The following is a 96,282-nucleotide window of genomic DNA, read 5'->3' as shown; positions in this document are numbered from 1 at the left end:
GTATCGCGATTATTGCGCTGAAACGCGTCGATACCTGTAAACTCGCTGCCTCACGAGAACGTCATCGTTTTTCAGTTGAACCTCTAGCTACTAGAGGTCGTATCCGTCAGCCAACAAAAGAGGGAGGCGAGGCATATGACAAAAACACTGAAAACACGACGCCAGTTCGTTTCGACAACTATGATCGGACTTCTGGCAGCACCTTCCCTTCTCCGTGCTCAGTAGCAGGAGCCCTCGGCGGTACGCAGAAATATTTCGTCCTTTAGTGCGGATCTCTGGCAAGACCACTTCGATAACCTTCAGCACGGTGCAATTTTGTGCGACATCGACTCGCGCGCAGTCCAGTATTGGTCGGAAGACGAAAGTGTCTACAAACTCTATCCGTCGAGTGTCCCTGCCTCGGAAGAGTTGACCCGCCGAGGATATACAGAGGTTATAAGGAAGGGGGAGGGGCCGAGTTGGCGGCCCACTCCATCAATGAAAGAGCGTAACCCCGAATGGCCTGACTATTGGCCGCCGGGTTCTGACAACCCGCTTGGAACACACGCACTTTATCTGTCGTGGCAGTATTACCGGGTGCACGGAACCGGTGACACGCGCAAGATCGGTCGGCAATCATCAAACGGCTGTATTGGACTGTACAACGAGCACATTGCTGAACTTTTTGCTCTGGCAGAAGTGGGAACTCAGGTCAGGATTTTCTGAAAGCCAAGGAAAGCTGGCTAATACTTCCATTCTTAACATAAACTTTACTATCGGATCTTGACACCTGTAGCGGGGTTTCCCCCTCCAACGCCTGCCAAGTGAACCTACCTGGATATCTCCCCTGCCAGCACCGCTCGTCCGTGCACAGCCAAGGTTGCTGAAAACCTCTGGCACCCAAACTTGTGGATCACATCGAGTACACGCGCTTCGTAGGCAGAGTGTCCGATCAAGCGACACAAGTCGGACGCGTGGAACTGGCGGTTCGCAGTTGGTGCGGCTTGCATCTGTCTCAGCAATTCGCGTTCTTTGCGGCCCGATATTGGTCTCGCTGGTGGCTTGGCCCCGGGACGATGTGGAGTTCCCGACGAATTTCGCCATCGTCGCATGAAGCCAAGCAGGAAGCCGGCCGGCACCTTTCCGTTGCCTCGGGACCGGTTGAAGGCGAGGAAGCGATCCCAGATGACCTGGGTGTCGATGTTCCAGCAAGGCAACGTGGCCTTCGCTGCTTTGATTAGCTCTGCCCAACTGGTCTGGAAAACGTTCGAACTCGCGGTGATTTCGATCAGCCCTGAGAAGATAGTTTTGTTATTATTATCTCTAGATAGTGATGTGTCGCCTTCACCTGACACGAGATCATGGGTTTCACTCTCCTCGTCGAAGGCGGAGAACCGAAAAATCCAGGGCGCGAACTTGCCATTCGGCTTCGCCCGCTCGAGCTGCAACTCCGATGTCTCAAGTTCGCTCAGAAGGACCGAAAGGTACTGTCGTGAAACACCCATTTTCTCCGCCAGGGCCGAAAGGGTGAAGGCTGCCGTTCCGCGCGACAAACCGTTGTAGCCATCCTTCCAGGCGATGGCGTCTAGGATGAGGGTGGCAAGCTTATGCGCTGCAACAGAGAGATTTGTCTGCGTAATCCGTCGCAGGATCAGGCCGGTCGTAGGTTCCATGGTCGAGGTCTCCTTGGAGATCCGACGCCATTTCGTGAGACAACAACATTCTTGCCAGCAAGACAACTTTGCTGGTTGCAGGTGTTTTAGCGGTGCGCTAGGAAACTCTTGTTCACGGAGTTTTCTAGCGCGGCGTCAGGCTTCACGGTCTGGCGTCGTCTCCTTTTCAGGGGCTTTTGCACAGCCTCCCGTGCGGGGTTGAGATGACGCGCGCGGCAAAACCGCGCGCAGATTTTGTCAGTAGCGAACTTCTTCAGAACCATAGTTTCCGGCGTGATCACGCCAGTCGACGAAGACGGAACGGTAAAAGTAGCTGCCGCATCCATTCGGGATGCTCAGGCCGGATGCGGCTGGCACCTGGCCCACTGTGGATCTTGCCCATCGGTAATCGCCCTGCACGCCGTAGGACCCCAATCGTGTCGAGTCGCTGCGATTGCAGTCGCCATCTCGGTTTTCATGCTGGCGGTACTGGATGTGATAAACGCGAATGCTACGCACGAAATCAAAGGCGTCGCCTGAGATGTCGATGTCGGCTTGCTCATCTGCTTGGACGCGAACAAGGGGGATCGGAGACGATTCCTGCGATTCGGGCGGATCGCGGAACGTGATGTCATAAAGGCGTTCCATAGGCGACATCGGACTGGGATCGTTGAACGACACACCCATCGGACACCGCCAGATTTGTAAGGGCGGCTCGATCGGCCATGGCGTGATCCGCCGAATGAAGACCGCTCTGGCATGCGCGCAGGGCGCGGAGGCAGGCCAGCCGCCCGCAAGGCAGAGGAGGATCGCACAGTCGACCTGATAGGCCTGAGCCGGACCTGACGAGGCCATTAGTCCGGATACGCTTAGTGCCGTGGCTGTTGCCACGCTGTGGATCACGTGCTTCATGATGCCGACTCCATCTATAATGGTGCAGCGATACGAAACAACACTAATGATAGCAAGGAGATTTGATTGATGGTTGCGCGCAAGTCTTCCCTTTGTCGCTCATCATATTCTCGAGCCTGGCAGCGGGCCGCGGACGAGTCACGGCCAAAGAACCGGCCAAATTGGCGGACAGTATGCCACTTTATGAGTCGGCAACCTCATGATAGTCTGTGGTTTTAGAACAGGTGATTTATGGCCAGCAAAGCGGCCAGAAAGCAGGACAAGTGACAACCCCGGATGATGGAGAAACGGTAGGACTGTTCGAGCCACTCATGGTTTCTGAAGGTGCACCAGCGCGCGCGGGTCTAAACGATCTCGCGCTCGAGCTGGCAGAAAAGTCTGCCGCGTTCCGGAGCGGGTTGCCTTCATCCGTCTCGGAGGCGTTGGCAGATCTCGTGCGGGCGATGAACTGCTACTACAGTAACCTCATCGAAGGGCACGACACCCATCCCATCGACATCGAACGCGCGATGCAGGGCGACTATAGCGCCGACCCCAAGAAGCGGAACCTTCAGCTCGAAGCCAAAGCGCATGTCGCGGTCCAGAAATGGATCGACGAGGACGGCATGGCAGAACAGCCAACCGCGCCCGCGTCCATTATCGAGCTGCATCGCCGCTTCTGCGAGCTGCTGCCGCCTGAGCTTCTCTTCGTCGAAAACCCGAAGACGGGCGAAAAAATACCCGTTGTGCCTGGCGAGCTGCGGACGCGCTACGTTGAAGTTGGGCGGCACGTTGCCATCAGCCCTGGAGCGGTACCGCGATTTCTCGAACGTATGCACAAGGCTTACAACCTCCAAGGCAGGATCGAACCAATCCTAGCTGCGGCTTGCGCGCATCACCGGCTTCTCTGGGTGCACCCTTTCCTTGACGGTAACGGGCGTGTTGCCCGCCTCATGTCTTACGCCATGCTGCGCAGAACGCTCGATACACGCGGCCTCTGGTCTGTGGCGCGCGGGCTTGCACGTGAAGAGGCCGCCTACAAGGAGCACCTAGCCTCCTGCGACGGTCCTCGCCGTGGAGATCGCGACGGGCGTGGGACGCTCAGCGAAGCCGCGCTTGCTTCCTTCGCCGGCTTCTTCCTGCGCACCTGCATTGACCAGGTAGAGTTCATGGAAAGTCTTATGCGGCCTGATCGGCTGCGTGACCGTATCCTGATCTGGGCCGAAGAAGAAATCCGCGCCGGGGCGTTGCCTCCAAAATCCGATACCGTGCTGAAAGCCGTCCTCTATCAGGGACAGATTGAACGTGGAGAGGTCGATTCCATACTTGGCACGAGCGATCGCACCGCACGACGGGTGACGTCTGCGCTACTTGAAGCGGGGGCTTTGTCATCGACCTCGACCCGCGCGCCGCTCAAGCTGGCGTTTCCTGCCAAGTATGCAGGTCGGTGGATGCCCGGGCTGTTTCCTGAAAAAGACACATGAAGTTTGGCACAATGCGGTGATGCTTGATGGCCTCAAGGAAATGGCCGAGCTCCTCTATTCGACAGCATTCAGGAACCTGGCGTAGTCCTCACTGACCTCCCTCGCCTCAACAAAGGCGCGGGCTCGCTCGGTGTCGAGACAACGGAAGTAGTCCTGCACATCGGCAATGTAGGTCTCGAAATCGCTTCTGATCAGATCGGCGTAGGCACGCATGTCTTCTTGCGACTGAGGCAAGAACGGTCGTTCGGGCGGTACGCAATCCGCAGCCGCGGCTACCGACATGCTTCCAAGCAGGAGCGCGAACAGCAACGGTGCGTTGCGCGCAATAAACAAGCGCAGGGCAAAACTCCTTTGCCGCCTTTAAGATCACGACTTTGTCAGGTATCACCGTTATCGGAGCAAGGCAATCTGCGTCAAGTCGTTTTAATTGCCTTGCTATCGTTCATGTTGTCTTGTATCGCCCGCGGTGTTGCGACCCCGTGGGCCCAAGACTGCACCCAGGCAGAAGAAGGACCCAGGGAAGGCCATGATAGAAGAAGCACCGAATGTGGTTACAGAAGACGGGCTGCGCGGCCTCCTTGCCGAGGGCTATCTCATCGAGGTGGTCTGCAAGGAAGGCGCCGAGAAGCGCCATAACAGTTGGTACGGCGCCTGGGTCATCCGGGCCGTTGCCCCGGACGGGGGTGACGACAAGATGCTCGTCACCAGTCGCAGCGTCCTCAAGTTGCGCGATTTCAAGACCATCGTCGGCCTTGTCAGCTTCCTTGCCGACATGGGCTGCACGACTGCCAGCATCCCGCTCGTCGAAGGCGCTCGCGAGCGCCACGCAGCACCTGGGCGCTCGCCCGAGCCACGCACCGGGCCGGTTCTGGTCAAAGACAACTGACCGCGCGTTTGCGCTCGTCGTTGCACTGGGTACAGGTGTTTGTTCCGCACCCCCGGCCCTTGCCGACGGTTTCATTTTCCAGGTCAGTCCCGATGGTCGACTGATCGACACGGCCGAGACCACGAGCACTTTGCGCCCGTTCACCGGCGACGACGACGCCCAGAATGGGCCCCTTACAGATCGCCTCTTTCTCTTTGCAGCACCGCAGTCCCATGGGGATGATGATCCCCTGAGCGATGTAACGGCTGCCGCAGCGATTGCCCCGCGCGCCATCCGCGCCGCCCCCGAAATCCTCCACGCGATCGAAACCACGGCTCTGCGCTATGGCAGCCATGACGCTCTGCGTCAGGCGGGCCTGTCGGTCACCGATTGGACGCTGTTCTACCGCGCCAATATCGAGGTCGAGAGCGCCTATAACCCGCGTGCGCTGAGCCCGGTTGGAGCCATCGGGCTCGGCCAGCTGATGCCCGACACCGCGCGCGATCTCGGCGTCGATCCCCATGACATCGCCCAGAACCTCGATGGCTCGGCGCGGTACCTTCTCATGATGCTCGAGCAGTTCGGCGATCCCGCGCTGGCGCTCGCTGCCTACAATGCTGGTCCCCATGCGGTCACCCGCCATGGCGGCATTCCCCCCTTTCGAGAAACCCAAGGCCATGTGGCCCGTGTGACAGCCGTGTTCCAGCGGCTGAGAGGAGACCTTTCGTGACGTCCAAAACTTCCTTTGTCGCGCTTGGCGCGATGGCCCTGATCGTGCTGGCCAGCCCCGCACTGGCACAAAGCATCGACCTATCGCCCGTACAGACGCTTCTGCAGGGCATCGTCGATGCGATCACCGGCCCCTTGGGCATCGTGATCGGCACGCTCGCGCTGATCGGCGTGTTCCTCTCCTGGCTCTTCGGCATCCTGGATTTCCGTCAGGCGCTTTGGGTCGTGGTTGCAATCGCGGGCATCGCCGCGGCGCCCACCATCGTCGCAGCCATCTGGACGACCTGAGAAGCACCCATGTCCGACCAGTCCCGCGTGTTTATTGGCCTTCTCAGGCCGCCCAAGCTGATGGGCTTGCCGATCATGTACGCGATGGTCTGGCTCTTCGGCTCGACGCTGCTGTTCCTCTGGGTGCAGAGCTGGGTGGTGGCCGTCTTCGCGGGGCTGGCCTGGCCGGCGCTCTGGAAGGCCGCGGACTGGGATCCGAACTTCCTCGATGTCCTGGTGATCACCTTGCAGGAAACCCCGCCCACGGCCAACCGCAAGCTCCACGGGGGCGACAGCTATGCCCCGTGATGGAATTGCCGATGACGTGGAGGGCGCCCTCGATCCCCTGACCGCGCTGCCGGCATGGGTCAAGGGCGAGAAGCGGCTCTCAATGATGCTGCCCTATGTGAGCCTCGTGACCGATCGGACGATCCGGACGCGCGGCAACGAGCTGATGCAATGCATCCGCCTCGAAGGGGTGAACAGCACCACGAGTGAGGACGCCCATCTTGACCGGATCGGCGGGCTCTTGGCAGGCATTGTCGCGCAGGTCGGAACCGAGTTCTCTTTCTACCTGCACAAGGTGTCGAAAGCGGTCGACGTGACCCTGCCGCCCATCCCGGGCGAGGGCTTCGCGGCTGCGGTCGATCAACGCTGGCGCGCGCATCTGGCTCAATCTGGCCTCCGCGACAAGACGCTGACCCTGACGGTCCTGAAGCGCCCCGAGACAGGCAGCCGTCTGCCCTTCGGTCTGGGGGCATCCCGCGCCCGACATGCGGCGGATACGACCCGGCGCTTGCGCAAGCTCGACGAGGTCGTGGGGTTTCTCCTGTCGTCCTTCGATGAGTTGAAGCCTCGCCTCTTGGCCGCCAGCACAGGGGAGCTTCTGGGCTTCCTCGGCTCGCTCAACACGGGCGAAGAACATCCGCTCTTTCCGCGGTCGCGCCTTGGCGTGATTGCCGAGGATGTTGCCAACACCCGCGTCACCTTCCGCGGCACGACCATCGCGCTCTCCGATGGTGCTGTGGGCGACAAGCTCGGCGCGATCTTCGCGGTGAAGAACTACCCCGCCAAGACCGACAGCCTGATGCTCGACGAGCTGAACCTGCCCGTCGACATGGTGGTCACGCATTCCTTCGTGCCGATCAATGCCAACATCATGGCGGGCCGGATCAAGCGGCAGCTGCGGCTGATGCAGGCGGCCAATGACGGGGCCGTCAGCCTCGCGCAGGAGCTGGAACTCGCGCAGGACGATCTGGAATCGAAGCGCCTGATCTTCGGTGAGCACCACATGACCGTGGCAGTCTATGCGCGATCCCAAGCCGCACTTGACGACATCGCGGCCGAGATCCGCAACATTTCCGCGACCTCCGGCATCAACCTGATCTCGGAAGCCTTCGGCGCGCGGGCGCATTTCATGGCGCAGCATCCGGGCAATACCGGGGCGCGCAGCCGCAAGGCCGCGATTACGAACCACAACTTCGCCGATCTCGCCACCTTCCACCGCACGCCGCTTGGCAAGACCGGGCGAGAGGTGCCGTGGGGCGTGCCGATCACGCTTTTCCCGACGCCCGAGCGCAGCGGGTTCCGCTTCAACTTCCATGAACAGGGCGCGCCGGATCGCGAGCCCACGGGTGGCCACACGCTGATCCTAGGGCGCCCCGGCTCGGGCAAATCCGTGCTGGCAGCCTTCCTGATGACCATGGCCCGCCGGGCCGGTGCGCGGCTCTTCGTCTTCGACTATCGCGCTGGCATGGAAATGGCTGTCCGCGCGCTCGGCGGCAGTTATTCGACCGTACGCGCCGGACGGCCCACGGGGCTCAATCCGCTGCAGACCGAGATCGACCCGCGCGGGCAGGCTTGGCTTGCCGATTGGCTGGCAAGCCTCCTTGAGCGCCGCGACCGGCCCCTGTCCCCGGTGCAAACCAACCGCCTGCAGGAGGTCGTGCGCCAGAACGCCAGTGCCGGGAACGCAGGTCTTCGGAACTGGTCAGACTTCGCCTCGCTCCTCGTCTCCACCGACGACGAGGGCGATCTTTTCGAGCGAATGCAGGAATGGACGGCCGAGGGCCGCTATGGCTGGATCTTCGGGGCCAATGCCGAGGACAGCTTCAGCATCGACGGGGACGTCGCTGGCTTCGATCTGACCGGCATCCTCGATTCCGAGAGCGAGCGGGAACGCATGGCGGTCCTCTCCTACCTCTTCCGCCGGGTCGAGCGCGTGATCGAGGATCGCAAGCCCACGATCATCGTCATCGACGAGGCGTGGAAGGCGCTCGACAACGCCTACTTCGCGGAGCGGCTCTCGAACTGGCTGGTGACTGCCCGCAAGCAGAACGCGGTCGTCGTCATGATGACCCAATATGCCAGTCAGCTCGAGCGCACACGCACCGGCAAGACCATCGTGGAAGCCGTTCCAACCCAGGTACTCTTGCCCAACATCCGCGCTTCCGCTGCCGATTACGCGATGCTCGGCCTCAGCGAGAAAGAACTCGACGTGCTTCTGGGCGTCGGCTCCGCCTCGCGGCTGGCCCTCGTCCGTGATGACCGGGGTTCGGTGGTGATCGACGCCGATCTGAGCGCCCTCGGCCCCCTCGTGACCATCCTTGGCGGCATGGAGAAGGGCGAAGCCCTTGTCGGCCCCGACTACCGTGACCGCCCTGATTTCTGGAGAGTGACATGACCCGTACCATCATCCGCAGCGCTGTGCTGCTCGGCCTCGGCCTGACCCTGACGGCCTGCGCGCAGCATAACCCCGCGCAAGCCAACTGCTTCAACTTCCGCGATGCGCCCGCACAAGGTGCAACCGCCACGACGACGATCTCGACCATGGGGGCCGCCGTCACCCGCCGTGACACGGCTTGCGATTTCGTGATGCTGGGAGCGGGCGGCTAAGCCCATGCGGACCTGGTTTCCCCTCTCGATGGTCAGTCTTGCGCTGGCAGGTCCCACGGCGGGGCCAGCGGCCGCCCAAGGCGTGCCGACCTTCGATCTGCGCCTCTTCGCAGAGCGGCAGGCAATCCTCGATCAGACCGATCAGGATCTGGCGCTACAGCACGACCGGCTGGCGCGCGAGGAGGAGCTGGCCGAGATCGAGCGCCAGCAACTCGCCTCGCTCGAAGGTCTCATGGATGCCATGTCCCTCGGTTCGGGAGATGTGGCTGGCACCGTGGCCGGGCTTGAGGCGGGGCAGGGGGCGGTCGAGGACGTCGAGAGTGCTGCGGCCAGCCTCTATGCGCCCGAGGACAACAACCCGGCCGCAGCCCGGATGTTCGGCGATGCCCGGGAAGGGATCGAGGAGCTGATCATCCGCGCCGCGCGCGACACCCATAGCCTGCCCGGCGTAAGCCGCGCGGGGCTCTCACTCGTGCAATGGCGTTGCCTGCTGCAGGCGCTGATCTGGCAGGAAAGCCGCTTCCAGATCGGGGCACGCTCCCCCGTTGGGGCTTTCGGGCTGACGCAGATCATGCCCGCCACCGCAAGCGATCTCGGCATCAACCCCGCCTATTACGACGACCCGTACCTGCAGGTCACCGGCGGTGCGCGATACCTCGCACAAATGCTGAACATGTTCGATGGCAACATCATCCATGCGCTTGCCGCTTACAACGCAGGCCCCGGCAATGTGCAGGACTACGGCGGCGTCCCGCCCTTCGCGGAAACCCAACACTACGTCGTGGTGATCCCGCAGCAGTACAACAGCTACCTTGCCTCCGTGGGCGGCATCGATGCGCTCGGCACGATCGATCCGGTCCTTCTGGCGAATGCGAGCTTCAGCCTCTCGGCCCATGGGGCGGGGGTCTATGGGGATTATTCGCTGGTCTCGGTCCGTGCGGCCGCTTTGCGCGTTCAGGACATCATTACCCGCATCGGCGAGACCGAGGACCTGCACGAGGCTATCGCGCTCAATACCTATGCGCGCGCCGAACTGGCACGGTTGGTCGCGATCCGCACCCGGATCAAGGCCGCCCATACCCAGCCGCTGAGCGAGGAACAACTCGCCATGGCCGCAGCCCAAGCCGCCGAGCGGCAGTTCATGGATTTCACCCAGGAGACATTGCGATGATCCGGCGCTTATACCGTTCCCTTACCACCACCGCCGCGACCCTCGCGCTGACCACCGCCCTCGCGGGGCCCGTCACTGCACAGGGCGTGCCCACGGTCGATACCCAGAACATCGCCCAGGAAATCCGCCAGCTTCAGCAGATGCTGCAGGATTTCGGGATCCAGACCGATCTTCTGGACAATGCGTTGGAGCAACTCGACATGCTGCAAAGTCAGCTCGATCAGCTGAACGAGATGTATGCCTCGCTCACCGGGCCGCGCAGTATCCTCGGTCTCGCCATGGGCGGGGACCTCGACAATCTCCTGCAGGCCAATTTCGAAGACATCCCCGGTCTGATCCGAGGCATCCAGGCGGGTGACTGGTCGAGCCTGATCGGCCCAAACGCGGGGCCCCTGCGCACGCAGATGGAACAGGCGCTCGCCAGCGCCGGGTTCGACGAGGACTCGCTCCGCGAGATCGCCACCAGTGGCAATCCCGGCGCAGAAGGTGTCGCGACCCGCGCCACGACCGGCGCCGTGATGTCGGCGGCGGCCCAGAACAGCCATGCCGAAGCCGCACAGTCGCTTGAACGCGTTGAACAGCTCGTTGCGATGATCCCCGACATGGAAGACCTCAAGGAGTCGATGGATCACAACACCCGTGTCACAGCGGAACTCGCCATCGCCATGACGCGGATGTGGGAGCTTGAAGCGATCCAGACCCTCGGCGCAGGCAATGCGGGCGTGGTGGATGCCGCCACCGTCGCCGAAGAGCGCCGCTACATGGACTTCACCCTGCCGAGCCTGCGGCCATGACCAAGGCACCGGACATGACGGCAGGCATGAGCGCGCGTGAACTGGTTGAGGAGGAACTGATCCACGGCGCGCTGCGCCGGGAGCAGCTCTGGCGGATGATCGGCCTTGGCGGGGCGGGCTTCGGGGTCTTCGGCTGCCTTGCCGCTGCAGCCGTCGCCCTGATGGTCGAGACGCCGCCGCCCGTCGTTGTGCCCTATGATCCCACGACCGGTCTCGCTCTGCCGAACGCCACGGTGGAAACGGTCTCGCTTGCCGAGCGGCCCGCCATCATCGAGGCCCAGATCTACCGCTATATCCTTGACCGCGAAGCCTACAACCAGCTCGACAACGATCTGCGCGTGCGCCGAGTGCTGGCCCAGTCCACCGGGGCTGCCGAGGCCAGCATGCGGGCCATGTGGACCTCGGGGCAGGAGAGCTATCCGCCGACCCGCTACGGCCCCGCCGCCGAAATGGCGGTCGAGATCGCCTCGATCACGCTGATCGGCGAGAACCGCGCGCAGGTGCGTCTCAGAAAGCGCCTGACCAGCCCGCAGGGCGCGCAAGATGGGTCGTTCACCGCAACATTGATGTTCGCTTTTCAGCCCGAACGGACCCGCTCGATCGACGATGTCTGGCAGAACCCTTTCGGCTTCACAGTCACCCAATATGCCATCCGATCGGACCGTTCCGAATGACCTCTGTTCCAGTTCTTGCCTCCGTTCACGCCCTGCTTGTCGCCGGTGCCCTCGTGCTCTCGGCACCCGCAGCCTTTGCCGAGACCACGCCGCGCCCAGGTCCCCATGACAACCGCGTCCGGATCGCCACTTGGGAACAGGGGCAGGTCTACCGCATCGTCACCACCCTGACCCGCGTCACCACCGTCGAATTCGGTGAGGGCGAGACGATCCGCTCGATCATCGCAGGCGACACCGTCGGCTTTCAATTCGATGGCGTGCCGGGCGGACGCGCCTTCGCGATCAAGCCTGCCGCCTCGGGTGTCGCCACCAACATCACGGTCTACACGAACCGCCGCTCCTATTACTTTCACGTGGTCGAGGCGCGTGAGACCCCGCATTACGTCGTGCAGTTCCGCTATCCCGAAAGCCGCGTTCAACCGGCCCGGGCTGTCGCAGCCGAGGCGCCGAATGCCAACTACGCTGTCAGCGCCCGGGAGGAGTTCACGCCGACCGCCATCTGGGATGATGGCACCTTCACCTATTTCCGCTTCGCGCGGAACGCGCCGGTCCCGGCGATCTTCCGTTATGCCAATGGCGGCGAGCGGGCGGTGAACAGCACGGCACTCGAGGACGGCGTCATCCGTGTCTCGGGCGTGAACCGCCAATGGGTCCTGCGCCTCGGCGAAGACGAAGTCTGTGTTCAGGATATGGGCGGACCCACGTCATGAGCCAGGACACCGAAGACCTTGCCGCGCGCCTCGCGGCCCTTGAAGCGACGGGCGAGAAGAAGCGCGGCACCGCACGGCCTTCCCCGCTGGCCGCCATCCTCGGCGTGGCCGGGATCGTGGCCGCAGGCGGTCTGGCCTGGGCCGCGCTGCAGTCATCGCCGGAAGCGCCCCTGCCGACCGCAGCTCCGGAAGAGTTCCAGACCGCAGGATCGGGCTTCGGCGATCTTGCCCCCATGCCGGTGGCCGAGCCTGCGCCGCCGCCGGCCGAGACGGGCCCCACCGCGTCGGAACTCGCGCTGATGGACAGCCTCGCCACGCTGCGGGCGGAACTCGAAGACCTCCGGGCGCGGCCCGTCGAGGCGTCTGATAGCGGCGCGGAGCAGGCCATCGCTGATCTCACGGCACAGATTGCGGCGCTGCAGGAGGCCTCATCTGAGGCGCAGCGCGCGCTCGAACGGCAATTGACCGAACGCGACCGCGAGCTTGACCAGCTGCGCATGGACCTTGAGGTTGCGCGGCTGACCCCGCCTGCGCCGACAGACCTCGGGCCGAACGAGGAGGAGTTGCGGCTCGCCGAACTTGAGCGCCGCCGCATCGCTGAAGCGGAGGCCCGGGCCGAACGCATCGCGTCGCCCATGATCGCGTTTTCCGGGATGGGGGCAGGGACCGACCAAGAGAACAGCATTGAGGCCGCGCGCCTGAATGAAGACGAAGCCTTCGTCCGCGCAGGCGCAAGGCCCGCCCCGGTGACGCGGGCCGAAGTGATCGTGAACCCCGCCAACACGGTCGTGCAAGGCACGATGATTCAGGCCGTGACCGAGACGGCGCTCGACAGCACACTGCCTGGTGCAATCCGCGCCATCGTCTCCGAAGACGTTCATTCCTTCGACGGCACGCGCGTCCTGATCCCGCGCGGCGCGCGTCTCGTGGGGCGCTATCGCTCCGATGTGGCGCTCGCGCAGTCGCGGGTCATGATAGCCTGGGACCGCATCATCCTGCCCGACAACCAGACCGTGGAGATCAGCGCCTTCGGCGGGGATGAACTGGGTCGCACCGGCACCACCGGATTTGTCGACAACCGCTTCGCGCAGCGCTTCGGCTCGGCTGCGCTGATTTCGCTGATCGGGGCCTTGCCGGCGGCGGCCGCCGGACAAATCGAGGATGAGGCTGCCGCTGACATCGCGAGCGATGTGGGCACGGACCTGCGCGACAGCACCCAAAGCGTGATGCAAGACTATCTGTCAATCCGGCCCGTCATCCATGTCGATCAGGGCACCCGGATCACGGTCATGGTCGACCGCGATCTGGAGATCTTCTGACATGGCGGCAAGTTATCTCGAAGCCTCGCTCGACCGGCTGGGCGCGCCCGTGCGTTGCTGTGACACGATCGAGATCTGTATCAACCCCGACGGGCAGGTCTGGGGCGAGTTCCAGGGCGATCATTTCATGCGGGGTCTCGGCACGCCGCTGACCCAGACCGAGATCAAGGACCTCGGCAACCAGATCGCCTCGGCCGCCTCGACCACGCTCAGCACCAAGAAACCCATCGTCTCGGTCTCGATCCTCTACCGGGACCGTCCGATCCGGGCACAGGTGATCCAGCCGCCGGCCGTCGAGGGTGGGTTCTCCATATCGCTGCGGTTCTTCTCCTCCCTGCCGCTGGAGGCAATCCGGCTTGGGTTCCTCTATGGCAAGGAGCGCAGCCTCGAAGGCTTGCGCCGTGAACGCAACGCCGCCCTGCGCGATGTGGTGGCCTCCGGCGATATCGACGCAGCCCTGCGGTTCTGCGTCGAGAACAGGCTCAACATGATCGTCTCGGGGGGCACCTCGACCGGCAAGACGGTGGCGGCGCGCAAGATCCTCTCGCTGATCCCACCCGAGGAGCGGATCATCACCATCGAGGAGGCGGCAGAACTGCGCCCCGAGCAGCCAAACGCCGTGACGCTGATCGCGGATCGGGATACCGAGGCCCGCAGCGCCGATGTGCTCCTGGCCTCGACCCTGCGGATGCGACCCGACCGGATCGTGCTGGGCGAGGTCCGCGGCCGCGAGGCGATGACTTTCCTCGAAGCGATCAATACCGGGCATGGCGGCTCGCTCACCACGCTCCATGCCGAAACACCGCAACTCGCCGTCCGTCGCCTCGCCATTGCCGCGCTCAAGACCGATGTGCCGATGACCTATGCCGATATGGTGGACTACATCGAGGGCTCCATCGACGTGATCATTCAGGCCGGCCGTCACGATGGCGCGCGCGGCATCACCGAGTTCTTCCTGCCGGGGCAGGCGAGACATCCAGACCAGAACACGGCCGAAACCGGGGGCACCAAGCGCCCTGCGGTTGCCGCCGAATGACCCGAAAGGAAACCCCATGCGCCATACCATCCTCGCCGCAGTTGTCACCCTGCTGGCCGCGCCGCTCGCGGCGCAGACCTCGCCTCAGGTCACGAATGATCTCACCGTGACCATCGCGCCCCAGCAATACCGGATCTGCAACGACCGGCCCGCACGGCCGACCTGGATGGATGAAGTCCACCCGCGCGAGGCCTACAAGGCGCTGACGTTGATGCGGCTTTACGAGTTGCGGTCATGGGAGGCGATCAAGGCAACTGGTGAATGCGGCTGTGATGTCCGCTTCCCGTCATGGGATGCTGCCTCCGCCGAGTACGAGGAACGGTTCGCGACCGACACTCAGGCAGAGCACACTCAGGCCCAATTGGCCCTCCGCACCGAACAGAACCAGATCGCCCGCGACGTCCAGGATATCTGCGAAGCGCAAGGCAGCTGGTAATGAGCATCGTCAGCTGGATGGTCGGAACCGCCGATGGCTTTCTTGCCGATGCGGCCCAGTCCCAGTTCGGGGCGGTGGCGAGCAATACCGGCACGATCGTCCTGCTGATGGTCACGCTTTCGCTGATCGGCGTCTGCATCAACATGGCCTTCCAGTTCCGCAGCATGGATGGGGCCAGCTTCTTTTGGTACCTGATCAAGCTGATGTTGATAGGGCTCTTCGCCTTCAACTGGGCCAACTTTAACGCGGTCGCCAATGCCGTGATCGGCGGGCTCGACTATATTGCCGGGGCCCTGATCTCATCGGTTGGCGGCGGCGGGGCAGGTGCCACCTACTTCGCGGGCGAATTCGACCGGCTGATCACGGAGTTCAGCCAGTACCTGAATGCGATCGGCAACAACCTGAACTGGATGACTGGCGCGATCCTCGGCGGCATCGGCCTCGTGCTCTTGAGCCTCCTTGGCTTCATGACCGGCATCGTCCTCATCTTCGCCAAGATGATGCTGACCCTGATGCTCGGTCTTGCGCCGATCATGATTGCGCTGTCGCTCTTCGATGCGACCAAGGATTTCTTCCACAGATGGGTCTCGACGACGATCAGCTACGCCTTCTACCCTATCGTGATCGCCGCCATGTTCTCGACCGTCGTCGGCATGGCGAATTCGCTGCTGGCCCAGCTCGGTGACCCAAACTCAGCCACAAACATCGGCTCGCTGGTCCCGTTCTTCGTGATGGTGTTCCTGGCCAAGGGCTTCGTCGCGGCAACACCCCTGATCGTGCGGGGGATTTCTGGAAACCTGATGGTGGCTGCGGCACCCGCTGTGGTCGCGGGATCGACCGGGATCATGCGGGGGATCCTCAATACCGACGGCGTCAAGGGCAGGGCGCGGATCGGTGCGCTGACCACGGGCGAGGCGATCGGGCGGGGGGCTGTGCAGGCACCCACTGCCGTGAGGAGTGCAGCGGTGACGGCGAGCGCGCAGGTGGTGAGGATGGCTGAGCGGGCGAAACGGTTGGGGTGTTGATGTCCAACGCCACTTTGCTACCGTTCGTCGTTATCGAAGTCGCATGGAATGGAATGATTTGATTTCTTGTAGTCGACACGTCTCCTAAGCTGTGTCTGGCGCGCCGAAAACCTCGATAGTGATGCAGTTCCCGCCGCAGAGCGTGACCCGCAGCGCCGTCCATTCGCCAAAGCGGCAAGAATCCTTCGAACAGTTAGGTCTGCTCAACGTCGTCGAAAGCGCGGGGTCCAGCGCTCCTCCATAGCCTCGTCCGACTCGTCGAGCTCGTCCTCATCCCGGTAGGTGTCGTCGACCAGCTGGGCACAGGACAGCACGGTCAGCACACGTTCGTAGCGGCCGAGGTCAACAACCTGTTCGGTAGCTGGGACGGCGCGGGCGCCGCCGAACCAGTCGAGTATGTCGCTGTCGGCTTCGTCTCGGAGCCGCCGCCGCTCTGCAGCAGGCTGCCGGGCGATAGCGGCTGTCAGCGTACCCTCCGGCAAGGCCGCGCCCTTGCGGAGCCAGGTCTGTCCTTTGAGCTGCTTGAGGGCTTCTGACTTGAAGCAGTAGTCGACATGGCCGTTGCGGCTGACGATGATGGCGGCTGCGTCTTCAGTCTCGCTTATGTAGCGGATGGCGGCCGCCACGGTAGAGGCCTCGGCCGCGCGCCCGAGCATCTCGATGCTCTGCAGGCCTTCGGGAGCCCGCTTCAGGAGGGTGCGGACAAGCGATGAGGGCATAAGCAGTCCCGACGCGAAGTAGTCGGCTTCGCGCTCGTACGGGTCGGGCGAGACGAACCCCGCCCGAGAGCTATGGATGCCGGCCTCGAACTGGATGTGGTCGAGATGGCCTTCGGCAAAGTAATGGCCGAACTCGTGGGCGATGCTGAAGCGCTGGAAGCCCACGCTCGGGATATGGGTCGCATATCGGATGCCGAAAGCGTTTCCGACCCGCAGCAGCATGCCAGATACGCCCTCTTCGTCGGCATCCATCGCCTGTAGCGGGATTCTGCAGGCCGAAGCCAGGGCCTCCAGATTGACCGGCAGGTGAAGCAGGCCCTTGTCACGCAGGACATGTTCGGCGAGCCGGACCAGTTTCCGTTGCTGCAGATCGGGATTGCGGATCATTCGTCCTCCCCGCGCTCCTTCTCGTCCTGCTGGGCTAGGAACCTCATGAAGTCAGCCGCCATCTTGCGGTTCTTGTCGGTCAGCTTGTGCACGTCGCGATAGATCGGGTCAGCTTCTGCGGCGCCTGCCGGATCCTCTGACCGCCCCAGCAGGTAGTCGGTCGTGACGTTGAGGGCGTTGGCGAGCTTGCGGAGGTTGTCGAAGGAGGGTTTCCGCGTGCCCGCTTCGAAATGAGCAACGGAACTCGGGGGCAGGCCGGTCTCGCGCGCGAGTTCGGCCTGACTCAGCTTGCGGAGTTCCTCCCGTGCGGTCCGGAGGCGTTCCTTGAAGATGTCAGATGGATTGTCGGAGGTGGTTGTCATGGCGCTTTCGACATGGTGGGGTTGACGGGTTTTTCGGATGACCATATATTCCCGACATTGATGCCATGTCGAAGGCGACATTGGCAAGGGCTGAGAGGCCGCAAACCCATAGGAGGTCGCCATGACGACTGGAACGACAGACATCGAAGACGTTGCGGCCTCCCTTGCCGCAGGCAGCAAACACCGTGCGCACGGTCCGTACCGGATGGAGGTCGGCGATGCAGAGCTCGCCTTCCGGCCGGTTCGGATCGACGATCCGGTTCCGACGGGCCGCCAGATTCTCGACGCGGCGGGTATCCGGCAGGTCGAGGAGCATCTTCTGTTCCTAGTTCTCAGCAATGGCGAGCTCGAGGAGTTGCGTCTGGATGAGACCACCGATCTGCGGAGCGGGGGCGTCGAGCGGTTCCTGATTTTCGCCAGTGCGGAATCCTATCGCATCGAACTCGACCGCAAGGTGTTCGAGTGGGGCGCCTGCGCGATCAGCGGCAGGGTCCTGAAGCGGCTGGCCGGGGTCGACCCCGCCACCTACGGCGTCTGGCTCGAGGTCAGGGGCGGCGAAGATCAGCCGGTCGGCGACAGCGAGCTGGTGCGGCTGGACGGGAAGGGGCTGGAGCGCTTCTTCACGGGGATCACGCAGACGACGGAGGGGGCGGCATGAGCCTGCTGCCTTCCGCCGATCGTCGGTATCTCGCGGGGCGTGGTCTCGCGTATCGGGAGGTGACGGATGGCGCCCAGCGGGGCGTCATCCTCACCGGTTTCAGATTGCCGTCGGCGAAGTACCAGGTGGATGCAGCCAGCATCCTGATCCTGTTGCCGAGCGGCTATCCGGACGTGGCGCCGGACATGTTTTACGCGCTGCCGTGGCTCCAGTTGGTCCCTGACCAGCGTTATCCGAAAGCGGCGGATCAGCCCGTGCAGTTCGAGGGCCAGCGGTGGCAGCGCTGGTCACGCCACAATACGAGCTGGCGCCCCGGTGTCGACGGTCTCAGCACCATGCTGAAGCGGGTCGAACAGGCATTGGAAGAGGCTGCGTGATGGATGTCGAACTGACGCTCCAGGAGGCCCATCAGGCCGAACTGAAGCACCTGCTCCATCGGGAGGATGGTACGGAGGCGGCTGCCTATGTGTTGTATGGCGTGAACCAGATCGGCGTCGATCCCTGGTCAAGGCAGGGGCGGCTTCGGTTAACCTCTTTCGAGATCATCTCGATACCCCCTGATGACGCGGTCTCGGCCAGCGAGCGCCATATCACCTGGCGTACAGACTCTTACGTCAGCCTCTGCCGCCGCGCGGCTGAGGAGGGTTTGCTGCCCGGCATCGTTCACAGTCACCCGGGCGGCTTCCCGGATTTTTCCACGCAGGACGACCAGAACGAACGGGAGCTGTTCAGGCTGGCCCGGAACCGGAATGGCGATGAAGCCCGGCTGCTGAGCTTGCTGCTGATCGGGAAGGATCGGCTCCGGGCCCGGCTCTGGGTCGATGAAAAGACTCCCATTGAGATCGGAACGATCCGCTCCGTTGGCACCCGGCTCATCTATACGACGGTCGGTGCGGCGACCCCGGAGGCCGCTTTCGACCGGCAGGCTCGCGCGTTCGGCGCCGGGCTAAACAGTATCCTGCGAGGACTTCGGGTCGGCGTCGTCGGCTGCGGCGGCACGGGTAGCGCGACAGCGATGTTGCTGGCGCGGCTGGGTGTCGGCCAGATCGCGCTATTCGACGAAGACATCGTTGAGGTGACCAACCTGAACCGGCTGCATGGCGCACGGCGGGCGGATGCCGATGCCATGCGACCGAAAGTCGAAGTCGTGGCGCGGGAAATCAGCGAACTGGGACTTGGGGTACGGGTACGCGCCTATCAGCGCTGGGTTGAGGACCCGTCCGTACGCGATGCGCTCAAAGCCTGTGATGTGATCTTCGGCTGCACCGACGATCACGGTGGCCGCCTGTTCCTGAACCGGTTCGCGCACTTCTATCTTGTGCCGGTGATCGATATGGGCCTGGCAATCGAACCCAGTCCTGAGGGCGGCCTGCGCGATATGAGCGCCCGTGTGACAGTCCTGACGCCTGGCGCACCGTGCCTGATGTGCCGGGGTGTCGTGGACGCCCAGGCCGCCGGCGAGGAGGCGCTGCGTCGGAATGCACCCGCCGAGTACGAGCGGCAGAAGCGTGAAGCGTATGTCCGGGGTGGCGGCAATCCGGCGCCGGCCGTGGTGACGTTCACCACGGAAACGGCCAGCATCGCGGTCAACGAGCTTCTGCAGGGCCTGGTAGACTATCGGGGTGAGGGCCGGTGGGCCTGGCAGCGGGTCCGGCGGCTGGACCGGGGCGAGGAGCGCCGTCAGGGGGCAAAGCAGCGGTCTGACTGCCCGATCTGCGTCGATACGCACTACTGGGGCCGTGCCGATGTCGAGCCGTTTCTCGATCGGATCAGCTGATGAAGTGCCTAAGGGGACTTTGCCGCGTTGTTCTGGAGCGGATCGGGTGGCTTCCCAGAAGCCACCTGATCGCCTCGGTTCAGGAGGCGCATCCAGACCCGGAGCGTCTCACCTCCGGGCGCCTGGTCATTGTGCGAAGTGGCAGTCTGGACAAATGGGGCTGTTTCCGCTGCCCGGGCGGCTGCGGCGAGAAGTTGCAGCTATCGCTCAGCCAGCAGCGCAGGCCGCGATGGTCGATCGCCGTCGACTGGTTCGGCCGCCCCAGCATCTCGCCGTCGATCCGCCAGACCAATGGCTGCCGCTGCCACTTCTGGATCAAGGCGGGCCGGGTCGAATGGTGTCGCGACAGCGGTCACCCGGGATCGAACATCAACGGGCTATCGACCCGAGACCGGCCAGAGGCCTAACATGCTGACACCCCGCACGGTACCGTCTGATTGTACCTTTATGTCTTCTCGAAATCATCACGATATCCTTGGAAGTCAGAGGGGCGCGGACGTTGCGCAGCGCGACGTCGGCGTGCTGACTGGTAACACGGGAACCGATCGTCAGCATCATGTCGAAGATCGTTGCATAACTGAGGCAAAAATCGCATCATGCGTCCCAAACCATGAATACTGCGGGCGCATCTCGGATATGGACCACTTTGAGATCATACTTTCCCTGTCACGAGCTGCCGCAAGCGGCGACAGCAACCGCGCGCGTTACCAGATCGAGCGGCTGCGGGACTCGCTGCGGGAGTCGGAACCACGGCAGGCCGAGAAGCTGAGCCGGCTGCTGTCGCGCGAGGTCCGCAAACAGTCGTTCGCGCCGATGTCTTTGGAGCGCATGCGTGCCGGGTCGGCGCAGGCCTTGCCCGGCGAAGTGCTGAGCCGGAATACGCCGCTGCCACATGACAAGGAAACGGGGACACCGCTGGTGCGCGTCGTGCAGCCCGACGAAGCCGCCGACGCGGAGCCGGTGTTCAATGAGGCGCTCAAGTCCGCCGTCACCGATCTGATCGAGGAATGGTCCCGCGTAAAGGAGCTGGCAGCGCTCGGCGTGCAACCGAATTTGCGTTGCTTGCTCTATGGTGCACCGGGTGTCGGCAAGACCATGCTCGCCCGTTACATCGGAGCACAACTCGGCCTTCCCCTTGTCGAAGCTCGACTGGATGGCCTTGTCTCGTCCTTCCTCGGAACTACGGCGCGCAACATCGGTGCGCTATTCGATTTCGCAAATCGCTATCGCTGCATTCTATTCCTCGACGAATTCGATGCCGTCGCCAAGGCTCGAGATGACGCCCAGGAAGTGGGCGAGATCAAGCGGGTGGTGAATACGCTCCTGCAAAGCCTCGATGCACGGGGAGACAGGGGCTTCACCCTGGCAGCCACCAATCATGAGCATCTTCTGGACGCCGCTGTTTGGCGCCGGTTCGACGGGCGCATCGAGATCGCGCTGCCGGATGAAACCGCGCGCCGGGTTCTGCTTGAGCGGTTTGTGCGTCCGATCGAACTGACCCGCGAAGAAATCGACATGCTGGTCTGGCTCACTGAAGGCATGAGCGGCGCCGATCTGGAAACGCTTGTCGCCGGGGGGAAACGCTTCCTAGTACTGCATCTGCCGAAGGGAAACAGTAGCCGCGCCGGTCGCGGCCAGTCCATGCTGGCGGGGCTTCGACGGCAGGCAACCCTAAACGGCCATCTATTCGGGGGCCTTCGCAAGGCACTGCTGCTTGGACCCGAAGAGGATCTTGCTGCTGCCTTCGTTGAGCAGGCCGGGCTGACCCAGAATGCAGCGGGCGCCATCGTCGGTGTATCCCAGTCGACGGTATCGCGCCGCCTGCGGGAGCGCAGCCAGTCAGCACGAGTGACATCATCGGGGACAGAGGCGGTGAGCGATGGCTGAACGGGACAGTATCCAGCGCCCGGTCCAAGTTTTCCTCGACACCCGGCGCTTCATTCACCCGCCGGCGCCCGGAACGCGCGGCCCCAGCAGGGATTTCTTTCAGGGTGATAACGAGGGCTTCCGTCGCCACAAGGCAAAGATGCGAGAGCAGCTCCGCGCCAGCAGCCTGAGGCTGCGGGAACAGCACTCGGCCCTCGGCTTTGTGTTGGTGCAGATGCGAGAGGACGCCCTGGCGAAGAGCTATCGTCCAATCGACAAGCTCTTCTGCGAGCGGAACCGGTTCGCGCTCGTTGGCGGTCGCGGGATAGGAGAGATGTTCTTTCAGGCAACGCCAGACGCTCTGGACGCGCTCGACACGCTGATTGCCGAGCGGGCCGAGGACGTGCCACAGGAACGGGAAAACCCACGCACCGGAGAGTTCGAGGAGCGTGTTTCCGGATATCGCAGCGAGCTTGGTGCCATTGCTAGCATTGGCCTGCTTGAGGCACCGGATCGGCTAGATTTTTCAGCGTCCGAGGCTGTCGAAGCCCTTGAGAAGGAGGGTGCCATCGGCGGCTATCTGGTCGAGCTGTTCCGCCCCGATCCCGCGATCTCCGGCGATGCTGTCCGCGCGCAGATGGAAGCCCTGAAAAATCGGCTGGCGAGTGTCGGCAGCCTGTTCGTGCGGCCTGTGGCCGGTCTGAGAGAGCGGCGGCCGACCGGTCTTGCGCTTAGCATTGACCTTCTGTCAGCCGGCACCCCGAACGACATCGTGCTGCTTGCGCCAGATGGGTCGACCGAAGCAACGGAGCGGCCAGCCGGACGAGCCGTCGCCTCAGCCCCGCGCGACCGGTCTATAAGGCGCCATCAGCTCTTACTGGAGCAATTGGCCGAAGAGCCGCTGGTGCGGCGAATCGCCTTGCCGATGGAAATCGAGCCGGCCCCCGCGGGCGCTTCCGAATCGGGCGTAGCCATCGACCTGCCGGCTCCACTGGCGGACCGGGATTATCCCGTGGTGGGCGTGATTGATGGCGGTGTTTCCGCGCTGGACGCGCTCGATCCCTGGTGCGCCGGGGTAGCCGGCCCGCTGCTGCCCGGGGACAGCGATCACGAGCATGGCACGTTCATAGCGGGGCTTGTGGCGGCAGGTTCTGCGCTCAACCCAGGCTTCGCAGATCGCCTGGAACGCGAGCCGTGCCGGTATTTCGACCTCGCGATCATGCCGAGGAAGTCTCTGCTGGGGCAATATTACGGGACGCCGGATGAGTTCTTCGACCAGCTGGAGGAGCTAGTGACACATGCCAAGGTCGAGGCCGGAACGCGGATCTTCAATTTCAGCCTTGGATCCCCAAACGCACGCACCCGTCACAGCTATTCAACTTTTGCCGCCCGGCTGGATGAAATCGCGCGGCTGCACGACGTTATCTTTGTTGTCTCTGCCGGCAACCTTGATGGGGCCGAGCGGCGGCCCGAATGGCCGGCGGAAACCGACAAGGCTTTGGAAATGCTGGCGCAACGGGGCGCGCGCAATGATGGCATCACGGCACCGGCCGAGCACATGTTTGGGCTGTCGGTGGGCGCCGTGAACCCACCGGGATTGACGGCGGCGGTGGATGGTTTACCCACGGCCTACACAAGACGTGGTCCTGGCGCGGGCGGGGCGCGCAAACCCGAACTGGTTCACTACGGCGGTGCCGCACAGCGCACTGGGAATGACACGGGCCTTGCTTCGCTCGACGCCGATGGATCGGTTGTCAGAAAATCCGGCACCAGCTTTGCGGCCCCCTTGGTAGCAGCAACGGTGGCGGCCCTCGACCACCGGCTCGGGGGGCAGGTGTCACGGGAACTGCTGATGGCGCTTCCGGTGCATCGCTCGACGCGCCATCCGGCGATGATGAAGAAGCCATTGCGCCCGATTGCCCGGGAATTTGTAGGCTTCGGCGTACCCGGAGACTCTGAGGCTTGCCTTGCTGATGATCCACATTGCATTACGCTGGTCTTCACGGATGTCCTTCCAGCAAAGCGAGAACTTTCGTTCGTCTTCACTTGGCCGTCGTCCCTAACAGGGCCAGATGGAAAGTGCCGCGGTGCTGTCGACATCACCCTTGCCTACTCACCAGTGGTCGACGCTGCGTTCGATGCAGAATGTCAGCGTATACAGTTGGCGGCTACTCTGCATCAGCTCAACGAGACAATTACTGACGAAGGCGAGATCATTCCTAATCATACATCGCAGCTGAAACATTATGATAATGAGCTGCCACAGAATCTGGATTACACGGAGAAGTATCTACTTGAGAGCGGCCTCAAATGGACGCCGATCAAGCGCTACTTCAGGGAAATGCGTGGCGTCGGAAATCGAAGCGACTGGCGTTTGTCCCTGAGCGCCTTGACTCGGGCCGGTGCTGTTATTCCGGATGAAGGCATCGGTTTCGCGTTGTTAATGACCATCAGCGACCCAAAGGGGGTTGCTCCTGTTTACGACGAAGTTCGAGCTGAGGTCCTTAGACGCGGTTTGCGGTTAGCGGACATTACTACGCAGGCACGAATTCGAGTCTAAAGACTGCTCCTTACCCTCACCGATTTGCACATATCTAACCACAAGGCTAGGTAACGGAAGTGATCAGTTGGTACGGTATGTCGAAACAGGGATTTCGCCGCACCATGTCTGACCGGCAACTTCGGGAGGCACCGTTGAATAGCGTCAGCCAGAACTGAGTGGAGAGAAGGTTCGGGTCAGGTATACTCGCCGATAATGGCTCTGGTCGTCTGAACCGCTGTCGCCAGCTCGGTCATGTCTACCTCCATCAACCCCAGCGCCGCTACATCGAACGACAGTTTACCTGAACCACCACCACCCGCAGAGGCTCGTGCAGCCCGCCCTCGCGCCCGACCCAACGGCGCAGGCTTGGGCTCGCGCAGCTTTTGCAAGGGAGATTGAGCCGCTTTGGGCAGCGCATCTCCCTCAGACCCCTGCGCCCCTGCAGCCGCTCGCACCGCCTGCAATTCCAGCTTCAGCTTCTCGACGGTCTCGCGCGTCTCGTTCATCTGCCGATCCCGGCGCAACCCGTCCTCATCCGGGTACGGGAAACTCCCCGCCTGACCCGCGTGAAGCACCTTCAGCGCCGGATCCTCGAAATACTTGATCCGCCGCGCCCGGATCGGCATCTGCGCGTCGATGACGAGGATCACTTCGTCGAGGTCCATGCGCCGGGCCTGGTCCTCGGTGAGGAGCGGGGTATCCTCCGTTCGCTCAGAGACACTGCGTCCCTCGAACGGGTTGCGCCCGACCGCACGCGACCTGGTCACCACGCGCTTGGTGGTCTTGCCGACAGCCTGGCTCAGCTCCTCGATGGTCTTCTGCTCGGACGGGGTGAGGTAGAGCTTCACGCCCGCGCCGCCCTGCAGCGACCGGCGCGTGTTCTCGCCATAGATCTCGTCCAACGCCGGGATGGTCTGGGTGACGATGGCAAGGTTGCCCCCGAAAGAGCGCAGCGTCTTGATGCTCTCGGCGACGATCGGCATTTTCCCGAGACGGTCGAATTCGTCGAGCATGATCATGACGGGCCAAGGCTCGTCATCGCCGGGCTCCTGCGCCTGCAGCGAAGCGATCAGGTCCGAGAAGAACAGCCGGATCAGCGGGGCCAGCGGGCGGATCATCTCGGACTCGACCACGAGATAGATCGCGTGGGGGCGGCGCCGGATGTCCCGGAAGGAGAAATCCGAGGTCGCGGTGGCTGCGTCGATCGCCCGGTTGTCCCAGGTGTCGAGACCCGAGGTCATCAAGAGCGAGAGGTAGGAGGTCAGGGTGTCGTTGTTGGTTGAGGCCATGCGCTCGAAGATCAACTTGGCCGAGGTGTTCTTCACCTCGTGCGCGCGCTTCAGATATTCCTTTTGCTTGTCACCGCCCGAAGCGGTGATGCGGTAGATCTCACCGATGGTCGGCACGCCGCGCTCGAAGGCCAGAAGGCCCGCCGCCACGAAGAGATCGATGCCGCCGGCCAAAAGCCCGCTCAGCTTTTCGTTGTCGGTCTGCAGGAAGAGCTTCGCGGTGAGCTTCAACTCCATCTGTTGCCGATCGGGGTTGGTCATGGCGGCGATGCGCGCCAGCGGATTGTAGCGGTGGGTCGGGCGGTCCCAGTCGGTCGGCGCGAAGCGGAACACCTTGTCGCCCATGCTGCCGCGGAAACGAGATGTCTCGCGGAAGTTCTCGCCCTTCACGTCGAGCACCACGGCCGAGCCTTTGTAGGTAAGCAGGTTCGGGATCACGAAGCCCACGCCCTTGCCTCGGCCCGTTGGTGCCACGATCAGCGCATGCGGGAAGGTTTTTGACACGAGGAAGGGACGCTTCGATTTCGGGGGGCCGAGCTTGCCGAGAAGGAAGCCGCCACCCGGCTTGGCGAAGAAGCCGTTACGCTTCATCTCGCCCCGGGTCTGCCAATGCGTCGTGCCAAAGCGCGTCAGGGCATCGCCAAGAAGCGTGACGCTAAGCATCAGCGCGGCGATCCCAAAGCCTGCGAGGATCAGGTTCACCCAGAGAAAGTCCCGCGGCGCGCTGACACCGAGGGCTCGGTACTCGCGCGCGAGCAGGGTGACGTCGAAGGCTTGCGTCGACAGACCATAGCGAAGTGTCAGGTAACCAGTGGCCACGACATAGCCGATGGCAAGGCCAACCAGCGTCAGGCTCAGGATCCCGCCCGCGATCTTGCCCTTATCCATGGGTGATCCCCTTCTCGCCATGGGTCGCTGCGTGACGCGCGCGCTGTGCCTCGATCTGTTCCTCGGCCAGGGCGTCCAGCACCCGCTCCATGGCGGGGCCGTGGGCAGTCACCTCGCTGCTTTCCAGATAGGCTTTGGCGAGTTCCAGCTGCCGCAGCGGGTGCTCGGTGAACTTCTCCAGCACATCGGCGTGACCCGCGCGCAGGGCCGTCACCGCGTTTGGTGTTAGGTTACGGTCGATCTGGGCGACGAGGCGCTGCCCATCCGTCTCGTTGAGCGCCTTCACGTCCTCGGCCTCTGCCCGCTGCAGGAAGGTTAGCACATCTGGGGCGGTCTCAGCCATGAAGCGCCGTTCGGCATAGTCCTGTCGCGCCTGATCCTCGATCTCAAAACTTCGCTCGCTGATATAGGCGCGCGATGCCCCCATGGCGCGCAGACGGTTGATTTCCTCCTGCACCGCCGCCCCGAACTCCTCGTCCGGCATCTCGGCACGGTAGCGCGCGAGGGTGCGGTCGTCTTCGCTGATCGGCCCGAGATGCTGCATGGGATCGCGCAAGGCGAGGTCCATGTCGCCGGCATGGAGCGAGCGGTCTTTCTCCTCGACGGCGAACTCCTGTGGCTTGCGGCTGTCAGTGATCTTGTCCCAGGCCATCGAGGCCAGTTCAGCATGATCGGGCGACCGCTGCGCGAAGGCGGTGAAGGCGGCCCGAGCTTCCTCCACCTCAACAGCACCGGCCCGGCGCACGCTTGGGTCGTCCGAGAAGGGATGGTCGAAGTCTGTCCGGCGGAACTGAGCGACGAGATCCTGGAAATCGCGGCGCTCGGAAGGCGTGAAGATGACGGGTTCGCCGGCCGCACGCTCGCGCTCCGGCAGCGTCATGCGTTCGGCAAGGGCAACCGGATCATCCTTGGTGTCGTCCACTTCATCGATGGCCCGCAAGATGCGCGCATCGGTCAGGGTTTCACCCAGGCGGACATGGACGGCTTCCAGCCGGTCCAGCGCTTCCTCGCGGTCCTCGCCCTTCTCCAGATCGAGATCGCCTGCCTTGGCGATGGCGCGCAGATCCTGTGCCAGCCATTGCCGTTCGAGGGCTGCGTTGCCTGCCCCTTCCCGCATGCGGGCGGCCACGGCTTCGGGATCGATGCCCGTGCTCTGCAGCGCCTCGCTGAGGCGCGCCTTCACCGCATCATCATCGAGGCGCTCCATCTGGTCCTCGCGCATGTTCGCCCGCGCATAGACCCCGTCCCGGGATGGCGCGTCGAGGAGGGCAGCCGAGCGGTCCCCGAGCGGGTTCAGATGCGCGACCGAGGCCAGCACATCGGTGAGCTTGCGCTCGATCTCCGGCCTCTCGGCCGCGGGCGCCCGGTCGATCGCCGCCTCGATCTGACGGATGTTCTGAGAAAACTCGGTGATCAGCGTGTCGAACGCTGTTTCGTCTTGGGACATGTAGATGGCTCCGTCAGATTGGATCTGACCGCCACTGGCAAGGATGGTGCTGGCCCGATCGAGCGCCTCGGCCACGTCGTCGAAGTTCGACCGGGATGCCTCGGCAGCCAGACCCCGATAGGTCAGCGCATTGCGCGCCACCGTCTGCAGGGCCGCGGCGAGATCAGCGCCTGTGCGCTGGCGCTCGACGGGCGGTCGGCCTTCGTCACGGGCCTTGTAGACCTCATCTATCTCGGCGCGGTAGGTCGTGACCCCCCGGTCAAGACGCCGTGTCGCCTCGAGCCGGATCCCGTGGACCTGCGCCGCCTCGACCATCGCCAGCCGGAAGGCGTCGTAGTTGAAGTGATGATCCTTCCCGAGAAAGAACATTTCGCCATCCTTGCTGCGGCGGTTCAGAACGATATGCGCATGTGGATGCGCGCGATCTTGGTGTATTGCAGCAATATAGTCGAATTGCGACCCCTCGCCTTGAAAGAACTTCTCGCAGACGGATTCCGTGATCGCGCGCACCTCCTCGCCACTGGTGCCGACGGGAAAAGCCATCAGAAGATGCGAGGTATGCCCGAGCTTAGGGCTGTGCCGCTCGCCCCACTGGTTCTCGAAGCGCCGGACGACCCGGTCGATCTCCGCCCCGGTCAGGGTCTTCTTGCCGTCATGGGTGCCGCGGCTGTCGAGGATGTGGCTCGACTTGGTGGTGAGGTAGGTCAGCTGGGCTTTGAGCTGCGCGCCCGTGTGGCAGCCGCCTTTCGAGATCGGCTTGAAGATGGCAGGCGAGTAGCCGCGTGCCGCCCGGACCATCTGCGCCTTCTTCGACAGCCCCTGCCAACTGCCCGAAACCCGGCTCCAGTCGCGATCGAAGAGGGCAGGGCTGACGCCGCGCGCCTCACTCCGCGCCATGTTTGGCCACCTGCTCCGCTTCCTGCCGTGCCAGACCGGCGAGGGCATTGGTGACCTCTAGGTCCAGTTCGCGACGCCGCGCGCGGAACATCTCCTGGATCTGGTCGGCCATGTCGAAGACGAGCACCGCAAGGTCGCGGATCTCGGCATGGCTGGCCGGGGTATAGGGCAGGCGCTCGCCCTTGAGCTTTGCCTCGTTCAGGCGGCGCGCGACCTGGTTCACGTTGTTGCCGACCCGGTTCAGCGCCGCGCTCATCCCTTTCAGTTCATCCGTCATGCCGTGATCTGGGCGCAGGAGATCGTCGGCGGCCTGCATCAGGCAGCGCATGGCGTCTGACCGGTGGGAGATGCCGCGCCGCGCGAGGGCCGCATCGAAGCCACGAAGGTCGCGCTCGGTGACGCGCATGGTCAGCACACGGGTGCGGCTGTCATTAGCCGAGACGGCGGAACGGCCCCGGCTCAGCACGTTGTAGACGGTCTTGGGTGAGACCTTCAGCGCTGCACTGATCGCACTGACCGAAACGCCTTTCGCCCGTTCCCGGACGATCTGACGGCGCTCCTGATCGGTCAGTCTGCGACTGCTGCTCATGTGAAGTATACGTTCCTATTTCTTGCCAACTTCGTACAAGCCCGCCTTCTCCCAGCACAAGCGGAGAAGGCACCAAGGGCTTGTACTCAATGTAGAAAATCGGCCCCGAGGGCCGATTTGACGTCCTTTGGCAAATGCAGCGCGCAAGGCGCTCAATGCAACGCGTCGCGCGTTCCCTGCATCGCGCATCGCGTCCTTTGGACTGCGTTTTGCGCGCCCTGCAGCACGGTTTCTGGCGAGTGGCAGATGGCCCGTGCTGCCCGCATCGCGCGTGGTGGCCGATGGTCCATGTCCCGTGCGGTATGCGTCGCGCCTCCTGCGTTGCGCCCTATGGCCGATGTCGCATGTCGCGCGTCATCTGGGAACCGCATCGCGCGGACGGGAGAACGTCAGGTGTCGCGAGCGTGGTGCTTTTCGTTCCCTGCGCGATGCACCATGGACCCCGCATTCCGCCTGAGGCAGCCCGCATCCCGTCTTCTGCTTGACGCCGTCGCAGACGGAGGTTAGCGACAAAGAAACATCTTTGTCGCGTTTCACCATTCTTGCGAGAGGCCCGCCCCCATGCCGAACGACAATCTCGTGGTAATCGCCGCGATGGCCCGGAAAGGGGGGAGTGGCAAGACCACGCTCTCGCGCGCCTTGATCAGCGCTGCCGTTGCCGCTGGCCGTCGCGTCCTTTTGATCGATACCGACAGTACTGGCGTGCTCGGCACCTGGCACAAGCGGGCTGAAGCCGCGGGTTTGGGATCGCCCCTGCTGCGCTCTGCGACTGTCGAGAGCGTGGGGGCCGTGGATCGCCGGATCGAGCAGGTCTATGCGGCGGACTCGGCGGATTTCATCTTCATCGATACAGCAGGCGTCGGGGCCGAGTGGTCGGACGGGATCGCCGTTCTGGCCGATCACATCGTGACGCCTGTCATGCTCTCGACCTCGGATCTCGATGTCGGCGCGCAGACGGCTGACTGGTTCGAAAAGCTCCGCGCTCGCGTCGATGATCCCGACAGCCTGCCCCGCCACCACGTGGTCCTGAACATGGTGGATCCCAAGACCACCCGTGCCGATGCTGCCCTCATCGAAGCGGCGATCGCGCGGTTTCCAGTGGTCGAGACCGTGATGATGCGCCGGAACGTTTACAAGGAGATGGACGAGAAAGGCCTCCTGCATGCTGTGGCATTGCATAAGCAGGCCGATCCCAACCCTCTCATGCGCCCCCATGTGCGCCATGTGGTCGAGGCGCTAGAAGAAGCGACCGACATCCTCAACAACATCCTGGCTGCGTGAGGACAGGGTGGTGAGGAAGAAGATCCCGACCATCACGCGGCCCGACCCGGCTTATGCTGCATCCCTGCGGCCAGAGGTGGGAGAATGCCCGGGAAGGGACGAGGTTCTGCGAGCTGAAACGATGCCAGCGCCTGTGACCGTGCAGCCCGCGTCAACGGGCGATCACGCCTCAAGGCACCCGAGTACTCAGCCTGAGCACCCACCCCAGCCGAGACAGGAGACGGGCGCAGCGGCGGCACCTGCGGTTATGTCATCACCATCCCGCGCGCAACGCAGTCCGGCGACGCGCAAGATCGACATCCGGGTGAACGCACTGGAACGGCAGGAGGAAGCCCTGATCGATTGCGGCGTCGATCCGGCCCATGTCATCCGCGCCGCCCTGCGCCGCGCGGTCAAGAACTGGGAGCTCGGGTCCGAGTTCGTCCCACCGTCGGAAGAGCAGCGGACGCGGATCACCGAATGGCGCGCGCGCACTTCGCTGGCGGTCGATGCCCCTGCGCTGACTGCCCTCTTGCGCGCGCATGACCCCCTCGATGTGCTGAGCAAGTGGGCCCTGGTCCGCGGTCAAATCGAGCCACGCGTCTGGGCAGAGATCGACATGCTCCTGGACGAGATCGCCGTTCGCGCTGCAGCGCAGAATGCAGAAACGGATACGCCAGAAACCTGACTATAAAGACAACTTGTCCTTTTGTCGGTGGGTTCTTGCCGAGGCCGCCGACTTCATCTTGCAGTTGCAGAAACCCAACCCTAAGACGTTCAAAACGATATTGCGGCCTCGTTGTTAACAAGTCCTGAGGTCAGTTTGAGAGGAGCACATCGTGACCACTTTTCCACGGCTTACGGCCGAACCGATCATGCGCATCCTCTGCAAGAAGACCGACACGCTGGTGGGCTACCTCTACCAATGGAACAATGGCGACCTGCAGCCGGCCTGGCTCAATGATGCCATGCCCGACGTGCGCTACGAGCCGATGGTCGAGGCCGCCTGACAGGCATGATCTGACTGCGGGCCAGGCAATCAAGGGCGGTGCGGAGTGCCGGTCGCACAGCAGGCCATGCCAAATTCTGCGCGTCATGAGTTATAGACTGGACTTCTATAACTCATGCGTTGGAACGGGGCCCGTTCCGACCGGCCCAAATTCTTTTCTTTCAGCCCCCCCGTCCAACCTACCGAGCCACAGTACTGCGGCTCCTTTGAAGGCGTAGCTTTTGCGGCGAGGGATCATAGAGGCAACGGATCGATCATCCGTGAACGCACGCGCACGGTTCTCGGAGCGGCAAGGGCAGACTGGAGGCCGGTGGCCTTCTAATGTGGTGGCGCCGCGCCCCTGCCAGTATTTACGGTGAAGACCTCTGCCCTGAACGGGCACTGCTTGCATCATCCCGAAGCCCCGCAACGAGCCTCTCGACAAGCTCTACGGCCTCGGTGACGCCTTCGGCGCGAAGTACAAGCCGCTGGCCGGGCCGGTAGCGGGTGTCACCGCTCTTGGCAATATACTCCTCATCGACAAGCCCCTGTCGGTGGGCAAGCAGATGGCGCTGCTGGAACGCCCGCGCGAGTTGGTCGAGGGAAGGGGCGTCGAGATGGGCACCATAGCCCTGCCCCGTCGCCTGCTGCCAAAGGGTACTGCCCTCTGCAAGGTTCTGGAATGCGTTCCGCCTTGCCTTCGGCGGCGCGGGAAGCTCCACAAAAAGAGCTTCGACCACACGCTGAAAGGCGGTGACAGCGTTTTGCAAGCCGTTTTCGATCACGACGCGCACGGTGGTTTCGGCGGTGTCCCGATCCGGCATTGCGGCGCGCACCTGGTCGAGCGCGCCAAGGGTGGCCTTGATCCCTGAAATGGTCTGCTCGAAGACCTGCTCGGCAGCGCTATGCCCGCAGGCGGGGCAGAAATACGCAGCCCCGATCACTGCGTAGCGGCAGGCACAGGACGGACAAGTGATCTTCAGCGCCATCGGGTCGGTGGCGGCTGGGGGCAGCATGACATGCTGCGGCCGGGAATCCACTTTCATCGTCATCGAAATAAAGCCGCCGCGCGGCCTGCTCCGGTTGAACCGGGCAGAATCGGCTTTGAGCGCCTTGCTGAACTGTGCTTTGAACTGCGCGATGGCAGCGGCCTTGGCGTGCTCGACCTGCTGCTGCGTCCACCAGCGATCGCTATGATCGGTATGGCCGCAGGCGGGACAGTGAAGCCGCTCTGCCTCCTTGGCCTTATGCCAATCTTCGCTGAGCATCTTGAACTGGAAAAGGCATTCATCCGATGGGCATTCACGGTCAAAGTAGCCTTCCTCGTCGTCAACAATGAGAATGGAGACTTCGCCGCCGCCTTCGAGGCTCCGCAAAAATCGTTGTGTCTCTTCAAACATCTCGCAACCTCAGAACATCTTGTAGCGCACCGTTCGCCCTAAACCAAATATAGCATTTGCAGGGTGACTTGGAGTCTTCCATTGGCACGGCGCTCTACCCGGTGCCGGGAAGGGCGTGAAGAGGCGGCCTATTCGGTCACCGTCACTTGGGGCTCAAGTTGGGACACGGGCGCGGAGACATTTATCTACCGTCAAAATCGAAGCAGAAACGACCGGCCAAGACCGGCGCTACTGACAGGATGAAACTAGCCGTTACCCTTATCTATCGTCGGCTCTTGGAAGCGGACGAGCAGGAAATTTCCGTTGCCAGGTCTCGATGAGGAAGAGGGCGGCCGTACTGGCGGCATGGATCGACAAACGGGCAATCCGTGCGTCGATACGCGCATAGCCCTTCTCGCGGCCGTGGGCGTCGCCGCCGTGGGTGCGTAGAGCACCGATCCCACCGATGACCGTGGCCAAGCCGGAAAGGATTTGTCGCACATCACCTGCGATCAGGGGCTCGATGTCAGACCGGTCAGGGGACAAACCGAGTGGCTGCTTCACGGCGTTGTAGAGCCCCTGCACATCCTTTTTGGAAGGGAGTGGCTGGCCCAGCTCGATGAGGATCGACCGGCAGACACTCTCGACCGTGCTGCACGCGGCGGTGACGGCATCTTCGGGGTCGGTCTGGCTGCTGGCGAGGGCGCGGTCGAGATCGCGGCTCACCGTGTCGAAGTCGATCACCTCGGACAGCCCGGCCAGCTCCGCCAGGACGGGGACATTCTTGCCCGCCTCGACAAGCCGCATCCGCCCGCCCTGCTGCTGAACCTCGAAGCCGTCGAAGCGCAGCGCGCGGTTAAGATGATCGAGCACGGCGATATGGCGCTCGGGCTCATGGATAAAGTCGCGGGGGTCAGCGGCAGCCTCGATGATCCTCGGGAGCGCTTGATCGGCTTCGAAGCCATTGTTGAGATTGATAAGGCACTGCACCAATGACGGCACGCGGGAGCCATTCACCGTGAAGGCCACATTGCAGGCGCGCATGAATTTCTCGATCTTCGCACCGCTGCGATAGATCCCTATGGGAGGCGACGTGTCATTGCCCCCACCGCCGCTGATAATGTCGGCGATGGCGTCAATGCTCTGGGGCGATAGCGGGAAGGGCATGGCTATAGGTGATCCTTTGCCCAAAGAAGCGCATTGAACGCGGCAAGCTTTGCATCGCTTTCAGTTGAATATGCCTTCCTACCAATCTGAGCAGCTCCCGATGCCCTTCTCAGGACACGCACTGTCCATCCGGCGCCTGCCCGATACACCGTAAGATTGAACCCGTCCGTGTTGATGTAAAGGTTGCCTTGTCTGGATGTGCGCCATTTTCGAGAAGGCCATGCAGCACGGCGACGTGCGGAATTTCGGAGACGCTTCTCCCGCTCCCGGGGCCGCTTGTAGTCCTCTTCCATGTGCTCAGCACAAACACAGCCGACTTGAAGCGAACCGGGATAGTCTGGATGCTCCATGATATGAGCATACCGGATTTCGGCGCTGTCACACATCTCGCAGAGTTGGCTGGGCTCTTCCAAGTCTTCGACCCCGACACAGGTCCAGCCTTTTTTCGGGACGCCTGCCTCTGACCATTTCCCTCGACGCGTGTGACTGTCCCGATCCATCGCCCAACCTACCCCGAAATCCGTTTGAGTTCGGCAGCGTGGGGATCATAGCGATAGCTGGTTATTGTGCCGTCCCTGATCTTCTCCACAGCATCGTTTATGACAAAGAGAGGTACGAGGAACCATTCTCGTGGGACCACAGGCCGTCCAAAGCGATCCATGATCTCGATTTCGAGCCGTGCCGGTTCGAAAATGCGGTGGATCAGGTTTTCCAGCTTGGACCGGTTGATGTTGTAGAGCTCGTATGTCGCAACCACCTCGACATTCGCCATCAAGAATGTCGGTTGCAAATGCGCGCCAGCGATCCGCTTTTCGACGCTCATATTGGTGACGCCGATCTTGTGCACCAGTTCCCGGTTTTCTGTAACAAGCGGATGATCTGACTTGCTACGAAGCACATAGATGATCCCGCTCGCCTCATCGCCATCGATGGTCTGGTCCGAAAAAAGCGGGCCTGCCGATGGGTCAGTGATCCGGCGTCCGGCGTCGTCCTTGTTCAACGCGCGCTGGAGCGAGCGCATCAGCATATTGCTCTCGGTGCCGTTATCAAAGATTACCCGCAGCCGTGCATCCGTACGACCTTGTTCATTCGTAATGGTCTCACCCTTTTCAGCAACATAGGCTTTCTGACCGCCGACGATGAAAAAGCGGCCCTTCTCGATCTCCGCTTTCATCTCGAAAGGGCGCGTTTCGCGCAAACCGGTGTCCAGTTCCTTTTGGACCATCTCGAACAATGGCTTGAACTTTGAGAAATCTTCGCATTTTTCACGGTTGGCGACCTCGTCGGCGGCCTTTTTCTCAGCGGTAGAGCGGACATGCTTCAATTCGGTAAGCGGGGATGCATCTACCGCCACACCCAGTTCCGCCAGAAGCGCGTCATCATCGAGCTCATCCGTGTCCGTCGCTACGAGCGTCGGGCCCTCTGACAGAAGTTCGTGTTTGTCAAAGGGCCCGACGAGATCGTGGCATTCCTGTAAGTCGCGGATCCGATCGAGACGCACTGCATAGAGACGTTCGAAGATATCTCGGTCTTCACCGTGCTGTGGCGGGCGACCGAATTCATCGGCGAACCGAAGGATCTCTTCAAAGCCTGCGATGATGCGTTCTTCGCGTGGTGTGCGGCTGAGCTGCTTCTTGACTTCGACCTCGACGCCAAGCTCAGCAAGAAGGGCATCGTCTTCGTCGGTGAAACCCTTAGCCATTGGCAGCCTCCTGCTTCATGCGGGCGAGATAGGCCACGCCTTCGGCCATTTTCTTCTCCCATGGATCAGGCGATGTGATGGATGGCAGACGGCCCCGCTCCTGCTTGAATTTGACAGCGCGCTTCGCCAGATCGCGCGCCTCGTCCGGTGACAGTTGCACCTTCTTCGCCGAGATCACGGCCTGAACCTGCCGAAGGCTTTCCTCGCTCATCGTCTTTGCCAATATCGAATAGGCTTCGCCGAAGGGGTTGATCCGGTCGATCAAGTCGATGTCGAGCTCACGCACATCCATGGCGAATTTGCGCACCCCGTCGATCAGAGCGGTGTTTCCCGTAGTCTGCGTATCTTCGCCGCTCGAAAGAGCGATCTCCTTTGCTTTCTGGGTCAGGTTCAGCGCGGCCACCGCATGCTGGCGCACGGCTTCCTGATCCTTGGCGTCCAGCTCCGGGAACTTTGCTCCGACGATCTTTCCCATGCGAACCTGCGTCAGTTCCTCAGGCACCAGCTCTTCATCGAAGAGCCCGCGTTCGATCGTGGTCTTGTCTTGAACGAAAGCGGTGATCACCTCGTTGAGGTCTTCCTGGCAGATGCGCTTGGCTTCCTTGCTCTTGGGTTCGACCAGGCCCTTGATCTCGATCTGGAACTGCCCGCTGGCCTCGTTGAAGCCGACATTTTCCTTGTTGGGATCATAGCCGCCCTCGCCGTAATCGAACCCTTCGACAGGGCCGCTTTTCACGGTTTTGGGCGTGAAGTTGAAACGCGGGGCCAGCACCTGCTCCATGAGCAGGCTCGCGGCGATCGCTTTCAGCGTGTCGTTGACCGCCTCGGTCACGGCCTCGGCCGCGGCATCAGGCTCGGCGATCAGGTTGGTGAAGCGCGCACGCGTCTTGCCCTCGGCGTCGCGGGTGGCGCGGCCGATGATCTGCACGATCTCGGTCAGGCTGGCGCGGTAGCCTACCGTCAGGGCGTGTTCACACCAGATCCAGTCGAACCCTTCCTTCGCCATCCCCAGGGCGATAATGATGTCGACATGGTCGCGGTTGTTCTTCTGCGCGGGGTCCTTCAGCGCGGCTGAAACCTTGTCGCGCTTGGCGGGCTCATCATCCACCAGATCGGCGATGCGCAGCACCCGCCCCTCGGGCGTCTTGACCAGTTGAAACCCGGTGGCGGGGTCGGTGCCCTGCCAGTCGCCCAAAGCGTCGATGATGTGCTCGACCTCGCGGTGCTTGTCCTTGGTGCTCTCGCGTGAGTTCACGTTCGGGATGTGCAGGATCGTTTTCTCAGTCGGGTCCAGCACCTTGAGGATGTCGTCGGCGTAGGACCCGGAATAGAAGAAATACCCGATGTCGAGCGACTTCAGGTATTTGTACCCGTTCAGCTGCTCGTAATAGGTATAGGTGACCGTGTCGAACCGCGCCTCGTCCTCGGGCGACAGAACCGCCTCGGCATCGCCGCGGAAATACGATCCGGTCATCGCCACCAGATGCACCTTGTCGCGGGCGACCAGCGCGCCCAGATGCGTGCCCAGCTTGTTGTCGGGGTTGGCCGAGACGTGGTGGAATTCGTCCACCGCGATCAAGCGATCATCGAAGGCCTCGATCCCGAACTTGTCGACGGCGAAACGGAACGTGGCGTGGGTGCAGACCAACACCTTGTCGTCGCTGGCCAGAAACTTGCCCACGGCGCCGACCTTGCCGTCATCCCCGCCGGGGGCGTTGCACAGGTTCCATTGCGGTTGCACCGTCCAATCGGCCCAGAAGCCATACTTGCTCAGCGGCTCGTCGTTGAAGCTGGACCCGATGGATTTCTCCGGCACCACGACGATGGCCTGACGCAGGCCCTGATTGTGCAGCTTGTCGAGCGCGATGAACATCAGCGCGCGGGATTTGCCCGAGGCCGGGGGCGACTTGATCAGCAGGTATTGCTCGCCCCGTTTTTCATAGGCGCGTTCCTGCATTGCGCGCATGCCCAGTTCGTTCGACTTGGTCGAGCTGCCGTTGGCGGCGTATTTGACAGAGACGGAGGGAACACCTTTGGTCATTGCGAAATCCTGTACTCGTTCAAATAGCTGATGGCCCAAGCCGGCGGGCTTGGCCAACTGCGAAAGCCCTTCTCATGCCAGGTGACGCTGTCCGCCCCGATCTTGTCATTCGCTTCCATGAAGCCGACCAGGGCATCATGATCGTAGAGATAGAGATCGTCGCCGTGAAGAAAGGCGATGTGAATGCCCTTGCCGGTGTATTTCCGGTCGATGACAAGGCGCCCTTTGAGCTGAATTTTCAGGAAGGTTTCGCCGTCGATATGCACGGCGATGAAATCCGCGCCCTGCCAATCATCGGTCAGGCGGATGCTGTTGAAACCGTAATCCGCCAGCCGCCCGGCGACCTTCTGGAAGTTGTAGTTCTCTTTCTGCCGTGAGTTGAGATCGGCATAGGCGACACGCTGCAGCTTCATGCGCTCACCTTCGTCGTCATCTTCGTGTACATCTCGAACAGCTTTTCCAGCCGTTCGGTGTCGTTGCGAAAGCGGCGGCCGATGTAGATGCGTTCCAGAACCTCGTCGTTGTGGTCATGCGCGGCGCGCAGGTTGGCGGGCATTTTTTCGGGGTCATAGAGGTCGGCGATGGTGGCGGGGAAATGCGCCTCGCGGGCCAGAAGGATGCCTTCCGCCGCCGCTGTCAGGTCGGCGCGGTTCTTTTCGGTCAGTTTAGGGACAGGGAAAGTGTTCCAGCCTAGGGTGTTGGAATAGCTGAAATCGGTTCGCATCCGCACGCAGACCGTGCCTATCCAGACCCAATGCAGGCGCGAGGCGATCAGCGCCATGTTCCAGAGCGGGGCGTCGTAGAGGGCGAAACACTTATTCGAAATGACGGAGTCATTTCGTAGGAGTGCAACAGGGAGATAATCGCGATTCTCCGACGATACGACTGGAATCACTAGCATTTCACTTTTGGGTTCGTTCATTTCTCGAAATTGGTGGGGACGTTTCACCATGCCATTGGAAACGGCATCTTTCGACTTCTGCCTGTTAGCAGCACCATCATTCAAACGCTTGATGATTTCAGGTATATCACATGCATGTTCGTCAGGAACGTCAGGAAACCAGAGACAGTATCGGTGCTTTGCGTTGATGACTTCTGTTGAGCCGAAAAACTTCCTGATATTTTTTTGTGGTAAACCCTGCTCACCTAAAACGACAGCCGTTTCTCGGTCGAGCAACAAGTGTTCCGACATGCCATAATAGTTCCCCTTCACCATTGAAGGCAGTCCAGAAATTGGTTTGCGTGCGCTCGCCACCCAATGGTTAGGTTGAGCGAGAAGATAACCATTGATATTTGACGCTTTTGTTTTGATGTCGCCATCGAATAGTTCTGCGTCACCCTTGTCCAAGGCCCCACCAACGACGACCACAGTAACACCGGCGTCATTGGCGGCGAGGTTGGACCACTTGAACGAACGAATCCCGAAGAAGAACCTGAGTCCATCATCAAACAATGGCCGCCAGAAGTTTGCGACGTGCTGACCTTGGGCCACACTATTTGTTGCAACGAATGCAAACCTCGCAGGCGTGACCTTGGAAAATTCAAATGCCTTCACGAACCATCCGCAGACATAGTCTAAGAGACCCCACTTCTCGAAGCGGCCATCGAGTAGCGCTTTCATATCGTCTTTTTGTTCATCGGACTTTCGGGCATTTCCTTTGTAAGGCGGGTTCCCGCAGATATAGGTTTCGCCCCCTTCGTTCGCGAAGTCGATCTGCGCCTGATCCGCTGGCTGCATGAACAGGTCATCGGCCTGAAACTTCACCCCCGTCCCCGTGGGCGGGCAGACCGACAGCCAGTCCAGCCGCAGGGCGTTGCCGCAGGTGATCCAGTTCTGCGCGTCCAGCGGCAGGAACTCGGCCAGCGCCTCTTTCTGGCCGCGATAGGTCACGTCGCATTGGTATTCCGCGATGATCAGCGCCAGCCGCGCGATCTCGGCCGAGAAATCCCGCAACTCGATCCCGCGATAGTTGGTCAGGGGAATGTCGGTGCGGCGCAGCGGCTCGCCCCGGCGCTTGTTGATCTCATATTCAAGGCTGCGCATTTCCTTGTAGGCGATGACAAGGAAGTTGCCCGACCCGCAGGCGGGATCGAACACGCGGATCTTGGCCATGCGCGCGCGCAGATTGGCCAGCTTGCGCGCGTTGTCGCCCGCCGCTTCCAGCTCTGCCCGCAGATCATCAAGGAAGAGGGGGTTCAGCACCTTCAGGATGTTCGGCACCGAGGTGTAGTGCATCCCGAGAACCGAGCGCTCCTCTTCATCCGCGACCGCCTGGATCATGGAGCCGAAAATATCGGGGTTGATCTGCGTCCAGTCGAGGCTGCCGATATGGGACAGGTAGCGCTGCGCGATCTTGGAAAAGCGCGGTACATCGGTGCTGCCCGAAAACAGCCCGCCGTTCACATAGGGAAAGGTGTCGGCCCAACGGGGCAGCTTGGCCTCGGCCCGCTTGGGGATGGGCGTGTTCATCGCGCGGAAGATTTCGCCAATCACTTCGTGCGTGTTCGACCCGTCGCGGTTGGCCATCTGATCGATGGTGGCGGTGAACAGGTTGTCGCTGACAAAGATGTCGGTGTCTTCGGCGAAGAAGCAAAAGATCAGCCGCGCCATGAAGTGGTTCATGTCGTGGCGTTTGTCGGCGCTGCCCCAGTCGGGGTTGTCCTTGATCAGTTCGACATAAAGCCGGTTGAGGCGGCTGGTCGCGCGGATGTCAAAGGCGCTCTCTCGGATCTGCTTGACGGTGGAGATACCGGCGAGCGGCAGGAAGAACCCGAAATGGTCGGGGAAATCGGCGTAGCGGCAGGCGATGGTTTCGCCAGTGGTGATGTCCTCGGCCTCCAGATCGATGCCATCGGTGGCGAGGATGAACTTCGCCTTGGCGCGGGTCGTGGCAGGGCTGTCGCGAAGGGCGGTCAGGGTCGCCGCGATATCGCCCGGCGCGCAGGTTTTCAGGTGGATGTTGTTGGTCTGAAGGACGCCGCCGATATCGGACTTGTTCGACGCGCCGGTACGCAGCCGCTTGATGGTCGTGTCCTTGTTGCCGAAGGCCATGAGGAAGGCATAGGGAAACTCGGCCGCATCAAAAGGCTGCTCAGCGAGTTCGGAAACTGCTTGTTCAATCTCAACGGCGTTCATGCGGCGGTCCAGGGGTTGATCAGGTCGATCTCGCAGCCCTCGAAGTCAGGCGTGTTGCGCGTGGCGACGGAGGCACCACGGGAGTGGGCAATGGAGGCGATCTGGCAATCGGCCTGGGCGATCGGCCGCCCGGCGGACCGTCGTGCGGCAGCGATGGTGGCATAGGACTGCGCGGCGTCGCTGTCGAAGGGCAGGATGCGACCGGCGAGGTCCTCGCGCAGGATACGGTCCACGGCGTCAACCAGCGCGGCGCGGCGCTTGCCGTTCCCCATGATCGCGAGGCCGTAGCGCAGCTCTGCCTCCGATATCGAGGTCAGATAGACGTTGAGCCCGTCCTGAGCGGAAAGCCAGTGTTCAACCTTGGGCTCCGGGGCCGGGCGCAACAGCTCCGAGATTACATTCGTGTCGAGGATGATCATGCGTCAGGCCTGGTCGAACGCGGGCGGTTCCCGCATGGCTTCTCGCTGCGGAAGGTCGAGATCAACGCCGCCCAGCGGCGCGACCCGTGCACGGATGGCCGCGGCAAGATCGTGGGATGGCTTCGCTTCGCCGACGACATGGCGCAAGATCTCGCGCGCCTCCTCTTCCATCGAACGGCCATGCTCGGCTGCGCGGATGCGAAGGCGGCGCTTCACGTCATCGTCAAGGTTCCGGATGGTAATGCTTGCCATGATATCCTCCTGAGAGGAGTGTAATCATCGCAATCAATGCGATCAAGACTAATCGCCTAAGTGCAGGGCCTCATAGCCCCGCCGCTTCTTCACCGCTGCCAGCTTCACCAACGCGGTGATGGCCTTGCCTTCATCAGGGTGCGTCTCGACCATCATCTGCCCACGGAAACCAATTCGTCCCCATTCGCGCACGAGGCTTGCGCGTCCGAATAGGTCGCGCTGAACGCTAAGTCGATAGAAGCGACGCATGTTGCGCGCCGGATCAATCCGGCGCATCTGCACGTCGGTCGGGAAGACATCAAGCTGGATCGGGCTATGGTACATGTAGTGATCGACTGAGGTTTCCTACACAATATCAGGTGGAAGTGTGCGCTTCCACCTCGATTTCCCGCGATGGGAAAAAGGGGCTCACGCCCCCTTCTCGAACTTCATGACCGGGATGCCGAGCTTTTTGGCCTTATCGGCGAGGTTCTCCTGGATGCCGGTGCCCGGGAAAACGAGAACACCCACGGGGAGCACATCCAGCATCGCGTCGTTGCGCTTGAAAGGCGCGGCCTTGGCGTGCTTGCTCCAGTCGGGCTTGAAGGCCACCTGCGTCACGCCCCGGGCTTCGGCCCATTTGGCGGCGATGAGTTCCGCGCCCTTCGGGCTTCCCCCGTGCAGAAGGACCATGTCGGGATGTTTGGTCCGGACCTGGTCGAGCTTGCCCCAGATCAGGCGGTGATCGTTGAAGTCGGTTCCACCGGTGAGCGCGACTTTGGGGCCTGCGGGGAGCATCACCTCGGTTTCCGCGCGGCGCTTGGCGGCCAGGAAATCGCGGCTGTCGATGAGTGCCGCGGTCATGTGCTGGCGGTTCACCATCGAGCCGGTGCGGGGGCGCCAGGTCGATCCCGTGTGATGGACGAACTCGGTGGCGGCGTGATCGCGCATCATGTCCATGCAGTTGCGCCGTTCGATCAGTGTCAGACCTTCGGCCGTCAGGCGCTCGAGTTCGGTGGATTTCACCTCGGAGCCGTCCTGCTCGCGCTGAAGGCGGCGCTGCGCCTGCTCGTTCTCGTCGAGCGACCGCTCGATCCGGGCCGTGGCGCGGTGGAAGAGGTTGACCTGGCCCCAGAGCACCTCTTCGAGGTCGGGTTCCATGCGGGTGTCTTCCAAGGTCGCGACGAGGGCGTCGAAGATGTCGGCGACGGCGACCGCGAGGCGCTGCCCGTCGGGCATCGGGCGCGGATCGGGCTCGTCAAAGGGGCGGTAGCCATAGAGCTGCAGCTCGTCGAGCGCATGGGCGGTCTGGGATGCGGTATGGGCGGGTTCATACGCGTCGTCGTGGGTGTGGATCGTCATCAGTTCTTGCCTCCGGGCCTTAACTCGTCCGCGCGACAACCCGCGCGGCCTTCATGGGCTGCGAAAGCCGTCACGGGGGACGCTCCTTCACCCCGCCTTCGGGGCCGGAACGCATGTGGAGGAGGACGGGGGGCGGCTGATTTGTCTTTCGCGATGCAAAGGCGGGGCTCGTCCCCGCCGGCGGAAATCAGTCGCCCACCGTCCTTGAAGGGGCGGCCCCTTTGACGGCCGCCTGCCCATCTCTTGAAGGCCGTGCGGGTGACGGGTGGATGAGATTGCGCGGGATGAGGCGCAGGCGACGGTCCAGAGCCACGACAGGGATGTGACCCCTGCCCCGCACTCCCAGACCCCCCTGCGCGATGCAGCTCAGCCCAATAGGCGATGCCGATCCTCTGGCCCGATCTGACCTGCCAGATGCTGGCGCAGCGCGTCCTTGCCGTTCGCCCGAAGATCATCGTTGAAATCCCCGAGCCGCGGCTCCAGCACCCGCACGCGCACCCCGACCTCGGAGGCTCTGGCGCTCAACTTCTCTGCCGCGCGCTGCCCGGCCGGATCGCGATCGATCGCGACGTAAAGGCGCTTGAGCCCCTCCGGCAACAGGACCACCCCGAGGTGACCCGAAGAGAGTGCCGCCCAGACGGGAAGGCCGGGCACTGCCTCGACAAGGGACAGCATGGTCTCGATGCCCTCGCCGACCACGAGGATGTCGTCATGCGGGGTCAGCCTGACGGCATTGCCGAGGAGGTGGCCCATTGCACGCCGCTGCGTCTCGACAGCCGCTTTCCCCTGTCCGTCAAGCGCGAGCCAGGTGCGATGCACCCCCTGCAAAGTCCCTGCCCCATCGGTAACCGCGGCGATCAGCGCCGGTCTTGGGAGGCTCCGGGTCTGGCCCTCATCCCGATGCCAGCACCTCGGGTGGAAGCGTAAGGCGCCGTTCGCCCCGAATTGGGTGATGCCTCGGGAACGGAGGTAGGTCTCAGCAAGCGTGCCTGTGATCGGGTTCGAGGCAGCAAACAAGCGCGCCGCCGCAGGAGTGCCACCGGGCGCCTTGGCCTTCCTCGGCTCTTGCCTATCCGGGACGACCGGCTGCGGACGGCCAAGATGCGCTCGGGCCTCGGCGAGAAGGTCGGGGAAGCGCGTGATCCCCGTCCGGGCGCGGATGATGTCCAGGAGATCGCCATGCTCGCCTGTGGCCCCATCCGTAAACTTCCCCGCTGCCCCTGGTCCCGACGCAGGGCCCGTCAACCGCACGAAGAGTGACCGGCCGGGGTTGTTCTGCAGATCGCCGACGATCCAGTAGGATCCTTCCCGCCGTCCGGCGGGAAGGTAGGCACGACAGACGCCTTCGGCATTTTCTGCCAGATCGCGCACGAGGTCTTCGGTCTCGGAATACATGGGTCAACAACCTCCGCGCGCATGTAGTCCCGTCACGGGACAACGTGCAAGCAGACGATCAAGTACGGCGATGCCGGCTGAGTCCGTCGGGCAGAAAAGGCGCAGCTTCCAGCTGATGATCTCCGAGAAGAAACCGTCAGCCTTGAGTCGGTCTTTCGCCGCTTCCGTGAAGCCAGAGAGCTCGATCCGGTTCACGCCCATGACGCGGGAGCGGTGCAACTCCATCCCTTCGGCCAGCCGCACCACGGTCTTGCCTTCGAGAACGAGGGCATGAACCTGTGCGGCTGTCAGCTGCGGCGCGTCAGCGGCCAACGTGGTCGCGACCCAAGACGGCGAGACACGGCGACCGATGATGCGCTGCCCATCGTCGGTTTGCAGTCGGTAGACGCGGGTTTCATCCTGTGGGAGCTGCTTCCAGATCGGCAGCAGCAGCCCCGCCACGATGTGCAGCGTGGATTCCGAGAACTCCGGCACCTCGGCCAGTTCCGCGGTCCAGGCGGCGGCGAAGGCTGCGCGGTCTGCTTCCAGCCAGTGGGTGTCCTCCATCATCCGAGCTGGGACGGTGCTGGCCTCTGTCGGCCGGATCAGCCGCAAGCGGGGCTCGATGGTGCCGTCATCCAGCATTAAGCTGGTGGCGGGCACCTGCACGGCGGCACGGCCCGAGCGGCTGTTGACGAGAAGGCGTGCTTTGGGATCATCGAGCCAGTCAAGCGCATCTGCGAGCGCGGTCGGCGTGTTGCGGCGCTTTTCTGCGATGGTCAGGAGCTGGGTCTCCGCGCCGGAGCCGGGATGGGTGTAGATCACCCGAGCGTCGGTGACGCGGAAGCTCTCGGCGCGCAGGGTCTCAAGCCCGAGGTCATACACCCCGGCAGCGATGGCCCCCTCGATCCGTTGATCGAGCAATTCCTCGAAAGCCGAGAAGAGCACGGCCTGCATGTCGATCGTCAGCGCAAGCAGGCGATTGAGGAAGGTCGTGATCGGCGGTAGGTTGTCCTTCAGACCGTTGTCATCGGTCAGGCTGAGACCGGTGGCATCCTCGAAGGCTCCGAGCGAGCATCCCGCGACATCGCCGCGATAGATGCGACGGTAGAGCTGGCGCAGGGCATCGCGGGCGTAAGGCGACTCGAGGTTGTCCTCGGGCCGGAACAGCCCCTGCCCGCCGGTCTGGCGCTGGCCCCGGGTGATGGCCCCTAGCGTGTCAAGCCGGCGCGCGATGGTCGAAAGGAACCGCTTCTCCGCCTTCACATCGGTGGCGACGGGGCGGAAGAGCGGCGGCTGCGCCTGGTTGGTGCGGTTAGTGCGGCCAAGGCCCTGGATCGCGGCGTCAGCCTTCCAACCGGGTTCCAAGAGGTAGTGGACCCGCAGGCGCTGGTTCTTGGCCCCAAGATCGGCGTGATAGCTGCGCCCCGTGCCCCCGGCATCCGAGAAGATCAGGATGCGCTTCTGGTCATCCATGAAGGCGGCGGTTTCCGCGAGATTGGCCGAGCCCGCCCGGCTTTCCACGACAAGCCGCGCCGCAGGGCCCTCGCCCTTGCGCACGATGCGGCGCGACCGGCCCGTGACCTCAGCCACCAGATCGGTGCCGAAGCGCTGGACGATCTGATCCAGAGCCCCCGGCACGGGAGGCAACGAGGCCAGCTTCTCGATCAGCGCATCACGCCGGCGGGCGGCCTCGCGGCATTCGACGGGCTGGCCATCGCGCACCACGGGCCGCGACGACAGATTGCCCTCGCTGTCGGTGAAGGGCTCGTAGAGCTGCACCGGGAAGGAATGGGCGAGATAGTCCAGGACGTATTCCCGCGGTGTGATGTCGACGCGGATGTCGTTCCACTCATCGGTCGGGATCTCCGACAGGCGGCGTTCCATCAGTGCCTCGCCGGTCGAGACGATCTGGATGACCGCCGCGTGGCCTGCCGCGAGATCGGTCTCGATGCTGGAGATCAAGGTGGGGGTTTTCATAGAAGTGAGCAGATGGCCGAAGAAGCGCTGCTTTGCAGACTCAAACGCCGACCGCGCAGCGGATTTGGCCTGGCGGTTCAAGGTGCCGCTGTCACCCGTGATGTTGGCCGCCTCCATCGCGGCGGCAAGGTTGTTGTGGATGATGGCGAAGGCCCCGGCATAGGCATCATAGATGCCGCGCTGCTCCGGCGTCAGCGCATGCTCGAGCATCTCGTACTCGACGCCATCGTAGGAGAGCGACCGGGCGGTGTAGAGGCCAAGCGACCGCAGGTCGCGGGCCAGAACCTCCATCGCGGCAACGCCGCCGGCTTCGATGGCCTCGACGAATTCGGCGCGGGTCGCGAATGGAAAGTCTTCTCCGCCCCAGAGGCCAAGCCGCTGCGCATAGGCGAGATTGTGGACAGTCGTGGCCCCAGTGGCGGAGACATAGACTACGCGGGCATTGGGCAACTTGTGCTGCAGACGCAGGCCCGCCCTGCCCTGCTGCGACGCCTCGGTGTCGCCACGCTCGCCCTTCGACCCGGCGGCATTCGCCATGGCATGGCTTTCGTCAAACAGGATCACCCCGTCGAAATCCGCCCCGAGCCAGTCAACGATCTGGTCGACGCGGGATTTCTTGGCGCCCCGCTCTTCTGAGCGCAGCGTTGCGTAGGTGGTGAAGAGGATGCCCTCGGTCAGCGGGATGTCGCGGCCTTGCGCGAAGCGTGACAGGGGCGTCACCAGAAGTCGCTCCTGGCCGAGGGCAGACCAGTCGCGCTGAGCATCTTCCAGGAGCTTGTCGCTCTTCGAGATCCAGAGCGCCTTACGGCGCCCGCGGCACCAGTTGTCGAACAGGATCCCGGCCGACTGGCGGCCCTTGCCAGCGCCGGTGCCGTCGCCGAGGAAGAAGCCGCGACGGAAGCGAATGGCGTCAGGGGCATCCGCCGGTGCGGCCGAGACCATGTCGCCGGTCTCATCGACGGTCCATGATCCGGCGAGATACGCACCATGCGCTTCGCCCGCGTAGATCACGGTCTCAAGCTGGGCCTCGGAGAGCAGACCGTCGCGCTGCACGGCAGGCGGGAGTTTCGGACGATAGGAGGGTTTCGGGGGCGCGACCGAGGCCATCGCCGCCGACTGCACGAGCTTGGTCGGGTGCGGGGCCGCCCCGGGGATGTCGATCGCCTGCAGGCGGAAGGTCTCGTAGATCGCGTCCGACAGGCGCGCGGCGCCGAGATCGTCCGCCGTCTCGCGCAGGGTGTAGCCGAGGTCTTCGGCATCTGGCGCTGCGACAATTGCATTGGCACTGGCCGATGACGTTGCCCCCAAATGTCGAGCGGGAGGGCCGGACGTACGGGCTGGTTTTTCCCGGAAAGGGGAAGTGGGCTGGGGGCGAGGCAGCGCGCCCTCTTCCAACTCGAGGCGCGGGGGGCACTCGGCCACGATCCGGGTGAGGAGCTGCGGCGCATCGACGGACATCGCCCGAGCCAGATCGGCGGTGATCCCACCCCGTTCGCCACCGCGACATTTGTCAAAGACCGAGATCCGGGTCTCGAAGCTGGTGCCGTGCTTGGCAAAAGCGGCACCGGACACAGCGCCCGTGAACACCAGATGCGCGGTCTCGGTCAGGCGTGTGAAGGTCTCGGCCCAAGCCGGGACATCAGGCGCAAAACCCGCCCCCGTGATGGCCACCAGACGCCCGCCGGGCGCGAGCCGGGCTAGGGCCGAGCGCAGATGCCGGGCCGTCGCCTCGGTCGTCCGGCCATCGACATTGGCCACAACCGAGAAGGGCGGGTTCATCAGGATGACGCTCGGGCGCAAGCCCGCGTCGAGGTGATCGTCGATCTGTGCGGCGTCGAAACTGGTGACAGGGCACCCCGGAAAGAGGAGGCGCAGAAGATCGGCGCGCGTGTCGGCCAACTCGTTCAGCGCGAGGCTGCCACCCGCGATCTCAGCGAGGATCGCCAGAAGCCCGGTCCCGGCCGAAGGCTCGAGGACCAGGTCACGCGGCGTGATCTGTGCGGCGGCCAGTGCTGCAAGCCCCATGGGCATCGGCGTCGAGAATTGCTGGAACCGCTCCATCTCCTCCGAGCGCCGGGTATGCGTCGGCAAGAGGCCCGCCACCTTGGCAAGGATCGGCAGCAGTGCCGCAGGCGATCCAGCACGGGCCAGCAGCGCGCGGCCAAACTTTCGCAGGAAGAGGATCAGCGCCACCTCGCCCGCCTCATAGGCGAGCTTCCAGTCCCAGGCGCCGTCGGCATCGGAGCCGCCAAAGGCGCGCTCCATCTCTACGCGCAGGCGCAGCGCTTCGATCTGGAAGCCTTGGGCCAGATCGGGCTGCAGCGCCTCGGCAACGGCGAGGATCGCAGGCGCGGGATCGCGAGAGAGAACAGGAACGGAAGGCGCAACAGGCGCGAGATAGGTCATCGGGAAACTCCGGAATGAGGGACAGGGACAGGCCCGGACGCCCTCTCTCGGGCACCCTCAGGCCTGATCGTCCCCGACCCTCCTTTCCCTCTTGAGCCGGTGCGTTCCGTTCGCTTGGCTTGAATTTGTTCTCTTTATGTTCTATATTGAAGGCCAAGCCAGAAAGGGAGTTTCCCGATGGACAGCACCACATACACCCTGCCCGCGACACCGAAGCAGATCGCCTATGCGCGGTCACTCGCCCTGCGCAATCAGACCCTTCTGCCCTGGGAGGTTCAGCAGGACCGCCGGTCCTTGAGCGTCTGGATTGAGGCTCAGGCCCAGCTGAAGCCGGTCTCCGACATGGACCGGCTGCCGACCTCAAAGCAGGTGGCCTTCGCGGAGAAACTTGCCCGGATCAAACAGCGCGCCGTTCCGGAAGAGTGCTTCCGCGACAAGGGGCTCATGTCGAAATGGATCGACGGAAATAAGTAGCGGGAATCTTCCGAAAAGATGGTCAGTCAGGCTTGAACGCTGCATTGGCCTTACGCGCGATGTCAGCGCAGCGGTCCATCAAGTCGCCAAAGGGCTCTGGTGTTTTTGCAAGCAGGCCGTCCTCGGCCATCCGGCGATAATCGTCAGCGAGAACGTCGAGGGCTGCACCGCTTGGGGCCAGTTGGAGTTGGCCACAGGTTGCGGCTCCGTAATCGATCCACGTGGCATCCGCCGCCTTCTCTGCAAAGAACATCGTCTTGTGCCGGGCGACAGCGGTCGCAAGCGCGCGATCTTCGATGGCCGCAGCGGCGATGCCCGCATCGTCCAACCGGGCGACATCATGCCAGTGGCGAGAAAAGCGATCCCCTCGCATACGGTTTTGCAAACAGAAGACGTGGATCGCTGTCGCCTTTTCCCAGAACGTCCGTTCCGCATGCATCACGCGCGGGCGGGCAGTGGGAAACTCCACGCCTTCGATCACCGACGCGGCATCGCAAACGATATCGCGTGGGGATGCGGGCTCTCCTGTAGAACGCGCGCCGAATTCCAGCATCACGCTCGGAGAAACGTATCCAGTGCCTTGGGCGAGGTGCGGGTAGTCGATGAACAGCTTGTCGCCATCAATCCGAAGGCCGGCATCGACCCCTTCCCGATCAATTGCCTGCTGCAGGATCGGCTGAATGGTCCCGGCCACCCATTCAGGCAAAGCCTTTCGAACACGTTTCGACCAGCGCCGCTCTTCGCTGGATGTGGCGGGCATGGCGTCTTCACGGCCCTCCAGCAGATCCGGGATCAGCGCTCTGATATCGAAGGTCAGATCCACATCCTCGGAAAACCGGTCAATGACCCGGTAGGCCTTCGACAGCGAGGTGCCGCCCTTGAAGACGAGGTTTGTGCCGATGGGCGATCCAAACAATTGCTGGATCGCCCAGACCACCCAGACGTCCTTTTCGAGGAGATGGGCTGGTCGGCCGAGCCGATCGGCCGCGACACCAAGAGCATCCAGTCGGTCCTTACCGCTGAGGCGCAGGAATGCCTCAGCCATGGACCATCTCTCCGACTAATCGTGCCAGCCAAGTCGGAAACTGCGGCGCGGCGGACATCAGCTCAGTCTTTGCCGTCTCCGTGAGCTTGGATCGCAGGATTTGAAGAGCTTTGGGAGCCTCATCCGGCCCGAGCCATGCCAGCGCACGGACGGCCTGGCCCGAGGTCTTGCTCCCAAGGGCCAACTGCCAACGCGGCGCATGACGCAGTTCGACTGCCTGCCGGCCAAGGCTCAGCACGCGGCTTCGACCGGAAGTAAGGTAAACCGACTTGACCGGCACCTGTGTCGTGAGGCCCAGAGCGTTTGCCGCAGCAGCGCCACTCGGGACGATCGTCTCGCCCCGCTGCATAGCGAGCGCTTCAATCGCCTGTTCAGCCGACGGGCTACGCGGTCCAAAGCGTGTCTGGACCGGGCGCATGTAGATGCCGCGTCCTGCACGGATCAACTCGCCGCGCGCAGCCAGACGCGACAGCGTCTGATCAACCGCCGCGCGCGAGCCGAGATGCAAAAGCCCCTTCGCTGCCAAGGGTACCCCCTCCGGCAACGTCGTAGCGACATTCATAATGCTCTCGGCCATGCGCTCCATGATCGCTCCTTTGTCAGAAACATACGCAGTTTTCTGACAGTTTTCAACCGTGCGCCCTTACCCGAAGCGACGCCCGGCTTCCGTGAACGTGTAATCGTTGACGATGATCCCCTCCTCGATTGCCTCATCCGAGGTGAGGTGGTCGTATTCAGCCTCAAGCTGGCGGTAGAGCCAGCGGGCCAGATCACGCAGCGCCTCGGTCACGACTTCTTCCGCGTCCGCGGTCGGCGGCTGCCCAGACGGGCTGTCGCGAGTGACGTCCACCGACATTGTGTATTCGTGATAGTAGCGGCCCCGATGGCTGACCTCGGCGGCGAGCTGGTAGAAGTTCCGGCGCTGGATGGCCTGCAGCCGGTCCGCGATGCCATGCAGCGTCGCGTCGGTCGGGGCGTAGTCCCGGATACTCGCGGCCGCGCCCTTGGCGTGGTTGAGGTAGCCCTCGAACGACGCTCCGTCGCCCTGGCTCCAGAACCCGGAGAACCAGATACAGGGTTTCTGCCTCGTCCCCCCGCCCATCAGGCGGACGGGCGTGGTCTTCAGGCGGATGCCGAGGCTCTCGCAGACCCGCCGGAAATCCTCATAGACCGCGTCCCACCAATCGTCGTGAGGGCCAAGCTCGCGATACCAGCTGCGCGCCTTTTCCTTGGCCGCATCCGAGAGTTCGGGGAACTGGTAGACGGTGGTGCAGATGATCTCAGGCATGGGGGTCCTCCCCGTTCAGAGCAGTGGCAAGCCATTCCAGGCTGCTGGTCCAGCCGATGGATTTGCGGGCGCCGAGATCTATGACATGCGCGCCGCCGCCAAAGGCGTCGAGGCGCGGCCTGGAGCAGGTCAGGGCGTACTGGAGCCCCCAGAGGCCGGTGAGGTCGAGCTCTTCGGCGAGGCGCAGCACGAAGCGGATGACGGCTTCGACATCGCCGTGCTCGTCGTCATGGATCCAGAGGGTGCTGCCCTCGGGCGTGTGCTGGCGCACTAAGTCGAAGCCAGCGACCTCCGCGTCATCAGCGTCCTGATCCGCGGCGCGGAGTTCCTCGAACAGCGCAAGCGCGCGGGCCGCCTTGTCGGGGGTGCCGACATCGAGCAGGCATGAGAAGTGGGTGAAGTAATCCGCCATGGGGACCTCCTGAATGGGGAAGACCCGGCCGAGAGGCCGGGCGCTGGATTGGGATGAAAGAATGGTTGGGAGCGATCAGCCTGTGGGACTGTCGCCCGCCGCCTGTCGCGCGGCATGCGCGCAGAGCATCTGCCGATAGAAGCGCTTGCGCGCAGCCCGGAAGCCGCGCACGACGCGCGTGTCGGGGTGCAGCGCCCGGACCGCCGCGCGCAGGACGGCGAAGGGCGAAGCCGTCACAGGAAGGCCGAGGCGCTGATAGGCCGGATCGGTCATCTCAGGTGACCTCGACCACGGGAGACGCAAGATGCGGATCGACCAGCGCCTCGATCCTCGCGGTCCGGCCCATCCAGGGCTCGGGCCGGATGGCCTTCACCCAGTCTGCAAAGCTCGGGATGAAGCCGAGGTCTTCCTTAACATGCTGCTCGCCGACCCAGCGGGTCGGGATGATGCGCCCGGTCGAGAGGGTCAGGGTTGTCCCGAAGATCGTCTCGGCCATGAAGATGCCCTCGGCATGGTGACGCAGCGCCCGGTGCCGGAAGTCGGCCGTGATCTCCTTGCTGGCGTCGAACCAGGTGTGCACGGAGATGAAGTCGTCGACCGTGCCACCCCATTTCTTCACTGAGGACAAGGCGTGGTGATAGGGGTGTGCCATCGCCGCCCCCTCAGAAATCATGGGTGAAGAGTTCGGACGAGGTGAAGCGCTCGTTGAACTCGAGATGGATGCAGCGGGCGGCAGCGTCGAAGCAGAACTCGCCCCAGGCGCCGTCGTTGTTCTCCCAACCACCATGGGTGTCGGAGAGGAAGTCGTAGGCCAGCTGCTCGACGACATCTTCCAGCGAGAGCTGCCGCATCTCGACCTCGGGGTCGTCCCAGGTCAGCGCCGCGTATTCGATCTCGGTCGCGGGGAAATCGACGGCGATCTCACCGGACCATGCGCCGATGCTTTCGCATCTGGCCGCTGTCACCGGCGCCGTCAAAGGTCACGGTGACATGGGTGATGCCGGCAGCCATCAGGCCATCGAAGAGGCGGTCCTTGTTGCCTGGGCGCAGCGCTTCGATCCGGGCCGCGCGTTCGGCATGCGCCGCGAAGATCTGGCCCATGTCGACGGTCGGTGGTGCCATCGGCGGCGCGAGGGTGGGTTCAGTCAGGGTCATTGGGTGTCTCCGGTTGGGGGGAAGGGATCGGAGTTGGGCCGGGCGATCTCTCTCCCCCGGACAAGCTCCAATTCCCCCCTGCCCTTCTCTGCCTCTCGGGCGTCACGCCGCGACCTGCAGCGCCCGGGCGGCAAAGGCGCGCCAGAGCGGGTCGACGAGACGCGCATCCAGAAGATCGGCGCGGTGGCGCAGCCGTTGCGCCAGATCGGGCTCGCCCCAGGCAGTCGCGCGGCCCGCCTGCCCGCGCAGCTGGCTCGCCTCGGTCACGACGCCCCGCGCCTCCGCCGCGCTCGTCACCGGGTGGCACCAGGCGACGGCGTGGTTGCTGGCGGCCCCGGCCAGCACGAGGCGGTCGTCGCGGTCGAGGATTGCCAGAAGCTGGGGCGCAGCGTCCGTGGTCACCGCCTCCGCATGGTGGATCGCGCCCTGCATGGCGTCCGCCAGAGTCGCGAAACGGGAGAGGACCAGCGGCGCGGCCCGGCCCGACAGCTGGTCGGCCGGTGCGCGGCGCGACAGGGTCAGGGCGAAGGGGTGGTTGGGGTCAGCGTCGCCCGACCGAAAGGGCGGCACGAAGCCCCGAGGGACTGCGGTCTGGTGAATCGGCAGGGGCAAGTCGAACATAGTGAAATCTCCGACGGCGCGGGAAGCCTCTCTCCCCGCCTCTTCCGTCAAAGACCAAACCGCCGCCCTCTTCCTCGAAGGGGCAGCGGCGATGGGTCCGACGGGCCCTCAGAGCTTGCCCAAAGCTCGCAGGCTCAGCTCCATCCCGGCGCCTACGATGATGTGGTCGTGCAGCGTCAGGCCGAGATACTTGCACCCCTTCTGGATCTCCTTGGTCATGCTGAGATCGGCTTCCGACGGGGTCGGATCGCCCGAGGGATGGTTGTGGATCAGGATCAGGGCGCTGGCGTTCAGCATCAGCGCCCGCTTGATCACTTCGCGCGGATAAACCGGGACGTGATCGACCGTGCCGGTTGAGAGAAGCTCATCGGAGATGATGCGGTTCTTGCGGTCGAGATAGAGGACGTGAAAGCGTTCGATGGGCCCGCGGACGGTCAGAGCACAATAGTCCATCAGCGCCTGCCAGCTGCCGATGACCGGGTTCTGGCTGAGGTAGCGAACGAGGATGTCACGGGCCTCGAGGACGATGGTTTCTTCTTGGGGAGTCATGGGGATCTCGCAGAACTGCGCGCGTCGAGGCCCCCGGCCACTTCTGGGCAGGTCCATTCGGGCGCTTGTCGAAAGGGAAAGTGCGACCGCCGCGCATGCAGGCGGTCGCAGTGGCGGGCCGGTGTCAGCCGACCCGGTCGAGGAGCTTCTTGGCGCGCCCCTCCATGTCGAGGCGGGCGTCCTGCTGGGTCTTGTCGCGCGCAAGCCGCGTGATGCCCTGCACGAAATCGAAGATGCTTTCGGGCGGCCGGCCCTCTTCCATCAGCACCTTTTCGATAATCCTGCCGGATTCAGCCTTCGAGAAGCCGCGCTTCCTCAGGAAATCATCCCGGTCCTCATCCGTCCGCGCCACGATCTGCTGCCGCGCCGCCTTGATGCCATTCACGAAGCCCTGCGGCGAGGAATTGGCAAACCGCGTCAGCGCCGGGGCCGCCTCGTGGGCGAAGCGCGAGGCGGCGTATTTCGAGTGGCGGATCCGGATCTCCTGAAAATCCTCGACGCCCCACAGGTTGCGGTTCTGGCACACCGCCCGCAGGTAAAAGCTCGCCATGCCGAGGGTCTTTGCCCCCACCTCGGAATTCCAGCAATAGAAGCCCCGGAAGTAGAGATCGGGGGAGCCGTCGGGCAACCGGCCCGCCTCGATCGGGTTGTGATCGTCGACGAGGAACAGGAAGACATCGCGGTCCGAGGCGTAGAGCGTGGTCGTGTCGCGGCTGATTTCGACATCGGGGTTGTAGACCCCGGTCGACCAGTCGAGCACACCCGGCACCTTCCAGCGCGTGTCGCCCGTGCCATTGCCCGCGATGCGCTGCACCGCCTCGACCAGTTCATGGTCATGGATGCGGCCGTAGTCGGGGCCGGTCACGGCGCGCAGTTCGGTGCGGCCATCTTCCGTCTCGAAGGTCTTCACCTGCTCGGCGCGGTGGTTGGTCAGGCCGTATTGCAGGTTGATCCCCGCCAACGGCGCGGGCAGCTGTCGCAGGTAGGAGGCCGGTGCGCCAACGATGCTGGCAAGCTGGCCGAAGGCCCAATGCGTCGGCGCGACAGGCGCCTCGGCTTTCGGCAGCATCAGGTGCAACCGCTCGGGGTTGTCGCGCGCGGCCTCGACGCGGATATCCGCTGTTTGCACCACGCGGCTGCGGCTGCGCTCAGAGCGACCCTTCACATTGGCCCAGAGATCATCGAGCGACAGATACCGCTCGTCATCGGGCCGGTTGAACCATTCGGACGACACCCGCCCGTTCCGCTCACCCCGGCTCACATCCACTTTCCAGCCACCTGCCCGCGCCGGTGCGACCGGATCCAGAACTTCCACAACGCCCATCGGCTATCTCCCGCGACGGGCGCCGGGAGCCACTCTCCCAACCCTCAACCCGTCACCGGGAAACCGGCACTCCTCTCACTCTCAAAGCCCGGCTCCGCCGCGTTAACTTCCGCGACGATGTGAATGCACGATCAGTAAAACGCTATCTGGTCCAATAAGTGGAAGAGCAAGTCTACTTGATCTTCTTAAGTTCCTGGATCTCACGGAGCGCGGCACGTTCAAACCGCTTGATCTGCTGAGTGATCTTTTCGTCACCACCGAATGCGGAGGCGCTGCGCCGTCCATAGGAAGAAAAATTTCGCACGATCCGAACACCTTCGTCGTCACGCACCTTCAGGTGAGCGAACCGGCGATACAGGCGCTTGGTGTGTGCCTTAGTCGATTTTCCAGATGCAATATTTCGCTCGGCGATCTTGCGGGTCCGACGCATCGCTCTTTTCATCTTGCGCCATTGGCGAGCGAGGGAGCTTTCGCGAATTGCAGGCCCCGCCTCGTGGAGCGCGAAGCCAAGGTACTGTGCCGCTTTCCCCGCCACGGCGCCCGTGCCCGTAAACTCGGTCCTTTCGGTCTTGTGCGGAGAGATATCCAGCTTCTCTGCCTTGATGAGATCCATGATCTCTGCTTCGGCTGCTGCGGCGTGAGCAGGGTCGCAGATCACCAAGATGTCGTCCGAATAGCGGCGATACAGCGCACCGATGCTGTCGCAGAAAGCGCGTGCAGCCTTGTCGAAGTCAATCATGTATAGGTTCGACGCTGCTGCGCTGATGGGGGTGCCCTGAGGGATGCCTCGCCGATGCCCCTTTGCCAGTTCGGGGTTCGGGTGAAACTTGATGCCATTTGCCTTGAGTTCTTCGACGCTGGCGATCCGGTCCCGACCATTCCCCTTGAGCCGGGAGGAGAACGTGGCGTTCGCCTTGAGTTCTTCCATGTCGACGTAGTGGAAGGCGGTGATCGCCCGAAATACGCGCATCCAGTGTTCGGGAAGTGACGTTACGCCCAGCACTGCCTTTAGGCGGCGCTTCAGGAGCGTGTGGTCAAGATTGTCGAAGAAACTGCTGACATCGAACGCCAAGATCGTGACGGGAGCATGGGTCTTGGCAAACGTAAGCACTTCCGCCGAGAAATCGTAGTTGCCGCGACCGAGGGCACGATAGGCCAGAACGCTATCGGACAGACCTGCGGCGTCATAATGGGCATCCAGCAATTTGTTTATTTCGCTGGCGTAGAACGAAAGTATGCAGGCGTCCCGGTGCGATGCATACTTGATCGGGCGATCCTTCGAGGTGATCGTCCGTTTCCCGGTCTTCGGGCATTTCTTGTAGCGTTTCTCGGACTTCGTGTAGTGAAGCAGCGGGACAAACGAGTGCCGAATCACGAAGTTCGGGTCCATTACCTTCCTAGCGAACTTCTCGCCAACGGGCAGATCGAAATGGCGGTAGCCTCTGGACTTAAACCAATCGAGCCGCATTCAGCCTCCTTATCGCAGAGTTCGGAGGACTGGCCCTGACCCTGGGCTCCGGTTTTTAGGCCGGGCGTCCCCCGAACGCACGCCACCTTCTGTCAGCGCATACGTTCAGCGTCTCACTTCCGAACGCCTCGCAGACACGGGTCTCGAAACGCGAGGTGGTATAATGTAACCGTGGAGGTCCGAGCTATGCTCAGTGTCTCATTCAGTCTGGCTCTGGTCTCGGCGATGCTGTTCGGCATCGTGCTGCCAGGTCACCATAAAGAAGTTGACAAGTTCAACGGCCAAACCCGTGAGCGATTTCCCGCGGGCAGTCACTATTTGGTGAGCCAGTTTCGGCAATTCAAGGTTGCGAAAAGACAATATGGCCAACCTTCGTTGGTGCAGGGAGTAGAGTAACCCGGCGGGTTCCCCCGCCGGGCCTGAGGGGGAGACCCCGTTCTTTTCAGAACGGGATCTCGTCGTCGCGGTCGACCAGCTCGGGGTTTTCGGTCTCGGCCGACTTCGGGCGGCTGAGGAAGTCGACCTTCTCGGCGATGATCTCGCAGCCGTAGCGGTCGTTCCCCATGCTGTCGATCCACTTGGTGTAGTGGATGCGGCCGTGGACGAGGACCTTCATCCCCTTTTCGCAATGCTCCGCGACCGTCTTGCCGAGACCGTTGAAGCAGGTGATGCGGTGCCATTCGGTGTCCATGACCCGGTAGCCGTTCTCGTCGCGCATCACACGGCCTTCCGAGAGGCGGGGGCGGGAGGTGGCGAGGCTGAAGTTGGTGATCTTGGTGCCGCCCTGGGTGGTGCGGACTTCGGGGGTCTGACCGATGTTGCCGGCGAGGATGACGATGTTCTGCATGGTAAGCTCCTGTGTGTCCTGTCTTCGGGACCGTCCCTTCGACAAGACCCGGAAAAAGCCCGTCGGGTGACGCGTGCACGGTGGACGGAACGGACGCCGGAAACCCCCAGAGGACCGGGGTGGAGCGGGCAGCACCGAAGGGGCAACACGGCCCGGACTGACGCGGGGTTGCGCGCGAGAGACCGAACGGGATTAGGGGATTGTCAGTCGAAGGGATGGCCCAGGAGACAGAGATGCGCGGGGAGCTCATGCCAGACCCTGTCACCTTGCGCATCGGGACAGGCTGACCCCCAGTTCAGCACCTCACTGGCGGCAAAACGACGATCACCAGCCTTTGCCACCCCTGCCCCAGCCTTCCGGGAGTTGCGGCACCCTGCCGCGACGGGCTATCGATACCGGGACATTCAGGACACGGAGCGCACCAATGGCTGATTACGATCTCGAGGCACTGTCGCTCGGCGAGCTGAAGAAAATGCAGAAGGACGTCGCCAAGGCGATTGCCACATTCGAGGATCGACAGAAGGCGGAAGCCCGCGCCAAGGTGGAAGCCCTCGCCCGGGAGCTGGGCTACTCCCTAGCCGAACTTGTCGGCACTGAGACGAAATCCTCGCGCGCGCCTGCCGTGGCGAAATATCGGCACCCTGAAAACCCGGCCCTCACCTGGTCCGGTCGTGGACGCAAACCGCAGTGGTTCGTGGAGGCGTTGGAGGCGGGGAAGACCGCGAGCGACCTAGCCATCAGTTGAAGGCTGAATCTTAGCGATCGGCCCACAGCGGACAGTCAGAGCATCAAATCGATTTCCCCGAAGCGGCCGGTCAAGGCCATCGCAGCAAATAGCTAGTGTTCCACACCTGACGTAGGATTCCCAATCCTGCTCTGCCGTGTCATGATCGGTGGATGAGACGCTCCGACATCTGCCTTTACCTTGGCCCCGCCGACCGCGCTGAGCTTCAAGGTCTGCTGACCAACCGCAACACGGCGCGCAAGCTCGCGTGGCGAGCGGGCATCGTGCTCGCGACGGCGGAGGGCGAGGGGACTGTCGAGATCATGCGGCGGACGGGCATGTCGAAGCCGACGGTCTGGCGCTGGCAGGAGCGGTATCTTGACGAAGGCGTGCTAGGGCTCAAGCGGGACAAGACGCGGCCTTCCCGCGTGCCGCCCCTGCCGAGGGCGGTCCGACTGAAAGTGATCGCGAAGACCGTGCAAGAAACGCCACCCAATGCCACGCACTGGAGCCGCGCGACGATGGCCGAGGCGGTCGGCATATCGCCTTCGAGCGTCGGCCGCATCTGGGCGGATGCCGGACTGAAGCCGCATGTCGTGAGGGGCTTCAAGGTCTCGAACGACCCGCTGTTCGAGGAGAAGGTGACCGAGATTGTGGGGCTTTATCTCGATCCGCCGGAAAGGGCCGTCGTTCTGTGCGTTGACGAGAAGTCTCAGATCCAGGCGCTCGACCGGACCCAGCCCGGGCTGCCCCTCAAGAAGGGACGCGCGGCCACCATGACCCACGACTACAAGCGCCACGGCACCACCACGCTCTTCGCCGCGCTGGACGTGAAGTCGGGCCTCGTGATCGGCGACTGCATGCCACGCCACCGCGCCAAGGAGTTCCTGACATTCCTGCGCCGCATCGACCGCGCCGTCCAAAAGCCGCGCGACATCCACATCGTCCTCGACAACTATGCCACCCACAAGACGCCCGAGGTGCAGGCCTGGCTCGAGAAACATCCCCGCTTCAAGCTGCATTTCACGCCCACCAGCGCGTCCTGGATGAACCTCGTGGAACGCTTCTTCGCCGACATCACCACAAAGCGCATCCGCCGCGGGAGTTATGACAGCGTCGATGACCTCGAAGAAGCGATCTACGACTACCTGCTGCAGCACAACGCCAAACCGAAGCCCTTCGTCTGGAGCAAAAGCGCTGAAGACATCATCGCCCGCGAACGCCGTGCGCTTGACGCACTCGATGAAATCAGGGGAAACCGGTAGCAAATGTCAGACTCGGAACACTAGATAAACCTGTTTTCTCGCTTGCCAGTGCCGGGTCTCACTTCCGAGCCACTTCAAGCTTTGCATGCTTTTTCCTCGGCACGTCAGTTGCCCCTTGCCAAATCCGTCAGAGATTTTACGATCAAGGCGTCAACAGGGGCGCTCCATCATGCTGGGGCTGAGATGACGGATGCAAGTCCGCTGACCCTTTAGCTGATCTGGGTAATGCCAGCGGAGCGAGGTGAAGATGTTTTCAGGCGCACAAGTGTCGCTTTATCCGATGTCTGATGATTTCGTCAGCATCATCCTAGATGCAATCAAACAGCTTGATCCATGGCGCGACCAATTGCGGATCGAAACGGATGACGTGTCCACGTTGATCGTCGGCCCTCCCGAGATCCTGTTTCCAGCGATGCGCGATCTGTTCGTGGCTGCGGCGCGCTCTGGGGTGCATTGCACCATGCACGCGACAGTCTCGCGCGGCTGTCCGGGCGAGCCAGATGACCCGATCTGCACGCCCGTTGACAGCCTGACGCCTGACGCCGAACTGCCCGCCCGGATCGAGGCGGCACGGCAAGCCGTCGCCGTAGCGCCGCAAACCGGGCAGATCGTGGCCGCCCAATTTTCGCTCTATCCGCTCGGACTGGGCCACCATATGGACGAGGTCTACGGCTGCATCGACTTCCTGAAATCATCGGGAACCTTCGAGCGGTCAAAGAACTTCTGCACCAAATTGCGTGGCGATGCCGGGCCGGTTTTTGCGACACTCTCGCAGGCGTTTACCAACTTTGGTGCGCAGGCAGGCCATGTCGCGCTTGATGTGACGCTTTCGGCCAACAGCCCAAGCAGAATCTGACGTTGCGGCGCAAACTGCGCCCTTTTCCCAAACCTGAAAAATGGAGACTGCCATGCCCGAGAATTCGGTCTGGACCCTGCGTGAAACTCTGATCGTTGCCGTTCTGGGCGCTGTATTTGGTGTGCTTTATCTCGGCTGGGTGCAGGTCTGGTTGATCCTGCAAGCGATCTTTGGCCCAGTGACGATGGATGCCGTGATGGGCTTTTGGTTCATAAATTCGATCATCGCGGCGGCCATCATCCGCAAGCCCGGCGTGGCACTTGTCTCCAACATTCTTGCGGCAGCGGTGCAGATCATGTTGGGCAGTCCAGCAGGTTTGTTGCTTTTGCTCACAGGTTTCGTGCAGGGGATGGGCGCCGAACTGGTCTTTGCCACCAATCGCTATCGCCGCTGGACGCTGCCTGTGCTGATGGCTGCGGGTGTGGGGGCCGCGATGGTGTCATTCGCCTATACTTGGGTGCGCTTCGATTATGGCGCTCTGGAGCCGGGTCTGCTGGTCGTGATGTTCGCGCTGCGCTGCACGTCGGGTGCGCTGCTGGGCGGGGTTCTGGGCTATACCATCACCAATGCGCTGTTCAAGACGGGTGTGCTATCGGGGCTGAAGATCGACCATGACCGCCGCGCCGCAGCCTGATGCAATAGGGGTCCGCGATCTAGTGATCCGCTACCCCTATGCCACACAGGACGCTGTGGGGGCTGTCGGTTTCGCACTGGCGCAAGGTGAAAGGGTTCTCCTGCTGGGGCCTTCGGGCTGCGGCAAATCCTCGATCCTGCATGCACTGACCGGGTTGCTGCCCAAAAGCATCCCGGCCAGGTGCGATGGCGAGTTGCGGATTTTCGGAGCGGATGTTGCGTCGCGCAGTCCGTCCGAATGGGCTGATCAGGTGGCGTTTCTGTTCCAGGATGCCGAGCAGACCTTGGCAGGGTTCACTGTCGCAGATGAAGTCGCCTTCGCGCTGGAAAACCGAAATTACCCGCCTGATCAGATGGGGGCGGCCATTGATGAAGCAATGGACCGTGCGGGCATTCCGCAAGAGTGGGCCGCGCGGCGCACCGCTACGCTTTCTGGTGGGCAGAAACAGATGGTCGCACTTGCGGCGACACTGGCGCAGGGCAGCGCGCTAATCGTTGCGGATGAGCCAACGGTAAGTCTTGCGCCGCAAGCGGCCAAACGTCTTGCAGAACAGGTGCTGGCCCCAGGGCGCACTGCGCTGGTTGTCGATCATGCGCTGGGGGCGCTGCTCGACCGTATCGACCGCGTGATCGTACTGAACCCCTCTGGGAAACTGCTGATCACAGGCACCCCAGATCATGTCTTCGCCGAACATGGTGCTAGGCTGGTTGCGCAGGGGATATGGACACCTCCTGCTGTGCGCTTGCGGTTGCGCCTCATAGAAGCCGGGCATGTGTTGTCAAAGCAGTGGCGGATGTCCGATCTGCTGGCGCACCTGCCGCCAGATGTTGATCTGGCCCAGCTCCTGCTTCCCGCGCCTGCCAGACCCGGCCTTGAACTGGTTCGGCTTGAGGGGGCCGCCTGCGCCCCGCCCTTTGGCCCTGTTGTGCTGCGCGATATCTCGATCAGCCTGCACGCGGGCGAAGTGCTGGGCATCCTTGGACCGAACGGGGCTGGAAAATCGACACTCGCGGCTTGTCTCGCCGGACTCGCGCCCCTGCGCGACGGGCAGCGTCATGGGCCTGCCGGGGCGATTGCCTTCCAGAATCCAGAAGCCCATTTCACGACCGACACCACGCGTGGTGAATTGGCCGAACTCGGGTTGTCGCCCACGCAGATCACGCAGGCGCTTGCTGACTGGGGCCTGTCCGAGCAGGCGGATCAGCATCCGTTCACATTGTCCATGGGCCAGAAGCGTAGGCTAGCGCTGGCGCTGCTGACTGAAACCGATCGCTGGCGTTTGCTGATCCTTGATGAGCCGACCACCGGCTTGGATTGGCGCGCAACAGTGCGTATCGCGACGCAGATTCGGCGTCTCGCGGCCTCGGGTCGTGCGCTGGCGGTCATTACGCATGACGCAGAATTTGCCCTCTCGGTCTGTCACCGTATTGCTTTGCTCGATCAGGGCGGGGTTGCAGCTATGGGACCGGCGCCAGAAATCCTCTGCGACGCCCCGCTTCTGGACACCATGGGCTTGGCCCCACCAGAGGTCGCGCCGCTTTTGCAGCATATGGTGCCTGCTTAATGTTGAGCCGTCTGCACCCTTTGCCGAAGCTCGCCCTTTGTCTGATCTGGATCATCGCTTCGCTTGTGGTCTTCGATTTGCAGTTTCAGCTTATCGCGCTGGGGTTCGCGGTGCTGCTGCTCTGGGTCGTGGAACGGGTCGCGCTATGGAAGATCCTGCTGCTGATGGTGCCCTTCGCCCTGTTTGGCATGGGCTTTCTGACCACCTCGGTTCTTTTCCAGCGCGAATCCGGATTCGCGGTGCAGATGGCGCGCGAACAGGGGGCGGTGCAGCCAGACCTGTCACCGGGGTTGGTTCTGTTTGCGCGCGTGCTGGCTTGCGGCATGATCTCGGCGCTTTTTGCGCTAACGACGGATGCAGGGCGACTGGTTCGGGCGCTGATGCAGCATCTGCGCCTGCCGGCTCCTGTTGGCTTTGCGATCCTGCAAGCTATGCATCTAGTGCCGGATCTGGGCCGCGAGATGCAAAATCTGCGGATGGCACGTGCTATGCGCGCAGGCCACGCCTTGCGCCGCATCCCTCGACCGCCCGAGGTCATGGCGCTTGTCATTCCGCTTCTGGCCTTTGGTATCCGCCGCGCAACGCGGGCCGCCATCGCTATGGAGGCACGCGGACTTCGGCCTGGTCGTCCACGCAGTCAGCTACCACAACCCGAGGTCAACAAGTATGACATCATCTCTAGCGCTGTCGGGCTGGTTGTACTCCTGGTGGCTCTGCTGCTTGGCTGACGGCAGCACAACTGAAAACCGATATTCTGATGCCGCAGGGTGCAATTCTGGACTATTTCTGTCGACTGACGGCAACATAGCGACCGACTTCTTTCTAGAATCGCTGCAAGTTTAACCCTGTTACCTTACCGTCTGTTCTCCGCCCATCGCGTCCTACGACGTGCGCAGGTGGCACACAGGTCTACCAAGATCGGCACCGCCGATCACTCTATCGGCGATAGGCCCGGAGGCGCATCCGCGCCGTGCCGAGCCCTCGGAAAGTGAGGCCGAAGCCTCACCCGAAGGGATCGTATTCCGAGACGATCACGACCTCGTCGCCGTCGATTTCATCGGCGGGGACGGCGCCGAAGGTTCCATCCCCTGCCTGGAAGACGACGATCGAGACCATGAGCGTGGCGGCGAGGGAGGCGGCGAAGGCGTGAGCATCTTTGCGGGACATCTGTTTGGCTCCTGTCTGGGAGGCGGGGGACCATCCCCCGCGCGACAGGACCCCGCAGGCCCGAAGACTGGCTGACATCACCGGGTGCGTTCGGCTCGTCCGAATCCGCCCGGCGGCACGGGCTCGCCCGTAGTCCGACCCCTCGCGGGTTGATCTCGAAGACGGGATCCGGGGCAAGGAAGGGAATGGCGAGCGGGGGATGGTCCCCCAACGTCAGGAGCCGGTTGTCCCGCTGATGCTTGGAACGCCGCCAGCCTCCCGGGCAGGCTCTTGGTTGAAGAGCTCCGTCTTTGGGGATGGATCCTATGGTGCCCCGCGGCATCGCGGGACGATGGTATGGTCGGTGAGAGGCCCGGCCCTTCGGCAGACCCCTCACGCATTGTCGGGGCTCAGGCGGCCAGGTCCGCGCCCCCTGCCCTTTCGCCGTCCTCGGCACCGACGATCTCGAGCCGCGCGTTGCGATAGCCTTCTCGCGCAATCCAGAGCTCGGCTGCGGTGACGGACTCCGCCAGATGCAGCAATTCAGTGTTGCCCCCGAAGTCGAGGAGCACACGCACCTGCCCGGCCTTCGGTACCTCGGCCACCTCGAAGATCAGACGGCTGTCCGCCGAATGGCTGCGCATGATGGTTACGAGGATCACCCCGTCCGAAGAAAAGTTCCCTTCATGCAGCGTGAAGGAAGCTGGAGCGGTCCAGGTCGGATAGACCCGGGGCGGCTCTTTCTTCACGAGACGGCCGACGCCGTTCGAACGCTCCCAGGCGGCAAGCTTCTTGGTGAACCGTGCTGGCGGCTTGGGACTGCCGTCGGTGTAGCGGATCAGCGCCCCGAGAGGGGCTGTGTCGATGATGGTTGTTGCAGACATGATTCCTCATCTCGAATGCGAGCGCGCGCATTCATCATATTGATAATGCTGTATTTTATGAGAGTGAGGGCGGGTTTTCCCGCCCCCGGATGGCTCAGATCACTCTGCCGCCATCATCGACGCATCGCTGTCCGGCAGATCGGCCGTCAGGAAGGCCGGGAGATCGACATCCTCGGGCTGGTCCGCGTCCTCCCCCTGCCCTTCTACGATCGGCTCGCCGTCGCCTGCCGCCAGATCGGCCCGACGCAAGACCTCGGGCAGCCAGCCGCTGCCCTTGAGGAGCCGCTCGGCTTCCGTGGCCATCTCGCCCTTCTTCAGGTGATCGAGAAGCTGCGCGGTCCCCTCCCCCTTCGCCTCGCGCACGGCCTCGAGGATCCGGGCCTTGGGCACCCGGTTAAGGTAACCATCCACCGTCGGCTCCCAGCCCGCCTCGACCATGTCGAGATCGACGGCCCGCGCCACCAGATCGGCATGGGCCATGCGGCGGGTCAGACCGCTGGCAGAAATGCCCGCCCCATAGGGGTTCACCTTCTCATGGAGCGCGTTGATGCCAAAGCTGACGCAATGCGCCAGCAACGCCTGACGGCTGCCCTCGTCGAGAACGGACAGATAGTCCCAGAGGGCAGCATCATCGCCGAGCGGCAGATCGGCCTCCCAGGCCGCGTGGCGTTCGTCGACGAGCTTCGCCACGACGCTGTCCTTCAGATCGGGCGCCTGCGCCGACATGTAGACATGGCGGACCGAGGCTTCGAGGCAGCTGCCCGTCGCAGAGGAGGTGCGGAAGGTATCCGTCACCAGCTTCAGGAGCAGGAGCGTCAGCGCCACGTCTGGCGACCGCCCGATGGCCTCGCGCAAAGCCAAGGTCCGGTGAGCCGTCAGTTCCATGACCAGCCGCTCGGGCAACGGCTTCAGCGCTCCGTCGTCGTCCTCCTCGGACGGGTCCGCACCGATCGGCTGACCACCCGAGGTGATGATGGTGCCGCCAGCGGGCGTCGCCGATGGTTTCCAACTGGAACCGCCGACATCACCCCCCTGCCCCATGACATCCACACCATCACCATCCTGGACCGCGGTCTCCTCATGCGGCTCGTCTTCGGCCCGGACATAGCCTCGATAGATCGCAAGACTGCCGTCCCGATCCAGCGTCACGAAGACACCCGCGTGCGCAACCTCGGCCGGGTCGTAGTTCAGCGGCCGCTGTTCAAGCGCTTCCATCGCCATCTCGAGTTGACCCAGCCGGGCATCGATCTCCTCGGGGTATTCGTCCTGGCCGGAGTATTCTTCCTCCAGCGCCCGATACTCCGCGAGGAGCGTCGCATGGGCCGCGCTTTCTTCGTCGGTCATCGGCGCGGGATCACCGGCCAGACGCCGCAGACCGTGGCTGTAGCCATAGGGCAGGTCGGTCGCCACCTCGATCCACTTCCAGCCTTCCGAGGCCAGCGCCTCGGCTTCGGCTTGGAGCTTCTCGGAGACCAGCCGATCGAGCAGGGCAGGGTCCTCGAGCCAGCCTCCGTCATCGCCCTGGAAGAGATCGCGCAGGACGACACCGCCGGCCGCCTCATAGGCATCGACACCGACGAAGACCGCGCGGCGATCGGACGCCCGGACCGAGGTTTCCGTCAGCATGCGCCGGATGGCATAGGGCTCCTTGTTCCAGGAGTTCTTCACTGCGTCCCAGACCTGCACCTGATGCGCGTGATCCGGATTTACCGTGAAGGCCATCAGCTGCTCGAGCGTCATGCCATCCTCGGCATAGACCTCGAGCAGGGCAGGGGCCACGGAGGCAAGCTTCAGGCGCTGCTTCACGATCTGCGGCGTGACGAAGAAGGCCGCCGCGATCGCTTCCTCACCCTGACCCTTCTCGCGCAGAGCCTGAAACGCGCGGAACTGGTCCAGCGGGTGCAGAGCGACGCGCTGCATGTTCTCTGCCAGCGAGTCGTCCTCGGCCAGAATGTCGGACGCAGCATCCCGCACGATGCAGGGGATCGGCGCGGCCTTCGCCAGCCTCTTCTGCTTCACCAGGAGCGACAGCGCCTGGAAGCGTCGACCACCGGCCGGGATCTCGAACGTGTCGGTCTCGACACCATCGGCATCGAGCACGGGCCGGACGTTCAGGCTCTGCAGGAGCCCGCGCCGCCCGATGTCCTCGGCCAGTTCCTCAACGGAGACGCCAGCCTTGATGCGCCGCACATTGGACTGGCTCAGCACGAGCTTGTTGAAAGGGATGTCCCGCGACGGGGACAGGGTGATGTTCTGGGCTGCTTTCGCCATCAGATCTTCTCCACGACGGGCGTCGGAAGCCACTCTCCCGATCTCACTTCCCATCACCCCTCAAACCCCCAACCTTTTCCTCTCGAACATCCTGTGACTGCCAAGAGGCGACTTAACAGCTGTTAAGTCATGACGCGCGAGCCATGGCCGATCTGAACTTAACAGCTGTTAAGCCGCACTCCGCCGGCAGATCAGCGCCATGACCATCGGTCCGCAGGAGAACTCGCCAGCTGCGGCTTTGGAGGTCAGCGCGCGGAGATAGCCACCCGGGGATCTGATGTCGGCAAAGCGTTCCAGCATGGCGACGACGACGATCGACGCCTGCTCGGGGCCCATGAGCCGCTGCGCTTCTTCCCAAGCTGATGCACTGATCCCCATGGCGGGCCGGACGTGGCACGCCGCGTCGAAAAGCTGGTGCCAGTGCCGGATATCACCCTGGTAGAAGGTCTTGAGGGAAGGGCAGGCGGCAAGAACCAGGTGGAGCGGGATTTTCGGGACTGGTCGTGTGTCCGGTTCTTCAACGTCAGCAACAGGTGCGTCGGTATCGTCATCGGGCGCGACGGCCGCCGCTCCGCCTTTTTCCAAGGCAGGTTCAAAATCTATAGATTCTTTATTTGAATTATGATGGTGACGCTCAAAACAGGCATCATTGGTGTTCATTTCTTCTGTTTCAGGACCATCGATGAGGTTGCGAGCCTGATCGAGGAGAGCTTCAAGTTCGGCCCGATAGCCCGAGAGGTCCTCAAGCGACAGCTTGCGGCGAAGGGCGCGTGCCGTAAGGGCGGCCGTGTCGCGCAGCTGATCCCAGAGGCCAAGGCCAGGCCGGATCTCCTCTCCGAACTCCGCGAGGGCCGCGAGATCGCGCCGCATGAGGCTGACGACCTCCCTCAACCGCCTGACACGCTCCTCGGCCTCACGTACGGCCTCTGCGGCCCGCGCGATCTCCTCGGACCGGCAGTAGAGCGGCGAGAGCTCGAAGCCGAAAGCCACATGCTCTTCACCGTGCTTGCGGACGTAGCGCTTCCCGTTGGGGCTATCGCGTCGCATCAGCAAGCCGGCCTCGACCAGGCGGGCCAGGTGACGGCGCATCGTGGAGCAGGGCATGCCGTTCAGCCGCTCGCAGATTGCCTTGTTGGACGGGAAGACGACCATCTCGGCGTTCCCGCCAAGCGCATCATCGGGAAAGAAGCTGAGCAGCCCCTGGAGAACCGTCAGATCGCGCTCGGAAACCCCAAAGGCAGCCTGCGCCTTGGACAGCTCACGCAAGAGCTCCCACTTATTGACGGGCTTGCCTGAAACGGACGCCTCGGGTCGCTCGACCACACGCAGATGGGCGTGCGAAATCGGCCGCATAAACGGCGAAATAGGTGTGTACTCCATGATTTTCGTTCACGAAGGCAAAATTTCCCTGGCCCGCGAATCGCTTTGCGCTTGCGGGAAAGGGGCCAGATCGCTACATTCAGAGGTGCGAAAACTGAAGTTTTGTAGCGGGCTGGTCCCGTGCGAAACCTAAGAAAGGTCTCGTGAAGCTTGCTTCTCGGGGCCTTTTTCTTTTCTGCCTGTCTCGTGCCTCCTTTGTTTGTTGCTCTTCCTCAGTCTTCCGAACGCTTCCAGCGCTCGTGAAGCTCGGCGATCAACTGCGGGGCATGTCCCTCCAACCAGCTGACGAAATCACTGTCCTCGGCCTTCAACTCGAGCTTGAGTTGCTTGCCACGACGTCCAGTCGTGACAGTGGCTGCACCGACGCCCGGAATGACCGTGCCAGGCTGCCCGCGAGGGCGAGACGAAGACGCGGTCTGTTCAGGCTTTCCTGCAGCGGAGAGGACAGCCAAGAATGCATTATCGGACTTCTCGTTTATCCCACCTTGGTGGGTGGTCTTCGCCTCACCGGCCAAAGCGGTAAGCCGTTCGCGATCGACATCTTTAGACCCAAGCAACTTCTTGAGCTCTTCCCATCGGGGCCTTCCGATGCCCGGCGCCGCGCCAATGGCCAGGATCAAATCCTCTCCGACGGTGCGAACCACGCTTAACAGCTGAGAAACGCCTGCCTCGGTCAAATTGAGAACCTCGGCGACACCCTTGTTTGTGCGTTCGGATGCGCTCAGATGGTCACCGTCCAGCAAGGCGGCGGCGACAAGCGCGCGTTCGATGAAGCTAAGGTCCCGACGCTCCTGGTTCTCCAAAAGCTGATCGCGAAGCGCCTGATCGCCCTCCATCTCCGTGACGATGGCGCGGACCTTGATGCCGAGTTCCCTGCAAGCTTCCAGCCGGCGACGGCCATAGATCAGGCTGTAACGCTCACCCTCAAGCGGCCGGACAAGGATCGGCACGCGCTGACCATTCTTGGAAATCGAGGCTTTGAGACTCTCGGTATCGATCTGCAAACGGTCATCAAGCCGACCTGCGGTCTCGATTTGGTCAGGCTCGATTTCGAAGACGCCGCCGCGCAGCCTGCGCCCTTCCAGTGCGTCCGGCGCGTTGCGCAGGGTCTGCAACGGCAGCCCGAGTTTAGGCTTTCTTGCCATTTCGGCCCCACGTGTTCTGGATGATCTCAGCGATCTCGTCGTTGACTGCGTTCATGGACTCGATTGCGCGGTCGAATGTCTGACGCGTGAAGTCCTTCTTGTCGGCCTCATAGAGCGTCTGCTTGGTCAGCCCCGCGTCAGAGATAGCCGTCGACTCAACCATATGGTTGGTGAGGACTGATCTACCGAACAGTCCACGGATAAAGGCAATGACCTCGGTCTGTGGGGCATCGCCCACCTTGTATCGGGTCGGTAGGAACCGCAGCCAGTCGAAACGAAGATTTGCGCCGGCATCCCGGATGACACCGAGCAGATCAGCGGTCATGCGCAGGAACTGCGACATGGACATCAGATCGAGCATCTGCGGGTGAACGGTTACAAGGACGCCGGAGGATGCCGACAGGGCGGACATGGTCAGGAAGCCGAGCTGCGGGGGACAGTCGATGACGACGACGTCGTAGTCTGCTTCGACACTGTCGAGCGCATCACGCACCCGCGCGAAAAAGGCGCGCGCACCACCCCGCTGAATAGCGGCAGGCGTCTCGTGCTCGAATTCCATGAGTTCGAGGTTGCCAGGAATCAGATCCAGACCGCGGATGTAGGTCTTGCGGATCACCTCCGAAATCGGAACCGGCTCATCGTAGCGCACCGCGTCATAGAGGGTCCCGCCCTCCATCAGGTCCAATTCAGGCTGGATGCCATGCAGCGCGGAAAGGGAAGCCTGAGGATCGAGGTCGATCGCGAGCACCCGATATCCTTTGAGCGCCAAGCGTTGCGCCAAGTGCGCTGACGTGGTCGTCTTGCCTGACCCACCCTTGAAGTTGACGACAGAGATAATCTGAAGCTCATCCCCGCCACGACGTCCCGGGACGTAGGTGCCAGGCTTTTTTGCATTTGCCTCAAGGGCGTGGCGGATGTCCCAGACATCATCCAGCGTATACCGACGGTGACTTCCCGCAGTCGTTTCGACCTCAGCGATCTTTCCTTCTCGATGAAGCTTGCGAAGATAGGTATGGTCGACCCCAAGCAACTCGGCCGCTTCACCGCTGGTCAGGCTGCGCATGACCTTCTTGGCGTCAGGAGGGAAGTGAGCCGCACGTTGCGCGTGAAGGTTCGACGCGAGAAGCTCTGCGTAGTGCCCGATGGCAATGTCTAGGTCCTGCTCAGCGTCGCTCATCTCTGCCTCGATTCGTGGGCGCGATTTTTATGTGACCACGCGGTATTTTTCGAGACTATTGCCCGACATGCCAGATTCGCGCAAGCTCTTTCTAAATCTGGTGTCAGCCGCTGCATGACGCACAAGAGTAGCCCGGGTACGGGGACAGGCTTGCCCGCGCAACCAGCATGATATACATTACCAAATGTATATCAACGCAGGAGGTCGCCATGCAGGTCGCAAAATGGGGCAACTCGCTGGCCGTCCGTTTGCCCGCGGAGCTCGTCAGAGAGCTTGGTCTCAAGGAGGGTGATCAAATCGACCTGGTCAAGGACGACGGTCGGGTCAGAGTCCGTCGCCTTGCTCGTGCGGATGAGGTGCTGACCGGCCTGCGCCGCTTCCGGGGGAAGTTGTCCTCAGCAGAACGTCTGAGCCGCGACGACGCGCATGAGCGCTGAGTTCGCGGACACGAATGTCGTTCTTTACCTGCTCGACGACGGCCCGAAGGCCGATCGCGCCGAGGTCATCCTGGGGCAGGGACCCCGGATCAGCGTCCAGGTCCTGAACGAGACGCTGGTGAACTGCCGCCGCAAAGCCGGCCTCAGTTGGGAGGAAGCAGCGGCATTTCTCGAAGGCGTACGCTCTTTGTGCCCCGTCGAAGATCTGACTGTGCAGACCCATGACGTCGGCCGCGCCTTGGCGGAACGCTACGGCTTCTCAATCTACGATGCGATGATTGTGGCAAGCGCTTTGGTTGCGGGCTGTACCACGCTGTGGAGTGAGGACATGCAAGATGGCCTGCTGGTGGAAGGCCAGCTTCGCATCGTCAACCCCTTTGCATGAGCGGACAGTTTCCGAGAATGGCGCAGGCCGTAACCCTGAAATCCTTCCATGGCGCGGAAGATTTGCAAGGTTATTTGGCTACTCGAGCAGCCCCAGCCTTTCGGCTCGTTCCAACAGCATCTTAACGGATGACGGCTGCCAGCTTGTCCGCCCGCGGGGTGTGCGCTCGCGCATCGCTTCTAGCCGGGTGCAGATCGCCTGAAGCGTGATGCCGGGATCCGCACCTTTGATGGCGGCAACGATGGCGGGCAGGCGGTCGTTGGTTTCGCGTCGACCAGCGCGGCCCAGCACGGTTTCGGGCAGGAAGCCGTCGCGGACGTAGGCATTCACGGCGCGCAGCAGCCGGCTTTGCGTCCAATGCCGGTCGCGGGGCAGGGGGCCGTTGATGACGCGCAGCACGTCCTCCCAAGCCATGTCGGGCCGCAGGCGGCGCACTTGGGGCACCCAGTCCTGCGCCGTCTCGTTCAGCCGTTCCATATAACCATCCTGCCGCGCCAGCCGCACCTTGCGCAGCGCCGCTGGATCGCGGGCGCGCAAGCCGGGGTTGCCGCCGATCCGTCCCTTGCTGCGGGCTGAGGCCAAACCCGCTTTGGTGCGTTCGCGGATCAGGGCGCGCTCGAACTCGGCCGCGGCACCGAGAACTTGCAGGGTGAACTTGCCCTGCGGCGAGGACGTGTCGATCGGATCGGTCAGAGAGCGGAAGAAGGCGCCTTTCGCCTCCAGCCGCTCGATCACCTCCAGCAGATGCGCGAGGGACCGCGCCAGGCGGTCGATGCGCACGACGACCAGCGTATCGCCCTTGCCGATCCGTTCCAGAACACGGGCCAGCACCGGCCGCGCCCGGTTTCCGCCCGAGGCTTGCTCCTCATGGATCTCAGCACAGCCCGCAGATTTCAGGGCCTGCGACTGGGGCAGGGGGGTCTGATCTTCGGTCGAGACGCGCGCGTAGCCGATCAGGGGCATCAAAACAGGCCGTTTGCAGTTTCACATACCATCAATAAACGACCGTTTGTAAACAGAGGCAAGGGCGCTCTTTGTGGTGCTGCAAATCAAAAACCCCTTGGTTTTCATATGCTGAGCGCGATCAGAGAGATATCGCAGACCACCGCGCGCGCGTGCTATATAGGGTGTGCAGGCGCACCCTAACAAAACACTTTGGTAAAATGCAAAAGCGCCATATTTTGCACATATGAAGCCTCAAGTACCTACGCAGTATAGTAAATTGGACGGTCCTCTAGTTGATGCGGAGGGGATTGAAGAGACGTCCGAGGACGACCTGTGGTTCCTTCCCGGTCCGATGGAAGTGGAGCCGGATTATCTGCTGCCCGGGCCAAAGGCAAAGCCGCGTGAAACCGCAGTCCTCGACGATTGGCGACGCGCCGAGGCGGGCAGTGCCGCCCGTCTCGCCCGTGTGGCTGGCCGGATTGGCGCGCTGGATGATCGTTTGCGGCGTGGCCCGGAGGGCTGGCGGCACAGGCTCGCGCTGATGGAGGCGGCAGACCTCAGCTGGTTTGTGGGCGACCGAATTGGCCCGGATCGGCTGGCACTCTGGATATCCATGCGCTTGTCCGGGGTGCAGGACGACACCGCAGCGCTCGCGCGTGTCGGATGGGCGGTGCGGCGCCTTACAGGCGGTCCCGGCCCAGAGGTGGACCTATCCGCTTTCCTCGATCGCCGTGACCCTGAAAACATGGCGGATGAAGCCGAGCCCTTTGCAGATCGCGCAGGCGTTTGGCTTGACCTGATGGCGCAAGCCGCCGACCTGCACCCGATCACGCGCGCCTGCATGGGGTTTCACCTCTGGAGCCTTGCGGGCCTCGGGCAACAGGGCGACCGTATGGAAGCGGCGGTTACCGCCGCACGCATTGCCGCCAGCGAAGGCGCGAATTCGAATGGGGGGGCCATCTTTGCGCCTCTGGCTATGCGCGGGGCAGGGGGGCTGCGCGCCAGTGGCCCACCTGCCGAGCGCATGCAGCGTTGGCTCGAGGGAATGGAAACAGCATGCCTGACCGCGATGCGGCACCTCGACGATATCCAGGCATGGTCAGCGCGGGCGGACAACATGATGGCACCGCTCTCTGGCAAGACACCACCTGCATTGCGCGCGGTGCTGACCGAATGGCCCGTCGTCTCCGCTCCAATGGCCGAGACCCTGACCGGTGCCAGCCGCGCCGCCGTCCAGCGCAACCTTGCTTGGATGGAAGCGCAAGGTCTAATCCGCGAGGTGACCGAACAGGTGCGTTTCCGCATGTGGCGGGCGATGCCATGAAACACCTCTAAAGAAGCACTCGTTTTGGTGCGTAACATCTGTTGATTGTTCAACGGAGGACCAGAATCGTGACAGACCAAAAATATGAGACAGTCGATTTCGACGTGCGGCTCAGAAATAGTAGTCAGATGGATTTGCGGTGTTTTCACCTATCTGTGGGATCCTCTAGTCGCTCTAGCCTCAAATTCTTTATTTCGAAATCACGAAAGAATAAGTCTCTTGGGCGCACAAACTGGGGCACGAAAATTGCGATCTCCCCGTGGACAGACGGGGTCAGTTTATAGAGCTGGGCGACCGCCCCATGAAGCCGAAACAGCCGATTACCGCTCAGATCTTGATCAATGCCGCCGTCGCGTACATGAAGGCGATGCCGCCCAGAAACCCGACCAGTACGGCTGGTGACATCAGCGCCGCCTGCCTGTCGGCGTTTTGACGTACAAGGTAGGCGCTGACCTCGACCATGACTTGCAGGATCGCACCCGCTCCGACGGCGAGTGCCAGTGCCGACCATTGCGGCGCATAGGCAAGGCTGCCCGCCCACATTCCGAGGATGGCCGGGCCACCGGCGAGCAGGGTCAGAGCGGCAAACGTCCAAAGCGTTGGCCGGGCACGAAGCATCGGGGCGGCGATGCCGATGCCCTCGGTGACATTGTGCAAGGCAAAGCCTAGGACGAGGAAAGTTCCAAGCCCCGCCGACCCGGCGGCGAATGCGCCGCCGATTGCCAGCCCTTCGCCGAAGTTGTGAAGCCCGATCCCGAGGGCAATGTAGAACGCAAGCGCGATGCCTTCCGGATTGCCGCGCCAGCGCCCGATAGCCATCAATAGAAGAAAGCTTGTAAGCGCCGCCAGCCAGACCATGGCAGAACCTTGGAATATCGCGGCCGCTTCTGCCGATAGCTCCAGTGCCTCGGATATGGTGTCGATCAGCAGGAAGGCCAGCAACCCGACCGTCAGCGCCAGCAGAAAGTTCATCCCCCTTCGCCCGACGCCCTTCATGGCCGGATAGAACATCAGGCCAAGCGCTACCGGCAAAAGGCCGACGATCGCCCCGATCACCGCCTGGAGCCGAAGTTGCCCCCAGGTGGGACTTGGCGTCGAAACTGCAACCGCGATCTCGTGCCCAAAGGTCGCGCCTGTGTTCGTCAGCAGATTGACATGATGGGCCTCGCCAAGGACCCACGGATAGGGAATGCGCAGCCAGACCGCATCGCCGCGGGCAATCGGCCCCGCCGGTTCCTGCGTGAAGGTCCAGTATGCATCATCCACGGCAACCTGCGCGACCACCATCGCTTCCGATCCGCCGGCGCGCACACTGAGCGAAATCCCCGACCCATCTAGGATCGTCCGTTCGACGGTCAACGCCTCGACCGGGGGCGCGCCATTGTTGAAGCCGCGCAGCGGATCGAGCGAGGCAATCCACACGAAAGCCCCCAGCATGACGGCCAGCGGCACGAGAACGAAAAGCAGGCGGGTCATTGGCGGGCGGCTGTGTTCGCTCTGATCGGTCATGCTCCGGCCTCCCGCACGTCGAAAAAGCCCATCCAGCCTAGTTCGGTGAACTCGGCTTGATGGGCATGGAACATGTACAATCCATCCTCGTGGTCCGCGAAACTGAACTCGAGGATGCCGCGCTGCGCCTGACACTGCATGATCACATCGACCGTGCGCAGGGTCGGCGTGAGTTGCGAACCGGTGTCGTAGTAGTCGAAGAAATTGCCGTGCAGATGGAACGAGTTGATCGGATCGAACTCGGTCGCATTCATGAGGTAGATACGGACCGGGCGCGACTTGTCGATCCGGATCGGCGCGTTCATGTAAGCCTGGCCGACCGTGTTGACGGCATAGACCTCGTTTTCGCCGTCGAAATTGGTGTCAAAGCCGTTCATCACCATCGCCAGTTCCTGCCATTCGGCGTTTTCCGGGCTGCCCAGCACACGCGACGCGGCAACAGCCGCAAATTCGGGGTGGCGCGCCGGATCTGGATCGACCACGAACAGGCCGTACATGCCCTTGTGCATGTGCCGTTTCAGCGGCAGCGCGTGGCAATGATAGAGATGACAGCCGAAGGGCTTGGCATCGAACTCATAGACGAACTCCTCGCCCGGATCGATCAGCCCGGCGCCTTGAACGCCGTCCATTCGCGCCGAGTGAATGCCGTGAAAATGCATGGAATGGGGATGTGAACCGAGGTTGCGGAAGACGATCCGTAGCCGTTCGCCCTCCTTTGCGCGCAGGGCGGGGCCGGGCACGCGACCGTTGAACGTCCAGGCGGGAAAGAAGACGCCGGGAGCAATCTCGATTTCCATGTCGATGGCTTCGACCTCAAAGGTGCGCAAGGTGCGACCATCCGGCATGATCTCGGTCCGGCCGACCTCCCAGTCGGTCAGCATGGCCGTCGGGTTAAAGCCGTTCCCCGCGTGATCCACCTGGCCGACCATCGTCATGTTGCCATGCGCCATGCCACTGTCATGGGCCGAATACGGATCGACCGCCCCGCCGGGCATCGCATGCCCCGCCATCGGGTCGGGCGTTGCCTGGGATTGCGCGCGGCTCGCGGCCACGGCCGCTCCGCCGGCAGCCACCAGACCGCCGACCAACAGCGCGCGTCGCGACGCCGATACTGGCTCCGTGACCATCGCAGGTGGCGCTGTGGGCCGAGATGTCTCCACGGCGGACGACACCTCGCGCCCTCGCTTGCTGGTATCGACAGGCATGGACGTTGTCCCTTCAGATGACACGCAGGCCAAAGTCCCGGCGCAAAAAGTTAGCATAGGCTAATAATCATCGCTCAGGCTTTACGAGTCAATCCTGATCGTGCGAAGGTGACGGCATGACGGATGATGAGAACCTTGAATCAACCGAGGCAGAGGCACGTGCGGTCGAATCCCGCGCCGAGGCCTTCATCGGTGTGCGCGAGGCGCGGCGCAGCGAAGTGGCGGAAGATTATGTCGAACTGATCGCCGAACTCATCCACGAGAACGGCGAGGCCCGACCGGTCGATATCGCGGCCCGGATGGGCGTTACCGCGCCGACGGTCGCCAAAACCCTCGGCCGTCTGGCGCGGGACGGCCTGATCACTCGCGCGAAATACCGTTCGGTCTTTCTGACCGAGGAAGGCCGGGCGCTTGCCAAGGAATGCAGGCACCGCCACGAGATCGTCTTGCGGTTTCTCCTGAGCCTCGGGCTCGACCCCGAGACGGCTGAACGCGATGCCGAAGGGATCGAGCATCATGTGAGCGAGCGCACGCTTGCCCTGTTCGCGGCGTTTGCCCAGCGGTCATAGGCAGGTGGTTGCCGCTACAACAAGTCGGTTGGCCGAGGATTTGAACGAGCCAATCTTTGGATGTTCCAAGAAACGTGATTTTGTGCCGCTGGCATTCGGATCGCGCGGGTAGTAGATCAAGATCATGAGACGTTGGGCGCGCCTTATCTGCATTCTCTCGCTGGTGGTTTTTGCCATCGGCGCGGTCGCGCAGTCTGCGGGCTCAATTGCCATGGCCTCGTCAATGGTCTCCACGGACGGCGGCATGATGGCGATGGACGATTGCGACGCCTGCGGCAGCTTGGAAGACGGTAAGATGGGTTCCGTCTGTGATTTTGTGTGCAATGCCGCGGGAATGGCCGCTCTTCTTTCGATTCCGGCTGGTACCAGCCCGATCGCTGCCGCCGCGGCCCATGAAATCCAGCCAATGGACATTCCGCACGGAATATCTGGCCCCCCGGCCAAACAACCTCCTCGAGTCTACCTCTGATCTGACACACGGCGCTTGATTGCGCTTCGTGTGTTTCTCCGTGCCGGACGCCCCCAAATGGGCGTTTGCGCGGGGCCATGAACGTCGCTGAGCAATTGCTTTGGCGGCGTACAGTGAAATCAGAGAGTGTTCATCCATGTCCTACCAAATCAGTTCCCGTTTCAGTCGCCGATCTTTTCTTGCAACATCCTTGGCGGGTTTCGGCGCCGCGGCTTTCGGAAAGCCTCTGCGCGCCGAGCCGCAAATCCGCAGCTTTTCGCTGCGCCCCGCGCCGGGACAGGCAAGGCTGGTCCCAGAACCTTATCCCGCAACCCCCGTTTGGGGCTTCAACGGTCAGGTTCCCGGCCCGGAGCTACGGGTTCGGCAAGGCGATCGGCTGCGCATCGTCGTCACAAACGGTCTGGACGAGGAAACCACCGTCCATTGGCACGGACTTCGTCTGCCGAACGCGATGGACGGGGTTCCACACCTGACGCAGAAGCCGATCGCACCCGGAGAAACCTTCACCTACGAGTTCGACGCGATCGATGCCGGGACCTTTTGGTATCACCCCCACCAGCGCAGTTTCGAGCAGGTCGGACGTGGGCTGGCCGGACCGCTCATCATCGACGAACCCAACCCGCCGCAGGTCGACCGCGATGTCACCTGGCTGCTTGACGATTGGCGGCTGACGCAGGACGCGGCGATTGCGGATGACTTCGGCGCAGCCATGGACATGAGCCATGCGGGCCGTCTGGGCAATACTGTCACGATAAATGGGCGTGTTCCCGATGTCTTCGTGGTGCGGCAAGGCGAACGCATCCGGTTGCGGCTGATCAATGCCGCCAACGCCCGAATCTTCGCGCTCGACTTCGGCGACCTTTCCGCGCGCGTCATCGCGCTCGACGGCCAGCCGGTCACTCCGCACGCCGCGCCTGACGGTGTCGTGGTTCTGGGCCCGGCGATGCGTGCGGACATCATGCTCGATTGCCTTGCCGACCCCGGAACCACCGTTCAAATTATCGACCGCGCCTATCGCGATAATGAATTCAACCTGCTGGATGTCGTCTTTGACGACACGCCCTTGCGTGCCACGCCGCCCGATTGGGAGATTGCCCTTCCAGCCAATCCGCTGATCGAACCTGATCTGAACGCGGCCCGTCGTCACGAAATCTTGTTCACCGGGGGCATGATGGGCGCCATGGTCGAGCGCCAGATGGGCCTGAGCCAGTCAGGCAGCATGATGGGCGGAATGATGGGTGGCGTTGTGGGTGGCGGCATGTGGTTCGTCAATGGCGTCGCGGCCGAAGGGCACATGCTCGATCCTTTCCTGACATTGGAGCGCGACGCGAGCCATGTCCTCCAGATGACGAACGCCACGGCGTTCGACCATCCGATCCACCTGCACGGCCACTCCTTCCGCGTCATCAGCCGCGATGGCGTGCCGACCGAATTCCGTGAATGGCAGGACACCGTGCTGATCGCGCCGCGCGAGCAGGTCGAAATCGCCCTGGTCGCCGACAATCCCGGAAACTGGATGTTCCATTGCCACATCCTCGAGCACCAGGCGGCCGGGATGATGGGCGTGATCCGCGTCGCATGAGCAGAGGAGCATGCAGATTGAAGTCGATTGAGATTGGATGTCGGCCAAACCGGCGCAAGGTACTCACCGCGGCACTCAGTATCGGCGTCGCTTCGATGTTGCCGGGGTTCGCACTCGCGGCGAGCGATGGTGATCCAGCGGCACTTGCCTTTGATGGCGATACCATTCTGCTGGCGAGTCGAGGGCTGCTCGTCAGTGACGATGACGGCCGGACTTGGACTGCGGCAGAGACACCGGGGAACGTGCTGTCGCTGGCGACCCATCGCGACCGGCCCGGCCGTGTGGTTGCGGGGCTCGCCGTGGGCGGTGTCAGCATTTCCGAAGATGGGGGCGCTTCGTGGCGCGTCAGCGACGCTGGGCTGCCTGACGGAGAGATCAATGCCGTTGCCATCGCCTCGCGGAACTCGGACATGATCTATGCCTCGGTTCGCGGCGACGGATTGTGGAAGAGCGAGGACGCCGGTGCAACTTGGTCGCTCGCCATGGACCGCCCCTGGCTCGACGACGCAGAGCGCGAACCTCTTGCTCTGGCTTCGGTCGAGCTTGAAACCGGCATGGGCGGTATCTGGATCTATGCGGGCACCGAGGTTGGCCTTGCGCGGGTGCCCGATTGCTTTTGTCGCTGGCAGGACGTGCAGCCAGGCAACGCGATGGACTCATTGGTTGCGGGTGAAGCCCCACCGTCCGAAGCGCCATTGCCAGGCGGTGAACCGATCCTGTCGCTGGCCAGTGCCCCCTCGGCGCCGGAAGTGATGTATGCCGCGCTGCCTTCGGGCCTCTGGGCATCGCAGGACGGCGGAGTCATCTGGCAAAAGCGGGCCAGCATAGCTGCGACCGCCGTTGCGGTTCAATCAAGAGACGAGACCTACATCGCTGCCCTGTTGGGCGGCATCTTGAAAATCAGCCGTGACGGCGGCGCAACCTGGATCGAAACAGGAGAACAATGATGGAAAAAAGGATGCAGAGAAGAAACGCGCTTGGTCTGATTGGCAGCGGCATTGTCGGAATGGTGGGCCTGTCCACATCGGCCTGGGCGCAAGCGACAGGCGATGTGGCGTCCGATTTGGCGGGCAGCGAAAGGCAGATCACCATCTGGCGCGATCCGGGCTGCGGCTGCTGTGATGCCTATGGGGATTATCTCGAAGAGCACGGCTTTACCGTTACGCGTGTGGATGACCGCGACTTCGACAAACGCTCGGTCGAAGTCGGTGTGCCCGCCCAGGGCATCGGCTGCCACTTGGCCGAGATCGACGGCTACTATGTCAGCGGTCTCGTCCCCGTCGACATCATCGAGCGGCTGCTGGAAACCCGTCCGGCGATAACGGGTATCACCTTGCCGGGAATGCCCGCGAATGCACCCGGGATGGCTGCGGTCAAGTCAGGCACGCTAAGGACCTACGCCTTTGGCCCGGAAGGAATCTCAATCTATGCCGATGAATAAGGGGCCGAAAAACCGACTGGCGAAGGGTACGGTCAGGCGGTCAGTGCACTTCGCTGCCCTAGTGTCCACGCTCGCGGCCACCGGCCTCGTGGTGCTGGCCCAATCGGAACCGGTGGACCCGCGTGTCGAGGGACTGACGTTTTTGGGAGAGCCCGTGCTTGCAGCCGAGGTCACGGCAGGGCAACGGCTTTATGCGGACAACTGCGCCAGTTGCCATGGTGCGAACCTCGAAGGCCAGCCCGATTGGCGTCGTCGTCTTGACACCGGAAGAATGCCGGCCCCGCCGCATGATGACACAGGCCACACCTGGCACCATTCAGACCGCATGCTTTTTCAGATCACTAAAGGCGGGGTCGGGGCCGTCGTGCCGGGATACGAGAGCGACATGCCGGCCTTCGGAGAGGATCTGACAGACGCAGAGATCGCGGCTATCCTCGTCTACATCAAGAGCACCTGGCCTGAGCGACAACGTGAGTTCCAAGCCGAAGTTTCGGCCAATGACACGGGCGGGTGAAGATCGACAGGGTGTCAGGATAGTATCTTTCGACCAAAGCCGATCCACCGGGGGACCAATTCGGCAAATCTGTCCTACTCCGCCCCCCGACTCCCGCTTTACCACGCTAATTCGGACCTGACCTGGTTGGCCGTTGACCCGACCGCAAGGCAAGCATGTGCTACCAGGGTCGCGTGCATGCGTTCACGAAAATTTGCCCTTGAACCTCTAGCCACTAGAAGTCCTATCTAGTCGACGAGAATGTATATCGTTCTTGCCATTGATCGCCGGTGGGAACCGAAAGGGTATGACATGCTGACAAGACGACACTTTATTCAAACGACAACAGCGCTCTTTTCGGCGACTGTGGCCAACCCTGTGTTTGCCGATAGCTGGCCCACCGAAGCGCAGAAGGCTGAATGGGACGCGCAAGTCAGCCCGCCCGGCTTCGATCCGGCCACGTCAAACCCTTGGGGGCTACACCCGCGCTTCTTGCCTCAGCGTGTGGACGCGAAGGACGGCCTCGTGCCGGGAGACATCCATGTCGATGCGGTTGCGCGATATCTCTACCACATTGAGGAGGGTGGAACCGCGATGCGCTACGGCGTGGCGATCGCGCGGGGCAACCTCTACGAGCCAGGTGTTTATAACATCAAGCGCAAGGTCAGGTGGCCGCACTGGACGCCGACACAGAACATGATCGAGCGGGATCCCGAAAACGCAAGATGGGCCGACGGGATGGAACCCGGCCCTCAAAACGCCTTGGGATCGCGGGCGCTCTATCTCTATGTCGGAGATCGCGACACCTATCTTCGGATACACGGCACACCCTATCCGAGAAGCATCGGAGGGCGCGCGAGTTCGGGTTGCGTGCGGATGGTTATGGCACACATCAACGAGCTTTATCCGAACGTCGAGATTGGATCGACAGCACATCTTTATTCGGCTGAGGACAGTGTTACCGCGAGAAGTTGAATGAGGTAATTAGCTTTGAGCGAAATGATGTGACGTGCGGGTCGTCGTCACGCTTCCCGCGCGACGCAGATCGGATTGCCGTTCGCCGTGCGCAGCGGCAGCAAGGTCGTTTCAACGGGGCCGCTGTGTTCGTACCAGTAGCACCCGTCTTCCGGCACCAAGCGCGCGGTTGCAACATCCTGATCCGGGGCAGCCATTGCAATCACAGCTTCGGGAACGTTGCCCCGCCGGTCTGCCGCGTCGCCTGGGCCAGTCGGCTGGACTGCGCATCCGGCCGTAAGCGACAGCACCACTGCAACCATCATTTTTTGCTTCAGCATCAAAACCCGCATCAAGCTTCCTTTCGTGACTGTTTTTCTTTGCAGCGGCTGTTCATGCCTCAAGGCATGATAGAGCCGGTCACCGCACCCTCTAGCAATAAAACAAACTGAAATACCACCGTATTTTGCTCTTGAAGCTCTAGCTACTGTAGGGGCTATGTCCTGGTAAAACACCCGAATCCAGAGGTCCATTCATGCCGTCCGACACCCATCGTCACGACCACGATCACGCCGAAGATGCCCAGACAAGCGGCGGCAGCTGCTGCGGGAGCGCCGGAACGTGCGGCGACATCGTTCCGACGACGCCCGCGCCAGCGGGCGGGCGCAGTTTTCAGGTGTCCGGCCTCGATTGCGTCGAGGAGGTAGCAATCCTGAACAAGGTGGTCGGCCCGAAGATCGGTGGGGCCGAGCATCTTGCGTTCGACGTGATCAATGGACGGATGACTATTCTCGACAGCGCCAAGAGTTTATCGGACGGCGAAATTGCAGAACTGGTCGCAAGCACCGGCATGACCGCCAAGCCCTGGGATGCCGAAAACGCGTCGGTCGACCAAGCGGCCCATCTTGCACGCCAGCGGCTGTTTACGGCGCTCAGTGGCGGCTTTTGGGCCGCGGGATTTTTATGGCACATCATCGAGACCGGCATGGGCGGGGCACTCGGCCTCTTCGCAGGGCACGGCGAAGCGCCGATGCCACTGGTCGAGGCAGGGCTATTCGCGGTTGCGATCCTGTTCGGTGTCTGGCTCGTGGCACCCAAGGCATGGTCGTCCGCACGGCGGCTGTCGCCAGACATGAACCTGCTGATGGTCGTCGCAGTCGCGGGTGCAATTGGCCTCGGCGAATTTTTCGAGGCGGCGACGGTCGCGTTCTTCTTCTCACTCTCGCTCTACCTCGAAAGCTGGAGCGTCGGGCGTGCGAGGAATGCGGTTTCAGCTCTGCTCGACCTCGCGCCACCGACGGCAAGAGTTCTTCATGATGACGGCTCGGAAGCGGACGTTCCGGCTTCTGCGGTTGCTATCAACGCACGTTTCATCGTGCGCGGCGGAGACCGCATCCCATTGGATGGTGAGGTTGTCGATGGGGCAGGGGCCGTCGATCAGGCACCAATCACCGGAGAGAGTGCGCTGGTCCCAAAGGAACGAGGCGACGAAGTCTATGCCGGTACGATCAACGGCGAAGGCACACTGACGGTGCGCGCCACGAAGGCCGCCTCGGACACCGTGTTGGCCAAGATCATCCGCATGGTCGGTGACGCCCATGCCCGCCGCGCGCCGGTGGAGCAGTGGGTGGCGAAGTTCGCCCGCATCTACACGCCTATCGTCATGGCTCTCGCCATCGCAATTGCCCTGCTGCCGCCGCTCATTTTCGGTGGGGCCTGGGATTATTGGTTCTACAATGCACTCGTGCTGCTGGTGATCGCGTGCCCATGCGCTCTGGTCATCTCGACCCCTGTCTCCATCGTCGCGGCGCTCACCGCTTCGGCGCGGGCGGGCGTACTCATCAAGGGTGGTGCCTATGTCGAGGCACCGGGTCGGACCACCGCACTGGCCATGGACAAGACCGGCACGATCACCATGGGCGAACCCGAGGTGGCGGCGGTGCATCCGCTGGGCAAAGCATCGGCGCAAGATCTGATGACCCTCGCCGCTGGACTGGAGGCACGTTCCTCGCATCCCTTGGCGCGCGCCATTCTCGCGCGGGCAGAAGCCGACGGCATCAGGGTGTCCGCCGCGGAAGATACCCGAACCGTTCCCGGTAGGGGACTTGAAGGACGCACAGACGGCCGGTCGATCTGGCTAGGGTCGGACCGGTTTGCCGAGGAGAAGGGTTTCGGCGACGCCATTCCGAAGGATTTGCGCGACCGCATCGAAGGGGCCGGCAGCACCCTTGTTGCCGTGGGCGATGAATCCGGTGTGACGGGCATTCTGGAATTGCGCGACCGTATTCGCCCCGACGCCAAGGGCATCGTGGCACAGCTCCACGCGCAGGGCGTGAAGACCATCGTCATGCTGACGGGCGACAACGAGCGGACAGCGCGCGCTGTTGCAGCCGAGGTCGGCATCGACGAGGTCCGTGCCGAGCTTTTGCCCGAAGACAAGGTGACAGCCATCGAAGAACTGGTCAAAACGCATGACATGGTGGCCATGATCGGCGACGGGGTGAACGACGCCCCCGCCATGGCACGTGCGCATTACGCCATCGCGATGGGTGCTGTTGGTTCGGACGCGGCAATCGAGACGGCTGATATTGCCCTGATGACCGACGACCTCGGGAAGGTGCCTTGGCTGATCGGTCATTCGCGCCGGACAATGTCGATTATCCATCAGAACATCGGTATTTCCTTGGCGACCAAGGGCGTTTTCGTTGTCGCTACTGCGTTCGGAGTGGCATCGATGTGGGGCGCTATTGCAGCCGATGTAGGAGTGTCCTTGCTGGTGGTGGCCAACGCCCTGCGCCTGCTTAACAGCCAAGAGGCCAAGGCGCCGCCGTCCGGCGGTGAACAGGTTGGTCCACAGATGACAAAGGCCGCGCTTGCCCACGGACATTGATCAGGCAGCATTTGCAGGGTAACGTAATGTCCATATCAGACCTCACGAAAGAGGCATCGAGCAGTGAAAACCATCCGATTTCCCCGCCGCGCCGTCCTGTTAGGCGGGTTGGCAGCGTTCTTGTCCGGGTGTGCCAGCAAGTTCCGCAGCTATGGCGGACCCGAGGTGACCCGTGTTCGGCTTTACAAGGCGCAGCGCTTGCTTGTTCTCGACGGAGTCGACCGGGTATTGCAAACCTATCCGGTCGGGCTGGGTTTCGCGCCCGAAGGTCACAAGCAATTCGAGGGAGACGGTCGGACCCCGGAGGGCGACTACGTAGTCGATAAGCGCAACCCTGAAAGCACTTATCATCTTTCGGTTGGCATCTCTTATCCGAATGAGGCCGACATCGCCTTTGCCAAGGCGCAGGGCCTATCCCCCGGCGGCGACATTTTCATCCATGGTGGTCCTCGCCCGGGCATCGACCCAACGGACGTCCGCGACTGGACAGCTGGCTGCATCGCGGTCACAGATCGGCAGATCGAGGACATCTATGCAATGGTGAAAGACGGAACACCTATCCAGATCTTTGCATGACGGTTTTTCTCATGCGGCGGTAATGAGCCGTCGCATTGGCCGTCAGAGCCCAGCTCCACGAAGCCAAGATGAGCGCCAACAGCATCCAGTTCCCGAAGCTCGCGTAGAGTGTCGGCGGCCGCGCGGAGGGCAGGCTAGCGTCGATGATGCCCGTTTCACCGGTATCGAGCCGCGCAACGATCTCTCCGTTCGCGTCGATGACCGCGGAGATGCCCGTATTCGCGGCTCGAATGACAGGAAGGCCTTCCTCTACGGCGCGTATCCGTGCGGAAGCCAGATGCTGCTCGGGTCCGATGCTGGTGCCGAACCAGGCGTCGTTCGTCGCGTTGAAAACCCAGTCAGGTCGGAACAGGTCGTCGACCACATGGCCTGGGAAGATGATCTCATAGCAGATCGCCACGGCGACCAGCGGCAGACCCGGAAGCGCAAGCGTTCGCGGGCCCGGACCGGGCGTAAAGTCGCCCAGCCCCGCTGTCAGCCGCTCGATCGGCAACCAGCCGCGGAATGGCACGTATTCGCCGAAGGGCACGAGATGGTGTTTCGCGTATCCGGTCAGGATTCTGCCGGTCTCGTCAAATGCCTGAACCGTGTTGAAATATCGGGTGCCATCCTCGCTCGGTACACGGTCCGGCACACCTGTGAGCAGCACCCTGCCGTCTTGCAGCGCAGCGGCAATGCGGGCCCGCGCCTCCGTATCCTCATCGAGGAAACCCGGAAAGGCGGTTTCCGGCCAGAGAAGAACGTCGAAATCGCCGGGCCGGGTTGAAAGCTCAAGATAGCGCGCGAAGGTCGCCTCGCGGTTCTCGGGCGCCCATTTCTCCCCTTGGGGAATGTTGCCCTGAACGATGCGCAGGTCGACACCGGGTGGCTGTTGTGTATCCGACTGGAGGTGAAGCGTCCCGACGGCCCAAATAGCCGCGATGCCGGCCAGCGCCATGAGCGAAACGGTCAATCGTTGCCGCCCGGACGCCATGACAGCCGCGCCGGGGAGTACCGCGACGAACACCGTGAGAAAGCTTAGCCCATAGCTTCCGACCCAGGCGGCGGTCTGGCGAAGGGCGGCGTAGTCTACAAGTGCGTAGCCGGCGAGGTTCCATGGAAACCCTGTCAGAACGTGACCACGCAACCACTCTGCCACGGTCCAGGAGGTCGCGAACGCGAGGCAGGCCAAGAGACTGCCCATGGCTCCGCGCCGCGTGATTTCGGCGAAAAGCGCGGCGGCAATGGCCGGGAAAATCGCGAGACCTGCGGACAATCCCGCGACGGCCGGGATCGCCATCGTCCCGAACCGCTCGGCCTCGACGTAGAAACTTTCCGCGATCCACGAAATCCCGAAACCGAACTGGCCAAGACCAAACGCCCAGCCGACGAGGAAAGCGCGCCCGAAGGAGAGATCGCGAAGACCGACAAACAACGCGGAATAGGCAACGGGAACAAGCAGGAGAAGCGAGAAAGGCGGGAAAGTCAGAACGGTCAGCGCCCCGGCGACGAAACCAAGCGTCATTCGCGAAAGCAAACGGTGGCGCAGTGCTATGCGGTTCAGAATTTCCGGCTTCACGATTTGATCGGACGCCGCACGCTGATCCATGGCGCGGCGAGCAAGAGCCCCACGCCACTGACAACAAATATATCGGCCATGTTGAAGGCAGGCCAATGTGTTGTGACAATGTAGAAATCGAGAAAGTCTGTTACAGCCCGATACCGCACACGATCGATAACATTGCCCAGGGCTCCGCCAATGATCGCGCCATAGGCAAGTGTTTCGACCGCATTATCGGCGCGAAACAGCATAACCCCCAGCCAAACACAGATGGCAAGAGCGAGAGCGATGAGGCTCCACCACGGCGCGCCGCCCAACATCCCGAAAGTCACGCCGTCATTACGATAAAAGACGAGGTTGAATCCCGGAAACACGGGAATCCCGGCGCTTAAAGTGACGGCATTCGCAACGACAATGGCTTTGGTGATCTGATCGATCGCGAACGCAGCAAGTGCTGCGAAGACGCCGATCATCGGAGATACCTTGTTTAGTGACATTGCCTCATCCCAACCAGACATCAAGGAACAGCATCAGAACGAGCCCGACTGCGAGACCGAGCGTCGCCCTGTTCTGATGGCCGCTGCGATGGGTTTCGGGGATGATTTCGTGGCTGATGACGTAGAGCATTGCACCCGCGGCAAAGGCCAGACCCCATGGAAGCAGCGGTTCCGACAGTGTGATGATGCCGGCCCCGAGCAGACCGCCAATCGGCTCGACCATGCCCGTTAGCGCCGCAATGCCCCAGGCGCGCAGCTTCGGATATCCCTCGCCTAGCAGAGATACAGCGACGGCCAATCCTTCGGGCGCATTCTGAAGCCCGATGCCGACAGCAAGCGGCAGACCGCCCTCCATACCTCCGGATCCGAAGCCGACCCCGACCGCGAGGCCTTCGGGGAAGTTGTGGATCGTGATCGCGATGATGAACAGCCAGACCCGCCGCAAAGACGCCGCTTCGGGCCCTTCGCGTCCCGTCTTGAAATGCTCGTGCGGCAGCTTTTCGTTCATCAGGGCGACAGCGCCCATGCCCAGAAGGATCGAGACGCATACGATGGCCGCAGGCATCGCGCCGTTTTCGAACATCGGCTCTGCCGCATCCAGTGCCGGGATGATCAGCGAAAAGAAAGAAGCGGCCAGCATGACACCGGCAGCGAAGCCGAGCGACAGATCGCGCGTGGCCCGGGACGGGATGCGCCCAAACAGCACGGGAGCTGCTCCGACTGCCGTGAGCGAACCGGCGGCGAGACTTCCGAGAAAGCCGAGCATTATCGGAGACAGATTTTCCATGGGCGGGCCAGATTATCCTTCGGCGTAGCTCGAAAAGACTTCCGTCGACCCGTCCTTGCGGATGAGGAAGACATCATAGGCCTCGCGGTCGTCTTCTGGCCCCATGCCGGGCGAGCCATAGGGCATCCCCGGAACGGCGAGGCCGACGGCGTCCGGGCGCTCCTCGAGAATGCGGCGGATGTCAGCGGCCGGGACATGGCCTTCGATCACGTAGCCATCAATGAGCGCGGTGTGGCAGGAGACCATGCGCTGCGGCACGCCGTTGTCGAGCTTGAAGCGAACCAGCGACCCACCGAACATGTTCTCGCCCGTCGGCGCAAACCCGTTTTCTTCGAGATGGTTCATCCAAGACAGGCAACAGCCGCAACCGTTCGTCTTGCGGACGTCGATCGCCGTTGCCTCTGCGAGGACCTGGGCCGCTGGTAACAGGGCGAGGGTGATTGCCAGAGCTTGGGTCATGCGTTTCATGGGTCAGAGCCTTTCGGTTGTCGTTTCGGCAATCTCGCTGCCGAGGTTTTGATTCAGAAGCGCGCGCGCCTCGGCCAGACGTGAGAGCGCGGCGGTATCATCCGCTTCGCTCTCGGCTGCTTCGGCGAGCCGGTCGTCAGCGAGGGGGTCAGTCGGGCGCCCATCCACGAGGACTTCGTAGTGTAGGTTCGGACCTGTCGCCGTGCCAGTCGCGCCGACGCGGCCGATCACATCTCCCGCCGCAACGCGTTGGCCTTGTGCCAGGCCATCCGGCACGGCGCTCAGATGCGCATAGCGCGTCATGGTGTCGGAGCCGTGGGCGATTTCGACCACTCGACCATAGCCGCCCCGCCAGCCGATGAAACTGACCCGCCCCGGTGCCGTCGATTGAACCGGTGTCCCACGTGCCGCTGCGAAATCGACGCCGGTGTGCATCCGGACGTTGCCAAAGACCGGATGCGTGCGGCGTCCGAACACCGAGCTGAGGCGCGCACCCTCGACCGGCTGTGCGAAGACGCGCAGCACCTCGCCATCGACGTAGATCGTCGCCTGACCGCTGCCGTCGTCCGGCCATACGATCTCGTAAAGCGAACCGCCGATCTCCAATGCGGCAAAGGCAAGATCGGGTTGTCCGATCCTGTCCTCGCCCACACGCGCCTCGCGCCAGAGAAGCCTTAGTGTCTCGCCACCGGCCAACTCGCGGCGGAAATCCACGGTCCCACCCAGCATCTGCGCAAGGTCCACGGAAAAACGGGCGGGTATGCCGGCTTCGTCGAGTGCCGCGAAGATCGAGCTGTCGATCACCGCTTCGCCGGCAAGGGTTACGATCTCCGGATCCGGAGCCACGACCTGTGTGGACAACTGCTCGCCGAAAACCACCTCGATCCGCACTCCGTCCTCGACGGCGAGTGAGACGGTGCGGGGGCTGCCGTCCACGGTCGAAGCGACAGTGACCGAGTGCCCCGGCCGCAGCCGTCGCAGATCGTATTCCGCGCCAAGCGCGAGGGCAACTTCGGCTCTGTCAGGTGCCGCAAGTCCAGCTTCGGACAGCAAGAAATCGAGCGTCTCGCCAGTTGCAATGTCGCGCGACCACATCGACAGCGGTGGCTCGATCGCCCTTACCGGCCTGTCGGCAAACGCGACCTGCAGAAGGGGCAGGGGGCCGACGTCGGGTGCATCTTCTGCCCATACCGTCACGGGCAGCGTCACGGGGATGTCAACGTTCTGGGGGGCTTCAGGACCTTGGGGCATCCAATTACCTGCCTGGGCAAGTTCCGGCGGCACGGGTTCTTTCGACATGAAATCAGAGATGGCGATAGCCGCTCCCGAAACCGTCCCCGCAATTGCGACACCCGCCGCCAAAGTTCTGAGCCTCATGTCGCCCCCTCCATTTCTTCTTCCAGCGCGCGGCGAATTTTCGGCACCGCGAATTCTCTGGGTTCGTGATAGTCGATCATGGTGACGAACCGCCCAGAGGCTGCGAACAGGAAGACGCTCGCGCTGTGGTTCATCGTGTAATCGCCGCTCTCCGTCGGCACCCTTTCGTAGTTGGCGTGGAAGCCGTCCGCGACGCGCGCGATCTGCTCTTCCGGTCCCGTCCAGCCACGGATCGCAGGATGGAAGTAGCCGACATATTCGGCCATCGTTTCGACAGTGTCGCGCTCGGGATCGACCGTGATGAAAACCACGTTCATCTCGTCGGCCTCGTCTCCCAGATCGTCGAGCCATCCCGAAATGTCCGAGAGCGTGGTCGGGCAGACATCGGGACAGTAGGTGAAGCCGAAGAACGCCATCGTCGGGCGACCGATCAGGGTTTCTGGCCCGACCGCGTTGCCCTCATGATCCGTCAGACGGAAATCCATTTCGGTCAGGGCCACAGGCCGCTGCCCGACAGGTTCGGGTCCACCGGGTCCATCGACCTGCCACCAACCGACGAAGAGCATCAGGGCGACCGCCCCGACACCAGCCGCCCCGTACCCCAGGATCGCCCGTCGCCGCATCAGTCCTCCGGCCCCCGCGCGGCGATGCCGAGGATCGGCACCTCGACCGTCACTTCGCCTCCGTCGTCGAAAAGCAGGGTCAGCGGAAAGGTGTCCCCTTCCGTCATCGGTTCTTGTAGCCGCATCAGCATTGCGTGCAGGCCCCCCGGTTCGAGCGCGACGCTCTCGCCCGGGGCGATCGCGATCTCCCCCGCCGGGCTCATGGAACTCACACCTTCGGCATTTGTCTTCGTCTCGTGAATTTCGGGCATCATCGCGAGAGGTGTTGTAAGGCCGATCAGCGTCACTGGCTCGTCGCCAGTGTTGCGGATCGTCATGTAAGCGGCCCCGGGACGGTTCATCCCGATGGAGGCGCGGGACCACGCGTTCTCGACGACAACATCCTCTGGTCCGGCCAGCGCAGGCACCGAGAGCCCTCCAAGGGTCAAAAGCGCCGCTAGTGTGCTGGTCAAAATATACTTTTTCATGGTTCTGATCCTGCCTTTTCCATTCAGCTTTGCGCGGCAGCGACTTCGGCAGCCACCAATCGCCGCAGTTCTGCCTCCCCGAACGGATCGAGCGGCTTGCCGTTCACGAAGAATGTGGGCGTCTGGCGAATTCCCACGGTCTCGACGTCAGCACGATCCTGGTTCAGGATCGCCACGACATCGGGTGCCAGCATTTGCGTGCGCGCGGCCTCGGCATCGAGTCCGGCCGTGGCGGCGATCTGAAGGATCAGGCCAGGCGCCGGGGCACCGTGCGACGCCCATCTCGGCTGTTCCCGCAGAACGGCCTCAAGCACCGGCACGTAAACGTCCTGCATGCGCGCCGCCTCGAGCACGCGGATCGCTTCCTCGGATGCCGCGCCGTGGAAGGGCGTGTAGCGGATCACGACGCGGACAGCATCCCCATGCTCGGCCATGATGTCCTTCACGATGGGATGAAAGGCGCGACAGGCCTCGCAGGCCGGATCGAAGAATTCGACGATCGTGACGGGCGCTTCCGCAGGCCCGAGGATGGGCGAGTAGGGGCGGATCATCGCGTCCGCGAGTTCCGGCGCAACAGGCTCCGCTTCGGCCACCGGGCCGGGGCGGGTTGCAAACCAGGTGGCTCCGCCGAAACCGGCGACGCCGAGGGCGAGAACGGACAGGATCAGGCCGCGTCGGTTCATGTTCGTGTGTCCTTCAATGAAAGGGCCGACAGCGCCCCGATCAGCGCGAAGGCGGCGAGCGCCATCAGCGGGATCGGGATGCCGAAGACCAGTTGGTTGTCATCGCTGCAAGAGGGGCCGGTGGCCGTGCAGGGTTGGATGCGTTCGGGAACAAGACCGACGTACAGCCCCATGTGCCAGAGGGCGATTGCGCCGCCGCCAAGCGCCAATGCGATGCCGTAGCGCCCCACGCGGCCGTCCCGCCACCAAAGGCCGAGCCCGAGGACAATGGCCAAGGGAAACATGAAGGCGCGCTGGAACCAGCACAGCACACAGGGCGTCTGCCCCAGCACCTCGCCGATGAAAAGCACGGCAAGCGAGGCGACAAGCGCGATGATCCACGCCAGCCCGAGGGCTGTTTCTCCGGATATGCGGTTCATGTCGATCAGATCCTCTCTTCCAGATCGGCGAGGATCTCTTCGGCGGAGGTGCCGTAGGGCCACGAGTCGGCAAAGCCAGCGTCGGGATCGAAGAGGAACAAATGCGACGTGTGGCCCATCGTGTAACCATCCGGCGCCGCAGCCTCTTCGACACGCTCAAAGAAGATTGGAAACGTCTCGGACGTGGCGGCGATCTGTTCCGGCGTACCCGTCAGCCCGATGATGCCCGCATCGAACAGCGGGACGTATTCGGCGAGTGCTGGGGGCGTGTCTCGTTCAGGGTCGATTGTGATGAAAATCGGCTGGACCTTGGCGGCATCGTCGCCCAGACCGTCCATCACCGCCGCGACCTCTGACAGGGTCGTCGGGCAGACGTCGGGACAGTTGGTGAAGCCGAAAAACACCAGCATCCAGCGCCCCGCAAAGTCCTCCTCGGTTCGAACCATACCCTGGTGGTCCGTTAGTTCGAATTGAGCGAAAAAAGGCGGTTCGGCGTCGGTTCGGGCGCGGTCGGCACGATAGTCGGACCAGAGCAAAAGCCATACGAAGGCAAGCGCTGCCACGCCTGCCAAAACCCAAAGCAACTTCTGTGCCGATGTAAGGGACAATCCTGTTCGCCTTATTTTGATTCTTATTGCATGTGCGGATACATCCTCTAGCCGCTAGAGGTTCAAGCACGAAATCATGGTATAGCTTGAACTCACGCGTCTGTGAATCCGACACTTGTTTATGCCGACGGCAAAACCTACACAAACTGTATCTTTTTCATGGAGGCGAAAATGCTCACGATCGGTACTCTGTCAAAGAAGACTGGCACAAAAGTGCAGACCATCCGGTACTACGAACAGATCGGACTCATGCCCGAACCTGGCAGGACCGAAGGCGGACAGAGGCGCTACGACAATGCACAGCTCGACCGACTGTCCTTCATCCGCCATTCGCGGCAACTCGGTTTCTCGCTCGATGCGATCCGCGAGCTGCTCGACCTCAGCGACCATCCCAACCGCCCCTGCGACGAGGCAGATGCCATCGCGCGTCGCCAGCTCAAACAGGTGGAGCAGCGCATGGCCCGCCTGAAGGCGCTGCGCACGGAACTGAAACGCATGGTTCACGAATGCAGCGGCGGGCGGACGGGAGATTGCAAGGTGCTTGAGGTGTTGCGGGACCATTCGGAATGCTTGACCGAGCACGAGGAAATCGGGGCATAAGTCAAAAGTTGGGGCAAAGGTGAAAATCTTTGAGCAAAGGGTTGAAGCTATAGTGACTATAGCAATTAGAATTGTTCCAAGACGATTCGAGGAGCGACTCCGTTGCAGATGACCGACCCCCTACTTGCACCCACCAAACTACTGGATTTTGAGGCCGCGCCTCTTGCGCATCTTATTGAGGCCCGCGGCTGGCGCGGCTTATCCGAATACGATCGGATCGGAGCAGTTTATGATTTCGTTCGGAATGAAATCGCGTTCGGATACAATCGAGCCGACGACATCCCCGCATCCGAAGTGTTTTCCGACGGCTACGGGCAGTGCAATACCAAAGGGACGCTCTTGATGGCGCTGCTGCGTGGTGTTGGCATTCGTTGCCGGTTGCATGGGTTTACGATCCACAAAGGCTTGCAGCGCGGTGTTGTCCCTGAGCTGGTCTATCCGATTGCTCCGCAGGAAATTCTCCACTCATGGGTAGAGATCGAATATCAAGGTGCCTGGATCAACCTTGAAGGCTTCATCCTGGATGACGGTTTCCTGACAGTCCTGCAAAAGTCTTTCTCGAACACAGACAGTCTCTGCGGTTATGGCGCGGGCACGGATTGTCTTGGCGCGCCTCCCGTCGCCTGGAACGGAAAAGATACCTACATTCAGAAAACCGGCATCGTGCAGGATTTCGGCGTGTTTGATACGCCGGACGCCTTCTATTTGTCCCATGAGCAATCCTTTGGATGGCTGCGTGGTGCCCTTTACCGTCATATCATACGCCACTGGATGAATGCGCGCGTTCGTAGTTTCCGCAGCGGCCGCCTGAAGACTGACCGACGCGCGACACACGCGCACGCGGAGCCTGCCAATGCCACATGACCACGGGCACGCGCATATCGATCCGAATTCTGGGGACCGGCGGGTTGCCATCGCCATCTGGGCAAACGGGCTACTTACCGTTGCGCAAGTCGTCGGGGGCATATTCTCGGGCAGTCTGGCACTGATCGCCGATGCGTTGCACAACTTTTCCGATATGGCCTCGCTTGTCATTGCCTTCGCCGCACGCAAGATCGCGCGCCGCCCGGCCGATGAGCGCATGACCTTCGGCTATGGCCGGGTCGAAATCGTCGCGGCCCTGATCAACTACACCACCCTCATCGTGATCGGCTTCTATCTGATCTACGAAGGTGGCATGCGCATGATTGATCCACCCGAAGTCATGGGGTGGACCGTAGTCATTCTCGGTGGAATCGCGCTTGTGGTCGACACGCTGACCGCAATGCTGACCTATTCGATGCAGAAGGGGAGCGTGAACATCCGTGCGCTTTTTCTCCACAACCTTTCGGATGCCTTGGCTTCAGTGGCCGTCATAGTCGGCGGGACGCTCATAATACTCTATGATATGCGATGGGTTGATCCGGCCATCACCATCGGCATCGCGCTCTACATCCTGTATCTGTCCTTCACCGAAATAGGGGGCCCAATTCGAACCCTGATGCTTGGGAGCCCACCAGGTATTGATGGAAATGACGTGGTCAGAGCGATCCAGTGTGTCGATGGCGTTGTGGACGTGCATCATGTCCACCTGTGGCAAATGCAGGAGCACGCCGCGGCATTGGACTGCCATATTGTCGTCGAACGCGAACGGATGGGTGAGACCGACAAGATTAAAGAAAACGTCAAATCGGTACTGCATGAACGTTTCTCAATCGAGCATTCCACGCTTGAATTTGAAGCGAGCGACAATGCGCATCAGGAGGCGCAGGTGTTTGGACACCGCTCATGACGATTGCCCAAGGCATACTAGTGGTCGTTGGCCTGCTGTCCGGTCTGGTTTTGATAGGTGCGCTACTTTGGTCAATTCTCCAACCGTCCAGGCGCATCTGGCCTCCGAACCGAGAAAAATCAGTCATACCAAACATCGCATGGGGACTCACATTGGCCGTGTTTGGGGCGGTGATCGGTTTGGGCATCTTGGATTGGAAATCCGCTTCTATGGCCAACGCACTCCGTTGGGCGGTCGGGCCGTTCTTGATCGCAACCGGAAATCTGATTGTCTGGTGGGGGGCATTCAGCATTGGACTGAAAGCCACCAGCGGTGCGAAAGACGAGCTGATCACTTCGGGTCTCTACCGTTTCTCTCGGCATCCGCAGTACCTTGCCGACATGGCCATCCTGATAGGTTTTGGTCTTCTCTTCGCCTCATCTTGGGTTTGGCCTATCGTCATCGTTGGAGTTGCCGCGCTGGCCCTTGCCCCGCTCGCGGAAGAGCCATGGCTGCATGAACAATACGGCTCCAAGTATCGCGATTATTGCGCTGAAACGCGTCGATACCTGTAAACTCGCTGCCTCACGAGAACGTCATCGTTTTTCAGTTGAACCTCTAGCTACTAGAGGTCGTATCCGTCAGCCAACAAAAGAGGGAGG

100 protein-coding genes, 1 pseudogene and 1 riboswitch are annotated in these 96,282 nt (G+C 62.5%); of the genes and pseudogenes, 49 read left to right on the top strand and 52 right to left on the bottom strand.

Going from position 1 to position 96,282, the window contains the following annotated elements:
* Positions 1-266 (top strand): hypothetical protein (locus G9Q80_RS28560; RefSeq protein WP_349237769.1); only part of this gene is annotated, 266 nt, incomplete at its 5' end.
* Entirely contained in the window at positions 253-705 is a 453-nt protein-coding gene (locus G9Q80_RS06620; protein WP_232788273.1) for a L,D-transpeptidase, read from the top strand. The genes G9Q80_RS28560 and G9Q80_RS06620, both read left to right, overlap by 14 nt.
* Before the next feature lie 104 nt (positions 706-809).
* On the opposite strand, the gene G9Q80_RS06615 is transcribed toward G9Q80_RS06620, so the two are convergent.
* Together G9Q80_RS06615 and G9Q80_RS06610 are read right to left on the bottom strand one after the other, a co-directional pair.
* On the bottom strand, positions 810-1,652 hold the full coding sequence (locus G9Q80_RS06615; RefSeq protein ID WP_088716107.1) for a hypothetical protein: 843 nt from the start codon (positions 1,650-1,652) through the stop codon (positions 810-812).
* A gap of 237 nt (positions 1,653-1,889) precedes the next feature.
* The gene (locus G9Q80_RS06610; protein WP_232788266.1) at positions 1,890-2,543 is read right to left on the bottom strand and encodes a hypothetical protein; all 654 of its coding nucleotides are present in this window, start codon (positions 2,541-2,543) and stop codon (positions 1,890-1,892) included.
* 209 nt (positions 2,544-2,752) lie between these two features.
* Between G9Q80_RS06610 and G9Q80_RS06605 the strand changes: the two genes are divergently transcribed.
* A complete protein-coding gene (locus G9Q80_RS06605; protein ID WP_232788267.1) occupies positions 2,753-4,006 on the top strand; it encodes a Fic family protein in 1,254 nt (417 codons plus the stop codon).
* Between the two features lie 54 nt (positions 4,007-4,060).
* Here G9Q80_RS06605 and G9Q80_RS06600 read toward each other — a convergent pair whose 3' ends face one another.
* Positions 4,061-4,288, bottom strand: a complete 228-nt coding sequence (locus tag G9Q80_RS06600) for a hypothetical protein (RefSeq protein ID WP_088716163.1) — start codon at positions 4,286-4,288, stop codon at positions 4,061-4,063.
* 244 nt (positions 4,289-4,532) lie between these two features.
* Here G9Q80_RS06600 and G9Q80_RS06595 point away from each other — a divergent pair, with 244 nt between their 5' ends.
* The 14 genes from G9Q80_RS06595 to G9Q80_RS06530 all read left to right on the top strand — a co-directional run bounded on the left by G9Q80_RS06595 (position 4,533) and on the right by G9Q80_RS06530 (position 15,927).
* Positions 4,533-4,892: a hypothetical protein gene (locus tag G9Q80_RS06595; RefSeq protein WP_088716109.1), complete on the top strand. Its 360-nt coding sequence runs from the start codon at positions 4,533-4,535 to the stop codon at positions 4,890-4,892.
* Positions 4,893-5,022: 130 nt separating this feature from the next.
* Positions 5,023-5,601 (top strand): lytic transglycosylase domain-containing protein, encoded by a 579-nt coding sequence (locus G9Q80_RS06590; protein ID WP_232788268.1) that lies wholly within the window; start codon positions 5,023-5,025, stop codon positions 5,599-5,601.
* On the top strand, positions 5,598-5,888 hold the full coding sequence (locus G9Q80_RS06585; RefSeq protein ID WP_088716110.1) for a TrbC/VirB2 family protein: 291 nt from the start codon (positions 5,598-5,600) through the stop codon (positions 5,886-5,888). The genes G9Q80_RS06590 and G9Q80_RS06585 overlap by 4 nt, the downstream gene beginning before the upstream one ends.
* Positions 5,889-5,897: 9 nt before the next feature.
* Positions 5,898-6,176, top strand: coding sequence for a VirB3 family type IV secretion system protein (locus G9Q80_RS06580; protein ID WP_045682577.1), 279 nt, complete (start codon positions 5,898-5,900; stop codon positions 6,174-6,176).
* Positions 6,166-8,550: a VirB4 family type IV secretion/conjugal transfer ATPase gene (locus tag G9Q80_RS06575; protein WP_088716111.1), complete on the top strand. Its 2,385-nt coding sequence runs from the start codon at positions 6,166-6,168 to the stop codon at positions 8,548-8,550. Before G9Q80_RS06580 ends, G9Q80_RS06575 begins: the two co-directional genes overlap by 11 nt.
* Positions 8,547-8,762 (top strand): hypothetical protein, encoded by a 216-nt coding sequence (locus G9Q80_RS06570; protein ID WP_088716112.1) that lies wholly within the window; start codon positions 8,547-8,549, stop codon positions 8,760-8,762. Before G9Q80_RS06575 ends, G9Q80_RS06570 begins: the two co-directional genes overlap by 4 nt.
* Positions 8,763-8,766: 4 nt before the next feature.
* Positions 8,767-9,933, top strand: a complete 1,167-nt coding sequence (locus tag G9Q80_RS06565) for a lytic transglycosylase domain-containing protein (protein WP_088716113.1) — start codon at positions 8,767-8,769, stop codon at positions 9,931-9,933.
* Positions 9,930-10,727 carry a type IV secretion system protein gene (locus G9Q80_RS06560; RefSeq protein ID WP_088716114.1) on the top strand — a complete coding sequence of 266 codons (798 nt, stop codon included), beginning with the start codon at positions 9,930-9,932 and terminating at the stop codon, positions 10,725-10,727. The genes G9Q80_RS06565 and G9Q80_RS06560 overlap by 4 nt, the downstream gene beginning before the upstream one ends.
* Before the next feature lie 26 nt (positions 10,728-10,753).
* Positions 10,754-11,401: a VirB8 family type IV secretion system protein gene (locus tag G9Q80_RS06555; protein WP_088716165.1), complete on the top strand. Its 648-nt coding sequence runs from the start codon at positions 10,754-10,756 to the stop codon at positions 11,399-11,401.
* Entirely contained in the window at positions 11,398-12,111 is a 714-nt protein-coding gene (locus G9Q80_RS06550) for a TrbG/VirB9 family P-type conjugative transfer protein (protein ID WP_151172227.1), read from the top strand. Before G9Q80_RS06555 ends, G9Q80_RS06550 begins: the two co-directional genes overlap by 4 nt.
* The gene (locus G9Q80_RS06545) at positions 12,108-13,430 is read left to right on the top strand and encodes a TraB/TrbI/VirB10 family type IV secretion system protein (RefSeq protein WP_088716115.1); all 1,323 of its coding nucleotides are present in this window, start codon (positions 12,108-12,110) and stop codon (positions 13,428-13,430) included. The genes G9Q80_RS06550 and G9Q80_RS06545 overlap by 4 nt, the downstream gene beginning before the upstream one ends.
* A gap of 1 nt (position 13,431) precedes the next feature.
* Positions 13,432-14,466 carry an ATPase, T2SS/T4P/T4SS family gene (locus G9Q80_RS06540; RefSeq protein WP_088716116.1) on the top strand — a complete coding sequence of 345 codons (1,035 nt, stop codon included), beginning with the start codon at positions 13,432-13,434 and terminating at the stop codon, positions 14,464-14,466.
* Between the two features lie 16 nt (positions 14,467-14,482).
* Positions 14,483-14,902 carry a hypothetical protein gene (locus G9Q80_RS06535; RefSeq protein WP_088716117.1) on the top strand — a complete coding sequence of 140 codons (420 nt, stop codon included), beginning with the start codon at positions 14,483-14,485 and terminating at the stop codon, positions 14,900-14,902.
* The gene (locus G9Q80_RS06530) at positions 14,902-15,927 is read left to right on the top strand and encodes a TrbL/VirB6 family protein (RefSeq protein WP_088716118.1); all 1,026 of its coding nucleotides are present in this window, start codon (positions 14,902-14,904) and stop codon (positions 15,925-15,927) included. Before G9Q80_RS06535 ends, G9Q80_RS06530 begins: the two co-directional genes overlap by 1 nt.
* Before the next feature lie 203 nt (positions 15,928-16,130).
* Here the strand turns inward: G9Q80_RS06530 and G9Q80_RS06525 are convergent, their stop codons facing one another.
* Positions 16,131-17,033: an ImmA/IrrE family metallo-endopeptidase gene (locus G9Q80_RS06525; RefSeq protein WP_088716119.1), complete on the bottom strand. Its 903-nt coding sequence runs from the start codon at positions 17,031-17,033 to the stop codon at positions 16,131-16,133.
* On the bottom strand, positions 17,030-17,395 hold the full coding sequence (locus tag G9Q80_RS06520; protein ID WP_088716167.1) for a helix-turn-helix domain-containing protein: 366 nt from the start codon (positions 17,393-17,395) through the stop codon (positions 17,030-17,032). The genes G9Q80_RS06525 and G9Q80_RS06520 overlap by 4 nt, the downstream gene beginning before the upstream one ends.
* A 121-nt stretch (positions 17,396-17,516) precedes the next feature.
* Between G9Q80_RS06520 and G9Q80_RS27845 the strand changes: the two genes are divergently transcribed.
* The 6 genes from G9Q80_RS27845 to G9Q80_RS06495 are packed head-to-tail and all read left to right on the top strand — an operon-like array spanning position 17,517 to position 24,256.
* Entirely contained in the window at positions 17,517-18,053 is a 537-nt protein-coding gene (locus tag G9Q80_RS27845) for a multiubiquitin domain-containing protein (protein WP_198550003.1), read from the top strand.
* Entirely contained in the window at positions 18,050-18,430 is a 381-nt protein-coding gene (locus tag G9Q80_RS27840) for an E2/UBC family protein (protein ID WP_198550004.1), read from the top strand. The genes G9Q80_RS27845 and G9Q80_RS27840 overlap by 4 nt, the downstream gene beginning before the upstream one ends.
* Positions 18,430-19,830, top strand: coding sequence for a ThiF family adenylyltransferase (locus G9Q80_RS06510; RefSeq protein ID WP_168246436.1), 1,401 nt, complete (start codon positions 18,430-18,432; stop codon positions 19,828-19,830). The genes G9Q80_RS27840 and G9Q80_RS06510 overlap by 1 nt, the downstream gene beginning before the upstream one ends.
* Positions 19,830-20,237 carry a ubiquitination-like system serine protease family protein gene (locus tag G9Q80_RS06505; protein ID WP_088716121.1) on the top strand — a complete coding sequence of 136 codons (408 nt, stop codon included), beginning with the start codon at positions 19,830-19,832 and terminating at the stop codon, positions 20,235-20,237. Before G9Q80_RS06510 ends, G9Q80_RS06505 begins: the two co-directional genes overlap by 1 nt.
* A gap of 1 nt (position 20,238) precedes the next feature.
* A complete protein-coding gene (locus G9Q80_RS06500) occupies positions 20,239-21,717 on the top strand; it encodes an AAA family ATPase (protein ID WP_157903863.1) in 1,479 nt (492 codons plus the stop codon).
* Positions 21,710-24,256, top strand: a complete 2,547-nt coding sequence (locus G9Q80_RS06495; RefSeq protein ID WP_088716123.1) for a S8 family peptidase — start codon at positions 21,710-21,712, stop codon at positions 24,254-24,256. The genes G9Q80_RS06500 and G9Q80_RS06495 overlap by 8 nt, the downstream gene beginning before the upstream one ends.
* Before the next feature lie 176 nt (positions 24,257-24,432).
* Here the strand turns inward: G9Q80_RS06495 and G9Q80_RS06490 are convergent, their stop codons facing one another.
* Genes G9Q80_RS06490 through G9Q80_RS06480 form a run of 3 tightly spaced genes read right to left on the bottom strand, consistent with a single transcriptional unit; the run spans position 24,433 to position 29,348 of the window.
* Entirely contained in the window at positions 24,433-26,415 is a 1,983-nt protein-coding gene (locus G9Q80_RS06490) for a type IV secretory system conjugative DNA transfer family protein (protein ID WP_088716124.1), read from the bottom strand.
* Complete coding sequence (locus G9Q80_RS06485; protein ID WP_088716125.1) at positions 26,408-28,759, bottom strand: relaxase/mobilization nuclease domain-containing protein; 2,352 nt, start codon at positions 28,757-28,759, stop codon at positions 26,408-26,410. Before G9Q80_RS06485 ends, G9Q80_RS06490 begins: the two co-directional genes overlap by 8 nt.
* A complete protein-coding gene (locus tag G9Q80_RS06480; protein ID WP_088716126.1) occupies positions 28,746-29,348 on the bottom strand; it encodes a helix-turn-helix domain-containing protein in 603 nt (200 codons plus the stop codon). Before G9Q80_RS06480 ends, G9Q80_RS06485 begins: the two co-directional genes overlap by 14 nt.
* Before the next feature lie 561 nt (positions 29,349-29,909).
* Between G9Q80_RS06480 and G9Q80_RS06475 the strand changes: the two genes are divergently transcribed.
* The 3 genes from G9Q80_RS06475 to G9Q80_RS06465 all read left to right on the top strand — a co-directional run bounded on the left by G9Q80_RS06475 (position 29,910) and on the right by G9Q80_RS06465 (position 31,618).
* Positions 29,910-30,629: a ParA family protein gene (locus G9Q80_RS06475; RefSeq protein WP_088716127.1), complete on the top strand. Its 720-nt coding sequence runs from the start codon at positions 29,910-29,912 to the stop codon at positions 30,627-30,629.
* 247 nt (positions 30,630-30,876) lie between these two features.
* The gene (locus G9Q80_RS28115; protein ID WP_232788269.1) at positions 30,877-31,296 is read left to right on the top strand and encodes a hypothetical protein; all 420 of its coding nucleotides are present in this window, start codon (positions 30,877-30,879) and stop codon (positions 31,294-31,296) included.
* Between the two features lie 151 nt (positions 31,297-31,447).
* Positions 31,448-31,618 carry a hypothetical protein gene (locus G9Q80_RS06465; protein ID WP_157903864.1) on the top strand — a complete coding sequence of 57 codons (171 nt, stop codon included), beginning with the start codon at positions 31,448-31,450 and terminating at the stop codon, positions 31,616-31,618.
* A gap of 349 nt (positions 31,619-31,967) precedes the next feature.
* Here the strand turns inward: G9Q80_RS06465 and G9Q80_RS06460 are convergent, their stop codons facing one another.
* From G9Q80_RS06460 to G9Q80_RS06400, 12 genes are all read right to left on the bottom strand, one after another.
* On the bottom strand, positions 31,968-32,996 hold the full coding sequence (locus G9Q80_RS06460) for a hypothetical protein (protein WP_088716129.1): 1,029 nt from the start codon (positions 32,994-32,996) through the stop codon (positions 31,968-31,970).
* A 258-nt stretch (positions 32,997-33,254) separates the two neighbouring features.
* Positions 33,255-34,142: an abortive infection family protein gene (locus G9Q80_RS06455; protein WP_088716130.1), complete on the bottom strand. Its 888-nt coding sequence runs from the start codon at positions 34,140-34,142 to the stop codon at positions 33,255-33,257.
* 508 nt (positions 34,143-34,650) lie between these two features.
* Positions 34,651-35,844, bottom strand: a complete 1,194-nt coding sequence (locus G9Q80_RS06445; RefSeq protein WP_088716132.1) for a GIY-YIG nuclease family protein — start codon at positions 35,842-35,844, stop codon at positions 34,651-34,653.
* The gene (locus G9Q80_RS06440) at positions 35,837-37,885 is read right to left on the bottom strand and encodes a pseudomurein-binding repeat-containing protein (protein ID WP_088716133.1); all 2,049 of its coding nucleotides are present in this window, start codon (positions 37,883-37,885) and stop codon (positions 35,837-35,839) included. The genes G9Q80_RS06445 and G9Q80_RS06440 overlap by 8 nt, the downstream gene beginning before the upstream one ends.
* On the bottom strand, positions 37,882-38,298 hold the full coding sequence (locus G9Q80_RS06435; RefSeq protein WP_088716134.1) for a hypothetical protein: 417 nt from the start codon (positions 38,296-38,298) through the stop codon (positions 37,882-37,884). The genes G9Q80_RS06440 and G9Q80_RS06435 overlap by 4 nt, the downstream gene beginning before the upstream one ends.
* A complete protein-coding gene (locus G9Q80_RS06430) occupies positions 38,295-41,021 on the bottom strand; it encodes a DNA methyltransferase (RefSeq protein WP_088716135.1) in 2,727 nt (908 codons plus the stop codon). Before G9Q80_RS06430 ends, G9Q80_RS06435 begins: the two co-directional genes overlap by 4 nt.
* Positions 41,018-41,440, bottom strand: coding sequence for a type II toxin-antitoxin system VapC family toxin (locus G9Q80_RS06425; RefSeq protein WP_088716136.1), 423 nt, complete (start codon positions 41,438-41,440; stop codon positions 41,018-41,020). Before G9Q80_RS06425 ends, G9Q80_RS06430 begins: the two co-directional genes overlap by 4 nt.
* A gap of 3 nt (positions 41,441-41,443) precedes the next feature.
* A complete protein-coding gene (locus G9Q80_RS06420) occupies positions 41,444-41,692 on the bottom strand; it encodes a FitA-like ribbon-helix-helix domain-containing protein (protein WP_054540688.1) in 249 nt (82 codons plus the stop codon).
* A 48-nt stretch (positions 41,693-41,740) separates the two neighbouring features.
* On the bottom strand, positions 41,741-42,016 hold the full coding sequence (locus tag G9Q80_RS06415) for a WGR domain-containing protein (RefSeq protein ID WP_088716137.1): 276 nt from the start codon (positions 42,014-42,016) through the stop codon (positions 41,741-41,743).
* 84 nt (positions 42,017-42,100) lie between these two features.
* Entirely contained in the window at positions 42,101-43,033 is a 933-nt protein-coding gene (locus tag G9Q80_RS06410; RefSeq protein ID WP_088716138.1) for a DUF2493 domain-containing protein, read from the bottom strand.
* Positions 43,034-43,399: 366 nt separating this feature from the next.
* Entirely contained in the window at positions 43,400-44,428 is a 1,029-nt protein-coding gene (locus tag G9Q80_RS06405; protein ID WP_088716139.1) for a DUF7146 domain-containing protein, read from the bottom strand.
* A 3-nt stretch (positions 44,429-44,431) separates the two neighbouring features.
* Positions 44,432-48,793: a strawberry notch family protein gene (locus tag G9Q80_RS06400; RefSeq protein WP_088716140.1), complete on the bottom strand. Its 4,362-nt coding sequence runs from the start codon at positions 48,791-48,793 to the stop codon at positions 44,432-44,434.
* A gap of 177 nt (positions 48,794-48,970) precedes the next feature.
* Between G9Q80_RS06400 and G9Q80_RS06395 the strand changes: the two genes are divergently transcribed.
* On the top strand, positions 48,971-49,267 hold the full coding sequence (locus G9Q80_RS06395) for a hypothetical protein (RefSeq protein ID WP_088716141.1): 297 nt from the start codon (positions 48,971-48,973) through the stop codon (positions 49,265-49,267).
* 22 nt (positions 49,268-49,289) lie between these two features.
* Here the strand turns inward: G9Q80_RS06395 and G9Q80_RS06390 are convergent, their stop codons facing one another.
* From G9Q80_RS06390 to G9Q80_RS06335, 12 genes and pseudogenes are all read right to left on the bottom strand, one after another.
* Positions 49,290-50,312, bottom strand: a complete 1,023-nt coding sequence (locus G9Q80_RS06390) for a nucleotidyl transferase AbiEii/AbiGii toxin family protein (RefSeq protein ID WP_088716142.1) — start codon at positions 50,310-50,312, stop codon at positions 49,290-49,292.
* Entirely contained in the window at positions 50,305-50,898 is a 594-nt protein-coding gene (locus tag G9Q80_RS06385) for a DUF6088 family protein (protein ID WP_088716143.1), read from the bottom strand. The genes G9Q80_RS06390 and G9Q80_RS06385 overlap by 8 nt, the downstream gene beginning before the upstream one ends.
* 57 nt (positions 50,899-50,955) lie before the next feature.
* Positions 50,956-51,600, bottom strand: coding sequence for a DUF8835 domain-containing pootine (locus G9Q80_RS06380; RefSeq protein ID WP_088716144.1), 645 nt, complete (start codon positions 51,598-51,600; stop codon positions 50,956-50,958).
* Complete coding sequence (locus G9Q80_RS06375) at positions 51,593-52,012, bottom strand: hypothetical protein (RefSeq protein ID WP_088716145.1); 420 nt, start codon at positions 52,010-52,012, stop codon at positions 51,593-51,595. Before G9Q80_RS06375 ends, G9Q80_RS06380 begins: the two co-directional genes overlap by 8 nt.
* A 75-nt stretch (positions 52,013-52,087) precedes the next feature.
* Positions 52,088-52,285 (bottom strand): hypothetical protein, encoded by a 198-nt coding sequence (locus G9Q80_RS06370; protein WP_088716146.1) that lies wholly within the window; start codon positions 52,283-52,285, stop codon positions 52,088-52,090.
* A 1-nt stretch (position 52,286) separates the two neighbouring features.
* Positions 52,287-52,664, bottom strand: coding sequence for a DUF6915 family protein (locus tag G9Q80_RS06365; RefSeq protein WP_088716147.1), 378 nt, complete (start codon positions 52,662-52,664; stop codon positions 52,287-52,289).
* 10 nt (positions 52,665-52,674) lie between these two features.
* Positions 52,675-53,167, bottom strand: a pseudogene (locus G9Q80_RS06360) (DUF6878 family protein).
* Positions 53,168-53,269: 102 nt separating this feature from the next.
* A complete protein-coding gene (locus tag G9Q80_RS06355) occupies positions 53,270-53,788 on the bottom strand; it encodes a DNA repair protein RadC (protein ID WP_088716148.1) in 519 nt (172 codons plus the stop codon).
* A gap of 108 nt (positions 53,789-53,896) precedes the next feature.
* Positions 53,897-54,337 carry a JAB domain-containing protein gene (locus tag G9Q80_RS06350; protein ID WP_088716149.1) on the bottom strand — a complete coding sequence of 147 codons (441 nt, stop codon included), beginning with the start codon at positions 54,335-54,337 and terminating at the stop codon, positions 53,897-53,899.
* Positions 54,338-54,461: 124 nt separating this feature from the next.
* A complete protein-coding gene (locus G9Q80_RS06345; protein WP_088716150.1) occupies positions 54,462-55,661 on the bottom strand; it encodes a DUF932 domain-containing protein in 1,200 nt (399 codons plus the stop codon).
* A 172-nt stretch (positions 55,662-55,833) separates the two neighbouring features.
* The gene (locus G9Q80_RS06340) at positions 55,834-57,129 is read right to left on the bottom strand and encodes a reverse transcriptase/maturase family protein (RefSeq protein WP_088716151.1); all 1,296 of its coding nucleotides are present in this window, start codon (positions 57,127-57,129) and stop codon (positions 55,834-55,836) included.
* A 442-nt stretch (positions 57,130-57,571) separates the two neighbouring features.
* On the bottom strand, positions 57,572-57,976 hold the full coding sequence (locus G9Q80_RS06335) for a single-stranded DNA-binding protein (protein ID WP_088716153.1): 405 nt from the start codon (positions 57,974-57,976) through the stop codon (positions 57,572-57,574).
* 424 nt (positions 57,977-58,400) lie between these two features.
* Here G9Q80_RS06335 and G9Q80_RS06330 point away from each other — a divergent pair, with 424 nt between their 5' ends.
* The 6 genes from G9Q80_RS06330 (at position 58,401) to G9Q80_RS06305 (ending at position 63,747) form a co-directional block, all read left to right on the top strand.
* On the top strand, positions 58,401-58,721 hold the full coding sequence (locus G9Q80_RS06330; protein ID WP_088716154.1) for an H-NS histone family protein: 321 nt from the start codon (positions 58,401-58,403) through the stop codon (positions 58,719-58,721).
* 152 nt (positions 58,722-58,873) lie between these two features.
* Positions 58,874-59,965, top strand: coding sequence for an IS630 family transposase (locus G9Q80_RS06325; RefSeq protein ID WP_088716073.1), 1,092 nt, complete (start codon positions 58,874-58,876; stop codon positions 59,963-59,965).
* A gap of 145 nt (positions 59,966-60,110) precedes the next feature.
* Positions 60,111-60,222: riboswitch (TPP riboswitch) on the top strand.
* Positions 60,213-60,821 carry a YkoF family thiamine/hydroxymethylpyrimidine-binding protein gene (locus G9Q80_RS06320; RefSeq protein WP_088716074.1) on the top strand — a complete coding sequence of 203 codons (609 nt, stop codon included), beginning with the start codon at positions 60,213-60,215 and terminating at the stop codon, positions 60,819-60,821. It overlaps the preceding riboswitch by 10 nt.
* A gap of 52 nt (positions 60,822-60,873) precedes the next feature.
* Positions 60,874-61,455, top strand: coding sequence for an ECF transporter S component (locus G9Q80_RS06315; RefSeq protein ID WP_088716075.1), 582 nt, complete (start codon positions 60,874-60,876; stop codon positions 61,453-61,455).
* Positions 61,433-63,019 carry an ABC transporter ATP-binding protein gene (locus G9Q80_RS28400; protein WP_088716076.1) on the top strand — a complete coding sequence of 529 codons (1,587 nt, stop codon included), beginning with the start codon at positions 61,433-61,435 and terminating at the stop codon, positions 63,017-63,019. Before G9Q80_RS06315 ends, G9Q80_RS28400 begins: the two co-directional genes overlap by 23 nt.
* A complete protein-coding gene (locus G9Q80_RS06305) occupies positions 63,019-63,747 on the top strand; it encodes an energy-coupling factor transporter transmembrane component T family protein (RefSeq protein ID WP_088716077.1) in 729 nt (242 codons plus the stop codon). Before G9Q80_RS28400 ends, G9Q80_RS06305 begins: the two co-directional genes overlap by 1 nt.
* A gap of 274 nt (positions 63,748-64,021) precedes the next feature.
* Here G9Q80_RS06305 and G9Q80_RS06300 read toward each other — a convergent pair whose 3' ends face one another.
* The 6 genes from G9Q80_RS06300 to repA all read right to left on the bottom strand — a co-directional run bounded on the left by G9Q80_RS06300 (position 64,022) and on the right by repA (position 71,022).
* The gene (locus tag G9Q80_RS06300; protein ID WP_007803240.1) at positions 64,022-64,186 is read right to left on the bottom strand and encodes a hypothetical protein; all 165 of its coding nucleotides are present in this window, start codon (positions 64,184-64,186) and stop codon (positions 64,022-64,024) included.
* A gap of 389 nt (positions 64,187-64,575) precedes the next feature.
* Positions 64,576-65,049: a UCP036055 family protein gene (locus tag G9Q80_RS06295; protein WP_088716078.1), complete on the bottom strand. Its 474-nt coding sequence runs from the start codon at positions 65,047-65,049 to the stop codon at positions 64,576-64,578.
* A 99-nt stretch (positions 65,050-65,148) separates the two neighbouring features.
* Positions 65,149-67,320 carry a ParB/RepB/Spo0J family partition protein gene (locus tag G9Q80_RS06290; protein ID WP_088716079.1) on the bottom strand — a complete coding sequence of 724 codons (2,172 nt, stop codon included), beginning with the start codon at positions 67,318-67,320 and terminating at the stop codon, positions 65,149-65,151.
* Between the two features lie 168 nt (positions 67,321-67,488).
* The gene (gene repC / locus G9Q80_RS06285; RefSeq protein ID WP_088716080.1) at positions 67,489-68,700 is read right to left on the bottom strand and encodes a plasmid replication protein RepC; all 1,212 of its coding nucleotides are present in this window, start codon (positions 68,698-68,700) and stop codon (positions 67,489-67,491) included.
* Between the two features lie 212 nt (positions 68,701-68,912).
* A complete protein-coding gene (repB, locus tag G9Q80_RS06280) occupies positions 68,913-69,845 on the bottom strand; it encodes a plasmid partitioning protein RepB (protein ID WP_088716081.1) in 933 nt (310 codons plus the stop codon).
* A complete protein-coding gene (gene repA / locus G9Q80_RS06275; RefSeq protein ID WP_088716082.1) occupies positions 69,829-71,022 on the bottom strand; it encodes a plasmid partitioning protein RepA in 1,194 nt (397 codons plus the stop codon). The genes repB and repA overlap by 17 nt, the downstream gene beginning before the upstream one ends.
* 209 nt (positions 71,023-71,231) lie before the next feature.
* On the opposite strand from repA, the gene G9Q80_RS06270 reads away from it, so the two are divergent.
* Both G9Q80_RS06270 and G9Q80_RS06265 read left to right on the top strand, forming a co-directional pair.
* Entirely contained in the window at positions 71,232-71,459 is a 228-nt protein-coding gene (locus tag G9Q80_RS06270; protein ID WP_088716083.1) for an AbrB/MazE/SpoVT family DNA-binding domain-containing protein, read from the top strand.
* Positions 71,449-71,844: a PIN domain-containing protein gene (locus tag G9Q80_RS06265; protein WP_088716084.1), complete on the top strand. Its 396-nt coding sequence runs from the start codon at positions 71,449-71,451 to the stop codon at positions 71,842-71,844. The genes G9Q80_RS06270 and G9Q80_RS06265 overlap by 11 nt, the downstream gene beginning before the upstream one ends.
* Before the next feature lie 78 nt (positions 71,845-71,922).
* Here the strand turns inward: G9Q80_RS06265 and G9Q80_RS06260 are convergent, their stop codons facing one another.
* Positions 71,923-72,807, bottom strand: a complete 885-nt coding sequence (locus G9Q80_RS06260; RefSeq protein ID WP_088716085.1) for a recombinase family protein — start codon at positions 72,805-72,807, stop codon at positions 71,923-71,925.
* A gap of 226 nt (positions 72,808-73,033) precedes the next feature.
* On the opposite strand from G9Q80_RS06260, the gene G9Q80_RS06255 reads away from it, so the two are divergent.
* Complete coding sequence (locus G9Q80_RS06255; protein ID WP_088716086.1) at positions 73,034-74,113, top strand: hypothetical protein; 1,080 nt, start codon at positions 73,034-73,036, stop codon at positions 74,111-74,113.
* Between the two features lie 327 nt (positions 74,114-74,440).
* Here the strand turns inward: G9Q80_RS06255 and G9Q80_RS06250 are convergent, their stop codons facing one another.
* Positions 74,441-75,622: a ZIP family metal transporter gene (locus tag G9Q80_RS06250; protein WP_088716087.1), complete on the bottom strand. Its 1,182-nt coding sequence runs from the start codon at positions 75,620-75,622 to the stop codon at positions 74,441-74,443.
* Positions 75,619-76,674, bottom strand: coding sequence for a multicopper oxidase domain-containing protein (locus tag G9Q80_RS06245; RefSeq protein ID WP_232788263.1), 1,056 nt, complete (start codon positions 76,672-76,674; stop codon positions 75,619-75,621). Before G9Q80_RS06245 ends, G9Q80_RS06250 begins: the two co-directional genes overlap by 4 nt.
* Positions 76,675-76,943: 269 nt before the next feature.
* Here G9Q80_RS06245 and mntR point away from each other — a divergent pair, with 269 nt between their 5' ends.
* From mntR to G9Q80_RS06210, 7 genes are all read left to right on the top strand, one after another.
* A complete protein-coding gene (gene mntR / locus G9Q80_RS06240) occupies positions 76,944-77,396 on the top strand; it encodes a manganese-binding transcriptional regulator MntR (protein WP_009573580.1) in 453 nt (150 codons plus the stop codon).
* A gap of 124 nt (positions 77,397-77,520) precedes the next feature.
* A complete protein-coding gene (locus G9Q80_RS06235; protein WP_088716089.1) occupies positions 77,521-77,865 on the top strand; it encodes a hypothetical protein in 345 nt (114 codons plus the stop codon).
* Between the two features lie 136 nt (positions 77,866-78,001).
* Positions 78,002-79,447 carry a multicopper oxidase family protein gene (locus G9Q80_RS06230; RefSeq protein WP_088716090.1) on the top strand — a complete coding sequence of 482 codons (1,446 nt, stop codon included), beginning with the start codon at positions 78,002-78,004 and terminating at the stop codon, positions 79,445-79,447.
* A gap of 17 nt (positions 79,448-79,464) precedes the next feature.
* A complete protein-coding gene (locus tag G9Q80_RS06225; RefSeq protein WP_232788265.1) occupies positions 79,465-80,394 on the top strand; it encodes a WD40/YVTN/BNR-like repeat-containing protein in 930 nt (309 codons plus the stop codon).
* Positions 80,394-80,888 (top strand): DUF411 domain-containing protein, encoded by a 495-nt coding sequence (locus tag G9Q80_RS06220; protein ID WP_088716092.1) that lies wholly within the window; start codon positions 80,394-80,396, stop codon positions 80,886-80,888. Before G9Q80_RS06225 ends, G9Q80_RS06220 begins: the two co-directional genes overlap by 1 nt.
* Positions 80,881-81,402, top strand: coding sequence for a c-type cytochrome (locus G9Q80_RS06215; protein WP_133066439.1), 522 nt, complete (start codon positions 80,881-80,883; stop codon positions 81,400-81,402). Before G9Q80_RS06220 ends, G9Q80_RS06215 begins: the two co-directional genes overlap by 8 nt.
* Positions 81,403-81,693: 291 nt before the next feature.
* Positions 81,694-82,356: a L,D-transpeptidase gene (locus G9Q80_RS06210; protein ID WP_009503854.1), complete on the top strand. Its 663-nt coding sequence runs from the start codon at positions 81,694-81,696 to the stop codon at positions 82,354-82,356.
* A gap of 47 nt (positions 82,357-82,403) precedes the next feature.
* On the opposite strand, the gene G9Q80_RS06205 is transcribed toward G9Q80_RS06210, so the two are convergent.
* Positions 82,404-82,688, bottom strand: coding sequence for a hypothetical protein (locus G9Q80_RS06205; protein WP_088716094.1), 285 nt, complete (start codon positions 82,686-82,688; stop codon positions 82,404-82,406).
* 182 nt (positions 82,689-82,870) lie between these two features.
* Here G9Q80_RS06205 and G9Q80_RS06200 point away from each other — a divergent pair, with 182 nt between their 5' ends.
* Together G9Q80_RS06200 and G9Q80_RS06195 are read left to right on the top strand one after the other, a co-directional pair.
* Positions 82,871-85,225 carry a heavy metal translocating P-type ATPase gene (locus G9Q80_RS06200; RefSeq protein ID WP_088716095.1) on the top strand — a complete coding sequence of 785 codons (2,355 nt, stop codon included), beginning with the start codon at positions 82,871-82,873 and terminating at the stop codon, positions 85,223-85,225.
* 63 nt (positions 85,226-85,288) lie between these two features.
* Complete coding sequence (locus G9Q80_RS06195) at positions 85,289-85,801, top strand: L,D-transpeptidase family protein (protein WP_088716096.1); 513 nt, start codon at positions 85,289-85,291, stop codon at positions 85,799-85,801.
* Here G9Q80_RS06195 and lnt read toward each other — a convergent pair.
* The 10 genes from lnt to G9Q80_RS06145 are packed head-to-tail and all read right to left on the bottom strand — an operon-like array spanning position 85,782 to position 93,234.
* On the bottom strand, positions 85,782-87,389 hold the full coding sequence (gene lnt, locus G9Q80_RS06190) for an apolipoprotein N-acyltransferase (protein ID WP_121497617.1): 1,608 nt from the start codon (positions 87,387-87,389) through the stop codon (positions 85,782-85,784). The genes G9Q80_RS06195 and lnt overlap by 20 nt on opposite strands.
* Entirely contained in the window at positions 87,356-87,814 is a 459-nt protein-coding gene (lspA, locus tag G9Q80_RS06185) for a signal peptidase II (protein WP_088716097.1), read from the bottom strand. Before lspA ends, lnt begins: the two co-directional genes overlap by 34 nt.
* Positions 87,815-87,842: 28 nt before the next feature.
* Complete coding sequence (locus G9Q80_RS06180) at positions 87,843-88,625, bottom strand: ZIP family metal transporter (RefSeq protein ID WP_088716098.1); 783 nt, start codon at positions 88,623-88,625, stop codon at positions 87,843-87,845.
* 12 nt (positions 88,626-88,637) lie between these two features.
* Positions 88,638-89,093, bottom strand: a complete 456-nt coding sequence (locus G9Q80_RS06175) for a DUF411 domain-containing protein (protein ID WP_088716099.1) — start codon at positions 89,091-89,093, stop codon at positions 88,638-88,640.
* A 3-nt stretch (positions 89,094-89,096) separates the two neighbouring features.
* Positions 89,097-90,470 (bottom strand): M23 family metallopeptidase, encoded by a 1,374-nt coding sequence (locus tag G9Q80_RS06170; RefSeq protein ID WP_088716100.1) that lies wholly within the window; start codon positions 90,468-90,470, stop codon positions 89,097-89,099.
* A complete protein-coding gene (locus G9Q80_RS06165) occupies positions 90,467-91,093 on the bottom strand; it encodes an SCO family protein (RefSeq protein WP_088716101.1) in 627 nt (208 codons plus the stop codon). The genes G9Q80_RS06170 and G9Q80_RS06165 overlap by 4 nt, the downstream gene beginning before the upstream one ends.
* On the bottom strand, positions 91,093-91,560 hold the full coding sequence (locus tag G9Q80_RS06160) for a copper chaperone PCu(A)C (RefSeq protein ID WP_088716102.1): 468 nt from the start codon (positions 91,558-91,560) through the stop codon (positions 91,093-91,095). The genes G9Q80_RS06165 and G9Q80_RS06160 overlap by 1 nt, the downstream gene beginning before the upstream one ends.
* 23 nt (positions 91,561-91,583) lie before the next feature.
* Entirely contained in the window at positions 91,584-92,243 is a 660-nt protein-coding gene (locus tag G9Q80_RS06155; RefSeq protein WP_013959868.1) for a DsbA family protein, read from the bottom strand.
* Positions 92,240-92,662 (bottom strand): disulfide bond formation protein B, encoded by a 423-nt coding sequence (locus G9Q80_RS06150; protein ID WP_088716103.1) that lies wholly within the window; start codon positions 92,660-92,662, stop codon positions 92,240-92,242. Before G9Q80_RS06150 ends, G9Q80_RS06155 begins: the two co-directional genes overlap by 4 nt.
* 5 nt (positions 92,663-92,667) lie before the next feature.
* Positions 92,668-93,234 carry an SCO family protein gene (locus G9Q80_RS06145; RefSeq protein WP_088716161.1) on the bottom strand — a complete coding sequence of 189 codons (567 nt, stop codon included), beginning with the start codon at positions 93,232-93,234 and terminating at the stop codon, positions 92,668-92,670.
* 207 nt (positions 93,235-93,441) lie between these two features.
* Between G9Q80_RS06145 and G9Q80_RS06140 the strand changes: the two genes are divergently transcribed.
* The 4 genes from G9Q80_RS06140 (at position 93,442) to G9Q80_RS06125 (ending at position 96,195) form a co-directional block, all read left to right on the top strand.
* On the top strand, positions 93,442-93,870 hold the full coding sequence (locus tag G9Q80_RS06140; RefSeq protein WP_013959865.1) for a MerR family transcriptional regulator: 429 nt from the start codon (positions 93,442-93,444) through the stop codon (positions 93,868-93,870).
* Between the two features lie 108 nt (positions 93,871-93,978).
* Positions 93,979-94,734, top strand: a complete 756-nt coding sequence (locus G9Q80_RS06135; RefSeq protein WP_088716104.1) for a transglutaminase-like domain-containing protein — start codon at positions 93,979-93,981, stop codon at positions 94,732-94,734.
* Positions 94,724-95,641 carry a cation diffusion facilitator family transporter gene (locus G9Q80_RS06130; protein ID WP_088716105.1) on the top strand — a complete coding sequence of 306 codons (918 nt, stop codon included), beginning with the start codon at positions 94,724-94,726 and terminating at the stop codon, positions 95,639-95,641. Before G9Q80_RS06135 ends, G9Q80_RS06130 begins: the two co-directional genes overlap by 11 nt.
* Complete coding sequence (locus tag G9Q80_RS06125; protein ID WP_088716106.1) at positions 95,638-96,195, top strand: methyltransferase family protein; 558 nt, start codon at positions 95,638-95,640, stop codon at positions 96,193-96,195. The genes G9Q80_RS06130 and G9Q80_RS06125 overlap by 4 nt, the downstream gene beginning before the upstream one ends.
* Positions 96,196-96,282: the final 87 nt, after the last annotated feature.

The organism is Mameliella sp. LZ-28 (genome assembly GCF_012274245.1).
Classification (GTDB): Bacteria; Pseudomonadota; Alphaproteobacteria; order Rhodobacterales; family Rhodobacteraceae; genus Antarctobacter; species Antarctobacter albus.
This window is presented reverse-complemented; position numbering and strand designations above follow the sequence as displayed.

Excerpts from the sequence above, each read along its gene's own strand:
- G9Q80_RS06615 (WP_088716107.1), bottom strand. The coding sequence starts at position 1,652 with ATGGAACCTACGACCGGCCTGATCCTGCGACGGATTACGCAGACAAAT.
- G9Q80_RS06610 (WP_232788266.1), bottom strand. The coding sequence starts at position 2,543 with ATGAAGCACGTGATCCACAGCGTGGCAACAGCCACGGCACTAAGCGTA.
- G9Q80_RS06600 (WP_088716163.1), bottom strand. The coding sequence starts at position 4,288 with ATGTCGGTAGCCGCGGCTGCGGATTGCGTACCGCCCGAACGACCGTTC.
- G9Q80_RS06595 (WP_088716109.1), top strand. The coding sequence starts at position 4,533 with ATGATAGAAGAAGCACCGAATGTGGTTACAGAAGACGGGCTGCGCGGC.
- G9Q80_RS06580 (WP_045682577.1), top strand. The coding sequence starts at position 5,898 with ATGTCCGACCAGTCCCGCGTGTTTATTGGCCTTCTCAGGCCGCCCAAG.
- G9Q80_RS06575 (WP_088716111.1), top strand. The coding sequence starts at position 6,166 with ATGCCCCGTGATGGAATTGCCGATGACGTGGAGGGCGCCCTCGATCCC.
- G9Q80_RS06570 (WP_088716112.1), top strand. The coding sequence starts at position 8,547 with ATGACCCGTACCATCATCCGCAGCGCTGTGCTGCTCGGCCTCGGCCTG.
- G9Q80_RS06565 (WP_088716113.1), top strand. The coding sequence starts at position 8,767 with ATGCGGACCTGGTTTCCCCTCTCGATGGTCAGTCTTGCGCTGGCAGGT.
- G9Q80_RS06560 (WP_088716114.1), top strand. The coding sequence starts at position 9,930 with ATGATCCGGCGCTTATACCGTTCCCTTACCACCACCGCCGCGACCCTC.
- G9Q80_RS06555 (WP_088716165.1), top strand. The coding sequence starts at position 10,754 with ATGAGCGCGCGTGAACTGGTTGAGGAGGAACTGATCCACGGCGCGCTG.
- G9Q80_RS06550 (WP_151172227.1), top strand. The coding sequence starts at position 11,398 with ATGACCTCTGTTCCAGTTCTTGCCTCCGTTCACGCCCTGCTTGTCGCC.
- G9Q80_RS06545 (WP_088716115.1), top strand. The coding sequence starts at position 12,108 with ATGAGCCAGGACACCGAAGACCTTGCCGCGCGCCTCGCGGCCCTTGAA.
- G9Q80_RS06540 (WP_088716116.1), top strand. The coding sequence starts at position 13,432 with ATGGCGGCAAGTTATCTCGAAGCCTCGCTCGACCGGCTGGGCGCGCCC.
- G9Q80_RS06535 (WP_088716117.1), top strand. The coding sequence starts at position 14,483 with ATGCGCCATACCATCCTCGCCGCAGTTGTCACCCTGCTGGCCGCGCCG.
- G9Q80_RS06530 (WP_088716118.1), top strand. The coding sequence starts at position 14,902 with ATGAGCATCGTCAGCTGGATGGTCGGAACCGCCGATGGCTTTCTTGCC.
- G9Q80_RS06525 (WP_088716119.1), bottom strand. The coding sequence starts at position 17,033 with ATGATCCGCAATCCCGATCTGCAGCAACGGAAACTGGTCCGGCTCGCC.
- G9Q80_RS06520 (WP_088716167.1), bottom strand. The coding sequence starts at position 17,395 with ATGACAACCACCTCCGACAATCCATCTGACATCTTCAAGGAACGCCTC.
- G9Q80_RS27845 (WP_198550003.1), top strand. The coding sequence starts at position 17,517 with ATGACGACTGGAACGACAGACATCGAAGACGTTGCGGCCTCCCTTGCC.
- G9Q80_RS27840 (WP_198550004.1), top strand. The coding sequence starts at position 18,050 with ATGAGCCTGCTGCCTTCCGCCGATCGTCGGTATCTCGCGGGGCGTGGT.
- G9Q80_RS06510 (WP_168246436.1), top strand. The coding sequence starts at position 18,430 with ATGGATGTCGAACTGACGCTCCAGGAGGCCCATCAGGCCGAACTGAAG.
- G9Q80_RS06505 (WP_088716121.1), top strand. The coding sequence starts at position 19,830 with ATGAAGTGCCTAAGGGGACTTTGCCGCGTTGTTCTGGAGCGGATCGGG.
- G9Q80_RS06500 (WP_157903863.1), top strand. The coding sequence starts at position 20,239 with ATGCTGACACCCCGCACGGTACCGTCTGATTGTACCTTTATGTCTTCT.
- G9Q80_RS06495 (WP_088716123.1), top strand. The coding sequence starts at position 21,710 with ATGGCTGAACGGGACAGTATCCAGCGCCCGGTCCAAGTTTTCCTCGAC.
- G9Q80_RS06490 (WP_088716124.1), bottom strand. The coding sequence starts at position 26,415 with ATGGATAAGGGCAAGATCGCGGGCGGGATCCTGAGCCTGACGCTGGTT.
- G9Q80_RS06485 (WP_088716125.1), bottom strand. The coding sequence starts at position 28,759 with ATGGCGCGGAGTGAGGCGCGCGGCGTCAGCCCTGCCCTCTTCGATCGC.
- G9Q80_RS06480 (WP_088716126.1), bottom strand. The coding sequence starts at position 29,348 with ATGAGCAGCAGTCGCAGACTGACCGATCAGGAGCGCCGTCAGATCGTC.
- G9Q80_RS06475 (WP_088716127.1), top strand. The coding sequence starts at position 29,910 with ATGCCGAACGACAATCTCGTGGTAATCGCCGCGATGGCCCGGAAAGGG.
- G9Q80_RS28115 (WP_232788269.1), top strand. The coding sequence starts at position 30,877 with ATGTCATCACCATCCCGCGCGCAACGCAGTCCGGCGACGCGCAAGATC.
- G9Q80_RS06460 (WP_088716129.1), bottom strand. The coding sequence starts at position 32,996 with ATGTTTGAAGAGACACAACGATTTTTGCGGAGCCTCGAAGGCGGCGGC.
- G9Q80_RS06455 (WP_088716130.1), bottom strand. The coding sequence starts at position 34,142 with ATGCCCTTCCCGCTATCGCCCCAGAGCATTGACGCCATCGCCGACATT.
- G9Q80_RS06445 (WP_088716132.1), bottom strand. The coding sequence starts at position 35,844 with ATGGCTAAGGGTTTCACCGACGAAGACGATGCCCTTCTTGCTGAGCTT.
- G9Q80_RS06440 (WP_088716133.1), bottom strand. The coding sequence starts at position 37,885 with ATGACCAAAGGTGTTCCCTCCGTCTCTGTCAAATACGCCGCCAACGGC.
- G9Q80_RS06435 (WP_088716134.1), bottom strand. The coding sequence starts at position 38,298 with ATGAAGCTGCAGCGTGTCGCCTATGCCGATCTCAACTCACGGCAGAAA.
- G9Q80_RS06430 (WP_088716135.1), bottom strand. The coding sequence starts at position 41,021 with ATGAACGCCGTTGAGATTGAACAAGCAGTTTCCGAACTCGCTGAGCAG.
- G9Q80_RS06425 (WP_088716136.1), bottom strand. The coding sequence starts at position 41,440 with ATGATCATCCTCGACACGAATGTAATCTCGGAGCTGTTGCGCCCGGCC.
- G9Q80_RS06420 (WP_054540688.1), bottom strand. The coding sequence starts at position 41,692 with ATGGCAAGCATTACCATCCGGAACCTTGACGATGACGTGAAGCGCCGC.
- G9Q80_RS06415 (WP_088716137.1), bottom strand. The coding sequence starts at position 42,016 with ATGTACCATAGCCCGATCCAGCTTGATGTCTTCCCGACCGACGTGCAG.
- G9Q80_RS06410 (WP_088716138.1), bottom strand. The coding sequence starts at position 43,033 with ATGACGATCCACACCCACGACGACGCGTATGAACCCGCCCATACCGCA.
- G9Q80_RS06405 (WP_088716139.1), bottom strand. The coding sequence starts at position 44,428 with ATGTATTCCGAGACCGAAGACCTCGTGCGCGATCTGGCAGAAAATGCC.
- G9Q80_RS06400 (WP_088716140.1), bottom strand. The coding sequence starts at position 48,793 with ATGACCTATCTCGCGCCTGTTGCGCCTTCCGTTCCTGTTCTCTCTCGC.
- G9Q80_RS06395 (WP_088716141.1), top strand. The coding sequence starts at position 48,971 with ATGGACAGCACCACATACACCCTGCCCGCGACACCGAAGCAGATCGCC.
- G9Q80_RS06390 (WP_088716142.1), bottom strand. The coding sequence starts at position 50,312 with ATGGCTGAGGCATTCCTGCGCCTCAGCGGTAAGGACCGACTGGATGCT.
- G9Q80_RS06385 (WP_088716143.1), bottom strand. The coding sequence starts at position 50,898 with ATGGAGCGCATGGCCGAGAGCATTATGAATGTCGCTACGACGTTGCCG.
- G9Q80_RS06380 (WP_088716144.1), bottom strand. The coding sequence starts at position 51,600 with ATGCCTGAGATCATCTGCACCACCGTCTACCAGTTCCCCGAACTCTCG.
- G9Q80_RS06375 (WP_088716145.1), bottom strand. The coding sequence starts at position 52,012 with ATGGCGGATTACTTCACCCACTTCTCATGCCTGCTCGATGTCGGCACC.
- G9Q80_RS06370 (WP_088716146.1), bottom strand. The coding sequence starts at position 52,285 with ATGACCGATCCGGCCTATCAGCGCCTCGGCCTTCCTGTGACGGCTTCG.
- G9Q80_RS06365 (WP_088716147.1), bottom strand. The coding sequence starts at position 52,664 with ATGGCACACCCCTATCACCACGCCTTGTCCTCAGTGAAGAAATGGGGT.
- G9Q80_RS06355 (WP_088716148.1), bottom strand. The coding sequence starts at position 53,788 with ATGTTCGACTTGCCCCTGCCGATTCACCAGACCGCAGTCCCTCGGGGC.
- G9Q80_RS06350 (WP_088716149.1), bottom strand. The coding sequence starts at position 54,337 with ATGACTCCCCAAGAAGAAACCATCGTCCTCGAGGCCCGTGACATCCTC.
- G9Q80_RS06345 (WP_088716150.1), bottom strand. The coding sequence starts at position 55,661 with ATGGGCGTTGTGGAAGTTCTGGATCCGGTCGCACCGGCGCGGGCAGGT.
- G9Q80_RS06340 (WP_088716151.1), bottom strand. The coding sequence starts at position 57,129 with ATGCGGCTCGATTGGTTTAAGTCCAGAGGCTACCGCCATTTCGATCTG.
- G9Q80_RS06335 (WP_088716153.1), bottom strand. The coding sequence starts at position 57,976 with ATGCAGAACATCGTCATCCTCGCCGGCAACATCGGTCAGACCCCCGAA.
- G9Q80_RS06330 (WP_088716154.1), top strand. The coding sequence starts at position 58,401 with ATGGCTGATTACGATCTCGAGGCACTGTCGCTCGGCGAGCTGAAGAAA.
- G9Q80_RS06325 (WP_088716073.1), top strand. The coding sequence starts at position 58,874 with ATGAGACGCTCCGACATCTGCCTTTACCTTGGCCCCGCCGACCGCGCT.
- G9Q80_RS06320 (WP_088716074.1), top strand. The coding sequence starts at position 60,213 with ATGTTTTCAGGCGCACAAGTGTCGCTTTATCCGATGTCTGATGATTTC.
- G9Q80_RS06315 (WP_088716075.1), top strand. The coding sequence starts at position 60,874 with ATGCCCGAGAATTCGGTCTGGACCCTGCGTGAAACTCTGATCGTTGCC.
- G9Q80_RS28400 (WP_088716076.1), top strand. The coding sequence starts at position 61,433 with ATGACCGCCGCGCCGCAGCCTGATGCAATAGGGGTCCGCGATCTAGTG.
- G9Q80_RS06305 (WP_088716077.1), top strand. The coding sequence starts at position 63,019 with ATGTTGAGCCGTCTGCACCCTTTGCCGAAGCTCGCCCTTTGTCTGATC.
- G9Q80_RS06300 (WP_007803240.1), bottom strand. The coding sequence starts at position 64,186 with ATGTCCCGCAAAGATGCTCACGCCTTCGCCGCCTCCCTCGCCGCCACG.
- G9Q80_RS06295 (WP_088716078.1), bottom strand. The coding sequence starts at position 65,049 with ATGTCTGCAACAACCATCATCGACACAGCCCCTCTCGGGGCGCTGATC.
- G9Q80_RS06290 (WP_088716079.1), bottom strand. The coding sequence starts at position 67,320 with ATGGCGAAAGCAGCCCAGAACATCACCCTGTCCCCGTCGCGGGACATC.
- repC (WP_088716080.1), bottom strand. The coding sequence starts at position 68,700 with ATGGAGTACACACCTATTTCGCCGTTTATGCGGCCGATTTCGCACGCC.
- repB (WP_088716081.1), bottom strand. The coding sequence starts at position 69,845 with ATGGCAAGAAAGCCTAAACTCGGGCTGCCGTTGCAGACCCTGCGCAAC.
- repA (WP_088716082.1), bottom strand. The coding sequence starts at position 71,022 with ATGAGCGACGCTGAGCAGGACCTAGACATTGCCATCGGGCACTACGCA.
- G9Q80_RS06270 (WP_088716083.1), top strand. The coding sequence starts at position 71,232 with ATGCAGGTCGCAAAATGGGGCAACTCGCTGGCCGTCCGTTTGCCCGCG.
- G9Q80_RS06265 (WP_088716084.1), top strand. The coding sequence starts at position 71,449 with ATGAGCGCTGAGTTCGCGGACACGAATGTCGTTCTTTACCTGCTCGAC.
- G9Q80_RS06260 (WP_088716085.1), bottom strand. The coding sequence starts at position 72,807 with ATGCCCCTGATCGGCTACGCGCGCGTCTCGACCGAAGATCAGACCCCC.
- G9Q80_RS06255 (WP_088716086.1), top strand. The coding sequence starts at position 73,034 with ATGAAGCCTCAAGTACCTACGCAGTATAGTAAATTGGACGGTCCTCTA.
- G9Q80_RS06250 (WP_088716087.1), bottom strand. The coding sequence starts at position 75,622 with ATGACCGATCAGAGCGAACACAGCCGCCCGCCAATGACCCGCCTGCTT.
- mntR (WP_009573580.1), top strand. The coding sequence starts at position 76,944 with ATGACGGATGATGAGAACCTTGAATCAACCGAGGCAGAGGCACGTGCG.
- G9Q80_RS06235 (WP_088716089.1), top strand. The coding sequence starts at position 77,521 with ATGAGACGTTGGGCGCGCCTTATCTGCATTCTCTCGCTGGTGGTTTTT.
- G9Q80_RS06230 (WP_088716090.1), top strand. The coding sequence starts at position 78,002 with ATGTCCTACCAAATCAGTTCCCGTTTCAGTCGCCGATCTTTTCTTGCA.
- G9Q80_RS06220 (WP_088716092.1), top strand. The coding sequence starts at position 80,394 with ATGGAAAAAAGGATGCAGAGAAGAAACGCGCTTGGTCTGATTGGCAGC.
- G9Q80_RS06215 (WP_133066439.1), top strand. The coding sequence starts at position 80,881 with ATGAATAAGGGGCCGAAAAACCGACTGGCGAAGGGTACGGTCAGGCGG.
- G9Q80_RS06210 (WP_009503854.1), top strand. The coding sequence starts at position 81,694 with ATGCTGACAAGACGACACTTTATTCAAACGACAACAGCGCTCTTTTCG.
- G9Q80_RS06205 (WP_088716094.1), bottom strand. The coding sequence starts at position 82,688 with ATGCGGGTTTTGATGCTGAAGCAAAAAATGATGGTTGCAGTGGTGCTG.
- G9Q80_RS06200 (WP_088716095.1), top strand. The coding sequence starts at position 82,871 with ATGCCGTCCGACACCCATCGTCACGACCACGATCACGCCGAAGATGCC.
- lnt (WP_121497617.1), bottom strand. The coding sequence starts at position 87,389 with ATGGATCAGCGTGCGGCGTCCGATCAAATCGTGAAGCCGGAAATTCTG.
- lspA (WP_088716097.1), bottom strand. The coding sequence starts at position 87,814 with ATGATCGGCGTCTTCGCAGCACTTGCTGCGTTCGCGATCGATCAGATC.
- G9Q80_RS06180 (WP_088716098.1), bottom strand. The coding sequence starts at position 88,625 with ATGGAAAATCTGTCTCCGATAATGCTCGGCTTTCTCGGAAGTCTCGCC.
- G9Q80_RS06175 (WP_088716099.1), bottom strand. The coding sequence starts at position 89,093 with ATGAAACGCATGACCCAAGCTCTGGCAATCACCCTCGCCCTGTTACCA.
- G9Q80_RS06170 (WP_088716100.1), bottom strand. The coding sequence starts at position 90,470 with ATGAGGCTCAGAACTTTGGCGGCGGGTGTCGCAATTGCGGGGACGGTT.
- G9Q80_RS06165 (WP_088716101.1), bottom strand. The coding sequence starts at position 91,093 with ATGCGGCGACGGGCGATCCTGGGGTACGGGGCGGCTGGTGTCGGGGCG.
- G9Q80_RS06160 (WP_088716102.1), bottom strand. The coding sequence starts at position 91,560 with ATGAAAAAGTATATTTTGACCAGCACACTAGCGGCGCTTTTGACCCTT.
- G9Q80_RS06155 (WP_013959868.1), bottom strand. The coding sequence starts at position 92,243 with ATGAACCGACGCGGCCTGATCCTGTCCGTTCTCGCCCTCGGCGTCGCC.
- G9Q80_RS06150 (WP_088716103.1), bottom strand. The coding sequence starts at position 92,662 with ATGAACCGCATATCCGGAGAAACAGCCCTCGGGCTGGCGTGGATCATC.
- G9Q80_RS06140 (WP_013959865.1), top strand. The coding sequence starts at position 93,442 with ATGCTCACGATCGGTACTCTGTCAAAGAAGACTGGCACAAAAGTGCAG.
- G9Q80_RS06135 (WP_088716104.1), top strand. The coding sequence starts at position 93,979 with ATGACCGACCCCCTACTTGCACCCACCAAACTACTGGATTTTGAGGCC.
- G9Q80_RS06130 (WP_088716105.1), top strand. The coding sequence starts at position 94,724 with ATGCCACATGACCACGGGCACGCGCATATCGATCCGAATTCTGGGGAC.
- G9Q80_RS06125 (WP_088716106.1), top strand. The coding sequence starts at position 95,638 with ATGACGATTGCCCAAGGCATACTAGTGGTCGTTGGCCTGCTGTCCGGT.